The following is a 115,343-nucleotide window of genomic DNA, read 5'->3' on the forward strand; positions in this document are numbered from 1 at the left end:
ACTCGGCGAGCTTGGCTTCGCCGGAGACATTGAAACCACGGAAAACGACTTCCCGGCGGTGCTCGTCTCGGAACGCGCCACCGGCGACGGCGACAGACGCGTTGTCGAACCAGAACTGCTCTCTCGCCGCGCTGACACGCAGCGGCGCGGGCAGTAATAGCAGGGATGCCAGCAGCAGGACGGCGATTCGTTTCATCTTCATCACCTGGGGCAGGGGCGCAGGGATAGAACATGACGAATGTTCGCGTTAACACGCTAGCTGATCCGCCCGGCGATGCCAACCCCAGGCGGATGGGATGAGCCGAATCGACAGCCCGAGTGTTGGGCGGCTGTCCTTGGTGTCGTCATGCGCGACGTACGGGCCCGGGTTGCGATCGAGAACGACGCCAGTAGGTGATCAGCTGGGTGGCAGTGTCACAGCGACCTTGTCGACGTTCGGACCGCCGTTCCCGGTAGTCGCTATCGCCCTGATCTTGCTGACACCGGCTACCAGACTGATGTGGATAGTCAGTGTTCGCCAGTCCGACCATCCGCGACGCTCCGATTTTGGAGACCCCGATGGGCGAAGTGCTTACCGGCCAAGGCAAGCGCCATCCGCACCCGGCGGTGAGGGAGTGTGGCCCCCGGCTCGCGCATTGACAGTCAGGTGTGACTGTGAAACGGTTCGGGCATGTCATCGGGCGTGCGGGCGGCTCAACGCGAGGCGACCCGGCAGCGGATCGTGCAGACGGCGGTCGATCTCTTGGTCGAGCGTGGGCTGTCGGCGACGACAACGGTTGAGGTGCAACGGGCTGGTGGGTTCAGCCGGGGTGCGTTGCTGCACCACTTCCCGACGCGAGAGGCGATGCTGGGTGCCACGATCCGCCAGCTGATGGAGCGCAATGAGACGGCGGTGCGGCAAGCCGAGGCCGAAGTGCCAGCCGGTCTTGACCGTGTCGAACGCGCGATCCGGGTGCTGTGCACCTCGATCGTGCGTCCGGCATTCGTGGCCGAGTTGGAGTTGTGGGCGGCCGCGCGCACGGACACCGCGCTGCGCGAAGTGTTGCGCCGCGAGGAGAAGCGGGCGCGCGCGGATCTCTACCGGGTGATCGGCGAAGTGTTCGGCGAGGATCTGGTGACCCATGAACGCTATCCCGTTGTGGCGTCGTTGACCGTGCAGTTCCTGCGTGGCTTGGCGATTTCCGATGTGCTGCGCGGTGAGCACGGGACCGGGCGGCTGATCGCCGACTGGGTCGCGGTCGCCAAGGCGATCCTGGAAGGGAGCAATCCGTGAGTGACGTCATCGGTTACGAGGTGCGGGACCGCAAGGCCTACCTGACGTTGAACCGGCCCGAGCGGTTGAACGCGATCACGGCCGAAGTGGCGCGCGGGCTGAAGGAGTTGGTCGATCGGGCCAATGAGGACGCCGCGGTGCACGTGATCGTGTTGCAGGGTGCGGGACGCGCGTTCAGCGCGGGCTACGACCTCAAGCAGTACGCCGAGGACGGTGATCTGACACAGCCGCCGGTGTGGGATCCGATCAAGGACTACCAGCTGATGAAGCGCAACACCGACGACTTCTTCAGCCTCTGGCGTTCGCTGAAGCCCACCATCGCGAAGGTGCACGGTTACGCGGTGGCGGGAGGCAGCGATATCGCGTTGTCCTGCGATCTGGTGGTGATGGCCGAGAACGCCCGGATCGGTTACATGCCCGCCCGGGTGTGGGGCTGTCCCACGACTGCGATGTGGGTCTACCGCCTCGGTGCCGAACGAGCCAAGCGGATGCTGCTGACCGGCGACACCATCGACGGAACCACTGCTGCCGCATGGGGTTTGGTGGTGCAGTCGGTCCCGACGGGCGAGTTGGACGACGCGGTGGAGGCGCTGGCCGACCGGATCGCCGGAGTGCCGGTCAACCAGCTCGTCATGCAGAAACTGATGATCAACCAGGCGTACGACAACATGGGTCTGCACGGCACCCAGATCCTGGCCACCCTGTTCGACGGGATCACCCGGCACTCCCCGGAGGGACGCTGGTTCCAGGAGTTCGCCGCCCAGCACGGGTTTCCCGCCGCGGTGCGGTGGCGTGACTCCGGTAAGCCGATCCCTGACGGCGGCGGCCCGATCCCGACCACAGCGGAACTCGGCAAGGAGTGACCACGATGGACTTGGCGTACTGGCCCGCCGACACGAGCAGCCCCGTTCTCGAACTGTCCACAGGGGACCTGTTGCGCGAAGCCGCTGATGCCGCCGGGGACGACATCGCCCTCATCGAGGTGGTACCACCTGGTACGCCGTCCCTTTCCGGTGCCACGGAAACCAACCGCCGGTGGACTTATCGGGAACTGCTCACCGAAGCGGAGCGGTGCGCACACTGGTTACTGGCCAAGTTCACACCGGGCGAGCGGATCACGGTGTGGGCACCCAACATTCCTGAATGGATCATCCTGCAGTACGGTTCGGCGTTGGCCGGTCTGGTTGTGGTGACAGCCAATCCGGCGCTCCGCGCGGCAGAGCTGCGCTATGTGCTCGAACAGTCCCGTTCGGCGGGGCTGTTCCACACCGCGGAGTTCCGTGGTAGCGATATGACCGCGATCGTGCGCGAAGCGACACCGGGACTGCCCGAACTGCGCGAGACGTTCTGCTTCGCAGACTGGCCGGACACGGTGGGGACCCACCGCACAGGAGGTCCACTGCTGACAGTGCGGGCCGGTGATGCCGCCCAGATCCAGTACACGTCCGGCACCACGGGGTTTCCCAAGGGCGCGTTGCTGCACCACCGGGGACTGGTGACCAACGCCCGATTCATGATCGACCGCACCCAGTTGCCACGCCGGGGCACCATGGTCTCGGCGATGCCGTTGTTCCACACCGCCGGCTGTGCGATGGGCGTACTGGGCAGCGCGCATCAGCGAGCCACATACGTGCTGTGCCAACTGTTCGACCCAACGCTCGTGCTGACCGCGGCTCAGGACCACCGCGCGGATCTGTTGGCAGGGGTGCCGACCATGCTCATCGCGATGCTGAGCCACCCCGAGCTCGACCGGTTCGATCTGTCGAACCTGTCACGGGTCCTTTCCGGTGGCAGTCCCGTCCCACCCGAGCTCGTGCACCGCGTCGAGCAACGTTTCAGTGTCCAGTTCACCACGGTGTACGGCCAAACCGAGCTGTCGCCGGTGGTGACCCAAACCAGCCCCGACGACTCTCCCGAGGACAAGGCCGCAACCGCCGGACGCCCGTTGCCGCAGTTGGAGGTCGCCGTCCGGGACCCGATCACCGGCGACACCGTGCCCGTCGGCCAGCCGGGCGAGATCTGCGCACGCGGTTACCAGACCATGCTCGGCTATTTCGACATGCCGGACCGCACCGCGGAAACCATCGACCCCGACGGCTGGCTGCACACCGGTGACCTGGGTGTCCTCGACAACCGCGGCTACCTGCGGGTCACCGGCAGGCTCAAGGACATGATCATCCGGGGCGGGGAGAACATCTACGCGACCGAGATCGAGCAGGTGCTGTTCACCCACCCCGGCATCCGCGACGTCACCGTGCTCGGTCTGCCCGATCCCACGTGGGGCGAGATCGTCGCCGCGGTGTTCGTCCCCGGACAGCCCGAAAAGGTTCCGAACGCGGCGCAACTGCACGACTTCTGCCGTACGCACCTGGCACCGCACAAGACGCCCGTCCGCTGGTTCCAGGCAGGCGAACTGCCGCTCACCGGCTCGGGGAAGATCCAGAAGTTCCGGCTGCGCGACCAGATCGACCGCGCCGAACTCCAGGAACTGCCCAACGAGCGGAATTAGCGGTTGGTTCGATCGGACTCTGTTCGCGTCCCGCGCGCCGCGCTACCGTAGGGGTGGGTTAAAACGTTTCAATAGCCCTCACCGTCGCGGGAGGCCTGACGATGCGTCGACTGTTCGCGATTGCCTTGTTAGTGGCGACGTTTGCCCACGGCGGGACTCCGGCGGCGGCTCCCGCCGGGCACAACCGTCCGCCTGAGGCGCCGACACGACTGACGGTCAACGACCGCACGGACCCGCTTGCCGTCGATGGCGTTCCGCGATTCGGCTGGCTGCCAAGGGATCGCGACGGCAACGAAGTGCAGACCGCGTACCAGATCGTTGTGCTGCAAGGTGACGTCAGGGTCTGGGACAGTGGCCGCGTCCTGTCGTCACGGCAGTCCTGGGTCGGCTACGGCGGTCGGCCGCTGGCCTCGGGCGCGGCCTATCGCTGGACCGTGCGCACATGGGACCGGCACGGTGCGGTCTCGCCATACGCCGTGGCGGCGTCTTTCGACACCGGCCTGGGCGATGGCGACTGGTCCGGTGCGGCGTGGATCCGGCGCGTCACAACGGGAAACGACGCGGCTGATGAATGGACCCTTGCCCGGAAGGTGATTGAGGTCGGCAAGAGCCCGGTGATCAGGGCTCGTGCCTACGTGTCCGCGACGAGCGACTGGGCGTTGCACGTCAACGGGGCGATGGTCAGCCGAGGCTCGTCGTACGGTTATCCGGGGGAAGGGTATTACGACGTCGCGGATCTGAAGGGGGTGTGGGCGGGCGCTGAGTTGGCGATCGGCGTGCGGTACCACTACTGGACGTGCCGGTGTCAGGGCCGCGCCGACGGTCCGCAGTTGCCCGCTGAAGGGCCGTCGGGCCTGCTTGCCAAGATCGTCGTCGAGCACGCCGACGGCAGCAGGGAAGTGGCTGTCTCAGACGGGTCCTGGCGGCTGACACGCGATACCGCGCAGGACGTCTCAACGCTCACCTACCGCAATTCCGATGCGGGGGACCGCGTTGAGCGCCACGACGCGACTCAGGAGATCCAGCAGTGGGACACGCCGTCGTTCGACGATCGCCTCTGGGACCCCGCATCATTGATCGGACCGCACCCCAGGCCGAACCCGTCATCGTGCGCGGCGCCGTGCGCGTTCACCCGGCTTACCGCTCAACAGGCCCATATCGCATACGAGATCATCCACCCCGTCTCGGTCATCAGGTTGCCCGACGGAACGGTGTTCGCCGACATGGGCAAGGTGGTCGCGGCGGTGCCGCGGATCAGCTTCCGCGCGGGGACTGCGGGACACGCGATCACCATGACGACAAGTTATCGGCGCAACAACACCACGCTCGCGGCACCGGTCTCGGCTGGCGCGCGAGCGGTCTCGCTCGTATCGACGTCCAAAGTGCACATTGGCGACCAGATCACGATCGATGCTCCCGCCAACGGGTATGGCCCTGGCTCACCGGAGACCCGCACTGTCGTCGCGGTCAGCCCGGCCGAGGTTGGCCTTGACAGGCCGTTGACACGTGCGCACGCCGGCGGCGCGTGGGTGGAGAACTCCCGTGCCGGCACGTCCGGGCTCGACACACAGGGCAGCGACATGCGCTTCCACTACGTCCAGAAGTCAGGACGGCAGATCGCCGAGCCGTTCACCTACTGGGGCTGGCGCTACCTGGAAGTCAGCGATCCCGGCGAGCACCTCGCGGACGGTCAGATCACGGCCGTCACGCAGGCGACCGACGTACGGCCAACGGAAGCGGCCACATTCGCCAGCAGTTCCCCGGTCCTCGACGCGGTGTTCCAGCTGATGCAGCGGTCGGCGTTGCTGTCGGCGCAGAACGTCTTCCTCGACACGCCGACGCGGGAAAAGGGGCAGTTCCTCGGCGACACGATCGACCAGTCCTTCGCGACGATGGAATCGCTCGGTGAGCGCAGCCCCACCCGGCAGGCCATCGTCGAATTCATCCACTCGCAGGCACGGTACTGGCCGAACGGCGCGCTGAACGCCGTCTACCCCAACGGTGACGGCAAGCGCGACATCCCGGACTACACCGAGATGTTCCCGGAGTGGGTGATGCGGTACCACCAGATGACCGGTGATGATTCGCTTGTCGTCCAGGCGTTCCCCACCATGAAGCGGGTCGCCGGCTACATCACGGCGGCAATTGACTCCACAGGTCTGGTCCACCAACTGCCAGGCGGCAGTGGACAGTACGCATACGGAATCATCGACTGGCCGCCGGCGATGCGCTACGACACGGTCGTACAGGACAACGGTTCCCGGACTGTGGTCAACGCGCTCGCTGTAGGAGCGATGCGTGCCGTGGCCGATGCGGCCGTCGTCGTAGGTGACACCGTCGCCGCGGATGAGTACCGGCGTCAGGCGGAATCGCTCACCGCGGCGATGAACGCCCTGTTGCGGGAGCCCGGTGGTCGTTACTCGGACGGGCTTGCCTTGTCCACGGGAAAGCAGATCCCCAACTTTTCGCAGCACGCGCAGAGCTTCCCGGTTGCCTATGGTGTGGCGCCCGTATCGGCCTATCCGGCGCTGGGCGCGTACATCCGGGATCTCGGTATGCGGCAAGGACCCATGACGTTTCGTCAACTCCTTGCCGCACTGCACAGAACCGGCCAGTCAGAAGCGATCGTCCGGTTGCTCACCAACACTGATGCCGACGGCCCAGCCCAGACGCTCGCCGAAGGTGGCACATTCCTATGGGAGCAATGGACACCAGGCTGCGCCGTCGCCGGATGCACCGGTACGCAGGTCAACCAGAACAGCAGCGAAAGCTTCTCGCACGGCTGGGGCGCTGCGGGCATCAGCGGCATCCTGCAATCCCTTCTCGGACTCGAGGTCGTCAGCCCAGGCGCGGCCACCGTCCGGATCGCCCCGCCCGCCAACGGACTTCAGCACGCGCGGGGCACGGTGTGGACCGAGCGGGGCCAGGTCGGCATCGCGTGGGCGCGTTCGGGGCGGAGCATCACACTTGACGTGAATGTGCCGGTGAACGTCACCGCGACCGTTGTACTGCCCGGCAGTCGCCCGATCACCGTCGGCTCAGGCCGTACCCACCTGCGAGTCACACCAGGATGAACATGGCGGCTTCCCGACCGGTCGTTCGCTTGTCGGCCGGTGCGCCGGGAGAAGCTGGCGTCGCCGCGGAATGTTGAACATGACGTTGCTGGCACAGGCGAACGGGGCGGCCTGGGTGTCGGCGGATTTCATCTCCTTCATGGTGTTATCCGGTAGCTGACCAGTGAACGAGCGGGCACGGTGGCAGTGAATTTCCCGTTGGTCACGCGGATCGGGGCCTGCGCCGTCGTGTTGCTGCGCTGGCTCGGCGTGACGCTCAGCTAGCCATGACCGTCGCCGCGAGTGCGATCCGATGATCCTTGGTCCAAGGAGGCCCGAGCGCTGCCCGCGAGCCGTGGAGCACTTCGTTGGCACGGTCGCCGAGAACATTGACCGCCTGGCCTTCCACATCCCTGGCGTTATAGAGATGGACCATCCAGCCGCGTGCGTGTGCGAGTTCGGCCAGCACCTTGCGGTACATGACGGAGTCGGCGCGGGACTCGTAGGGCACGCGGCGTTGGATGGCGATGTCGTCGGGGAAGTCCAGCGGCCATGACCGCAGCGACATCGACACGATCGGCTCGGGCAGTGCGGCGGTGAGCTGGTCCAGCGACGCTGACGCTGCCCGGACCGCCGACGCGCGCACCTTCGCGACCAGCGCCGCCGCGGCGGCATCGTCGAGAGGCTTGCCCTCACGGTGGATCGGCGCCGCCGGCATGCCGGGCTCAATCAGCTCGATCCGCCGACGGTCCACGACGCGGTGGTCAGCCGATGCCGTGACTGCCACTGCCCAACCGAAATGATGGGCGATGCCCAGCCGCATGCGGCCGACTCTACTGTCGCCTGCACCTTGGCTGACAGAGCTCTGTTCGATCCCCGGGGCGGAACGGTGAGGAACACGTCATGCTGATCGGCGGACCCGGTGAGCATCTCGATCCGGACCGGTCAGTCTCCGGCGGCCGGGCGATCGGCGCGATCGCGGGCCAGCACGTCGAGGTAGTGCGGGTTGTACGTCACGCCGAGCACGTTTCCGAAGGGGTCGAGTACCGACGCAGTGACGAACCCCGCCTCCCACACGGTTTTCGGCTCGTGCTCGGTGGCCCCCATGGCCGCGAGCCGCTCCAGTGCGGCGTCGATGTCGTCGACGTGCCAGTCCACGCCTACGCCTGGTCGGTCGGCGGAGGCGGCGGCATAGCGGCGGTCAAGGATGCCGAGCTCGTGCTCGTAGTCACCCACCCGGAACTCGACGTAGGCCGGGTTCTCGGCGTCCGGGCGCAGGAAGTACGGCTCGATGCCGAGTAGTTCGGCGTACCACCTGGCAGCGGCTGGGACGTCGTCGGCGACGTAGCCGACACTGGCGAGTCCGCGCAACATCGGAATTCCTTTCCTCGGGACACCGTGACGAACCCACCCTACGAACGATTGAGGTCACTTCCTGTCCTTCATGCCTCGCCCGTGGGCGTCAAATTGGCGAGTACTCGAAGCTACGCAGCAACATGGACGCCGTGACCACGGGTTGATCGTCAGCCGCACGGTCGCTCGGCCGGTGCGCCCAGTTGAGCCAGCAGGGTGTGCTCGTCGTCGGTGAAGTCACGGTTGCTGTGGCGGCACAGCGTGTCCCGCCACAGCGTCGGGTTCCATTCCACTGAGCGGTCTTCCTCCCGGCCGAACATGGTCAACCGGTTGTTCTGCAGTTCCATGGCGAACGTCTGGTCCGGTCCGGTGAAGCCGGCCAGGAGCTTGCCGCTTTCGTGGTCCCAGATCTGGGCTTCTCTGCGATCGGATGCGCCATGGACGGTGATCACGTGGCCGTTCGGGGTGAAGCCGAGCAGGCCGTCACCCTTTCCGACTGGGATCGGCCGGCTCCGCTTGCGCGCGTTGTCGACGTCCCAGAGTTGGATGTGGCCGTTGGGGGTGCGCACCGCGGCCACCGAGCCCTGGGGATCGAAGCGAACCGAGTCCAAGGCGCTGATCGCCTCGTCGAGCACGGCGGTGATCCGGTGCTCGTCGAGGTTCCACACTTCGACGGTGCCGTTGGGTTCGACAACGACCGCTTCGGCCGGATGGTGCGCACGCGGTTCCAACCTGGCCCCGTGGCCGGCGCGGCGAAGGGCGTCGCCGTCGGGTCGCACTTGCGTCGGCGTGCCGATCTGGGTGCGGTCGGTCAGGTTCCACCGGGTGATCATGCCCGCGTGCAGGACCGTGACCCGGTCGTTTTCCAGCATGCCGAGGGAGCTCGCCCATTGCTTTGCCTCGGCGTCATCCTCGCTGGGCGGTCCGCCGAGCCCTGGCGGCACGGGGAGTTCGATGCGGGCCTCGACGGCCAGGGCAGGCATTGAGTAGACCACCAGCGTGTCACCGTGCACGGCGAGCAGCCGGTTGCCGTCGGGGCTGAACGTGACCGGTTGGCTGAGGCGGCTGCAACACATCGGGCTGCCGGTCACAGTGGCGGCGACGGTGGCCTGGGTCCTGAGGTCGATCAGCTTGATCGCCCCGGACGGTTCGAAGTTGACGCCGAGGTTTCGTCGCGGGTCGATCAGCGGGCTGGTGGTGGTCTTGCGAACGCTGCCAGGGTCGAGCACCGCCGCGCGTTGGCGGTACAGCAGGTTCCCGTCCCCGACCAGTGCTACCGGAAGTCCGTCGGCGCCGGTGAACACGGCGATCCTGTCGATCGTCTCGGACAGGTTCGGAGTGGTCAGCCCATAGGTGGCACCGGTGCGCAGGTCGGCGACCGTGAGTCGGCGGTTGGAGTCGGTGTCCAGGGTGCTGGATGCGACGAGCGCGTAGTTCGTGCTGGTGTCCAGTGTGAAGGAACGGCATGTCGGCACCGGGATGCTGCGCAGAAGCGCCCCCGTGGCGAGGTCGAGGACCCGGAAGGTGCCCTGCTCCTTCAGGGCCTCGTAGCGGATGTCGCAGTGGACCACCACCGCGCCGTTGAGCGCGACGTGACCAGTCGGGGAAACCGGTTTGGGAACCGAACGCACCAACTGCCCGGTGGTGAGGTCGTAAACCCTCACGGCACCGTCGATCATGCCGAGCACCACCGTGTTCGGCGCGGCACCAAGGAACGCGCTCTGGGCGCCGCCGTCCGCACTACCTAGATTTCCGGCGGTGGGAACGGTTCTGCGATGCGCCAAGTCCCACAGCTCGAATTCCGGTTTCTGCCCGTCACGGCGGGTGCGCCGGATGAGCAATTGGGACTCATCCGAGGAGAACGCCAGCGACTTGACGACCCGGGTGGCTTCTGTGGTGTCACGCAGCATGACTGCCGGGGTGCGGTGCTCGAGGTCCCACAGGACGACCGTGCCGACACCATTGGCATAGCCGAGCAGTTTTCCCGACGGGCTGAGCTGGAACGTCCCGCCGGGCAACTGATGCGGCGCAGGTCCTCGCAGCCCTTGTCGCGGGTCGTCGCCGCTCAGCCCGGCCCATTCGGTCGGCAGGCCGCCGTCGTTGACCATGACGGCGGCCGAGCCGTCAGGACTGGTCATGATCCGGTCGAGGTTGTCCTGCCACAGGTTCTGGAATACCTTGTCGACCGGCTGCAGGCCGACGTACTGGGTGAACAGGGCACCGTAGGCCTCCGCGGTCGACGCTGTGTGCCATGCGGCCTGCGCGAGTTGCAGCGCCATGCGGGGATCGATGTCGCGGAACCGCATCGAGTCCTCAGCCAGTGCCCTGGAGTGCGCGAGCCGCAGTTGCTGCTGTGCCTCCTGGTTGGCCGCCGTGGCCCACACCGCGAGGCCGCTGGCCACCAATGCCAAGACCGAGATCACGGCGACCACCCCGCGCAGCACGCGCAGCCTGCGTCGCTCCCGGGTCCGGCTCGCCCGGATGTACTCCCGGTCGTCGCCGGACAGATCGACGTCATCCGCGAGCCAGCCCTCAGCCCTGGCCAACGCCGCCCCACGGAGCAATCCGCCCGGGTCCCGGTTGTCGGCCAGCCACCGGGTCATGTCCGCGCGCAACTGTTCGCGCCACGAAAGGAAATCCCGCTCCTCGGCCAGCCAGCGGCCCAGCCGGGGCCACCGGTCCAGCAGCGCCTGGTGCGCCAGCTCGGCGATCTCCGTGCCGTCGGCGCTCCTGCCGACCACGACCAGCCGGGCAGCGGACAGCGTGCCCAGCATCGGAAGCAGTTCAACGTCCACATCGGAGCGCCGAAGCGAGCGGCGGAGGAACCTGCCGTCCTCGTCGGGCCGGGCCATGCCCACCAGCAGCCTGCGTGCGGCGGCCTGCTCTGCGGTGGTCAGTCGCCGGTAGAGCCCTTCGGCGAACGCGGCCAGCGCCCCGGCCACGCCCTCCAGTTCGTCGTAGGCCTCATGGGTGAGCCTGCCCGCGTCGCGTTTGTCCCACAGCCGCGCCAATGCGAATTCCACCAGCGGCAGAGTGCCTGGTTCGGTGCCCGCGTCGTCGAGGATCCGCTCGACGAGCCCGGGCTCGAACACCACGCCGTCTCGGCTGATCGCCTCGGTCAGCTGCGCGCGGGTCATGGGTGGCACGAACACCACGCCATCCGCCACCGCATCGGCAGTCCGGTCGGTGATCAGGTCGTCCAACGCGCTGGGGCGCAGGGTCACGGCCACGGCCAATGCAGGAGACCCGTCCCGATGCCGCTGTGCCACCCCGGCCAGGTCCACCAGCAGCTCGAACAGCTCGCGAGCCTCGTGCGGACGCTCGGCACTGGTCTCCTCGAACTGGTCGACGAAGACGAGCAGGCCACCCGGTCCAGCCTTCGCAAGCAACCGGTCGGCCAGCCAAGGCAGGGTCTGTGTGTGCGATGTGGACAACCGAGCCGCCAGCGACTCCGCCTCGGTCAGCAAAGCCTGCTCGCCCAGCTCCGGTTCCAGCACCGGCAGCAGCGCTCGCGCCAGCGACGTCAGCAGGGGCTCACCGGACAGCATGCGCAACACGGCGACATCCATCCCACGCGGCCGTACCGCCGGGATCAGTCCGGCGCGCACCAGCGAGGATTTGCCGCTACCGGAGGGCCCGGTCACGACCACGACCGGTCGCCTGCCGACGAGATCCGCCAACCGCTCGGTGATCGACTCCCGGCCCCGGAACCATTTGGCGTGCTCCTCGTAGAACGGTTCCAATCCCCGGTACGGACACGTCTCGCCAACGTCGGGCCGGGTCGGCGGGGGTTGGGTGGTGTCGCCGCCGGTGGTGCCCTGGCGGCAGTACTGGATGACTTCGGTGGGTGTGGGCCGCTGGTTCGGGTCCTTGTCCAAACACGCCGTGGCGATGCCGCGCAGGGGTTCCGGGCAGCCATCGAGGTCGGGGTCCAGTTCGAGGATGCGGTAGGTGACAGCGTGGTCGTTGCCGCCGCCGAAGGCCAGCTGTCCGGTGACGGCGAAGTTGGCGAGTACGCCAAGGGCGAAGACGTCCGCGGCAGGGGTCAGGGTGTGGCCGAGGATGTGTTCGGGTGCCATGTACGCGGGTGTGCCCGGCCGGGCGTCGGTGCCGGTGATCGAGGTGAGGTCGGCGGCGCGGGCGATGCCGAAGTCGATGACTTTCGGGCCGTCGGGGGTGAGGATGACGTTGGAGGGCTTGAGGTCGCGGTGGACCACCTCGGCGCTGTGGATGGCCTGCAGCGCCTCGGCTATCTGCGCGATCAGTCCCAGTGCGGCGTCAACGGGTAAGGGCCCGTGTTCGGTGACCGCGTACTGCAGTGAGGGGCCGGGGACGTACGCGGTGGCCAGCCACGGCTCCGCTGCCTCGACGTCGGCGTCGACCACCGGCGCGGTGTAGAGCCCCTGGACACGTCTGGCCGAGGCCACCTCGTGCTCGAAGCGCCTGCGAAAGGACGGATCGGCGGCATATTCCTGATGCACCACCTTGATCGCCACCGCGCTACCGGCCGGTGTGTGTCCTAAGTAGACCCGTCCCATCCCGCCCGCACCGAGCACCGCCGCCAGGCGATAAGGCCCCACCGCGGCCGGATCGGCCGGTCCGAGCGGGTGATGTGGCGGTGGCGCGGTCGGCCAGCCTGCCTGGTGGCCCACGGACATCCTGGTTGCCTCCCCATTGGATCAACCGACACCACGTTCGGTCCGGCCGAGCAGGCACAGCGTAGATAACCCCAGGGCATCACCGGTTACCGAGGTTGACCGGCGAAAGGCCACACCGGTGATCGGTGTGGCCTTTCGCGTCCGCGCGATGCTAGGAGTTTGGTCGCGATGGGGCGGCGCCGGGCCGGGTCTTGAGGTGACCCGGCATCTTGGTGTTCGTGGGTACCCGGATGTAACCGTTGATCGTCGGGTCGTCGCGCCGATACTGGCCACTGGCGACCTGGTTACCGGAATTGCCCTCGATTGTCTTGATGGTGCCGTCGAGGTTCACCTCGGTCACGATTCCGGTGTGATCGGACTCGTTGTTGCCGTTCGGCCAGTCGAACGTGACGATATCGCCTGGCTGGATTCCGGCGGTTCCGTCGCGCCACATTCCGTGCTTCTGCGCCCACTTTTCACCGGCCGGCACGTATTGGAATCCGGTGTCGTGCTTGTCCCACATGTCCTGCTGCATGTCCGGTAGCGGGATCCCAGCCTGGGCGTACACCCAGGAGACAAACCTGGCGCACCAGTCGACAGTGGGGTCCTGCGACCCGTACCACCGGCCGTACTTGGTGCTTCCGTCCGGACCGTAGTTGGTACTCGGATTGCCCTCCTGCCAGGCGCGGAGTTCCTCCCTGGCCTTGTCGACGACCTTGTCGTTGTCCAGTGCCCGAATTCCGGCTCGAGGCTTGGGCTTCGCGGGTTTCGGCGCCGGCTGGACGACCAGGCAGCCTCCCGCGTCGCACCGGGTTTCCCGCTGCTGTACGGGCGGAGCAGCCTGGTTCGGCGGCTTCGGGCGTTGCCCGGTCAGCGACTTGAGCACGTTGCTCGCGCCGATGACGACTCCCGCCGGCGCCGGTTGTGGGCCGGTGCCGGGTGTGGACACCGGTGCGGTCTGACGGCTGATGCTCTTGCTGTCTTTGCTCTTGCTGTCCCTCTTGTCCCTGTTCTTGTTGTCGTTGTCCTTCGCACGGTCCTGCGACGACTGCCCAGCGGGCGTGCGCTTCTGCGGCGTTGCCTTGTGCGCGCCGCGGTCCACCGGCTTGTCCTTACGCTGCTTCGGCTTGGGTTTGGGTGCCGGTGCCGGCTTGCTCGGTGCTCCGCCGCCAGGGGTCGTCTTCTGCTTGGCCCTGGCATCGGTCTGCTTTTTCTTGGCCGAAACGCTCGACTGAGACGAGCCCTTTTGCGTCGACGCGGCAAGGGCTACGCCCGCCGGGGCCAGAAACGAAATACCAACAGCCAGCGCGGACGCGGAGAGCGCCGCCCGGATATATCGATTTTTAAGCCACCCATTCATGTGGTCGGCTCCTTACCGAATGTCGTGGAACCAAAGTGTCGTGCTTGCCACTGACAAGCCGTTGATTCGCAACGTACAGACGCGATTTTGGGACCTGTCCCAAAAAGGACGTCAGCAGGAATGCGCGAGCAGCGCTTCGCGTAGCTCGTCGGCGGTGTGGAAGGCGCTTCCCGGGTTTTCGCGCAGTGCCTCGTCGATCACCTCGGCGACGGCCACCGGGATGGCCGGATCCCGCTGCCGGATCGGCACCGGCTCGGCCTGCAGGACAAGCCGCCAAGGATCCTTGCCACGCGGGAAATCCCGCGGGTACGCGCCGGTCAGCGCATGGTAGAGGCACGCGGCGAGTGCCCAGACGTCCACCGCGGGCGAGACGTTCCGGAAGTTGACCACTTGCTGACGGGGGACGTAGAAGGGCTTGCCCGCCGTCGCGCCGGTCCGGGTCAGGCCGCTGAGCCCGGCGTGGTCGAAAGCCTTGGCGAGGCCGAAATCGCCGACCTTGGCCACCAGCGAGCCGTCGGTCTTGCCCAGCAGAATGTTGTGGGGAGTCAGATCGCGGTGCACCACGCCCTCGCCGTGCGCGAATGCAACACCCGCCAGGGCCTGGCAGGCCAGCCGCACAGCCTCGGCGACGTCGAGCGGGCCACCCCTGCGCGCCAGGAGTTGGTCCAGGCTGCCGCCGGCGCAGTACTCGGTGGTGAAGTAGAACGTGCCGTCCGCGAAGCCGACGTCGTGCAGCGCGGCGATGTTGGGATGCCGCAGCGCCCGGCTGAGCTCCACCTCACGCAAGAACCGCGCGCGGGCGACCGGGCTTGCCGCGACCCTGGGCAGCATCACCTTCAACGCCACTTCCTGGCCGGTGTGTTCGTCGCGGGCGAGGTACACCGCACCCATCCCGCCGCGGCCGAGTTCGCGTAGCAGTGTGTACCCGGCGACGGGCGTGAGCTCGTGGTGTCCACTGTGCGCGAGTTCCACCAGACGCCTTGCCGCAGCACCCGGCTCGGCCTGGCAGTCGGCGCAGACGTACACGCCGGACCGGTCGCCGGGTTCACCGCGCACCTCCCCGTCGCATTTCGCGCACCGGGACAGTGACAGGGTGCGGTAACCGGCGGGAAGACGGATGTCCACCCGGAAAACCGTCTGGCCGAGCCGGATCTCGTCGCCGTCGGTCAGGTCGTGTTCCGGAAAGGACACCGTCGCGCCTTCCTCCGGTGTCTGGCGCGCCTCCCGCTGGCCGATTTTCTCCCCGTTGACGAACGTGCCGTTGAGGCTGCCGAGATCACGGACGCGCACATCGGGCGGGTTGATGTCCAGCAGACAGTGGTGCCGGGAAACGGTGCGATGGGATTCGTCGCTGGGCAGCCGAGGAACACAGTCGTCGGCGCGGCCGAGAATGCAGGTCGTCCGCTCGTCGAACACGTACTCGGTGCGGTCGAGCTGTCCCTTGATGAGCCGTAACGTGACGGTGGCCGTCATCGGTTCTAATCCGGGTCCTCGCCGAGCAGGTGCAGATCCGACGGCATCAGCGTCGTGCTGCGCAGTAACGCCTGAATCAGGTTGTGGTTCAACGTGTTGCCCACCGGTTCGCCGACGCCGTCCTCACGCCGGATGCCGGGAATCGCATCGGGCCCCTCGGCCAGCCGCTCGCGCACCGCGCCGACAGTGTGCGCCGCGATTTTCGGAGTCCAATGCCTGCCGTCCGGCAACCGGTTGAGGTCGTCGGCCACCTGGTTCCACGACACCGGTTGCGGATAGCGCTCCTGACGCAGGTACCGCTGGGCGAGGGCGGTCAACACCAGCCGCTCCACCAGACTCAGGTCGTAGACGTCCGGTGCTTTCGTCCGGCTGTGGTGCTCGACGTCGGCGCCGGCGGTGCGGGAACCCACCACGTGCACCTCCAGCAGATGTGACCGGCGCTTCGACGAACCGATGAACATCGGGGTGTAGCCGGGTTCGATCAGCAGTTCGTTGCCGGACAACAGCATCGCCCCGTCCGGCAACTGGATCGGCAACTTGCCCTTGTTGCGGATCCACCACTCCCGGCCGTCACACACCAGCACACCGTGCAGCCGGCTGACATACGGATCGTTGATACCGATCGGCACGTGAACGTCTTCCTTGCCGCGACCGAAATGGAGCGTGAACTTCCGCGGCGGAACAGCGAACCCGCCGTCGACGGCCAGCGCGAAGATCGTGCCCGGCGGCGCAGGCGGAACCCCGCTCGCCAGACTCCGGGTGGAACCCGGCAGGATCTGCGGCTTGAACTCCTGGCTCGCCACTCCACACTCCCTTGCACTCACCGGACGACCGCACAGTAGCGGGAGCGTTTTGGGACTGGTCTCAATCGCCGGTCCGGCCAGCTGTGGACTGCGGCTACCCCAGGCAGGAACCGCCCGGAATATCTTGACCGATTCCGGCTAACCAACACCCATGAACAAAACGAGGAAGTACGAAACCCTGAAGTACCTCGACAACCGACTACCCTTCACCTGGAGGGGAGCCATCGCGGTGTTCGGGGCTGCCAGCTTGCTGTTCGTCGGTATCAGTTCCCTGGTGTCGGGCGACATGCACTCCGGGTGGTGGCTGCTGCTCTTCGGAGTGCTCGCCACGGCCAGCGCGATTTGGCTCTTCCGCAGCGCACGGGAACTTCGCCGCATGGAGAAAGGCAACCGGAGTTGACGACCCTGTCTCCAGTTGCTATCCCCTTCCGCGGCCAGAGCATCGAGCGGATCAACCGAACTCGAACGGGCCGATGTCGATGGCCGCGCCTTGGACGCGCGCCGCGCCGTCGACGTCCTTGGTGAAGTTCGGGCTATGGGGAGTGGAGCCGTTGTCGATGACGTCGACTTTTTGTGCTCGGGCCCGGAATTCGGTGAAGTCGGCAGGGTTGATCGCAGGCACCGGAGCGTGGGGGTTGCCCTCGAACTCCTTCCAGTCGGTCGCCACCGAGGGATCGGTCAGCTCCAGGTTGCCGGTGTCGTCGATCAACGCGTCCTTGCTGCCGCTGGCGTAGACGGAACCTCCCGCGGTGACGAGGATGTTGTTGCGCATCTTGATTTTCGTGGTCTTCAAACCGCCGACGGTGCTGTGGAAGGTGAGCACGTGGCCGTCGACGCCGCCGCACAGGATGTTGTTCTCGATAGTGACACCGGTGATGCTGCCGAGTTCGATGTTCTGACTGCCGAAGGATTCGCAGACGTTGCCGCGGTAGGTGTAGTCACGGATGTCGGAGGTCGGCCGATGCCCGTTCTGCATGATCAGGCACTGTCCGGAGACTCGGATGCAGTAGTTGTTCTCCACCGTGACGTTGTACGACACCGTGGTCCGGCTGCTGTGCTGGTAGTTCTGAATGCAGTCGGCGTGCGGTTCACCCTCGCCCTTGTTGACGTTCAGATCGTGGATGTAGTTGTTGCGGATGGTGTGCCCGACGCCCCAGACACGCATGCCGTCGACGTCGTCGTTTCCGTCGTCGGACCACATGTCGTAGATGTTGTTCCGCTCGACCGTGATGTTCGAGCCACCCCAGAGGTAGACGCCGAAGTTGTTGGTCTGTGTCACCGTGTTGCGATAGATCAGAACGTTGCTGGCGCAGGTGTCGTAATCGCACGCGATGGCGTAATGGATGTGCTTGCCCTTCACCATGTTGTTGACGATCCGATGCCCGGTACCGGAGAACTTGATCCCCGTCGACGGGTCGTCTAGTTCGTCGCCGACCACCGTGAAGCCGTCGATGGTCGCGTTGCTGCCGCTGATCACGATGTTCTTCAGCTTGACCACGCCGTTGGCGCGCACTGTGATCGCCTTGCCGACGGTCAACGTCGAGCCGGAGTAGTCGCCTGGCTTGACGCAGATGACGTCCCCGGCGGAGGCGCGGTCGACGGCCTTCTGTGGGTTGGCATTGGTGCTTACCGTGCAGTCCTCGGTCGTGGGGTTGCCCGTGCCGTCAGTGCCGTACGGGAGGTCATCGGCTGGCGCAGAGCCTGCCGTGGCCAACGGGCCTGACACCACCATCGTCCCGAGCATCGCGGCCGTGCCAAGCAAGGCCGTCACGATTCTTTTCACCGTTGATGCTTCCTCTCCATCAGCAAGTTGCTCCCGATGCGAACGACTCGACTGGGCAAGGTAGGAAGCCGCGAAGGGGACCGGTCCCGAGCGATCTCCGATCGGCGACGACCACGATCTGCCTGCGGGTACAGGAATCCGGGGACCGGTCCCCACCCGCAACGCCACAGTGCTGGACATGCATCTACAGCGAGTTTGTTCCGCGGTTCTGGCCGTGGTGCTGGCGGCGGGACTGGCGGGAGTCTCCGACGCGGTGGCAGTGGCGGCGGATCCACCGCTCAAGGTCACGGCGGTGTCCGCCAGCGGCGATGACGGCAACATCGCAGCCAACACCCTCGACAACAACCTCAACACCCGCTGGTCGGCCGAAGGCGACGGCGTCTGGATCCAATACGACCTCGGCACACCGCAAACCATTGGCTCGGTTTCCATCGCCTGGCACAAAGGAGACACCAGACGCGACACCTTCGACGTACAGCTGTCCACCGACGCGTCGTCGTGGACCCCTGTACTGACAAGGAAAACCAGCAGCGGCACAACACTTCAGCCGCAGAACTTCGACTTCCCCGACAACTCCGGCCGATACCTCCGCATCGTCGGCCACGGCAACACCGCCAACAACTGGACCAGCATCACCGAGACAACCGTCTACGGCGCCTCCTCGCAGCCGCCGGGCGATCAGACCCAGGCCGCCGTGCGGTACGGGTGGGGCACGCCGATGCCGATCTCCGACGAGTTCGACTACACCGGCCCAGTGGACCCAGCGAAGTGGGACGTGCCCAAAGGCAACGAGGGCGGCACGGCAGGGTGCTGGAAAGGACACAGCGAAAACGGCCGCCGGTGTGCGAAGAACAGCACGGTCGCGAACGGCATCATGACGATGCGCGGGGAGGCCAACGGCGACACCGGCTGGCTGGAGCAGCGCCTGGAACGCCGGTACGGCCGGTGGGAGATCCGGTCCCGCTCGCGCAACGTCGGCGCCTCCGGTGGCCTGTACCACCCGCTGCACCTGATCTGGCCGACGTCCGGCAAGCGGCTGGTGGACGGTGAGTACGACTGGGTGGAGTACTCGAATCCCGACGCGCAGTGCCTGCAGGCTTTCCTGCACTACCCGAAGAGCCCGTCGGACAAGAAGGAGCGGCGTGAGCTCTGTCCGGTCGACATGACCCAGTGGCACAACTTCGCGTTCGAGTGGACATCGGCCGGTCTGGTCGGCTACGTCGACGGCGTGGAGTGGTTCCGGCTGTCCGGCGGCGCCAACGCCGACCGGGGAAACATCCAGGACATGCCCTCGGGCCATCTGAACATCCAGCTCGACAACTTCACCGGCAGCAGCGGCCTGCGCCCCGCGGTCTACGAAGTCGACTGGGTGCGCGTCTACTCCTGAGCTCCTTCGGGGAACGATCAATGAGATGGTGTCGAGCAGGTGCCCGGTGTCGCCGGTGCGCAGCCGGGCACCCTGTGGTCCTTTGACGTGCGGGTTGATCCAGACTGGGCGCTGCTCGCCGTGGGAAAAGGAAGATCCTGATGGCCAGCCAGTGGGTTCGCGTCGAAGCTTCACGCACGTCCGTCACAAGGGACCGGAGGGATTGCCGATGAGATTGGCAGGTGGCTTGGCGCTCGCTTTCGCGGCGGCTTCTGCACTCGCTGGCTCAAATTTGGCGATCGCCGCCGGAATCGCTGTTGCCATTGCGCTTCTGGTAATCCTGATCCCTGAGTCGCCGTACGAATATCCCGGCTACGAAGTCACCCGAGTGGTCATATCGCAAGTGGTTGTCAATCTTCCATTGATTGCTGTATATGCCAGTACTTTCGGCGCCTACGTTGTTCCAGAGTACCCGGAGATTGCCAGCGCCAGCCTCGTGTTACTGGTGGCTGTCCTAACTTCTAACTGGCATATGGATCGCATCCACCCTTTAAGAACGATCGTGCTGACGGCTCTCGCAGTCGGTGCGGCCTTGCTGGTGACAGCGAGTTTCAGTGAGTCATCAGAAGACGTTCGGCAAGGCCAGCCGCAGCCGTGGTGGGGAGTTGCACTGGCTGCGGTCGCGCTGGTCCCCATGCTGGTGCCCACCCCTGGCTCGTCCAGGCGGTCCCGGCTTGGCAGATTTGCGCTGGCCTCGCTGATCGCGGCGGCTGTCTGTGGTGGGGCGGTCTACCAATTGGGTACCGATCTGGCGCCCACCTTTCTCAAGGATTTGTTCGTCGCGGCGGAACTGGGCCCGCTCGGCGTCGCCCTAGTGGTACTCATTGGCGCTGCCACCGTCACCGCGGTCATCGACACGTGGTCCGATGCCGAGATCGAACTCTCCGTCCTTGGTGGCGGCTGGTGGCCTGAGTGGGTCGGCCTGCTGGCAACAGCCGCCATGGCCGCCTTTGTGCCGCCGGTCCTGTTGATGATCCTGGCGGGCGCCGGGGTATTGATTAACGCGGCAATCTGGTGGCACATCGGATACGTCTACATTAAATATTCTTCGTAATTCCCGGGATCGCGCCTGTCTTTCCCCGGCGGACCAGAACCCATGCGCGCTCTTCCCGGCGACGCGCCGTCGTCGCCAGCCAACGAGGTGGCCTGGAAGGCCAAGATGAGGGGTATGACCAGGATCGAGATTCGCCCCGCCCGTCCTGACGAATTCGAAGCCATCGCCGGGCTGCGGTGGCGCTGGGTGACCGAACGAGACGGCTTGCCGGGAGCGGGCCGCGAGGAGTACGTGCGGAAGTTCGCCGTGTGGGCACGGGAGCATGCGGCCACACACCGGTGCCTGGTCGTGGCGCGCGGGAACCAGGTGATCGGGATGGCGTTTCTCGCAATCACCGCACGCGTGCCGAGTCCTCGGGTATTCACCCGGGATTCCGGTGACGTCCAGTGCGTGTATGTGGTGCCAGAGGCCCGCAACGGCGGGCTCGGCGGCCTGCTGATCGACGCGACCCTGCGTGTGGCAACGGAATTGGGGTTGGAGCGGGTCACCGTGCATTCGTCAAAACGCGCTGTGCCGGCCTACGAGCGACACGGGTTCGCGGCGTCACCACATCTTCTGCAGATCGAGCTGCGCCAGCCGGGCGGGCCGAATCAGCAGCATGTCGAGGTGTGATTCCTCGAATCCGCCAGATTGGTCCGGACATTTGGCGGTCACACACTGACCTGTCCGGCCTGCGGCCACCGGCAAACAGGGCGGCGCAGCTTCCTCGGCCACGGAGGCTTGTCGCGATGCCGGAGCGCCCATCTGGCATTCACTAGCCGACGGGGGCACATGAGACCATCGGTCATGTGCGCGCACTGAAACGCATCCTGCTAGCGCTGGCGTCGTGGGTCGTAGTGACGGGATGTGGGCCGGATGTCCCAGCGGTATCCCAGGCAGACACGTTGCGCGCCTACCAGCCTCAGTTCGAGGAGGTCCGGCGCAAACTGCTCCAGGTCAAGTCCCTGCTGCCGGCGGCGAGGGTCGGCTCGGCGTCCTGTGCCGTGCCTGCCCCGTTGAACCCCAAGTTCATGTACACGACCGAATACGACGTTCGGACCGGGCAGAGCACGAACAACGTCGAGATCATCTCGGAACGGGCTCTCACAGACCCGGACACCCAGGTCAAGTACATGGACGCCTTCGAGTATGACCCGACCCAACTGATCGAGGCATTGCGCTGGACCGGACCACACGGCCCACTCGGCGACAATCAGATCGAGCTCCTCCCACCTGCGGCGACGTGGAACGAGGATGACGACCGCAAGCTGCGGACCAAACTGGACATCGGACTCGACACCCGATACGCGCTTGTCCTGCGCACGATCGAGTACACCCCGCCGCAACGCATCGACGAACCCACCAGAAAAGAGTTCTACAGCCGTATCGAGGCGGACGCCTTCGTTGTGGATCTGCACCAGGTGGCTTTGTTGTGCTCGTTCACTGCCGACGCGGAGTACTCCGATTTCGCCGTGCTCTACAACAACCGCACAAGCTGGTCCGCCACGATGTACGAGAACATGGCAGGCAGTCTGGGATACCGGATCGTCAAGCATCTGGAACAGCTGACCGGTGGCACCGTCGGCAAGCCGAAATGAAACCGCTTGTGCCAGAACGACTTCTCGGAGGAGAGCAGCGGCACGCGCATGGCCCCTGATCCGCGCAGCGTTGATCACGTGGCCGGCTACTCGGATGGGTCGGTTGTTTCCGAATCCAGGACCGGTCCCGGTGGTGCCGTAGATGCTGTGAAGCGTGACGCAGCAGGGGAGACGGCGGCGGGCGGTGGGCGCTGTGGTGCGCGGTCCGGCCCGGCGCGGGACGTTCGTGGTTCGGTGGCGGCTGCGGATCGGTGGCTTGCTCAGCGGCGTGTTGTTGATCGCCAGCCTGGGCTGGCTGGTGTTCCTGGTGCCCACCACCCCGTGGTGGATTACCCCGATGTTCCGGTCCGTGGACGGTCTCGGCTCACTGCTGATCTCGCTGTTCACCCTGGTCTTATGGCTGGGCCTGCCCGGGACCGTCGCGGTGCTGGCCTGGATCCGTCCCGGCAACGCCGCGTTGCGCCGGCGGGTGCTGGCGATGGACACCGAGGGCGTGTGGATCTACGAGTCGGCGACCTGGTGGTCCACTCCGCGCCTCGTGCCGTGGCGAGACGCCAGTCCAGTTCGTGTGTACACCCTCGACCACACCGACGTAGAACCCGCCGACACCGGACCAGCACTGGTGCCGTGGGACTTCCTGGCGTTCGGCGATCCACCGCAGGCCACCATCCACCTGCTGTGGTTGACCGCGTCCGTCGAGGACATCGTCACGCAGGCCCGGCGACGTCGACCGGATCTCACCGTCCTCGACCAGCGCACCCCTCCGGTATCAGGTCCCGGCGGTTGGGTACTACGCCGGCGTCGCCGACCACGCTCCGGTGCCAGCAGACGATGCTCAAGGCGAGGACGCGTCTGTCCTGAGTAGACTGTCAGTGCGGAGCGGGTTTTCTCGCTACCGCACCGACTACGAGCCGCTGCACCGCGGCGACAGGCTTGAGCGTGGGGCCGTCGGGCCACCAGTCCATCACCGGCACCAGTCCGGGTTGCACCAGCTCCAAGCCGTCGAGGAAAGACAGGATTTCCTCGTGCGTCCGGCACTCTCCTGAGCCTACGGACTGGCGCAGATTCATCTCCAGCTGACGTGCCAGGTCGCGGTGCTCACTTCCCTCGCCCGGGTCGAGGAAATGACTCAGTGCGACGTAGGAATCCGGCGGCAACGCGTCGATGTACGCGGCCATGATCTCGGCCGGCCCCTCCTCGTCGAGCACGTGGTGGATCGTCGCGCACTGCATCAGCGCGACCGGCCGGGTGAAGTCGATGTACTTGCGCACTACCGGATTCGCCAGCACGTCGGCTGGCCGGCGCAAATCCGCGAAGACGAAATGGGTCTGTGGGTTCTCCTCCAGCAGCGCTCGCCCGTGCGCGGCGACGACCGGGTCGTTGTCCACGTAGACGACCGTGACGTCCGAGGAAAGCCGTTGGGCGGCTTGGTGGACGTTCTCCGCCGTGGGCAACCCGGAACCGCAGTCCAGGAACTGATCGATCCCGGCCTGGCCAACCAGGAACCGGACCACGCGGATCAACCAGCTGCGCAGGTCCCTCGCCGCGACCGGCGCGTCCGGATCGATCTCGATCGCGCGGCGGCACACCTCGCGATCGACCTCGAAGTTGTCCTTGCCGCCCAGGAACGCGTCGTAGACGCGGGCGATGCTCGGTCTGGTCGGATCGACCTCGCCAGCCAGGTCGAGCTCGTTGACTCCCGCCATCCCGGACACACCTGCCGTTTCGTAGCCCGATTTGATCCGGACCACCTTACTGCCTACCTACCACACCGGGTCACGCACTTGGCTGCGCGACATTGAGCCGTGCACCGGAGACGAGCGTCAGCGGTAATCGACTTGCGCCTCAACCTGCTTGAGGCATCACAGTGGCCACCATGAACGACCATGAGCTCTACCCCATCGGAGACGCCGCGCGCCGCAGCGGCCTGAGCGTGAGCGCCGTGCGGTTCTACGCCGACACCGGGCTCATCGAACCCACGGGCCTGAACGAGGCTGGCCACCGGATGTACGACATCCATGCCATCGCCCGGCTGGAACTCGTCCGCACCCTGCGCGAGCTGGACACCGACCTGGACGAGATCCGCCGCCTGCTCGAAGGCGGCACGACCCTGCACGACCTGCTCACCACGCACCTGGAGATCGTCGAACGTCAGGAGCGCACCCTGCGGGCCAGGCGGGCGGTGCTCAGGGCACTGATCAAACAGGGTGGCACGACCGTTCAGGCCGACCTGATGCACAAGCTCGTCTCGATGACCGACGAGCAACGTGAACAGACCATCGACGACTTCTGGAACGACGTCGGCGAGGATCTGGAGGTCCCCGAGGGCTTCGTCGACCGGTTGCGGACGATGCGCCCGGTCCTGCCCGCGGACCCCACGGCCGCCCAGCTCGAGGCCTGGATCGAGCTGGCCGACCTGGTGTCGGACGCGGTGTTCCGCGACGCGGTCCGCACCTACCTGCGCGACGCCTACTCCGCACCGGAGACCCGGGTTCTGGCGACCGAGCCGTTCCAGGACTTCATGCACGTGAGCGGTGCCGCGCTCGTAGAGGAGCTGCTCGCCGCGTACCGTGCCGGAGAGTCCCCGCGGTCGCCTTGGGCCCAGCAGGCCGTCACACGTTTCATGGAAGCGGCCACCGCGTTGTCCGGCACACTGCTCACCCCCGAAGTCCGTAACCGGATGGCCGACGGATACCAGCAGATTCCTGACATCCTGCGCCAGATCGCTGAAGAGGAAGCCACCTCCGAAGGCCCCGGCTACGACGACACCCACGGCCGGTATCTGTCCCTGGTGGCGCTGATCAACGGGACCGCGACAGAAGAGAACCACGACTGCATCCCCTATGCCTGGATCGCCGACGCCATGCGCGCGGCGCCTCGGCAACCGGGCAGGAACACCGGCCCAGTTTCACGGGCTCGCCGGTGAGGAGCGCGAGGGCGCTGCGACAAGACTGCGACTCGCCCCGGACGCCGGTCGGACATCACCGGACGAGGATGAGGTTCATGGATCTCATTCGGAGCAAACGATTCTCTGACCATCCGGGCTTCGAACCACGACATCAGCACAGCTCGCACAGTGATGGGGGACGGGGCGGGCAGCGTTGGTCGCTCGTGGTCGCGACCATGCTGGCGGCGCTGTTGGTGGGCGCCGACGGCACGCCATACAGGAGCACGGCGGCTGCGAGTGAGACCGCAGGCAAGAGGTTCGATGTGACCGACTATGACATCGCAATGAGCTACCAGCCGGACATCCGCACGCTTCGAGGCGTCACGGTGGTCACCGCCACGGCGACTGAAACGCTGGACAGTTTCACGCTGCACCTCAGCGAACTGACGATCCGTTCGGTCACGGTCGATTCGAAGGCAGTGACGTCCTTCGCCCGGACCGGTGCGAAGGATCTCGTCATCGTGCCGGCGACACCGATCGGCCGCGGCGCCGAGTTCCGGGTCCGCGTCGAGTACGACGGAACGCCGGGAGCCGGATGGCTGCCCACCACGTCCGGCGGAGCCACAGCATTCATGGCAAGCCCCAGCGCGTGGTTCCCCGTCCGCGAGGATGCCAACGACAAGGCGAACTTCCACCTGTCCGGGACCGTGCCGACTGGCTGGAGCGTCGTGTCCATCGGCCAGGAGGGCCCGGTGCGGCACGAATCCAGCACAACCACGTTCCGCTGGACGGAGCCGAACGTCGACCCCGCTCACATCGCCGTGTCCATCGACCGCTTCACGATCGAACGGTCGGCGTTGGCCGACGGAACCCCGGTGGTCAACGCCTACGCGCCAGGACTGCGGGAATCGACCAAACCGCTGGCGGACCGGTTGCCGGAGATCCTCGACTTCCTTTCCGGCGCGTTCGGCCGCTACCCGTACCGGGCGGGCGGCAACGTTTTCGTCCATGTCAACGACGACGGGCCGGCGACCGCGCCGCAGACCCGGCCGGTATACCTCGGCGCCGGCAACACGCGGTACATGACCCTCGACGCAGTCGTCCACGAGCAAGCTCACCAGTGGTACGGGATTTCGACCGCTCCCCGCCAGCCGGAGGACAACTGTCTGTCCGAGTGCTTCGCCGTCTACGCCACCTGGCTGTGGGACGAGGCCAAAACCGGTGTCGGCCTCGATGCCCGCTACCGCGACCAGGTCAACACCAACAAAGGCAATCCGGGCTTCTGGAAGGAACTCCACCGCCCTGACCAGGCGCCAGGGCTGAACATCTACGACAAAGGCCCGCTCGCCCTGCACGCGCTGCGCCGGCAGGTTGGAGACAAGGCGTTCCACCGGCTGATCAAGCAGTGGCCGCAGCAACACCGCGGTGACTACGCCGACTGGCCGCAGTTCGAGACGTTCGCGGAGAAGGTCACCGGACAGGACCTCACCGGCTTCTTCCACGCGTGGTTCCGCAGCGCGACGCTACCCGCGGACAAGTACCTCTGGCCCGGCAGGCTGCAGCCGTAGCCAATGTGGCAGGTTCGAGCCAACTTTCGGGCGCGAGCAAGGGGTTTGTGCTTCCTGGCTGAGTGTTCCTGTCGAAATGCCTTCTGGCGCAAGGAAGATCGGCGCAGGCCGTTACAGTGAACTGATGCGAATTGGACTCGGCGTTGATGAGATGGGGCCGTCCCTTGAGACGGTCGTCGACCGGTTCCGGGCCGCGGCCGCGACTGGCCTTGCCGGGGTTTGGCTGGCGCAGCGCACCGGCCGGGACGCGCTCACCACACTGGCGGTCGCCGGACGTCAGGTGCCGGGCATCGAACTCGGTACCGCGGTGGTGCCGACCTACCCCAGGCACCCGCTTTCCCTTGCCGCGCAAGCGCTGACCGTCCAGGAAGCCGTCGGCAACCGGCTGACCCTGGGACTCGGAGTCAGCCACCGGCACATCATCGAAGACCAGTACGGGTATTCCTTCGACCGGCCCGCCCGGCATCTCCGCGAATACCTGTCCGCATTGGTTCCATTGCTGCGCGGTGAGAGCGTCAGCTACAAGGGCGAGACGCTGAAGGCCGTTGGCGCGGTTGACATCCCAGCGGTCGCACCGCCGTCTGTGCTCGTTGGCGCGCTCGGCCCGGCAATGTTGCGAGCGGCCGGAGAGTTGGCTGACGGCACCATCGCGACATGGGCCACCGCAACCGGTCTTGCCGACTACGTCGTGCCTACGATCACCCGAGCGGCGGGCAGGAACGTACCTCGTGTAGTCGCTGCCACAGTCGCCTGTGTCACGTCCCATGAGGACGATCGCCGGGCGTGGGTCGCCGAGAACTTCGGGATGGTCGGACAGCTGCCCAGCTACCGCGCCATGCTCGACCGAAGTCAGGCGGCCGGCCCCGAGGACGCGGTGCTCGTCGGTGATGAAACCACTGTCGAGCACCAGATCCGTCAGCTGTTCGATGCCGGCGCGACCGAACTCGTCGTGATGCCCCTCGGCTCGCAAGACGAGCAGACCCGCACCATCGGCCTTCTGGCCGATCTGGCCGGATAGGACGCCGGCTCTGCGAAGCGCGAACACCCCGGCCCGGACCAGCGTCCGAGCCGGGGCTGAGTCCTGCTGCCGACTACTTCCGGTAGAAGTGCACGTTGCGCCACTGGTGCTCGGCACCCGCGGTCTTCAATGTGCCGTACACGCCGTACTTGAAGTAGTGATCGCCTTTGGGCCCGTTGTTCGTGTGCACGTGTTTGCCGTTGATGTAGATGGAGTAACTGCCGCCGGTGGCGGTGGCGTTGTGGGTGACGTTGATGCGTACCCACTTGCCGTAGATGTTGCTGATCAGGTCTTTGCCCCCGCCTCGGAGGGTGCCCCCGTTCTTCGAGAAGGACCTGATCATCAGCGTGGTGGCGCCGTCACCGTCGTTGCCGAAGATCTGCATGGCGCTTTCGTCGTCGGTGCCTGCGGTGACCTTGAGTTCGCCCTCGAACTGCCGCTGGCCGGTCCGGTAGTTGTCCTGAACCCGGACCTCGACTCGGTTGGACCCGTTGTTGAAGAGTTTGAAGGTCTGTACCCCGCCGGACCGTGAGTAGGATCCGCCAGGCCCGGATGCGCTGGTGGTGCTGCTCGGGTAGCTCGTCATTTCGCCGCGGCTCTGAATCTGCAGGTTCCACGAGGGGTTGTGTTCCTGCCAACCGCTGCCCACCGGACCGGCGAAGGCGCTGGGCTGGACGAGAACGACCGTCAAAACGGCAGTGCCGGCGATCGCGGCAATTCTTCGTGTCACACGCATGGTGCTCCTTGTGTCGCATTGCAGGGATACACACAGCGGCGGAAACCCGAGTGTCGCCTATATCCGAGCGCCGCGCCAACGTCCCTGCTTGCGGTCCCCGCAGGTCCTTCCGTGCGGCACGATGACCAAATCCGCACACCGTAAGGAGACAGCATGGTCGACAGGTTCAACCCGCCCGGAATGTGGCAGCCGAACGGCCGTGCCTTCTCCCAGGGAGTCGTCCAGGGAGAAGGAGCCGTCGTTCACGTCACGGGGCAGGTGGCGTGGGACGAACACGGCAACGTTGTCGGTGCCGGGGATGTCGGGACACAGATGGACAAGGCAATCGACAACATCCGGATGGTCCTCGACGAGGTCGGCGGGAGGCTCGCCGACATCGTGTCCCTGACGATCTACTTCCTCGACCGCGCCGACCTCCCGGTGATCCAGCGAGTCCGCGCCCTGCATTTTCCCGCCGAGACCGCGCCGGTCAGCGTCCTGGTCCAGGTACCCGGCCTGGTCCTGCCGGAGTTCCTCGTCGAACTTGCCCCGATCGCCGTGGTGCCGGACAGCCGGTTCGTCCGCCCACATCGGCCTGAACCCCGTGCTTAGTCCAAGCTGGCCATGACGAGCCTTTGATCTGCGAAAAGGCACGTTCGGGACCGCTCCCAAGTGTCACGGGGTAAGTTGCGAGTGTGTTGAAGCGCAGTCGGCCGTTCGCGCTGATCGCCGTTCTCGTCGCAGGCGCGTTGGTCACGGTCCTCACCGGAGCTGCCAAGCCATTGCCTGGCGCCCCGTTCGCGCTGACCGGACACTGGGTGTTCAACTCGGTGCTGCAGATGGTCTTCCACATCGACGGCGGTACCGGCAACATCGACGCCCACGCCGAAGTCCAGGGCGAACCGGGCAGTCAGGTCGTGCAGAACGACACGCACGGGTACGTCGTCGGGCCGACGGGAATCACCGAGTTCGACAAAGCCAAGCTGTCCGAGCAACAGGCCATCACCGTCACCCCACCGACGAACGAGCGGCCGGTGGGCATCGAGGCCATCGGCGGGCCGTATCTGGCGTACCGCAACGCGGGCAAGGTCGTGCGCCTCGGAGACCCACCGGCGATCGTCCCGGTCGGTGGCGCGATCGGTACTCCTGTGGTCACCGCGGACGGCACGATGTGGTTGCACCGCCCCGACACCGGCCAGATCTGCACCCTCGGCAAGGACGCCGCCCACATCTCCGGCTGCCCGGTGGGCGCTCCGCCCGGCCACTCAGGCGCATTGACCATTGTGGACGGAAAGCCCGCGTTCGTTGACACATTCAGCACAACCCTGAGCATCATCGACGGCGACAAGCTCGGCCCCGCGGTGCCGCTCGGCGTGCCGATCTCACCCAACGCACGCCCGGCGACGCATGACCTGGCCGGCCGGGTGGCCATCCTGGACCCGCAACGGCAAAGCCTGCTGTTGGCCGACACCCGCGACCCGCCCGGCAAGCCGGTCACGATCCCACTGCCCAGCGGGGATTATGACGGCCCGATGTCCACAGGTGACGTGGTTGTGTTGGTGGACAGGCAAAGCGGCACTGTATTGACATACGGGCCGGACGGCGTGCGCAAGGATACGAAGCCGATCAAACAGAAGACCGGTCAGCCTCGGCTCAGCCGTGGCGAGGACAGCCGGGTGTATGTCGAGGACGCCGACGGTACGCAGGTCGTGGTGGTCGCCAAGGACGGCCACGTGCGGGAGGTGTCCACGGCCGAGAACCCCACAACCCCGCAACAGCCTCCTGTTCCCACGCCGAACACCGGAACAACGACAACGGATAGGCGTGTCGGCGCACCGCCACTAGCTCAGCAGCAACGACCCCGGCCGCGGCAAGAGCAGCCGAGGCCGCGCACAACGACCACGCCGCCTGCAGTGCCCGCAGGCCGTCCGGGTGCCCCGCCGTCGGTCGCCGCGCAGGCAGGCAACGGGTCGGCCACCATTACGTGGGGTGCCGCTCCAGATAACCGTGCGGCTGTCACGTCCTATTTGGTGTCGTGGCAGGCAAGTACCGGCCAGACAGGGTCCACGACGGTCGGTGGGGGACAGCGCCGGACAACGGTCACCGGCCTGGCCAACGGCGTGCGTTATGTCTTCACCGTGGCCGCGACCAACCGGGTGGGCACCGGCCCTGGTGCGTCCTCCAACCCAGTCAACCCGGTGCAGCCGCAGACCCGAACGGTCACGGTGTCCCGTGGTACGACCGAGCGCTACAACGATACGTGTGAAGTCCCCGAGTGCGGGAAGATGCGCGTCGTGATGCGTGGCTTCGAACCACGCAAGAGTTACAAGGTCGTACCGTACGCGAGCACCGTGTACGCCAACCCGGGCAGAACAGTGACCACCGACCGCAACGGGAATCTCACCTTCGAGGCGTTCCATTTCCCGAAGGTGGGCGCCACGGTGTGGGTCGTGGTCGACAAGCAGTACCAGTCGAACAGGTACACGTGGGAGTCCGGGTGAGTACTCCGCGCCTGTGCGGCTGTCGCTGGATCCGAGGCAGTTGAAAAGATCAACGCCTGCGGGGTTTTCTCGCGGATCGTTGTGACAGCCTGTTCCAGGATTTCCGAGGTCCTGAGAAGGCAGCCGGGGGATCGGCTCCGCTACTCGAACACTCCGTAGCCCGCGACGGCGTGTGCCCGCACGCCGTCCATGTCGAGCTCCACGCCGATGCCGGGAGTGTCGGGAAGCGTGATGTAGCCGTCCTTGACGATCGAGCCGCTCCCGTCGGGGGCGTGGACGTAGCTGTCCCACACCGCGCGCTCCTCGAGGGCGTGCCATTCCTGGACGAGGAAGTTGGGGATCGCTCCGCATTGGTGCGACGTGGCCATCGTGCCCAGCGGCGTCGACACCAGGTGCGGTGCGAAGGGAATGTAGTGAAGCTCCGCGAGGTTGGCGATCTTCTTGGCCTCCGCGAGGCCACCGCACTTCGGCACGTCCGGCTCGATGACGTCCACGGCACCGCGTTCGAGCAGCTCGCGGAATCCCCACCGCAGGTAGAGGTTCTCGCCTGCGCAGATCGGCGTGCGGGTCTGCGCGCGCACCCGCACCAGCGCGTCGATGTTCTCCGCCGGCAGCGGCTCCTCGAGCCACATCAGGTGGAACGGCTCGAGCTCCCACGAGATCCGGCATGCGCTCGGCACGTCGTAGCGAGCGTGTAGGTCGATGGCCAGATCGACGTCTGGTCCGATCGCTTCCCGGACGGCTGCCACGCGCTCGACCATCGATCGCAGCTCGGCGGCGTTGATCGTGTGGTTGAAGGCGTCGAACTTGGCGGGGTGGTGCAGGTTGTCGATGTCGAACTTGATGGCGGTGAAGCCTTCGGCGACCATCCGTTGGGCTCGGTCGACGCACCCGGCGATCGAGCCCGCTGGGTCGTCGCCGTCGCCGCAGTCGGCGTAGAGGCGGATCCGGTCGCGGAACTTCCCGCCGAGCAGCCGGTAGACCGGCTGGCCCGCGGCTTTTCCTGCCAGGTCCCACAGCGCGAGCTCGATCCCGGACAAGGCGATCACGAACACCCCGCCCTGTGGGCCAGCGAAGACCTTGCCGCGGCGCAGCTTCTCCCAGCACCGCTCGACGTTGCGCGGGTCCTCGCCGATCAGCAGGGGCGTCAGGGAATTGATCATTCCGACGACGGCGCCCGCGCCGGCATCGGGATTGGCCTCGCCGAATCCGCTGATGCCCTCGTCGGTGTCGATCCGTACCAGCGTGGCCTCACCGTGGTAGGCCACCACTGCCGTCGTGACGTTCACGATCCGCATTGCTCTCCCGCCGCCGGGTTGTGCAGATGAACGGACTGTTGCGACGTCCAACTTGTCATATAAGCTGATGACATGCAAAGGGGACAAGAGTCTCCGGACGCTGTCAAGATCCGGACTCTCCCGGTGCAGGTGGCGGCACACCTGACCCGGCGCATCGTCAGCGGCGAAATCGAGGACGGCCGGGCCCCGTCGGAGCTCGACATCTCCCAGGAGTTCGGGGTGTCCCGCGTGGTGGCGCGGGAGACGCTCAAGATCCTCGCCTCGCTCGACATCGTCGACGTCGCGCAGGGCCGCCGCGTCGTCGTGCGTCCCCGCGCGGAGTGGGACTACCTGAGCCCGTTGCTGATCGAGTGGCTGCCCACGGAGATCGTCGGCGAGCTGCTGCAGGAGCTGCACCAGATGCGCGCCCTGCTCGAGCCCGAGCTCGCCGCGATGGCCGCGGCCAGCATCTCCGACGAGACGCTGGACCGGCTCTCCGACGAGATCGACCGCATGTCGGCGCTCGAGGCGGATCCCGACGCCTACCTCGAGGTCGACCACGAGTTCCACATGGAGATCTGCCGGGCGGCCGACAACCGCATCCTCGACCGGATCATGTACTCCGCCCGCTGGCTCGGCACGGCCAGCCGACGCATCACCAACGAGGCACCGGCCGGTCTGCACCGCGCCACCGCCGAGCACACCGAGATCTACGAGGCGCTCGTGGCCCGTGATCCGGCAGGTGCCCGCGCGGCGATGCGCAGGCATCTGAGCAACAACTACTCCACGCTCCTCGCGGAGAAGGGGAAGCAGACCAAGCGAGCCGGCCGGCGGCGCTAGCGCACTGCACGACCGAGATCCGGAACCGATGACGAGGACGGACGAGGCATGGCAGCACCTACGATTCCGCCGATCCGGCTGGGGCTGATCGGCACCGGACTCGCGGTCGAGAAGCTGCACTGGCCGGCGTTATGCGGCTCGCCGGATCGGTACGTGGTCACCGCGTTCACTGACCGGTCCGCCGAGCAGAGCAGGCGGTTAGCCGGCTACAGCGGGGCCGGTCCAGCCCGGGCCGAAGCTGACCGGGCTGCTTTGCCGGCCCGCGACGACTTGATCGGTCGCCTGCACCTGATGGCATGGCGGCATGCCGGCCGGCTGGTGCCCCGCCAGAGCTGGTTCACCGGCACGCCGTGGCGGCAGCGGGGGCAGTACCGCGGCGGCGTGCACCACATCGCCCGGATCCGGCTGCTCTGCGGCGACATCGCACGGGTTCACGGTGCCGTGCAGGCGGCCAACAGCACGATGGACGCCCCGTCGGACCTCGCGCTCAACCTCGTCTTCACCGGAGGCACCATCGGCAACTACACCGCGTCCTACCCCGAGATCCCGGTGCCGCCGGAACCCAACGACATGCGGCTGTACGGCACCGAGGGCGTGCTCGTACCGCTGTGGCGGCCCCGTGGCTCGAACGGGCTGCCAGGACAACGCATCAGCAGTTCGGCGTCCTTCGCGGCATGAACGACCCGCAGCGCGGCGCTCGCCTCGCTGCCCCGCCGGTTGCAACGTCGCCCCCGTCGGTACGCGTCCGCTTGATCGGACGCGAGAGGAGTGGTCATGGAGGAGAAAACTGACTGGTCGAGGCGCAGGTTCCTCGGGATGAGCGCGCTGGGCGTGCTCGGTCTCGCTGCGTGCGAGAGCGGCCCCGCCGCGCCGCAGGTCGACGTCCAGGTGCCCAAGGAGCTGCTCGACCAGGCGGCCGGGCTGCGCGGCGGGTCGGTGGGGATGCTCTCGCAGAAGTTGTACTCGGAGGCCGCCAACCAGGCGCTCGACAAGTCGTTACAGGTGTTCGCGCAGGCCACCGGCACCACGATCCGCAACGACCTGGTCTCCGGCGACGCCGGCGACATGGTCGCGAAGATGGACGCCGAGGTGAAGGCGGGCACCAACCGCGATCTGGCCTTCATGAGCGACCGGCGGTTCGTCGGCCAGCTCCACAACCTCGGCGCCCTCACCGACGTCACCGACGTGGTCGAGGAGATGCGCAAGCTCTACGGGGAGCCCGCAACGGAGGCGACCAACTACTGCGTGTTCGACGGGCGCTGGTACGCGATCCCTTACCACTTCATCGCAGCCGGGATGTACCTGCGCAAGGACTGGTACGAGGAAAAGGGTCTCCCGCTCAAGCTGCACTACACGTGGGAGGAGTTGCGCGACAACGCGTTGGCGGTCTCCGACCCGGCGAAGCGGCGCTTCGGCTGGGGTCTCACGGTGAACCGCTCCGGCGACGCCAACGGCTTCATCGCGAACGTCATCAACTGCTACGGCGGGGCGATCGCGGACAACACCGGCAGGAAGGTCGTGTTCAACTCGCCGGAGACCGTCGCTGCCGTGGAGTTCATCGGCGACATCTACACGAACCCGAAGTACACCCCGATGCTGCCACCCGGGATCGGAAGCTGGACCGACTCGAGCAACAACGAGAACTGGCTGGCCCAGATCCTGGGGCTGACGCTCAACCAGTTCAGCGTCTACGCCGACTCGAAGACCAAGAACAACCCGGTCTACGCCAACACGCACCCGTTCAACGGCGCTACCGGACCGGCGATCGACCGGCCACTCGCGTACGGCGAGTCCAACTCGTTCGTCGTGTTCAAGGGGGCGAAGAACCCCGACCTCGCCAAGCTGGTGGCGAAGTTCATGGTCAGCGGCAGCGCGCTGCTCGGTGTCGCGAAGGGAGCACCGTGCCTGGTCAACCCCGCGTGGGACAAGGTGTGGGACTCCGACCCGTACTACACCAGCGGTGACCCCGCTTTCGCCGCGCTGCGGGAGCAGACCCGCGTGCCGCTCCCGTTGACCACCACTACCGGCTACGCGTTTCCCCAGGCCCCGAGCCCCGGCGAGCAAGCCGCTACCGCCGCCTATCTGCTGACCGACATGATGCAGGCGGTCATCCAGGGCACCCGGCCGGCCGACGCCGTTGCCTCGACCCACGCCCGCATCGTCCAGGTCTTCGAGCAGCAGGGCTACAAGCAGTGACAGTCCTGCGTCCGCGCCCGGCGCCGGCCCGTCCGGCGCCGGGCGCGTCGTCCGCGCTCACCAGATCGCAGCGGCTGCTCGGGCGCGACTGGCGCCTCGCCGCGGTGTTCATCGGGCCGACGCTGTTGCTGGTCACAGGCCTGATCCTGTTCCCGATCATCAGCTCGATCTTCACCAGCGCCACGGAGCGCCACGGCGCGGAGACGGTCTTCGTCGGGCTGGACAACTACGCCGACCTCATCGACGACGCCGTGTTCCACAAGGGCGTGCTCAACTCGTTCGTCTTCACCGCGTACGCCGAGATCTTCAAAGTGACCCTCGGTCTCATCGCGGCGTTGATGCTGCACCACATGCGCCGCGGCCGGGCGATCGTCGCTGGGGTGATCCTGCTGCCGTGGGTGGTGCCGACGGTTGTCACGGCCTTCACCTGGCGGTCCTTGTTCGACCCGATCTTCGGCAGCGTCAACGTCCTGCTCACCGACTCCGGGATCGGACCTGGCCTCGCCGCGATCGGGCTCGTCGACTCCTGGCCCGCGGAGTGGCTGTCCGATCCCGCGCTCGCGATGCCTGCGGTCATCCTGGTCAACGTCTGGAAGGGCATCCCGTTCTTCGCGGTGACGTTCCTCGCCGGGCTCAAGGCCATCGACAGTGGTCTCTACGAGGCGGCGATGGTGGACGGCGCCTCGCCGTGGCAGCGCTTCGTGCACATCACGTTGCCGGGGCTGCGCAACGTCATGATCGTGACGGTGCTGCTGTCGTCGATCTGGACGTTCAACAACTTCGACCTGATCTGGCTGATGACCCAGGGCGGACCAGGGGACGCCACCGCCCCGTACGTGATGGTGGCCTACTCGAAGGCGATCCAGCAGTTGCAGCTGGGCGCAGGCGCCGCAGTCACGCTGGTGATGCTGCCGATCATCGCCATCCTCGTGATGATCCTCGTGCGGATGATGCGACGCAGCGACCTGCCAGGCTCAGGCGACATGGGGCGCAGGCGGCTGACTCCCGCTCAGCGCAGGGCGCTGCCGTGGGTGATCGTCGTGGCCTCGGTGCTCGTGCTGGTCTGGGCGTCGCCGCACATCGTGTGGAAGGCCGCGCTCGTGCTGGGCGTGTTCGTGGTACTCGCGGCCGCCGTCGGACGGGTCGTCTCCGCGCTCGCCGCGCGGGGCAACCGGCTGGCCGCACGCCTGGTCGGCGGCACCGGCACGGGGATCGCGCTCATGGGTCTGCTGGGCTTCGTGCTCGCCCCGCTCTACTGGATGACGGTCACGGCCTTCAAGTCCGACGACCAGATCGTCGCGCGCACCAACGACCTCTGGCCGACCCCGTGGACCACCGAGCAGTTCACCAACCTGTTCACGGGCAAGGCGTTCGGCACCTGGTACGGCAACACGATCCTGGTGTCGGTGGCGTCCACCGTCATCGCCCTGATCTGCGCGGCGCTGGCCGGCTACGCGCTGGCACGGCTGAAGTTCCGCGGTTCGGAGAGCTTCACGGTGACGATCCTGCTCACCTACGTGATGCCGGGCGCGCTGCTGTTCATCCCGCTGTACCAGATGATGAGCGGGATCGGGCTCAACGACTCGTTGTGGTCGCTCGTGCTCGCCTACCCCACGTTCACCCTGCCGTTCGCGACGTGGCTGCTCGTTGGCTACTTCAAGTCGATCCCGGCCGACCTCGAGGAGGCCGCGCTGGTCGATGGCTGCACGCGGTTCGGGGCGTTCATCCGGATCGTGCTGCCGCTGGCCAAGCCGGGCCTGCTCGCGGTCGCGCTGTTCACGCTGACCAACGCGTGGAACGAGTTCCTGTTCGCCTTCGTGTTCATCACCAAGGACAACTACAAGACGCTGCCCGTCGGCATGCAGTCGATGATCTTCGGTGACGTCGTGCCGCAGGGGCAGCTGGCCGCGGCCTCACTGCTGATCAGCATCCCGGTCGTGATCATGTACGCGTTCGGGCAGCGATTCCTGACCGAGGGCCTCACCGCGGGGGCCGTGAAGGGATAAACGTGCACAGCGAGACCCCGGCGATCACGGAGGAGTACGTCGCGACGGGATCCCGGCCGAGCAACCTGCGCATCACCGACCTGAGAGTGGCCAACCTGGCCGGTGTGCCGTTCCGCTCGTCGATCATCAGGATCGACACCAACCAGGGACTGGTCGGCTACGGGGAGGTGCGCGACCAGGCCAGCGCCACCTACGCGCTGATGCTCAAGAGCCGGCTCGTCGGTGAGAACCCCTGCAACGTCGACAAGATCTTCCGCAAGATCAAGCAGTTCGGGTTCCACGGCCGCCAGGGCGGCGGGGTCTCCGGCGTCGAGATGGCGCTGATGGACCTTGCCGGCAAGGCGTACGGAGTGCCCGCCTACGCGCTGATCGGGGGTCGGTTTCGAGACGAGATCCGTTGCTACGCGGACACACCGTCGCTGCCGGACCCGCACGCGATGGGCGCCCGGCTGCTGGAGCGCAAGCAGCGCGGGTTCACGATGCTGAAGATGGACGTGGGCATCGACCTGCTGTGGGACGTGCCGGGGGCGCTGATCGCGCCGGCGGGTGCGCGCGCGGAGAAAACGACGATGCATCCGTTCACCGGCATCCAGGTCACCGCGAAGGGCGTCGAACACCTGACGTCCTATGTGGACGTCGTGCGCTCCGTCGTCGGCTACGACATCGCGCTCGCCGCCGACCACTTCGGCCACATCGCCCTCGACTCCTGCATCCGGATCGGCCGCGCGCTGGAACCGTTCACGCTGGCGTGGATCGAGGACCTGATCCCGTGGCAGCTGACCGACCAGTGGCGCCAGCTCACCACGGCCGTCGCCGTCCCGACATGCACGGGGGAGGACATCTACCTGCTCGATGGCTTCCGGCCGTTGCTGGACGCCGGCGCCATCCGCGTCGTGCACCCCGACCCGGCGACGTCGGGCGGGATCGCGGAGACCAAGCGGCTCGGCGACTACGCGCAGGAGCGCGGGATCGCGATGGCGCTGCACCTGGCGGCGTCGCCGATCGCGACGATGGCGTGCGTGCACCTGGCCGCCGCCACGGAGAACTTCCTCGCACTCGAACACCACGCAGCCGACGTGGAGTTCTGGAGCGACCTCGTCACCGACCTGCCCCGCCCGCTGATCCAGAACGGCCACATCACGGTGCCGCACACGCCAGGACTGGGGTTCGGCGACATCGACGAGGAGTTGCTGCGCCGCCACCTGGACCCGCGCGATCCGGTGTTCTTCGCCGAGACGACGCACTGGGACGGGGAGTCGAGCCACGACCGGCTGTGGAGCTAGGTCGCGTTTCGAAGTCCTGTTCGCGGACGGGGCTTTGAGACGCGACCCAAGAGCGCCCGTCAGGCCGGGCCCTGTTCGGCGCGCCACCGCTCGTACTCGGGCCGGGCCTCGTCCGACAGCGGGTAATACAGCCGCATGTCGCCGCCCTCGGCCAGCCGGATCCGGGAGAACTCCTCCCATTCCGCGTGTTCCTGAGCGACAGCCAGCAGAGTAGGTGCGAGCTTGATCGGCACCACGACCGCTCCGTCGTCGTCGGCGACGACGATGTCGCCCGGCTCGACGAGCGTGCCACCGCACGCCACCGGCACGTTGACGGCGGTCGGGACGATGTCGGTCTGGGTGTGGAAGTTCGGCGTGGCGCCCCGGATCCACAGCCCGAGGCCGAGCTGCTTGGCCTGGCCGATGTCGCGCAGGCACCCGTCGATCACCACGCCGGCGCCGCCGCGGCCCTTGAAGTAGGTCAGCATCATTTCGCCGAACACGCCGCTGCGCATGTCGCCGCGTGCGTCGACGACGATCATGTCGCCTGGCTGGGTGTGGTACATGACGTGCCGGTGCAGCTGCTTCTCCGGCTCGGCGTACTCGTCGACGGGGTAGAGGTCCTCCCGCTTCGGCAGGAACTGCAGCGTCAGCGCCGGGCCGGCCACACGCACGCCGGGGGTCACCGAAACCGGGCCTTGGATGAACGCGCTGCGGATGCCCATGCGGCTGAGTTCGGCGCTGGCCGTCGCGCTGCCGATGGCCGCGAGGGCGGCACTGAGCTCGGCAGGCGGGCGAACGATGTCGTGCGTCTCGACCACGTCGGTAGCTCCCTCGGGTCCGCGCTGACCGAAACTATCGGAGAGTTTCGATGAGATTTCGATCAAGCGTAGTCCGGCGAACCCACCTTTGGGACGTCAGGCGGGATGGCGGCGCGGTGCTGCTCCGCTCGACGGTCAGGGCCGACAAGGTAAGCGCGCTCTAGCGACCACTCATTGTGGTGAGCCAGTCTCCGACGACCGCGGCGTAAGCGTCCGGCACCTCCATTGGCGGGAGATGGCCGACCGTTTCGATGACGTGCAGGTGCCAGTCGGGCCGCAATCCGAGGACGTGGTCGATCACCGTGCGGTCGATCAGTGGATCCTGGTCTCCCCACACCAGCAGTGTGGGTGCGGGCAGCCGGCGGATTGCTTCCAGTGCACGATGCTGGTCTATGAACATGTGGGAGAACACTGACGCCAACGCCGTGATGCCAGCGCCGATCCACTGCGGCTGCGACCGCAGCCGCCCGAGCTGGTCGCTGAGTAGGCTGAGGAGCTCAGGTGAGAGCCGGGAGCGGTCACCGCCTGAGAGATCCCAGCGATCCTGTGGTTCAGCCAGGTTCCGTTGCTTCAGCTCCATCACCTTCGCGCCGCCGATGCGCAGCAGGCCTCGTGCCAGTGGCGTGCCGAGCAGGACCGCGATCCGCCCGAGGGTCTGCCAGCCCAGCCGTTGCCGGGTGCTCAACGGGAAGGGCAGCGAGGAGTTCACGAGCACGAGCCGCTCGACGCGTTCGGGTGCGAGATCGGCGAAGAGCATCGACACCAGCCCTCCGAACGACCAGCCGTGCACGACCACCCGGTCGAGACCCAGGATGGAAGTCAGGGCGCGGAGGAACCGGGCACTGATCTCCGCGCGCGGCGCCGAGCGGTGTGGCGAGGCGGAGTCGCCGATCACCGAACCCGGCAGGTCTGGGGCGACGACGGGGCCGTACGCGGTCAATGGGCCGATGGCGTCCAACCACATCGTCGCACCTGCGGCCATCGGGTGGATCAGCAGTTGCGTTGGCGCGTTGGAGGCCGTGGTGCGCGCGTCCGCCCGCAGCAGGTGCACGCGCGTGCCGTGCACGTCGACCACGTCGCTGCGGATTCCCGCCCAGCGGGGGCGCCGCTCGCCCCAGTCCGCGAGCTGCATCGGCCTACCTCCCGGAATCTGGCTGCACGCCTGCGACAGCGCGGCGGATAGCTGTGCGTGCGGCGTCCAGGGCCTGTTTGTCGGTGCAGCCCGCGGTGAGAGCAGCGGCGACCGTCGCGCTGATCGTCCCGAGCGCGGCCCCCACCAGCGCATACGCGGTGACCCGGTCGAGCGTCGCCGGATACGCGTCGGTGAGCGCCCCAGCGAGCCGGTCCAGCCGCGCGTTCGAACGGGCGATCGCCGCCTTCGGCGAAGTGATCGGAAGATCCACCGCGGCGCCCGTCATGCCGGGGACGAGGCCCATCGTCCAGCTGTCGGTGAGCATGTCTTCGACCGCACGGGCCAAGGCCTCGGGTGCGGGCACCTCGGCCGCGTACGTGCGGATGGCCCGGACGGCGGCTTCGACACGTTCGGCGGTGTTGTCGTGCAGCACGTCCTCTTTGCTGGCGAAGTAGCTGAAGAACGTGCGGGGCGACACGCCAGCGGCCTCGGCGATCTGAGCGACTGTCGTCGCCTCGTAGCCCTGCTGATCGAACAGCCGGCCGGCCTCGTCGATGAGGGCCTGGCGGGTGCGCTGCTTCTTCCGCTCGCGATGTGTCGACCTGGCCTCCACACCCCGCAGATTACTGCATACGTGCATTTTTGCAACAGTGCAAATTTGCGTTGGTGTGCAGTGAACTGGTCGGTGGGCCCGGCCGATGCAGCGACCGCCGAACTCGGCGAAACAATCTCGACTAGTGGGTGATGTCCATGCGTTGTGTGCCGATGACCGACAGCAGCCGTAGCGCCTCTTCGGAGGGCGAGCCCGGCGTGGCGGTGTAGATCACGACCTGCTGGTCGCGGTCGGTGATGTCGAGGACGTCGCAGTTGACGGTGACCGGGCCGACCAGTGGATGCTGGAAGGTCTTGCACAGGGTGGGCTCCGCGGACACCTCGTGGGACTCCCAGAGACGGGTGAACTCTTCGCTTCCGTCGAGGAGTTCGGCCACCAGTTCGGCTACTTCTGGATCGTCGGGGTAGCGGGCGGCGGCGGCGCGCAGGCGCAGCGTGGAGGTGCGGGCGAACGCTTCCACATCCGACACCCCGTACAGCCGTTGCCCCTGTGTGAGCGGCCCGAGAAAGACACGGCGCACGAGGTTGCGGTCGCGCCGCGGCAAGGCGGAGAAGTCCTCCATCAGGGCTGCGGCCAGATCGTTCCAGGCGAGGACCTCGAACGTCGCGGAGGTCACGGTCGCCGCGGCGTGCGGCAGGCGGTGCAGCAGGTCGAGGATGCTCGGCCGTACCTCACGCGAGGGCCCGGCCGACGGCAGCGGCGGTGCACCGGCCAGGTGGTGGAGGTGGTCACGTTCGGCGTCTGACAGGCGCAAGGCCCGAGCCAGGCCGGCCAGCACCTCGTGCGACGGGTGCGGCCCCCGTGCTTGCTCCAGCCGCGTGTAGTACTCGGTCGAGATGAACGCCAGCCGCGCCACCTCCTCGCGGCGCAGGCCCGGGGTGCGGCGGCGTGGGCCGGCGGGCAGCCCGACCTCGGCAGGACTGATCCGCTCGCGTCGGCTGCGCAGGAAATGGGCCAGTTCTCGTCGATCCACCTTCCCAGTGTGTACCGGCGTCAGCGGCCCAGCCAGGTACCGCCGGTGCCTGGATCCGCGCGGCGGACCGGCCCAGGCTCGATGGCATGGACAACACAGCTACCACCAGTCAAGGCTTGTTGGCCGGCAAGGTCGCCTTCATCACCGGTGCCGGGCGCGGCATCGGCGCCGCCGCAGCCCGCCTGTTCGCCCGCGAGGGAGCCCGCGTGCTTCTCGCCGCCCGGACCGAAGCTCAATTGAAGGCGGTGACCGAGGAGATCCAGGCCGCAGGCGGCACCGCGGAGTACGTGGTGTGCGACCTGGCCGACGCGGCGAGCGTGCGCGCCGCCGTGGACCACACCGTGGCGGTGTACGGCCGGCTCGACATCGCCTTCAACAACGGCGCGACGATCCAGCGGCCCGGCCCGATGGACCAGATGCCGGAGACCGAGTTCGACCACATCTACGACGTGAACCTCAAAGGCGTCTGGCTGGCCATGGTCGCCGAGGTCGCGGCGATCCGGGCTACCGCCGGGACGGGCGCCATCGTCAACAACTCATCCGTCGGCAGCCTGATGGGCAATCCCGAACTGCCCGCCTATGGTGCGATGAAACGGGCGGTCAACAGCCTCACCGAGTCGGCCGCTGTCACGTACGGCCCGGACGGCATCCGCGTCAACGCCATCGCACCCGGCCACACGGCGACCGAGATGATCCGCACCTGGGAAGAGGATTCACCTGGTCTGCGGGAGCGACTCACGGCGCACACCCCGCTAGGTCGCGCGGCCGACCCGGAGGAGATCGCGCAGGCCGCCGCCTGGCTGCTCAGCGACCGGTCCTCCTTCGTGACCGGCACAGTCCTGCGGGTCGACGGCGGCGCGCGAGCCTGAGCCGGGAGCCGTCGCCGAGGACTGCGGCTCTTGCGTTGCTGACCCCGCGCTCAGCTTGTTCCGTTGAGCAGGGCGCGGGCGCGTAAGGCGGCTTCCGTTTCGAAGCGGAAGTCCGGGTCGTTCAACCGATCGCCGAACAGTTGGGTGAGCTGGTGCATGCGGTAGCGGACGGTCTGCGGGTGGATTCCCAGGAGTGTCGCGACTTCCGGGGCGCTGCGGCCGGTCGAGGTCAGCCAGGCGAGCAGCGTCGACTCCAGCCGTTCGCGCTGCATCGGAGTCATGTCCTTGAATGCCTGCATAGTCCGGTCGCTGACCTGTTGGGCGAGGCGTTCGTCGTTGAGCAGGAGCAAGTCCGACAGGTGTTCGGTGCAGTAGATCAACGGTTTGCGGGGAATGGCGCCGTTGTGGACCAGTTGCAGGGTCTGCCGCGCCCATAAAAGCGAGTAGCGGACATCCGCGATCGGAACGGTAAGACCGACAACGGCGGTCCTCTCGCGCAGCACGCGGCGCAGAGTTGTCTCATGCCTCTGCGCGTCGGGTTCGGGCACCAGCAGATACGGCTCGGTGTCGTCCATCGACGCCAAGATCGTATGCGGGAGCGTGGGTAATTCCCCGGGGGCCTCGTCGATCGCCACACAGGCTGCTGTGCCGGGCAGCGACCACTTCGCGTGCCGGGCGAGATCCTCCACTGTCGTCCACGAAACCGGTGCGGCGGACATCAGTTGTGCCAGGAGGCGTTCACGGCTGCGTTGCCACGTGGTGGCCGCTGCTGCCTGTGCGTCCGCGTAGCCCTTCACCGACTCGGCAGCGATGTCGTTGATGTGGGTGAAGACTGCCTCGGCAAGGATTCCGGTGACATCGGCCGAGAATCCCGCGCGCCTGGCCACGTTCGCGTACTGGCGCCATGCGACGCGCGCACCGACCCGGTAGGCCGCCTGCAACGCGTCGAGGCTGCGGCCCTCGTACCACTCGCCCCGCCCCAACCGCCGGTAGATCTTGGCATTGTGCTCCTGTGGCGAGTCCGGATTGTCGATCAGCTCCACGAACTGCCGCAATGCCTGTTCGACGCCCAGTCGCAGGCCGACGCCGAACGCTCCCTCCAACGGACGGTTGTAGGCAGGCACCTCGCTGCGGATCGTGTCGATCATTTCCGCGGCCACCCGGGGTATCTCCGGTCGCAGCCAGGACGCGACCGACGCCGGTAGCGCCTCCCATGGCAAATTGTCACCCTGCGCAGGGTCCGGCATCCGTCGCGCCCTTTCTCGGTCAGCCTCCCAAGCGCCTGGACATTCATCAATAGCACACATGGCGGCGTGAATCAGCTGCCATTCGCCGTAAGCCGCACTGGGCGGAAATATTTGCCGCGTCCGGACTGGCCGACGGGCCGAGCGTTGTCACAGTTGTGACAATTGTTCAGACCTTTCCGGCAATGAACGTGGCCGCATCGTCGGCATTACGGAAGTAGCTCAGGTGAGCCAGGATGTCGTTGCCGCCGCGCACACAGACCGGGTCGCCTGCCGCGCAGTATTCCTTGGACCTGCTCTGATAGGGGCCGGTGATGTGCTTGCCGATCGATCCGATCGGCGGCCCGAACACCACGACCGCGGCCACGCGCGACTCGAGTGCCGATGGGATGGTCGCGGCGATCGGGGCGCCGACGGGAGCGCCCGCGCTGCTGACCCCGATCGAATTGCTGACCACGTTGGCACCCTGCGAGTACCCGACCAGGACGAACCGCTGGTTCGGACAGGACGCCGCCTGCGTGGTCACGTGGTTGACCAGATCGATGTTGCCTTTGGTGGCCGACGTCAGATCGAGATTGGCCGGATAGTTCACCGCGTAGGCGGTGGTCGATTTGCCGGTCAGTTTGCGCTGGACAGCCGAGTACACCGGGTCGCCAACGATGATGCCCAGCGTGCCGGGCTCGCCCGTGCCGCGGGCGGAGACCACGTCGATGTCCGTGCACGGGGCGGCCGCCGCCGGTGCTGCGGCCGCGATCACACCGCCGGCGAACAGCGTGGTCACGACGATGAGCGAACGGATCGGGGACCTGCTGATGGGTCTGAACATGTTCGACACCTCTGTGTATCGATAAGGGAAGAAAGAACTGAATAAAGCCCGGCGCCGTCGTATTACGAGTGACCGCACGGGAAATGTGCGCGGCTCGGGAACGTCACCATAACGACACCGTTATTCGGCGCGGAAGTCATGTTCGCGAGTAATGGGGGTGAGGATTTTGTCACGACGTTGAGTATTTGTGCCGAACTGTTGCCGTCCGGGGGCCGGGTGAAGTTAGCTGTCCGTACTCGCCAGTAGGAGAGGCGGATTGCCGATGCGCGTCGACGCCCGCACCCGCTTGCCACCGGCTTCCCGGCAGACCCGCGCGACCGGGAAGTGGCTCGCGGCCATGGTGCTCCTCGGATGGCTTGCCCTCGGCATCGCGGGCGGCGCGATGCCCGGTGCGCTGAGCGAGGTGCAACGCAACGACGGTGAATCGTTCCTCCCGGCGGATGCCGAAGCCACCGAAGTAGTGCGGCTGCAGGAAAAGATCGCGGGTGGCAAGGTCCAACCAGCCGTGATCGTGTTCACCAGACCAGAAGGCCTGACCGAGGCGGATGGCGCGGCGGTTGGCCGACGGTCCGCCGAGATCGCCAAGCTGAGCGGGGTGACCGGTCCGCCGTCCGCGCCGATCCCGGCTGCGGACGGCAAAGCGGTGCTGGTCAGTGTGCCAGTGTCTGGTGTGGACGGTTTCGAGACCGCGCGGACGACGCAGACGATGCGTGAGATCGTCCGCACGGATCTCCCGCCGGGACTGACCGTGCATGTCACCGGGCCAGCCGGTTACACGGCGGACTTCGGTGAGGCCATCTCAGGGATCGACGGGCGATTGCTGGTGGTCACGGCCCTGGTCGTCGCGTTGGTGCTGATTCTGGTCTACCGCAGTCCTTTGCTGCCGATCGTGGTGTTGGTCTCGGCAGGTGTCGCGCTTGTTGTCGCCGCACTGGCGGTGTATCCGCTCGCCGCAAGCGGGGCGCTCACGCTCAATGGACAGAGCCAGGGAATCCTGTTCATCCTGGTGTTCGGCGCGTCCACGGACTACGCGTTGCTGCTGATCGCCCGCCACCGGGAAGAGTTGCCGCTGGCCGCTGGCCCGCGTGACTCGGTCATGGCCGCGGTGCGGGCGTCGTTCGAGTCGATCACGGCATCGGCAGGCACAGTGATCCTCGGCTTGGCATGCCTGTTGCTCAGCAGTCTCTCGTCCAACCGGGGGCTTGGCCCGGTGGCGGCCATCGGGATCGCCGCGTCACTGCTGGTGTCCCTCACGTTCCTGCCGGCAGCGCTGGTTCTGTTGGGACGCGCGGCTTTCTGGCCATTTCGGCCACACCCGGCCCGATCACGGCTGTGGGGCCGGGTGGCCGGCTTGGTCGGCCGCCGGTATCTCCCTGTCTGGGTGATCAGCGTCGAAGTGCTCGTGTTGCTGTCGATCCTGCTCGGGGCGTTTCGGTCGAGCGGTGTCAAGCAGACCGAGATCTTCCTCGACCGGGTCGACGCGGTGGCCGGACAGGAGGTGTTGGAGGCGCACTTCCCGGCCGGGGCAGGGGAACCCGTCGTGATCATCACCGAACCCAGCTTCGCCGCCAAGGCGGCGGAAGCGGCGCGTGTCGACGGGGTCGCTGCGGTGGTGGTCGGCCAGCCTGCCGGCGACCTGGTGCAGATCGACGCGATCCTGACCGTACCGGCCGATTCCCGGACCGCGCAGGAGATCCTGGCGGATATCAGGGAATCTGTGCGGGAAGTGCCTGGCGCGTCGGTCCGCGTGGGCGGGCAGACGGCGATCTGGCAAGACATCACCGAGGCGGCCGAACGCGACCGGCTAGTGATCATCCCGGCCGTGCTGTTGGTGGTGTTCCTGGTGCTGGCCCTGCTGTTGAGATCCATTCTGGCCCCGGTTGTGCTGATCGCGACGGTCGTGCTGTCGTTCACCGCCACACTCGGCCTCGGAGCGCTGGTGTTCAACGAAGTGCTGGAGTTCCCGGGTTCGGATCCGTCGGTGCCGCTCTACGTCTTCGTGTTCCTGGTGGCGTTGGGTGTGGACTACAACATCTTCCTGATGACCCGGGTCCGTGAGGAGTCCCGGGCACTGGGCACGCGGGCCGGAACGCTGCGAGGACTTTCCGTGACCGGCGGCGTGATCACGTCCGCCGGAGTGGTGCTGGCCGCGACCTTCGCGGCGCTGGCGGTGTTGCCGATCCTGTTCATGGCCCAGATCGCGTTCCTGGTGGCGTTCGGCGTGTTGCTGGACACCCTGCTGGTGCGGTCACTGCTGGTTCCGGCGTTGACCATCCACATCGGACGGGACATCTGGTGGCCGGGCAGGCTCCGCAGAGGGGCGGTTTGACGTGCGTGTGGCGAGTGCGGCGCCCACGGCGATCACGGCCGCGGCGACGACGATGGCGGCGTGGAAACCGGGGACGAACTCGGCCGAGCTCGCGCCAAGGCCTTGCGCCGCTTGGTCCACGTCGGCATCCGGCACCAGCTGGCTGACCCGCCAGGACATGACCATGCCGAGCACGAGGATCCCGGTCACACCGCCGACTTGGGTGGCGATCTGCTGCAACGCGGAGGCGAGGCCGGACATGGACACGGGCGCGTTGCTGACGATGATCTGTGTCGACGCGATCAGCGCGACCCCGGTTCCCGCCCCGAGAATGAGCGCCGCGGGCAGCACGTCGGCCTGCGTGCTGGCCGGGCCGAGTGCGAGAAATCCCACCATGCCGAGGAAAACCAGGACAAGGCCGCCGGTTGCCGGCCAGCGTGGCCCGAACCGTGCGGTGAGGGCTCCGCCGATCGGGGCGCTGACCACCACGACCGCGGTCAGCGGCAGGAGCCATCCGGCCGCGGTCATCGGATCCATACCGCGCAGGTTCTGCAGGTACAGCGTGAGGAAGAACAGCAAGCCGTACAAGGAGAAGTAACTGAGTCCAGTGAGGACAGCGCCGAGCCGTACGCCGGGACAGCGGAAGAGATCACGTGGCCGTTCCAGCGAATCCCGCGCCCGTGACTCGCCGACCGTGTACAGCGCGAGCACGACGGTGACCGCGGCGATGGGAGCGTTGATCAGGAACACCACGGGCCAGCCGAAGTGCTGCACGATCAACCCGGCGACGACCGGGCCCGCGGCGATGGACAGTGCTCCGGCTCCACCCCAGATCCCGAGTGCGACGTCGAGCCGCTTGCCGGAGAAGGCAGCACGGATCAGCGCGAGTGCCGCCGGTTGCAGCAACGCACCACAGATTCCCTGAACAGCGCGTAACACGATCAGCAGCCAGGCGGTCGAGCTCGCCGCGATCAACAGCGAGGCCACCCCGAACCCGGCGACCCCCGCCACGAACACACGTCGTCTGCCCACTCGGTCGGCGAGGCGGCCCGCTGGGAACAACGCGACGGCGAGTGCCACCAGATATGCGTTCGCAATCCATTGCAATTCAGTGAGTGACGCGCGGGCGGTATGGGCGATATCCGGACCGGCAATGGTGAGCGCGGTACCGTCAAGGCCGACGATCATTCCGCCGAGCGATACCGTCACCAGCGTGCCGACCGGGTGGCTTCTTGGCGCGGTTATCTTCATGATGGGCGTTCACAGTAATGGCACTGGCTCGCGGATATCAATAGGTGAGGATGCGATGGACATCGAGGTGGTCGAGGAAAGATTTGTTCGGCCGAATGTGCTTGAGTTGACGGTCCGTTCGTCGGCAGTGGATACGACAGTCACCGTCTTCGTGATTACTCCGCATGACTGGGTGCCGGGCACGAAGCGTAACTGGCCGGTGCTCTATCTGCTGCACGGCGGTGACGACGGTCCGACCTGCTGGCTGGAGCGCACCGACATCGTGAGCCGGGCACTGGCGCATCCTGGTGGACTGCTGGTGGTGCTTCCCGAGGGCGGCAGGGCAGGTTTCTACACGGACTGGCAACGGCCGAAATCCCCGGCATGGCACCGGTTTCACACCGTCGAGCTGCGGCTGCTGCTCGAAGAACGGTACGGCGCAGGGCAATCCCGTGCCATAGCAGGGGTTTCCATGGGTGGCTACGGGGCCGTCATGTACGCCGCGCGCAACCCCGGCATGTTCCTTGCCGTGGCTTCCTACAGCGGCCTGCTGCACACGACCCGGCGCGGAGCTCCCATGCTGCTGCGGTATTTCCTGCGCAGCGTGGGGGAGCGGATGAACGCGATGTGGGGTCCGCGGTGGCTTCGGCGCGTGGTCTGGGCGGAGAACAATCCCTACCTGTTGGCTGAGAAGTTGATCGGGACGCCGCTGTACATCGCGGCCGGTGACGGCACGCGGGTCCCCGGCGATCCGCCAGTGCAGGGAGACCGCTTGCTGGAGCGGCTGGTCGCGCCGGCAAGTCGGGCATTCGCCAGACGGATGGCCGACCTTGGTCACCCTGTGTGTACGAGTTTTGGGCACGGCACGCACGATTGGCCGAGCTGGCAACGCGAGATGGACCGGTCGTGGGATTTCCTCACCGCGCCACTCACCGAGGGTTAGAAATGCTCCTGAATGTTCAGTACAACTGTCATGGCTGTGCAGGGTTGTGACAAAGGAGAGATATCAGAGAATGTAGTGATATGGGTCACGTATCAGTGTTGTTGAGATGGCGTAGCGGGCGTCGTTAATCTGCCGTTCGTTCTGTGGTCGTCCGGGTTCCCTGTGTGATTGTCGCCTGGTTGGGGTCACTATGTCTGTTCGGCGTAATGCGTTCTCGAATTGGTTCGAGCCGGTGAGCGAGGTGCTGGCCCGGCGTACCGGTGACAACGGGCCGGCTTACACCTTCGTCGACTATCTCGACGACGCGAATGGGGTCAAGCGGACCATCACGTGGTCCGAACTGGATAGTCGGGCGAGAGCGATCGCTGCCCGGCTCGCTGAGGTCAGCGCGCCCGGCGAGCGGGTCGCGCTGCTCTGCCCGCAGAACTTGGACTACGTCGCCGGGTTCTTCGGCGCGCTGTACGCGGGCATGATCGCGGTCCCGCTGCACGCTCCGGAAGCCGGCTCGCACCCGGACCGTCTGGTCGGTGCGCTTGCCGACTGCGATCCGGAGGTGTGGCTGACCTCGGGCCCGGCTGTGCAGGGCGTACGGGATCTGCTCGACCAGTACCCGATACCACGGCCGAAAGAGCTGCTGGCTGTGGATTGCCTGGCGGAACGCGACTTCGAGCCGGTTCAGGCATACCCGGACCAGCCCGCGTACCTGCAGTACACGTCCGGGTCGACCAGAAAACCGGCCGGGGCGGTGATCACCCATGGCGCCCTCACCGCGAACGTGGGCCAGGCGCAGGTCGCCTTCGGCGCGGACGTGAACACGACGTGCGTGGGCTGGTTGCCGCTGTTCCACGACATGGGTCTGGTCAATCTGCTCGCCCTGCCCGCCGCGCTGGGCTGCCACTCGGTGTTCACCACGCCGTTCGCATTCGTCCGCAAACCGGTGCGCTGGCTGAAGATGCTCGCCGAGTACCCGGACGCTATCAGTGCCGCGCCGAACTTCGCCTTCGACTACGCGGCCGCCGCTCTGTCCGGAACGGACGCAAGTGGGCTGGACCTGAGCCGGGTCAAGGTGATCATCAACGGCAGCGAGCCGATCAGGGCGGCGACGATCGAGAACTTCCTCGCCGTGACCAAGCCGCTGGGATTCCGGGCAACCGCGCACCGGCCGTCCTACGGGCTCGCCGAGGCCACCGTGTTCGTCAGTACGACTTCGCCCGGCGCGGCGCCAAAGGCCACCACCTTCGACCGGACCAGGCTTGGTCCCGGCGAGCGAGCCGTCATGGTCGACGACGATGCCGACCGGGCGGTGAAGCTGGTGTCCGTGGGCTGGGCAGTCGGCCAAGACCTGCGAATCGTGGTCGACGGACGTGTGGTCCCCGACGGCATTGTCGGTGAGATCTGGATCCACGGGCCCAACGTGGCCGACGGCTACTGGCGGCAGCCGGAACGCACCGCCGAGGCGTTCGACGGACGGTTGCACAACGGCACGCCCGAAGCGGGTTGGCTGCGCACCGGAGATCTCGGCGTGATCCACTCTGACGAGCTGTACGTCGCCGGCCGGCTCAAGGACCTGATCATCGTCGACGGCACGAACCACTACCCGCAGGACATTGAAGCCACGGTGCAGCAAGCACATCCGGCGATCCGGCGGGACCGGCTCGCGGTGTTCAGCATCGAGCGCGACGGCAGGGAAGGCCCAGTGGTGGTGGCCGAGTACTCCGCGCGCGTCACGATGCACGACGAGCTGGCCGACGAGATCGGACGGCTGGTCCGCGCGGCCGTGGCGAGGCGGCATGCCCTGCGGCTACTGGACTTCGTCATGGTGCCACCGGGCAAAGTCGCACGGACGTCCAGCGGGAAGATCGCGCGTTCGGCCACTCGCCGTCGCTATCTGGACGGAGAACTACGTTGACCGCCGCGCAGCTGCGAGACTGGCTCGTCGCGTCCATCGCGCGGGTATGCGGGATCGCCACCTCCGATGTAGACACCGACCGGCCGCTGCTTGAATACGGCCTGACATCGCGGGAAGCCGTCAGCCTCGCCGGTGAGCTCGCGGACATGCTGGACCGCGAGCTGCCCTCGACCCTGGTCTGGCAGCACTCCAGCATCTCCTCGCTGGTAGCGGCATTGACCGACGCGCCGGCCGTGAGCACAGTGGATTCGCCGGTCATGACCGGTGAGCCGATCGCAGTGGTCGGCATCGGCTGCCGGTTGCCCGGCCACGTCAACAGCCCGGCAGACCTCTGGGAGCTGCTGTCGGACGGCGGCAACGCCATCACGCGCGTACCGGACGGGCGGTGGGACCAGTTCGGCCACGACTCGCTCGAACAGGCCGAGCAACTGGCCCGGACCACCCGCTGGGGCGGTTTCCTCAGCGACATCACCGGCTTCGACGCCGACTTCTTCGGTATCACCCCGCGCGAGGCGGCCGTGACCGATCCGCAGCAGCGGTTGCTGCTCGAAGTCACGCAGGAAGCGTTGGAGCATGCCGGGATGGCGCCGGACCGGCTGCGCGCCAGCAGGACCGGCGTGTTCATCGGGATCAGCGGCAACGAGTACAGCCGGCTGACCTTCGGCGACGTCAGCCGGGTAGACCCGTGGACCGCGACCGGGTCGGCGTTGAGCGTCGCGGCCAACAGGCTGTCGTACGTCTTCGACTGGCGTGGGCCCAGCATCGCGGTGGACACCGCGTGTTCGTCCTCACTGGTGGCGGTACACCTGGCGATGCAAAGCCTGCGCAGTGGCGAGAGCGAGATCGCGGTGGCCGGTGGTGCCAACCTGCTCCTGGGGCCGGGCGTGACGGCGACCTTCGACCAGATGGGGGTGACCGCGCCCGATGGGCTGTGCAAGGCGTTCGACGCCTCCGCGAACGGTATCGGTCGCGCCGAGGGCGCGGCTGTGGTCGTGCTGAAGCCGTTGAGCGTGGCGATGCGGGACCGCGATCGCGTGCTGGCGGTGTTGCGCGGATCGGCTGTGAACTCTGACGGCCGCTCAAACGGGCTGACGGCGCCCAATCCCGCCGCGCAGGAAGCATTGCTGCGTGCCGCGTACGCGTCGGCGGAGGTCGATCCGGCGAAGGTCGACTACGTGGAGGCGCATGGCACCGGCACGTTGTTGGGCGACCCGATCGAGGCAGGTGCGCTCGGGACCGTCCTGGGGATGGCACCTGGACGGGAACGGCCGCTGCTGATCGGATCGGTCAAGACAAATATGGGGCACCTCGAAGCGGCTGCCGGGATCACCGGGTTGATCAAGGTCGTGCTGGCCCTCGTCCACCACCGGATTCCGGCAAGCCTGCATTTCCACGAACCGAACCCGTACATTCCGTTCCGGCAGTTGCGACTGGCCGTGGTGGCAGGGCAACGGTCCTGGCCAAGCGACGGGCGGCCCGCCCTCGCTGGGGTCTCGGGGTTCGGGTTCGGTGGCACCAACGCCCACGTGGTCGTCGAGCAGGCGCCTCGGGAGCACCGGACGAATGGGCGCAAGAACGTCCGGCGACAGTTCGTGATCGCCGCGAACACCGAGAAACGCGTGCGGCGTGCCGCTGATCGGCTCGCGGATTGGCTGACCAGCAAGGGAAACCATGCCGAGTTTGCGGACGTGGAGCACACGTTGGCGCGCCGGGCAAGCGGGCGTACCCGGGCTGTGGTCACCGCGCGCGACCATCAACAACTGGTGTCGGGATTGCGCGCGCTGGTTTCAGGAAGGACACAGCCCGGTGTCGCGATAGGAAGCCGGAAGAACGCGAGCGGCGGTGTCGTCTGGGTCTTTTCCGGCCAAGGCGCGCAGTGGGCGGGCATGGGACAACGGTTGCTGGCCGAGGAACCGGCGTTCGCCGATGCCGTGGCCGAAATAGACCGGGCAGGCATTCCGTTGTCCGGCGTCCTCGCGGAAGGGCATGTGCCGGAGGCGTTCGAGCAATTGCAGCCCGTGCTGTTCGGACTGCAGGTCGCGCTTGCACGGCTGTGGCAGCACCACGGCGCACAACCCGCCGCTGTGATCGGGCACTCGCTCGGCGAAGTCGCCGCCGCGGTCATCGCGGGGGCGGTTTCACTGGCAGACGGTGTTCGGATCGTCAAGACACGCGCCCGGTTACTGGCGACAACGGCGGGAACAGGGGCGATGGCCGTACTCGAAATGTCCGAGCAGGACGTGTCCGAACTGCTGATCGCCTATCCCGCAGTGGACCTGGCCGTGTTCAACGCACCTCGGCAGACCGGCGTCGCGGGTCCGGTCGGCGACGTCCTCGACGTGGTCACCGAGGCGGGCAGGCGCGGGGTGCCGACCGGGCTGATCAAGTCGACAGTGGCCGGGCATTCCCGGTTGGTGGAACCGATCACGGCCGCACTGCGGACCGAGCTGTCCACAGTGGAGGCAATGGATCCGGTGGTTCCGATCTATCCCACTGCTCTCGACGGCGGACGGTTCGACGCGGAGTACTGGGCCGCGAACGTCCGTCGGCCTGTGCGGTTCGCGCAAGCGATCGAGGCGGCACGCCAAGACGGGTATCGGACGTTCTTGGAGATCTCAGCCCATCCGTTGCTACGCCACGCGATCGGCGAGACAGTACCCGATGCCACAGTGCTCGGCACGTTACGCCGTGACGAACCGGGTAGCTTCCATGCGAGCCTGGGTGCTTTGATCGCCAACTGTGATCGCCCACCGAGGACTGCGGGTCGTCTCATCGACGTTCCGACAACAGCTTGGGAGCACAGCGAGCACTGGGTTGCGCCGATTGACTCGGCGCCAGCCGGGGAACATCCGTTGCTCGGCACGCACGCCGAGATTCCCGAGCAAGGTTTCCACATCTGGCGGGCAGATCTGGGCACTCGGCGGCATCCGTGGCTGGCCGACCACCGGATCGACGGAAGTGCCGCACTGGCGGCGTCCTGTTATGTCGAGATGGCCTTCGCCGCAGCGGCGACCACATTGGACCGGCCCGCTGAGAAGCTGGGACTGCGGGCGATCACGCTGCATGAGCCGTTGCTGCTCACCGAGAACACCTGGGTCACGACGACGTGTACCCGCGATGAAGTCCTCTTCCACACCAAAGGGCCGGACGGCAGGTGGATCCTGCACTGTGGCGCGTCGATCACGGACGCGGACACCAGCGAATGGTCACAGACCCCGGACTGCGATGAACCGATCACTGGGTTCTACGACCGGCTGCGGTCAGCAGGAATCGACTACGGGCCCGCGTTCACCGGCGTGACCCAAGCGTACCGAGGCGAAGACAGTGCCACGGTGACGATCTCCCTGCCGGAGACAGCGCCTCGGATCGGCTACCTGATACATCCTTCGATTCTGGACGCGTGCCTTCAGGGCATTGCCGCCGCTGTGCCGTTGGCCGAACCCGACGTTCGATACGTGCCGATGGAACTCGGTCACGTCCGGCTGCTCGGCGACCCTGGATCCGGGGTACGGGCGTACATCTCGGTGACGAACGGCGATGGTGGACTGGCGTGTGACGTCCGGCTGGTTGACGACGACGGCCAAGTCCTGCTGGAGATCACGGACGTGTTCCTGCGCAAGGTCGCGCGTTCACCGTTCCCCGGACGGTTGCGACAGAGCCTGCTTGCCCGCGGCTGGGTGCCTAGCGATCCACCTGATGCGGGCGACCAGGGACTGGTGCTGCTGGTGACCGAGCCGGATCATCCGTTCGCCGACTCCGCCGTAGCCGCGATCGACTCCGCCGGAGTGCCGTGCCGGATTGTGTCCACAGTGAACAAGGACATGCTTCTGAGTGAGCGTCCGACAGCAGTCGTACTGCTGGTCCCACCGGACGCGTCCCATGGACTGGAAACCGGCAAATGGGCCGTGCTCGACTGTGTGGACTTGGTGCGTGTCATTGCTGATCTGCCAGGCAAGCCGCCGAGGCTGTGGCTTGTCACCACCAATGCCGCGGCCGTCGCACGGGGCGAACGTGGACAGCCCGGTCCGGCTTCCCTTCGCGGTCTCGTGCGTGTCTTGTCCTACGAACATCCAGGTATCCACGCGAGCTGGCTCGACGTCACGGACGGGTCGGAGTTGGCCCGTGAGCTCACCGCAGACGCGCCCGACGACGAAGTTGCCTGGCGGGAAGGCCGTCGTTACGTGGCTCGCCTGACGAGCGCGTCGGACCTCCCATCCGTGGTTCCTGTAGTACGTCCGGACGGTGGCTACGTGATCACCGGTGGCCTTGGCGGGATCGGCCTGCTGCTGGCGGAATGGCTGGCCGCCAAGGGCGCTACTCGTATTGTCCTCAATGGACGTAAGCCGCCGGGACGTGCCGCCATGGCGACAGTCGACGAACTGCGCTCGGCGGGTGTCTCGGTCGAGATCGTGCTGGGCGACGTGGCGGAGCTGGGTGTGGCCGAACGCCTGCTTGAGGCGGCGGGAACGCCACGCGGCGTCGCGCACGCCGCAGCCGTGTTCGACGACAGCACAGTGTCGCTTTTGGACGAGGAAACGCTGTGCCGGACTTGGCGGCCCAAGGCGGAGGGCGCATGGCGGTTGCACGCGGCAAGCCTGGGACATGACCTGGACTGGTGGCTCGGATTCTCGTCCGCCACCGCACTGCACGGGTTGCCTGGCCAACCAGCCTACGCCTCCGCCAACGCCTATCTGGACGCCCTCGTGGCCATGCGACGTGCCGATGGTCTGCCTGCCGTGACGGTGAACTGGGGCACGTGGGCGGAAGTCGGAGCGGCCGCGGACATCGAGGTCCCCTGGATCCATCCGATCCCTCCGGCCGAAGGACTCGAGGTCGTCGAGGCCGCGATCTCCGCGCGTGGTGCCGAGATCGCGGCCGTGCGGCTGAACACCTCCCGGCTCGCGACTGAGTTCCCCCAACTGGTGAGCATCCCGTTCTTCTCGGAGGTCCTCGCTGGACATGCGGTCGCCGAAACCGGTGCCTGGCCGGGGATCGAAGCCGTCCGGGCCCGTGGCCAGGACCAGGCCCGTCAGCTCGTGGCTGCTCAGGTCAGATCCCGCGTCGCGTCGGTGATGGGCTTGGCCGCCGACGCGCTCGCTGACGATCTACCGCTGACGAGCCTCGGCGTGGACTCGTTGCTGGCCATGCGGATCCGTAACGCCCTGCAGCACGACCTGGAGATCAGCCTGCCGGTGTCGGTGCTGCTCACCGGCGCCACCCTGACCGGACTGTGCGCCCGCGTGTTCACCGAGACCGGCATCGAACAAGTGCCGGAGACATCGTCGCCGTCGGTTCTCGTGCCACCCCGGGACGCGGCCGAACGCTTGGTCGCATCGGTCTGGCAGGACGTACTCGGCACCCAGGTCGGGGTGACCCACGAGTTTCCGGGTGACGACGCCCAGGCCGAGCAGGTCGCGGTACTGCTGAGCAAACGGGCAGCACACGAGTTCAGCACCACTGAACTGTTCGCGAGACCTACCGTCGAACTGATGGCGAACCTGGTGCGTGCGGCCGATCGGGCACATGGACCGGTCCGGGTGTTACGCGCGGGCGACGATCCGTTGTTCTTCTTCCACCCTGGAGGCGGGGACACAGCGGTGTTCCGCCAACTCGTCGACCTGCTCGACGTCCCAGCGTACGGATTCGACCGGATCGACGACACCAACACTGTCGAGCAACGTGTCGACCGTTTCCTGCCCGAACTGCGGGCGATCCAGCCGGCTGGCCCGTACCGGCTCGCTGGTTGGTCCTTCGGTGGGTTTCAGGCTTTCGAGATGGCGCAACGGCTTACGCGTGCGGGCGAGATCGTCGACCCGCTCGTGCTGATCGACCCGATCCTGCCGCTGCCGCAAGAACCCGGACTGACCGAACAACAGCGGCTGGAACGACGGTTCCACCGGTTCGGCGAGTTCCTGGAGACCAGTTACGGCAGGCGAGTCGAGTTGCCGTACGCCGATCTGGCCACCATGAGCGAAGAGGACCAAGCGGACCTGTTGATCGCCACGATCACCGCGGCCGGTCTGGTCAACGAACAGGTCAGTGCCGCGATCCTGGCCCATCAGCGGTCGTCCTTCCTGGACGCACGACTGCTGGAACGCTACCAGCCCGAACAGTACGACGGTCCAGTCGTGTTCTACAGCGCGGAGTCCAGTGTTCCAGGTGGCCTGCGAGATCCCCGGTTCGACCGCACGGACCCGGCCCGCGGCTGGGATTCCGTCTGCGGGAACCTCGAAATCATCACTGTGCCGGGACATCACCTGTCCCTGCTTGATCCACCCACTGTGAATGTGATCGCCGAACACCTGGCCGGTGTGCTACGCCGGTAGATCCAGGAGGTCGTCAACCATGCGCAGAGCAGCGCGACTAGTCCTTGCCGTATCCCTGCTGTCGGTCGCTGTCGTCGGCACAGCCGAAGCCTTGGCCGCCCCCACGGTGACTGCTGTACCTGCGAATGCGGGGAAAGGATGGCCGGTCAGTGGCGCGAAAGGCGTCATCGACCTTGCCGCCCGGGGTTATGTCGAAGAGGAATACCTGATGTCCGGGCGTGCCAACACCTATGAACAGGTGGGCTCGTGGACCAGCGACGGTAAATGGAACATGCGGGTCGCCACGAGCGACAACCCGTACACGACAAGGATCGTGGTTGTCCGGCCAACCGATCCGGCCAGGTTCAGTGGCACGGTCGTGGCCGAGTGGCTGAACGTCAGCTTCGGAGTGGACATCCCGGTCGACTTCTCCCAGTCCTACCAGCACTTCCTGCGGTCCGGGCACATCTATGTCGGCGTGACCGCACAGAAAGGTGGTGCCGACAAGCTCAAGAGCCTCGATCCGGGCCGGTACGGCGCGGTGAACATCAGCGCGGACACGTTGTCGTACGACATCTTCAGTCAGGCCGCGGAAGCGGTTCGCGCCTATCCACGGTTGCTTGGCGGCCGGGCTGCCGATGTCGTTCTCGGCACGGGACACTCGCAGTCGGCGTTGCGGCTGACCACATATGCCAACGCTGTGCAGCCTGTGCACGAGGCATATGACGGTCTGATGCTCCACGGCCGTGCCGCACTCGCAGCACCGATCGGCGATGGCCTCATCGGCGCGCTCTCAGCCAAGATCCGTACAGACCTCCGTGACCCGGTGTTCATTCTGCAGGCCGAAACCGACGTGGTGTTCTCGTCATCCGTCCGCCAGGACACCGCGCTCGTCCGGACTTGGGAGGTCGCCGGGACGGCCCACGCCGACCAGTACGGGCTGGATCTCTACAACGCGGCAAACGCCCGTGACAAGGCAATCAACGACGGCGCCGCGACATACTGCGACAAGCCGGTCAACAGCATGACCTTCCGATACGCGGAGAACGCCGCGTTCCACCACCTCGACCGATGGGCGAGGGGCGGTGCCGCGCCGCCAACGGCATCACCGATCACCATGCTGCTGGGCCTGATCATCGTGCGTGACGCCGACCAGAACGCCCTGGGCGGTCTCCGGTTGCCGGATCTCGACACGCCAATCGCGGCTCACGCGCCGAACAACAGCGGCGGCAACGTTCCTGGTGCCTGTGGACTGCTGGGCACCACGACTCCGTTCACCCCGGACCGGCTCCGCCAGCTGTATCCGGATCACGCCACGTATGTCGCGAAGTTCGTCGAAGCCGCGAACCGCGCCCTGAACGCCGGATATCTCCTGCGGCCGGACTACGACGAGGCCGTGGCTCGCGCCCGCGCAGCCAACGTGCCACCTTCGTGATGTTTCAGCGCACAGATCGAACGGGTTGAATCAGTGCAGCACCGACCAGGCCACACGCCCCAGCGAGCAGGTACAACGGCGTGTATCCACCCAGGCTCGTGATCACGACTCCCGCGAGTGCCGGGGCGATGGCCTGCGGAGCGGTGTTGGCGATGTTGACCAGACCAAGGTCGCGGGCCCGATCCGCGTCGGATGGCAGGACTTGCGTGATCAGCGCGTTGTCCACGGCAAGGTATACGCCGTACCCGACGCCCATCAGGCCCGCGGCCCACACGGCACTCGGCCAGGTTTTGCCCAGTCCCAGTACCAAGCTCGCAGCGGCGACGACGATCGAGGACACGATGACGAACGGCTTGCGCCTGCCGGATCGGTCGGACCAACGCCCGGCGATGACGCTCGTGGGCACCACACCGGCCGTGTAGATCAACAGCAGCAGGAACACCGATTGCGCCGGATCTGGCCGATGCACCACATCACGCAGGTAGTACAGCAGGTAGAGAGTACCGACGGCGTTGGCTGCCTGGATCGCGAACCGGCATCCGAACGCCCATGCCAGGTCCCGGCTCCCACGCAGCCGGAATCGTGTCCGGTGCTGTCGCGGCTGATGTGGACGGTCGGCCGGGTCGAGCACGAACGGCAGCACGAACGCCAACTGGGCCACGGCCAGGGTGAAGTAGGCGGTGAACTGGTCGGTCACGACCACGGAGACGACAAAGGTACCGATGATCAAAGCCAATGGAATCGGCAGGCCGACGAACGCGGACACCACACCGCGTTGATCCACCGGGACTTGGTCGGGCACGGCCGCGCTCAGCGCCGCGTACATCGCGTTGGTGGCGGCTTGCACCGTAATCCAGAACACCGCGACACCGAGGATCGTGTGCTGGGCACCGAGTACGACGAGCGCGGCGCTGCCCGCGATACCGCTGCCCAGCACCCATGGCCGGCGGCGCCCGAACCGGGATGTCGTCCGATCGGAGAGCGCCCCGGCGATCGGGCACACCACAATGGACACCACGGCGGCCGCTGCGGTGATCCAGCCGAGCGCGAGCACCTTGCCGTCCGGGTCGATCGCTTCGATCTGCAACGGCAGAAGCACCTGGATCGGTGTCAGCACGGCGATCGACATGCCGAACGTGGCCAGCGACAGCGCTCCGATCCAGCGCTTGCCAACCGTCATAACCGTCGTTCACGCACTTGGGCCCGGCGTACCTTCCCGGCGTCGTCACGCAACGGGAACTCCACGCGTTCGAAGGTTCGCGGCAGTTTGTACGTGGCCAACCTGTCCTTCAGATGGCCGAGTAGTGCGGCCTCGTCCAACGGGCCGTCGGTCTGCACCACGGCGTGGATGACGTTGCCGTACTCCTCGTCCGGCAGGCCGATCACACAGCTGGACAGGACAGACGGATGCTCGTCAAGTGCGTTCTCGATTTCGGCTGGGAAGATGTTCGCCCCGCCGACCAGGATCATGTCCGGCTTGCGATCGGCGAGATACACGTACCCCTCGGCATCCATCCTTCCGATGTCTCCTGTGGACTCCCAGCCGTCGTTCACAATGGTCGCTTTGGCACCGAGGTACCGGTATGTCTCTGGGGAACCGGGAGTGCGGCGCATCCAGATCTCACCTGTTTCGCCAGGCGGGACATCGCGATGTTCGGCGTCGAGCACACGGATCTCACCGCGCGCCACCCGGCCGACGCTGCCCGGATGGTCAAGCCACTCCGCACCGGATATCAGACATGCCGCCTGTGCTTCGGTGGCCGCGTACAACTCGAAAACACGGTGCGGGCCAAGCCAATCCAGCCATGCGCGCTTGAGCCACGGTGCGCAGGGAGCGGCTCCGTGCAGGACGATCTGCAAGCTGGACACGTCCGCTTCCGCCCGGACCTCCTCAGGCAGCCGCCATACCCGGTGCATCATGGTCGGTACGAGAAACGTCCACTGCACTCGATACGCCTCGATCAGCCGAAGCAGTTCGGCCGGGTCGAACTTGGGCATCACCACGACATGGCTGCCGGTGAACAGGGCTGCCGAGGCCATCATGAACGGCCCGTTGTGCGACAACGGTCCGGCGACCAGATGAACGCCGTCCGGAGGCATGGCGAACGCTCCGGCGTACTCGTCCATGACCTCCGCGCATGCTGGTTGCGTCGACATGATCACCTTCGGCCTGCCGGTGCTGCCGCCAGACGCGGGAGCCTTCCAGGAGGCAGCGATCACCGGCGGCAGCGGATCATCCGGGTACTCGTGACCCGCCGGAACCGTTTGGCGTCCAGGGACGTCCAGTCCGATCACGAGCGCCGGCTCGGCGACGTCGAGCACTGCGGTGAGCTCGGCCAAGGGGAGTCGGTGGGATACCGGCTGCGGGGTGGCACCGAGTTTCCACGTGGCCACCGCCGCGCAGACGAACTCGACTCCGTTGGGCAGGCCGATCGTGACCAGATCGCCCGCGACCACCCCACAATCGGCGTAAGCACGGGCGAGCGCGTTCGTCCGGCGGTCGAGTTCCCGGCGGGTCAGCGTTTCCGGCCCGCACGTCACGGCGGGCCGATCGGGGTCTGCCTCGGCGAGCCGGGCCAGGCGGTCAGCGAGTGCGGTCGGCTGCATCTCGGCATCGTCATGCCGGCAAGGCGCTGCGGCAATATGGCCGGACGAACGCTGGTGTCGCGACCATCTCGACGATGCTCAGGTTGGAGGTTTGCACAATGACGGTACGCGCTGTCCTCGACAACCTAGCCGGACAACCAGCCCGGCTCGACGCGCTTGTCGACCGGCTGGTCGCCAGAATCCGAGCCGCGGTACCGGAATACGCGACGATCCCGGATCACGTGCTGCGGAGAGGTAACCGGCAGATCGTCGCCGTCGCAGTCGGGCACCTCAGAGACGGCTGCCTGCCGGACGCAGCTGAACTACACGAGATCACCGAGATCGGCGTGGACCGTGCGCGCCAGGGAATCAGCGTGGCGGCCGTGCTGGCCGCGTACCGGGTGTCCGGCGAGGAGTTCTGGAAAGTCCTGTCGGCCGAGGCGCATGGACGTGGTGCTTCCGATGCGGCACTGCTCAGCACGGTCGAGTTCATCTGGCAATGGCTTGACGTCGTGACGGTGGCTGCGGCGGCCGCTCATCGCGAGGCCGAGCCCGGCAGCTACGGCGTTGCTCTTCGAGCCCTGCTGACCCGTCCCGGCGCCGATACCTATTTGTGGCAGCTCGGCCTCGATCCGGCGGGGAGGTATGCCGCGGTGCGCGGTCGACTGGCCCCAGGCATCACGGTGTCCACCTTGCGTGAGCGTGGCCTGGTCATGGCTGTGGACAACCGCGAAGTGCTCGGCCTCGTGAGTGGTCCAGATGTTATCGAGCCGAGGTTCGGCACATTCGGGATCGGCCCACTGGTCGCGGCGGCAGATCTCCACACGTCATACCTGACAGCCGGACGGGTCCTCGCGGCAGCCGTGCGGCTCGGTCTGACCGGCTCGCATCGGCTCGACACCCTGCGGCTCACCTACGTCGCCGCCACCGACCAGCAGATGACTCACGTCCTGTCGAGCAGGATTCTCGCCCCACTCAGCGCAAAAGGACCGTATGGTGCGGACATCTGGCGATCGGTGGTGTCCTATATGGACAGCAGAATGTGCGTGGCCGAAGCCGCCGCCGCGCTGCACGTGCACCCGAACACGTTGCGTCACCGGCTGGCGCAGTTCACCGCGCTGACCGGCGTAAGCCTGCGTGACCCCGCTGACCTCGCCGAGATCTGGTGGCTGACGGTGGCCGGCCGGCAGTGAACCGGGTTCAGGACTTGCTGACTGGTTGCCCGGATAGGAGATCAACGGCCACATCGTGGTGGGTGACGCGGGCGTCCCAACGAGTGAGGGCCGCACGAGCGGCGTCCTCGACGACGGCATCCTCGTAGTTCTCACCGGCGAATGCGACTACATCAGTGATGCTGGCGAAGAACGTGATGGACGTGAACATCACCTCATCGCCGTCCTGGTGGCGCAGCAGCCGTGCGCCGCGGAAGCCGGCAACTTGCTGGAGGTGCTCGGCGACCTCGGAGTGGTAGTGCTGCTGGTAGTCGTCTGCGTTGTCGGTCGAAGCCCATCCATGCCATATGCGCGCGATCATGTGACGCTACCCCTGAAGCTTTTCGTTGGCCTGTCAACGGATTATCGAGGTGATCCCTTCACCGTACCCTGATCACGGTACTCCGGGAGCCGATCGGAGTCCCAGTGGGCGGGACTCCCGTTGGGGCAGCGGCGCTGGCTGTTGGGACGCTGGCGGCAGCGCCCGGACACGGCAGCAGACAGCCGGGCGCATCGAGGATCGTCACGGGAGAAACAGATGAGCCAGACACGTGTTGTCCTGCCTGAACCCGACGCCGACGAGGCCGGGCCCTATGCCCATCTTGGGTTCGCCACGGCGAAGCCGGGGGAAGAAGACCGGGTCGAGGAGCTGATTCTCGGGCTGGTTCAGCCGTTGCGTGCCGAGGAGGACGCGATCGAGTTCCACGTGCATCGTGACCGGGCCGACCGCAGGGTGTTCGTGATCTACGAGATGTTCCGCAGCAAGGAAGCACTCGAGAAGCACATCGCGCAGCCCTACACGCAGGAGTTCATCCGGGCGATCCAGCCGCACGTGGAAGGGCCGCTGCGCCAACAGTTCCTGCGGATGTGCAGCGAGCTGCCGGCAGCGCACGCCGAAAGGACGTGACGTCATGGGGCTTCTGATCATCGCCTTGGTGACCGTCATCCTCCTGTTCGCCCGTCGTTTCTGGGCGTGGGCCCGGCGAAAGCCGTTGCCGCAGGTCGCTGTGCGGCCGGGTACGAAGGGAAAAGTACGCCGGTTCGTCGACGGCCTTGGCAAGATCAAGGCTCCGGCGCGGATCACGCCGATGCTGACCGCGGTGGAAGTGGACGAATGGCGCTGTGCTGCAGAGGCCGTCGAACGGCAAGCAATTGAGGCAGGGCCGGAGCCGGACTGCGAGGTCCTTGTCGTCGGGGCGGGACCGAGCGGGCTGATGACCGCGGTCCTGCTGGCCCGGCAGGGAGTGAAGGTCCGTCTCATCGAGAAGAACACCGGTCCTGCCACGGAATCACGCGCTTTCGCGGTTCAGGCCCGCACCGTCGAGCTCTTCCGGAACATCGGGCTCGCCGAGGAGCTGATGGGCCGGGGCGTTGTCACCACGGGGATCAAGTTCCACATCAAGGGAAAGCCCGTTGGCGGTCTGGACTTCGACCGGGCGCGAGCCGCAACCACGCCGTACCAGTTCATTCTGATGGCGCCGCAGGCTGAGATCGAGGACCTGCTGCTGCGGGATCTCGCGCGCCAAGGCGTGACCGTCGAGCGCGGTACGCGGCTGGTGTCACTGTCCCAGACAGACAAGCAAGTCATGGCCACGATCAGACAGAACGATCGCGAGCGAGTCATCAGTGCTCGTTATGTGGTCGGTGCCGACGGTTCGCACAGCACTGTGCGCGAGCAGCTCGGCTTGGCGTTCGAAGGCGACCGCTACACCCAGCGCTATCTGCTCGCCGACTGCCAGGTGGACTGGCCGTTCGACCACTCGCACTTCCGGATATTCATGAACGGTAGGCGGATCGGGCTTTTCCTGCCGCTCAAGGGATCTGACGTCTCCCGCGTGATGGTCACCGACCTCACCACAGGCACCGGTCCTGTCGATCTCGGGGAACTGCAGGAGGAGCTGCGCGAGGCCATGCGCGTGCCGGTCGTGTTGACCAATCCTGTGTGGACCAGCCGGTACCAGGTGCACATCCGAAAAGTGGAGGACTACCGCTCTGGACGTGTTTTCCTCGTCGGTGACACCGCGCACATCCACTCGCCGGCCGGTGGGCAGGGCATGAACACGGGCCTGCATGACGCCGCCAACCTCGCCTGGAAGCTCGCGGCCGTACTGCGAACTGGCGCTGCCGCGGCCTTGCTCGACAGCTACGACCAGGAGCGGCGTCCGGTCGGCGTCGAAGTCCTGCGGTTCTCCGACCGGCTGTACAAGCTCGCCGCCGGCCTGCACGGATGGCGGGCGTGGGTACGGGACACCGCCGGCCCGTTCGTGATCGGCCGGATGTCCGCCGCGCCACTCCCGCACCGCAAGGCCTTCCACCGGCTTTCCCAGATCAGCATCGCGTACGAACCGAGCACGTACAACGTCAACGAACTGTTGTACTCCCTCAAGGGCCCGCTCGCCGGCCACCGCGCTCCTGATGCTCGGATCAACGCCGGAGGGCAGATGTTCGACCTGTTGCGGGGCTATCGGTTGCACGTCGTGGCACTGTCCCGCAAGCACCTGACCGACGCCGAGATCACGGAGCTCACGGCTCAGCTGAACAGCATCAAGGCCTTCGGCGGCAACGTGGCGACCCACCTCGTCGGCAGAGTGCAGTGCAGGCGTGACGACCGCGTCGAGCACGTCGACTCACCCCAGGTGTTCGAGCACTACGGCCTGACCGATCCGGAATCACAGGCGCTGTACGTCATCCGGCCGGACGGCCACGTCGCGTGGCGAATGGACACACTGGACTTCGAGTCGTGCCGACGCTTTCTCGTCAGGCTGCATGGCGGAATCGCCGCCTGCGAGGAGTACCGCCTAGCGGCGGTCGCATAGACGGGCGAACGGAAACGCCCCAGCCACCACTAGGACTCAAGCGTCCGGTGACTGGGGCGTTCCGCATCCCGGCCTATTTGAGTGCGGGCGTGAGGTCCATGTGGACCCGGTAGTCGGTTACCCGGTCCCCGGTCATCTGGATGACCGTCACACACGGCAGCGCGAGGGCGGTGCCGTCAGGTGCCTCGGTCTGGATGGTGAACCGGCAGAACAACTGGTCGTCCATCTCGACGATCTGCTCGATGACGTGGCGCACCCACGGCAACGTTCCCGCGGCACCGGCCGTGGCTGCGACGATGGCGTCGCGGCCGATGAGTGTCTCACTGTTGCCGAACCTGTAGGTCGCGTCGTCGGCGAACCACGAGCCGAACGACTCGGCGTCGCCGGCGTCGACTGCGGCGCACATGGCGTACACCATGTCGTGACGAGTACTCATTTCTGCAGGGACAATCCGTAGCGGGTCATGATCGGCGCGACGAGCGACATGTCGCGTGGGCCCGGCGGCAGTTCGCTGAGCTCCCGGTAGTAGTTCTCCAGACCTGGCGGTGACACCACCGCGACGATCCGGGTCTCCTCGTCGAACGGGTTGTAGAACACGTGCGGCACGCCACGTGGCATCAGCAGCGAGTCACCTTGGCCGAGCACGTGGGCTGTGCCGTCGAGTTCGACGGTGACCTTGCCCTGGACGCAGATGAACAGCTCGTCCTCGCGGCTGTGGACATGGGTCGGCGGCCCGCCGAGGCCCGGCGGCACGACGTACTCGAACAGCGAGTACGCGCCCTTGGTGTCGGCTCCGGTCAGGCGGGTGAAAATGCCCAGCCCGATCGCACCGACGTTGGTGCCCTCGCCGGAGCGCACCACGTGGTGTTCCTGCTTGGTCGGGACGTCCATGTTCTCTCCTTTGTGCGATCAGGTCGCCACGCTGGTGGGCGCCGCCGTCTCCGGTTGCGCCGGTGTGGCCGCGAGCCGGGCGAGCAGTGCGGGTGTGAGCTTGCGATATGCCTTGGGCGACACCGGGTTCAGCCAGTGCCCGGCACGGGTGAACCGGCCGATCTGCATGCCGAGGTCACCGAGCACCTCGTCGGCGTTGTGCATCGAGAACGGGATGATCTTGGTTCCCCGGCAGTGGTGGGTGCCGGTCGCGTCGTCCATGAACGCCAGCTGCCCGACGACGTCGGCACGGCGGGTCGCCGCGTCGGGCAGCGTGAGCGCACCGGCGAGGTCGGCCGCGATCCACAGCGCCGCCATCTCGGCGTTGAGGGGACTGAAGAACGACGAGTTGTAGCCGTTGAAGTACAGGCCCGGCACGTCGATCGGCTGGATCTGCCGGTAGAGCATGAAGTTGCCGCGTTCGTCGAACAATCGTCGTCGAACCGCCTCGTCCAGGAACGGCACGTCCTGGGTGAATCCGGTGGCGCAGACGATCAGGTCCGCAGGCAACACGGTGCCGTCGGCGAGTTCGGCGCTCGGTTGGCCGTCGACGACCAGCAGCCGCCTGATGGTCATGTCCCGGCGGACACGAATCGAGCCGTCGGCCACGCCCTCGAAGAACCCCTCGGTGGCCAGGCCGATCGCCCCTTTGACGATGTCCTCCATCCTGCCGGGCGGCACCAGGTCGTGCTGCTTGAGCTTGAACTGCCGCACCGACACCGAGCCGACGGAGTTGAGCATCGACCGGCGCATCCGGTTGCCGGGACCGTGCAGGAACTTCTCGAAACCCCGTAGGTGCCGGTAGCGGAACAGCGCCTCGCCCATGCGAGTCAGCAGCAGCATCTTGAAATTGAGCACCCCGGCAACCTTGCGTGGCACCTTCCACAGCATCTGACGGGCGATGACGTCGGTGCTTGCCGCGACCTGGCTGATCGGCACGGTCACGTCGCAGGCCGACTTCCCGTAGCCGACGACCAGCACGTGCTTGCCGCGCGCCTCCTCGACGTCGTGGAAGTCGCTGCCGGCCACCAGCTCCCCACCTTCGGCTTTGAATTCCGCTCGGCCGGGGTATCGGGGTAGCGCAGGCTCGCAGAAGACACCGTTGGCGACGACGACCCGGTCGTAGGTCGCCTCGATAGTCTCAGCCGCGGACCGTGCGATCACCCTCCACTTGTCACCGTCGGGGACCACGGACTCCACTGTGGTCTCCAGCCACAGGCAGGCGTCGAGCCCGAACGCCGCACTGTACGACTCCAGATACTCCTGCACCTGTGCTCCGGTCGGCCACTCAGGGAAGTGCTTGGGCATCGGGAAGTCCGAGAACGAGTACTGCGCTTTGGGGCTCTGAGTGGTCAGACCCGGGTAACGGCGGGTCCGGCTCCAGACGCCGCCGACGTCCGGCGTGCGATCGAACACCTGGACGTCATGGCCCGCCTGGACCAGGACTTTGGCCGTGGTCAGGCCGGCGACCCCTGCTCCGACGATCGCGACACGCATGGCTGGTCCTCCTGGTCCGGTGGCCTCACCGGGAAAGTCGGGCGTGGTGGACCACAGCGTGGAGCAGGGGCGGCGGGGAACCAACCAGGAGTCCCGGCGAGTGGGACTACAGTTCTGGTCGCGGCCGCGGGGCCGCCCAGCGCCTGGTCGAGTAGGCCCGGCTGGCAGCTGCCGCGGCCATCCGCACCGCCGGTCCTATCCGATCCGGGCGCACGGCCGCGCTGGGGCCAGTGACCGACAGTGCCGCGACCACTTCCCCTGTCGCACAGAAGATCGGCGCCGCGACGCAGCTGATCCCGACGTTGCCCTCCTCACGGTCGTACGCCCACCCCCGGTCCGGAATGGCGGCGAGTTCCCGGCGCAACGCCGTCGGGCTGGTGATGGTGCGCGGAGTGCGGCGGTTGAGACCCGCGGCCACCACGGTCTCGAACGCCTCCTCGTCCGACCAGGCCAGGATCGCTCGGCCCAGCCCGGAGCAGTGCGCCGGGATCATGCCGCCCACCTGGTCGAGCATCGGCATCGGCCGGTGCCCGGTGATCTTCTCCACGACGAGCACCTGGGCGCCGTCGAGCACCCCGAGCTGCACGGTGGTGCGGGCGGCGGCATAAAGGTCCTGCAGGAACGGTAAAACGGCCTCGCGCAGTTCATGCCGCACCGGGACAAGGCCGGACAGCTCGAAGAGCCGGTTGCCGATCCGGTAGCGGCCGTCCGGCTTGTCGAGCCAGCCGAGCTGGATCATGCGCGAAGCGGTGCGGTGCACGGTCGAGCGCGGCAGACCCGAGCGCCGGACCAGTTCGGCCAGGCCGAGCTCACGATGCGTGGCGTCGAAGGCATTCAGCAACGCGGCCACGCGATCGAGAGCGCCGTCTGCGGCGGATCCGGAGTCCCGGCCAGTGGGACTCATGCTTGGTCAACCTCGGTCATCGCCTCGACTGTAGGACGCATCATGAACATCAGCCAGCCCTTGGTGGACTCCACCGACATCCCCACCGCCCTCGTCGGCGGCGGGGCCGGAGGTATCGGCGCGGCCATCGCCGCCGCACTGCTCGACAGCGGGCACCGCGTCGTGCTCGTCGGCCGGACGGCGGAAACCCTCGTCGAGGCCGCGGCGGCCCTCAAGGGTCCGGTCGACCACATGGTGTGCGACCTCGCCGATCCAGCCGCGTCGGCCAATGCCGTCGCCGAGGTGCGCAGCCGGCACGGTTCGCTCGACGTCGTCGTGGCCAACGCGGGCGGCCCGGCTCCCGGTCGCGTGTTCGAAGTCCCCGACGAGCAGTGGCACCGCGACCTTGACCTGCTGTTGCTGGGTCCACTCGCGCTGATGCGCGCCGCGTTGCCCACGATGGCCGAGCGCGGCTTCGGCCGGGTGATCGTGCTCAGCTCGACCGCCGTCCGGCAGCCGCAGCCGGAACTCGCCGCGTCGACCGTGCTGCGCTCGGCGATGACGGCGGCCGCCAAGCTCGCCGCCCGCGAACACGCCGCCCGTGGTGTCACCGTCAACTGCGTCGCTCCGGGCGCGACCCTCACTCCACGACGCCTGGAGGTGCTGCGCAGCCGCGCGGACGCCGCCGGGATCGACCTCGCCACCGCGATCGCCAGGGACCATGCCTTCATCCCGGCCGGGCGAGCGGCCGATCCCAGGGAGGTGGCTGCCGCGGTCGCGTTCCTGGCCTCAGCGGAAGCCAGTTACATCAACGGCACCGTCCTGACCATCGACGGTGGGCGCACGGAATACCACGGGTGAAAGGACGTTCATGGCCACTTCAGGACCCTGCTTCGCGATGGCCGACTTCCTCGCAGGCATCACACACGCGGTACGGCCCGGCGGACAGCGTCCGCTTGTCGTGCACGACAAGGATCTTGAGCCGATACCGGCGGGTTCGGTGCCGAACCCGACCGGACTGCGTATCGCGGGCACCCTGCCCACAACGACGTTCGAGCTGTTCCGGCAAGTGATCCCGCCGGGGGAGAGCTCGGACATGCAGCGGCACTACCACGAGACTGTCCATTTCGTGATCTCCGGCGATGGCCACAGCGAGATCGAGGGTGCTGACGCCGTCAGCTGGACAACTGGGTCCTTCGTGTACACGCCGCCGTGGGCTTGGCACCGCCACTACAACGACTCGGCCGAGCATCCGGTGGAGTTCCTGACCATCGAGAACTCCAGACTGCTCGGCCTGTTCGGACTGGCCCGCAGGCAGAGCGCCGGGCTCGCCACCCTCGCCGAGGCCCGTGCCCGATTCGACGACCAGGAGCAGAAATGACCACTGTGGACAGTTATGGTCCGCCGATCCCCGAGCACATCAGCATCTGGGGCGAACTGGCCGACACCGACCACGTCCTGCGGCACGTCGACGTCCCACTGGCGGGGCACACCGTCCGCACCAGGGTCCTGCAGGCGGGCTCCGGGCCTGAACTCGTGCTCCTGCACGGCACCGGCGGGCACCTCGAGGCCTACGCCCGTGACATCGCGGGCCTGTCCCAGGATTTCCACGTCACGGCTTACGACATGGTCGGCCACGGGTGGTCGGACTTGCCGGACCAGCCGTACACGATCGATGTCCTGTCGGACCACTTGGTGTCCCTCCTGGACGTGCTTGGCATTGACCGGGCGCACCTGTCCGGCGAATCGCTCGGCGGTTGGGTGGTCGCCTGGGTCGCGGCGCACCACCCCGGCCGCGTCGACCGGCTCGTGCTCAACACCCCGGGCAACATCGCGAACAAGCCCGAGGTCATGGTGCGGATGCGGGACAGCACAATGGCCGCGGTCCTCGACCCGAGCGACGCAACGGTCCGCCGCCGGGTGGAGTTTCTCTTCCACCACAAGGAGATGGTCACCGACGAACTGGTGAACCTGCGCCGCAAGGTCTACTCCCGGTCCGGGTTCGTGCAGGCGATCACCAACACCCTCGTGCTGCAGGACCCGCAGATCCGCAAGGACTTCGCGTGGGCACCGTCGTGGGTCTCGCGGGTGATCGCGCCGACGCTCCTGCTGTGGACGAGCCACGATCCCACCGGCGGGCTCGACGAGGCCGAGATGCTGCTCGACTGGTTGCCTGACGCCCGCCTGCACGTCATCGACAACGCGGGCCACTGGCCGCAGTGGGAGCAGGTGGGGGAGTTCCTCGACACGCACCGCAGCTGGCTCCTTGAGGGAAAGGACCCGTCCTGATGGCGGAGATCGCCGGCTTCGTCGGCATGTCCCACAGTCCATTCGCGACCTTGCTGCCGCCCCTTGGCGACTCCGGCCCCGGCGGGCTGTTCCTCCGGGACGCCGCCCGAGTCCAGCGGGCCGTCGAGGAGCTGGCTCCGGACGCGATCATGGTGATCGGCCCGGACCACTTCCACGCCAACTTCTACGACGTGATGCCCCCGTTCGTGGTCGGTGTGGAGAACGCCGTCGGCTTCGGCGACTACGGCAGCACCAAGGGCCCTCTTCCGGTGGCGAGTTCACTGGCGTGGACGACGTATTCCGGATTGGTCGACGCGGACTTCGACGTGTCCCTGTCGTACGCATTGACTGTGGACCATGGCATCGTCCAGAGCTACGAGATGATCACTGGCGGCACCGCGCTGCCGATGGTGCCCCTCGTCGTCAACACCGCGGCACCTCCATTGCCGTCCCTGGGGCGCTGCGTTGCACTGGGACGCGCCCTCGGCGCGGCACTGCGGAGTTCGGAATTCCCAGGCCGGATCCTGATAGCGGCCAGCGGCGGACTCTCGCACTGGCTACCGTCCAACGACCCCCGCGACCCGGCGGTCGTCGGCGAACGACGAGAGTCACTCATCCACGGCCGCGCCGACGCCCAGGCCTTCGCCGCCGCCCGAGAACCCAGAGTCCGCGCCATGGGAGGCAACCCGCTCGCCCGAGTGAACGCCGAATGGGACACCTGGTTCCTCAACCAGTTGATCGCCGACGACGCCCCAGCCGTCGCCGCACTCGGCCACGAGGGACTCGAGAAGCATGCCGGCAGCGGTGGCCACGAGGTGCGGTGCTGGCTCATCGGTCAGGTCGCCGCAGGACTTCCGCTGGTATGGACGAGTTACGAACCCGTGCCCGAATGGATCACCGGCATGGGAATCGGCACCACCTTCCCGGTCGGCTGAGTCGTGGGGGTGATCAACCTGATGCTCTTGCCGACCTGATCCCCGTGGCCCAGCTGCCCGCACCGGACGTCGCCGTGTATACCAACACGCAGATCGCCCGCGAACTCGTACTGAGCGCCAAGACCATCGAAGCCCATTTGACCCGGATATTCGCCAAGATGCAGAATGATCACCGACGAAGCCAAGCGGAGGTCAGAGTGACGGCGAGGTCGCCGCGAGTCCGGTTGGACCACGACGGCGATGGCGTCGCCGTGGTGACCTTCGATTCGCCGCCGGACAATCTGTACGACGAGGTGATGCACGATCAATTGAGCAGTGTGATCGCAGATTTTCAGGCGGTTCCGCCGCGGGCCGTTCTTTTCCGCGCCGAAGGCAGAATGGTCAGTGCCGGGGTTGACGTGAATTTTTTTCACACGTCCCCGCCGCGCACACTTGTCCAGCAGTTGGTGGCGGTCACCAGTGCCGTGGAATCGTTGCCGTGCCCGACGGTATTCGCCGCTCACGGTCTATGCCTGACGTGGGCGTTCGAACTCGCGCTGGGCTGTGACCTGATCCTCGCGTCCGATCGCGCCAGCTTCGGCCTCGTCGAGCGAGTGATCGGCCTGACCCCGATTATGGGCGGCACGCAACGGCTGGCCGAGCGAGCGGGGATCGGCCGTGCCAAACAGATGGTGCTCACCGGTGACCTGTTCAGCGCAAGGACGCTCGAGCGCTGGAACGTGGTGAACCAGGTACTGTCCAGTTCGTCGTTCGACCAGCAGGTACGCCGGATCGTCAGTTCGATGGCCGAAGGCCCGCCGCGTGCTCACGCCGCGACCAAGCAAGTGCTCGCCCGATATCGCGTAGCAGGGGTCGCCGGGGCGGACGAAGATCTGCCGTCGATAGCCGCCGCCCTGTTCGACACGCACGATTTCCAGGACGCGGTCCGGTCTTTCCTGCGGCATGGGCCTGGCCATGCCGTGTTCACCGGTGATTGATTGTCAGCAGCGCACACGCGACGATCCCGTCGCGCTCCACCGAAGTGATCAGAACCGTGCCGGGTACGGTGAGCGCCGAGCCGATCTGGAACAAGGCCGACACGGCACCCGTGTCACCGAGGCGGTCCACTGTGGACAGCGGGCTGATTCGGCTGTCGCCGAGCAGTGCGCGCAGGCAGTCCCGTTCCTGTTCCGGATGATGGCCCGCGGACGGCTCGATTCGCGTGATCTCTGCCGGCCGGACGTCAGCGCGGGCCAACATGTCGGTCACGCACCCGGCCAACGCGCCACGGATGTCCCCGTCGCGGCAGACACGGGACTCCACTGCCACAACTCGTGCCAGCGGTGGCAACGCCTCGTCTTGACACACCATCAACATCACAGCTCCTTCGCCGTGGGGCTGCCGGCTGTCTCCTTCCCTGTTGCTGGCCAGCCATGACCTTGCGTCCGTACGGGCCTCGGCGGCACCGCACACCATCTGCCGGGCGCGACCCGCGGCGAGCACCCGGCGTGCATAAGCGAGGGCGCTGAGGCCGGCGACCTGGCCGGTGGCCACGGTCGCGTTGGGTCCTTTGAGGCCGTACCAGATGGCACACTGGGCGGCAGTGCGGTTCATCACCACGTTCGGGAACTGTCCTGGATTGACGTGAAAGGGCCTGGCACCCGTCAGGGACGCCCGCGTGAAATCGACCATGTCGGGCACACTGCCCAACGTCGTGCCGAGCACCACGCCGGTCGTGTCCGCCGGTGTGGTTTCCAGTTCCCGCAAGGCGACCAGGGCGAGGCCGGTGGCCCGGTCCATCGACCGCGTGTTCTTCTTGCCCAGCGCGGCTCGTGGGTCGAAATCTGGCACACCGCGGTCATCGGGTGTCCGCCCGTGGCGGATGCCATCGGCGAATGCCGCACGGCCGATGCCGAACTGCGAGACCGCGGACCACCCGGTGATCACGATTCCTGTGCGCGGCTCACCCATCGAACCTCCCCAGGATGACGCTGGCATTGGTGCCACCGAAGGCGAGGCCGTTGTTCTGGACGACCCGCAGCGCGGCCGGCCGGGACTTGTTGGGCACGCAGTCCACCGGACAGCGCGGGTCGGTGTTCGCGTGGTTGATCGTCGGCGGGATGAACCCGTGCCGAACCGCTGCGGCACAAGCGATCGAAGCCAGCGCGCTGGCCGCTCCCATGGTGTGCCCGAGCATCGACTTCACCGAGATCGTCGGCGGCGGGGCGGGACCGTAGACCTCCCGGATCGCGGCGACCTCAGTGATGTCGTTGGATTCTGTCCCGGTTCCGTGCGCGGAGATCATGTCGACCTCATCCGGTCTGAGACGAGCGTCGTCCAGTGCGAGTCGAAGGCACTGGGCCACACCGGCCTGATCGGGCGCGACCGGGTGGAAGGCGTCGCAATTCGCGCCGTACCCCAACACTTCGGCGTAGATCCGTGCGCCACGAGCGGTCGCCGACGGAAGGCTCTCCAACACCAGGACACCCGCGCCTTCACCAGTCAGGATGCCTTTCCGGTCGCGGTCGAACGGACGGCAACAGTCCGGGGCTATCGTGCCGAGCCGGTAGAAACCCGCGAAGATCTTCCGGCACATCGCGTCGGCGCCGCCACAGAGCGCGTAGTCGACATCACCAGCGCGCACGGCGTCAAGCGCATAACCGATGGCGTAGTTGCCTGCCGAGCAGGCGGTCGCGAGGGTAATAGGCTCTACAGTGGACAGCTCAAGCTCGTCCGAGATCGCTGTGGACAACCGCACCGCCGACACCCGTTTCGCGACGACCGGATCGATGTCAATTCCCGCGACGTCGGCGCCGACGAGGGTGTCAAGATCGAACGACTCGCCGTCCGCCGAGCCGATCGAGATGAGGCCTGGTCTGGTGGTTTCGCGTAAACCCGCCTCCTGCATGGCCATCCTCGCGGCTGCGACGACGAAGCGAGCAGCACGCCCGAGTTCCGCGATGTCGCACTGCTTGATCCACTGCTCCGGCTCGAAGCCGGTCACCTCACAGCCGTTGGCGTAGTCGAACCCGGACGTGTCGAACAGCGAGATAGGCCGTACGCCACTGCGTCCCGCACGCAGGCTGTCGGTGAATTCGGCCATGCCGATGCCGATACTGGACACAACACCGCACCCCGTGATGACGACCCGGTTCATCGCCCGGTCGCGATCCGGTAGTCCACTGGCGCTGCCCGCGCGGGTTCCCGCCTCGCGAGCGCGGCTTCGATGGCAGGCGCCAGGCGCTCGGTCTTCCGGCGCTCGGCCGGTTCGTGCCTCTCGTGGAACTCGGGCATCACCTCCTGGGCGAACAGTTCGAGGGACGCACAGATGTGCTCGTGCCGGATCCGGCCGGTCTGTGCGATGAGCAGGATCTGGTCGACCCCGGCAGCCTCGTACTGCCGGAGGTTGCGGCGGATCCGTTCGGGTGAGCCGACGGCCGCGTACGCGCCGCCAAGGCTCATGTCGTCGAGCCCGGCCCTGGCCGCGCGGGACTGGTCGATGGCGAATTCCTCCCACAGTGCCGTGCGTCCAGGCCGTGGCCGGCCGTGATTGAAGTAGTACGCCAACGATCGGGCGAAAAAGTAGTGGCTGTCCAGGCTTTGCTCGATCGCCGTCGGCTCGTCCTTGTGACACATCAAGTACGCGGTGACCGCGACCTGCGGATTGACCGAGAATCCCGCCGGGACGCACTCCGGCGAGCCGATGACGTCGTAATACGCCGCCACCCACTGCGCGGCCTGGTCGGGTTCGGTGAAGGCGAACGTCAACGCGCCCAGCCCGTTGCGGGCGGCAGCCAGCATCGCCTCCCTGCGATTGCAGGACGTCCACAGTGGAGGGTGAGGTCGCTGCAGCGGTTTGGGGATGACGTTGCGCGGTGGCATGGACACGTGCCGCCCGGAGTATCCCGCGAACGGATCCTCCACGAACATCCGCGTCACGGCGTCGAGCGCCTCGGCCCACTGCTCGTGTTTCGTCTCCCGGTGCACACCGAAGCCGCCGAGCTCTGCCTCGGTCGCGCCCGTGCCGGTGCCGAACTCGACCCGTCCGCCGGACAGCAGATCGAGCGTGGCGATCCGCTCGGCCACTCGCGCCGGGTGGTTGACGGCCGGTGGCAGCGCCATGATCCCGTGCCCGAGCCGGATGTCACGGGTGCGCTGGCTGACCGCGCCGAGGAAGACCTCCGGCGCCGACGAGTGGCTGTACTCCTCCAGGAAATGGTGCTCGACCAGCCATACGTAGTCGAAGCCGAGCCGGTCGGCCAGCTCAACCTGGGCCAGTGCCTCGGTGAAGAGTCGGTGCTCGGCACCGGGCTGCCACGGTCTCGGCAGTTGCAGTTCCTGGAACAGGCCGAATCTCATCCTGGGAATCCCGGTGTCTCGGCGAGTACGGACCGCACCCCGGCCAGGTTGACCATCCGGCTCAGGTTGGCCTGGTCGATCACGATGTCGAACTCGTGCTCCAGCAAGGAGACGATCTCGATCGACCGCAGCGAGTCGGCGTCGTGGTCCTCCACGAACCGGCTCGACTCGGTGATCTCGTCCTCGTCGATCTCCAGGACGTGACAGACGATCTCGGTGATCCTGCTCTGCGGTGGGCTCATCGGTCGGTCCAATCTCTCAGCCAGGCGTCGATGACCGGACCGATCTCCCGCAGCGGTCCGGGATCCATCAGCTGGTGGTGGGCGCAGTCGACATCGTGATAACGGATGGCCCCATCGACGTGGGGATTCCAGTTCGCGGCCGCTCGGCCACGGTCAGGCCGGTCTTCGGTGGCGACGAAGTACAGCATCCGGCCGTCGTGACGGCCTGGGGTGAACCGGCGCATCAGCTTGATGTTGTGCCGGTAGACAGCGGCGATGTTGGTCAGGTGCAGTTCGTTGAACGGCACGTACTTCGCGCACAGCATGTCCGAGACCTCCGCGATCGGAATTGGTGGTGGCGGCAGGTCTTCTCGCTGGTAACCGGCGTTGAGCAGGAGCCGTACGAACACATCCTGCTCGCTCGGCAACGTGTCACCGGTGAGGCGTGACGCGGTGTCGAGCAATGTCAACGACGCGGCAGGATGGCCAGAGCGTCGCATTTGGATGGCGATCTCGTGCGCCACCGCGCCGCCGAAGGACCAACCAAGCAAGTGATACGGCCCGTCGCCCGCGCAGTCCCGGATTTGGGCGGCGTAACCCGCGGCCATGTCCTGGATGCTGCTGGGCAGCACAGGCGTGCCGTTGATGCCGGACACCTGCAGGCCGTGGATCGAGACGTCCGGCTCGATATGGGCGGCGAGCTTCGCGTACGCCCAGCTGAATCCGCCCGCCGGATGCACACAGAACAGCGCCGGGCCGGCGTCCGCCGGACGCAACGGAATGAGCCCCTCGAACCCGTCACGTTCACCGGTGTCATTGAGCCGATCGGCAAGCTCGGCCGGGGTCGGCGATTCGAACAGAGTGCGGATCGACAGCTGCGCACCCAGGGCGGCGCGCACCTGGCCGATCAACCGCGTCGCGGACATGGAATGCCCGCCGAGCTCGAAGAAACTCTCGTCGGCGGCGACATGGTCCACCGCCAGGGTCTCGGCGAACAGTCTGCATATCACGGCCGCCTGCCGAGTCGCGGGGTGGCTGCGCCCGGTACTCGTCACGCGAACTGGCGTCGGCAGACTGGCCCGGTCTACTTTTCCATTGGGTGTCAACGGAAGCGAATCCATCACTACGATCGCTGACGGCATCATGTAGTCGGGTAGCTGATCGCGCAGGTCTTTGCGCAGGGCGGCTGCGTCCAACGAGCCGGTGGCACTGACTACGTACGCGGCCAGCTGGGTTTCTCCATCATCCCGTGCGACGACAGCGGCGGTGGCCACGTCGGGATGCCGTGCGACGACGTTCTCCACCTCGCGGGGCTCCACCCGGAAACCGCGGATCTTGACCTGGTCGTCTGCCCGGCGGACGAACTCCAAGTCACCCTCGGGCCGCCACCGCACGATGTCGCCGGTGCGGTACATCCGTTCGCCCGGATTGCCGAACGGGTTCGGTACGAAGCGGGCGGCGGTCTGAGCCGGCCGGTTGAGGTATCCACGGGCAAGTTGCGCGCCTCCCACGTACAACTCGCCGGATCCGCCAGGGGGCACCGGTCTGAGCCAGGAATCCAGGACGTACAGCTGGACATTCCACACTGGACGGCCGATCGGGGCCACCGCGGGCCATCGACCGACGTCGGCGGGCAACGTCGCGGTCGACACAGCATGGGTTTCCGCAGGGCCGTACACGTTGTGCACGCGTCGCCCCTGGGCGGCCTGGCCCCAGGCGGTCAGGTCGGCGGACAACCGGAACTGCTCGCCGCCTTGCCATATCTCGTCCAGCTCGACGCCGGTGGTCAGGAGTGCGTCGATCACCGGTGTGGGCGCGAACAACTCAGTGACCTCGTTGTGCTTGATCCACGCCGCCAGCCGGGGAAAGTCGTAGCGGACGTCGTCGGTGGGCACTACGAGCGTGCGGCCGGTCAACAGTGCGTGCAGGATCTCCTGGATGGAGAAGTCGAACGCGACCGAAAGGAACTGAGCGGTTCGCGTCCCCGCCGCGGCCGGATACGTGGCGATGTGCCATTGCATCAGGTTGACCAGCGCACTCATCGGCATGACCACACCCTTTGGGGTGCCGGTCGAGCCGGACGTGTACACCACGTAGGCCGGGCCGTGCAGGTTCCTGGGGAGAACTTCCGAAGACTCCAGCTCTGGTATCGAGTCGGTCAGCACCACGACAGGTTGTGCGTCTTGGAGGATCGATCGGACGCGGTCGACCGGCGAGTTCGCCTCGATCGCCAGGAACGCGGCACCAGATTTCAGGATGGCGAGCAGCGCGACGATCAGCTCCGTGGACCGTGCCATCGCGACCGCGACAATCCGCTCAGGTCCGGCACCACGGGCGACGAGCGCGTGCGCCACTCTGGTCGACCGGGCGTCGAGCTCCTGGTAGGTCAGCGCTGTGTTCTCGAACAGAACGGCTGTGGCGGACGGTGTTCTGGCGACTTGGGCGGAGAACAAGTCCACCATAGTCACCGTGTTGTATTCGACGAGCAGTCTGTGGCGTTCGTCGGGCTTGAGAACGTCGACCTGCGCCACACGTTGGCTGGGATCGTGGACGAACTGGCGCAACAGCCTGGTCAATTGGTCGATGATCCGTTCGGCGAAGTGACGTTCGACGACATCCGGCCGGTAGTGCAGCCGCAGACTCAGTTGGCCGCCGGGGAACACGGTGACGGTGAGGGGATAGTGCGTGGCGCTGTCGACCTCCACGCTGAGTGTGTCGATGGGCAAGGCCGCTGGGATGTTCTCGGTGACCACCAATGTGTCGAACATCGGTGCCATACCGGTGATTCGCTGTATCTCGGCCAGCCCGAGGTGCTGGTGTGGCAGCAGATCGGACTGTTGTTCCTGTATCCGGGTCAGTAGGTCGGTCCACGATTCGGCGGGGTCAAGGGTGACGCGCACCGGGATGGTGTTGATCAGTGGACCGAGTATGGTTTCGACACCTGGGATCTCCGCAGGACGGATGGCGACTGTTGTGCCGAAGACTATGTCCTCTTGTCCTGACAAGGCACTCAGCAGAAGTGCCCAGCAGCCGTGCACGACCGTGTTGAGCGTGAGGCCGAAACGTCGTGCGCACGCGGTGATCTCATCGGTCAGATCCACCTTTGTGCAGTCAGGAAACACGCCGGCTGGACTGGCTGGGGCGAGCAAGGTCGGCTGGCGCAAACCGGCCATTGTCTTTCGCCATGCCTCTGTTGCCTCGCCCGCATTCTGGCGCGACAGCCATCCCAGGTAGTCGGCGTAACTCGCGGCAGGAGGGGCGAGTTCCCCCTTGTAGCGGGTGAAGATCTCGTTGAGCAGCACTGGAATCGACCAGCCGTCCAGCAGGATGTGGTGGCACGTCAGCACCAGCCGGGATCGGTCGGTCAGATGGCGGAGACCGCATCGGATCAACGGTGGGCGGGCGAGTTCGAACGCCGTCGTCAGGTCGTTTCCGGCTGTGTCGTCTTCGTGCCACGGCAGTTCCGGCTCGTCGGTGGGGACCATGCCGACCGGGCCTTGTGCTGTGTGGACGAACTTCATCCGCAGCTGTGGATGTGCTTGCAGGACGTCGACGATGGCCTTCCTGAGCCTTGTGCCGTCCAGCCGCGTGTCAACGTCGACGCTTACTTGGATGCGGTAGACATCCTCGTACAGCGTGTGGAACAGAATACCTTCCTGCAACGGCGTCAACGGCACTGTGTCCGGCAGCTTGTCCGCGGTCGGCGGGTCCGGTGCCTGCCGTGCCACTGCGGCAAGAGACTCCACGGTCTTGTGCTGGAATATCTCTTGTGGACTGATGGCCAGCCCTTCGGCCAGGCATCGCGCGGACACCTGGATCGCCATTATGCTGTCGCCGCCCAGTTCGAAGAAGTTGTCCGTCGCGCCGACATGGTCGATGCCCAGGACGTTGGCGAACAGTGCGGCCAGCGTGATTTCGCGACTGCCGAGAGGCTCTCGTGATGCGGCGACGGGGGATTGGGCCACCGGTGGCAAGGCGGCGCGGTCGAGTTTCCCGCTGCTGGTTCTCGGAAGGACGTCGAGTGCCTGGAACGCGGCGGGTATCAGGTAGTCGGGCACCTGAGCGGCCAATTTGGCGCGGAGAGAATCCACGTCGCCGACCACGTAGGCGACCAGCCGGCCATCCCGTACGGCCGCTGCGGCGTCGCGGATTCCGGGCACCGATCGAAGCAGAGCCTCGACTTCGCCCAGTTCCACGCGATGGCCACGAATCTTGACCTGGTTGTCCGAACGTCCGACGAACTCGAGGTGCCCATCCGATAATCTCCGCACACGGTCCCCGGTTCGGTACATCCGGGCACCAGGACGGCTGCTGAACGGATCGGCGACGAAGCGGTGTGCCGTAAGCGCTGCGTCGTTCAGATAGCCACGCGCCAATCCCGCGCCGCCGACGTACAGTTCTCCCGTTACGGACACCGGAACTGGCTGCAGTGCTTGATCCAGAACGTACAGCGTTGTGTGGGGTATGGGTGTGCCGATCGGAACGACCTGCGGAGGTGCTGGGAGAAACGCGTGGGTCACACGATCAGAGCACTCGGCCGGACCGTAACCGTTGACTAACGGTACATCTGGGTGGCGTTCGAACCAACGCGCGCACAGCTCGGCGGACAGTTCCTCACCCGTGACGATAAGATGCCGCAGCTTTCCGGTGTTGATACGGGTGCCACTCAGTTCTTCCGCATCCAATGCGGCGCGTAGCAGCGACGGAACCATCTCAGCCACAGTCACGCCATCGGCCGCGATACGTTCGAACAGTGCGTACGGATCAGCGGCCACAGCACGACTGACCGCACGCACTTGGCCACCGGCGACGAGAGGCGCGAGCATCTGCCACACCGAGATGTCGAACGTCGGGGGAGCGTTGTGCAGCACGATGTCTGATGAGTCGAGGCCCAATTCGCCGATCTTGGCGAGGATGTGGTTGAGCATGCCGCCATGACGGACCATGACGCCCTTCGGGCGGCCGGTGGAGCCGGAAGTGAAAACCACGTATGCCAGGTGTTCCGCTGACACCGGCATGCGTCTTGTGGTTTCCCCGACGTCGTTCTCGCCGTTTTCTGCGTCCAGTACGAGCAGCTGGGCCCCGCTCTCCCGCAATATCGTCGCATTGCGGGCGTACGGTGCGGCTGGATCGAGTGCTACGTAAGCCCGGCCGGACGCGAGAACCCCGATGACCGCGGCGATGAAGTCCGCGCCGGGTTCCGCCAGAATCGCCACCAGATCGCCGGCGGGCCGAATGTCCCTCGCCCGACCCAAGAGTTCGCCGTAGGTGACTTGTCTGTCGTCTTCGATGACTGCGACCCTGTCCGGGGGTATCGCTTGAATCCGCTCGATGATTCCGGCTGTGTGGCCCGGCTGATTGTCATTGCCGATGACGACCGGGTCGCTGAGGCGCAACGCGGCCAAGGGCTGATCCGGCTGCAACGAGCCGAATTCCTGAAGAAGCCGGACGAATCGACGCTGATGACCGGCGAGTTCGGCGGCGTCATAGAGGTTCGGGTTGGCATCGAAATACAGTCGTACCGTGTCGTTGTGCTCGTGGACTGTGATCTGGAGGTCGTTGACGATGCCGTTGGACAGCACTTCGACAGTCGCGGTGCAGGACCCGAAGTTCAGGCCGGGCAAGGGTGGGAGAACGTTCACCGACGGGCCGAGTGGGCGAAGATCGTCGGCGGGGATACCGATGAGCCGGCGTACTTCGCTGCCAGGGATCAGTTGGTTGGCGACGGCGTCGGCGATTTGCAGGGCCGACGCCTTGAGTAACTCGCTGCGAGTCATGCTCGGCTGGACGGACAAGTGCAGCGGCAACAGGTTCGCCCGCGCTCCTGGAATCGCCTTGGCGACTTTGCCGGTACGGCCGGTGACCGGGAACGTCAGCGGTGTGTCACGGGTTCCGGCCAGCCGATGGGTGTATGTGGCGGTCGCGGCCACCCAGACCGCAGGCCACGCGACCCTGGCCTGCCAAGCCACTGTTCGGAGGAGTTCCACGAGGTCGGCCGGCACCACCACCGAAGTGCGAAGGCGATTGCCGGTGGAGCGAGTGCTCCGAGTTGACAGGCTGACTGGGCTGAGTGGCTCATCGAACCGGCCCTGCCAGAAGCGTCTTTCCCGTGCCATGCGCTCGGTGTCTTCACGCAGGAGGTCCAGTAACGGCGGGAAAGAAGGCGGGCCGCAGGGTTGACCGGCGGACAACGCGGTGTAGATGTCGGCGAGTCGTGGATAGTAAAGCCGCCAGCTGAAGCCGTCCCACACGATGTGGTGGATTTGTTCGTGCAGAAAGGCATGATCGTCGGCCAGTCGGAGCAACGTGAAGCGGAACAGGGGATAGTCGTCCAGTGCGAAAGGCCGTGCCAGCTCACTGCGCATCCACTCTTGAGCCGCCTGATCCGGATTGTCGTCGGCCCGCAGGTCGATGACGTCGAGGTGTAAGTCGCTCGGAGGCCTGACCACCTGCCGTGGTTCGACCGGATCATCCACAATGGACACCCGAAGAGTGTCCGTGCCCGCTACGGCAAGTCGCAGGGCCTCCCTAAGGGTGCCGGAATCCAATTGACCCTTGATGTCCACGTAGTTGGCGAGGTTGAGCGCGGGGCTGTCCGGATCCAGCCGCGTCGCGGACCAGATCTCACGTTGTATGCCGGAAAGCGGTAAGAACGGCAGCATCGAGTCGGTCATGGCGATCCCCCTGCCCCTGATCGCGATCAATCTCCACCCAGGTTGGCAATTAGACTGTCACAGGCATCCCCGTGTCAACAGCCAGAAGACGTGAAACCATTTCACGTCCAAGTCGTTGACCCCGTTCCAGTGCGATCCTGTCCATAAAGGACGTATGGAGTTGCTGCGTCGGCGCCTTCGAAGGCGGCGAGGAAGACTTCGCCGCCGAGCAGGAGCCGCGTTCGGTGTCGGTTTTCGCCGAGTGCCCGGAGAAGTGGCCTCCGGACACTCGCTTGCACGAGATCAGCTCGTCTCGACGGGCAGTGATCGGTCGAGCACATCGTCCACAGTGGCCAGACCGGCTGTTGACACCACGGGCGGCAGTGTGATTTAAGAGTCAGGTTCAAGTATCTCGTTCTGTGAGATCGTCCAGCGGAGCGCGTTCCAGAAGCTCGGGCTGAGTCACGTGGTCCCTCAACTCAGTTGCGGGACCACATCGGTGATCAGCTGCTCCAGTTGCTCATGCTCGTCGAACATCGGGTTGAGCACGATGGTCTCCGCGCCTGCGTCGGTGACCTCGCGTAGTCCGCGGACCACGTCGTCGGCGGTACCGAAGACGGCGACCGAGGTTATGTCACCGCGGTTGTAGAAGGACTCCAGTACCTCGCTGACGCGGGTGCGGGCCCGATCGACGTTGTCGTCGAGGGCGACGTAGACCCGCTTGGCGAACTTGAAGTCGGGGCGGCCGAACTCGGCCATGGCCTCGCGGGCGATCTTGACCAGCTCCACGAACCGGGCCGTGGTCGCGGATCCGGCGCCGATGAAGCCGTCGCCCAGCTTGACCGCGCGGCGCACCGCGTTCGGGTGGTTGGCGCCGAACAAAATGGGCGGGTGCGGGCGCTGCACCGGCTTCGGCTCCATCTGCGCGTCTTCGAGTTGCCAGAACTTGCCGTCGAAGGTGACCGACGGCTCGGTCCACAACCGCTTCATCAGCTCAAGGCCCTCGGTGAAGCGGGTGACCAGGTGCTCTGGGCTGGAGTCGAAGGCCGCGAACGGCTGGTTCTGGCCACCGATCCCCACGCCGACGTCGATCCGGCCGCCGCTGAGCTGGTCCAGTGAGGAAATGCTCTTGGCCAGGTGCACCGGGTTGCGTAGTGGCGTCACGAACACCGCGCAGCCCAGCCGGATCCGCTCGGTGCAGGCCGCGGCGTAGGCGAGCAGTTCAAGCGGGCTGATCACCGGCTTGCTGCCGATCGCCCTGCTGCCCAGAATCTGTTCCTGTGTCCACGCGCTGTCGAAACCCAGGTCCTCGACGCGGTGAAGGAAGCGACGCACCTCATGCGGGTCGGTCGCGAACTGCGGAATGGCGACAGCGAAGCGCATACTTTCACCTCTCGAGAAGTTGTCTGACTTTGCGAACCAATGTATGCCGCCATTGCCGCAACCCGGCCCGGTGATACTCAGAGCCCAGGGGGCAGGTTGGCCTGCATGGCCGTGATGTCTCCGGCGAGTGCGGTGCGGGTGGCTTTGGTCCATTCGTCGACGAGGACTTCGTTTTCGTCTGCCTGAAGCGCTCGCATGGTCGCTTCGGCCACCGTCGCGGGTGCCATTTTCTCCACCTTCAGCCTCTTGGTGGCGTCGGTGTCGACGTAGCCGAAGTGCACGCCGAGTACATGGGTTCCCTGGCTGCGCATGGAAATGCGGTGCGCGTTGGTCAGACTCCACTGTGCGGCTTTGGCTGCGGCGTACCCAGGTGCGTCTGCTATAGCCCACCAGGATGCGGCCGAGAGTACGTTGACTATGGCTCCACCGCCGTTCTCTTTCAGGATGGGAGCGAACGCACGTGTCACCGCCCATGTGCCGAAGAAGTGCGTTTCCATGATTGCCCGGGCGTCTTCCAATGATCCGTCGAACCGCACTCCGCCGATTCCCGCGTTGTTGACCAAGATGGTGACGTCGGTGGCCACCTCGGCGGCGGCATCGATGGTCTTCTGGTCAGTCACGTCGAGGCGCAGGGGAGTCAACCACGGGTCTGTGATGGTGTTCGGAGTGCGCACGGCCGCGTAAACCTTCTTGGCGCCGAACCGCACCAATGCGTCCGCCATGGCCTTGCCGATCCCTCGGTTCGCGCCGGTGACGAATCCCACCGCACCTTCGATCCGCATTACATGTCCTTCTGGTCTGGTTGCCTTGTAAGTCAGGAAGAGTGCTCGCTGCCGTGTGGCCGTTATCCAGATCCCGCTTTGCGTACTGTTGGCAGGGACAGGCTTCATGGCGAGGTGCCAAGCACGGCGGTGGCATGGGCCGCGAGGGTGAGCCCCATGCCGTGGACGAGGGACACCGCTGCGTCTTGTCGCTGCCGCGCACCAGCCTCACCACGTAACTGGCGGACGGCTTCGGTGATCAGGAACATCCCGAGCATGCCCGGATGCGTGTACGAAAGGCCGCCGCCATTGGTGTTGAGCGCGAGCGAACCACCCGGTGCGATGGCGCCGTCCTCGACGTACCGGCCGCCTTCGCCTTTGGGACAGAAACCGAGATCCTCCAACAGGATCAACAGGCTGATGGTGAAGGCGTCGTAGACGTGCGCGGTGTCGATGTCGGCGTGGGTGATCCCAGCCATCCGCATGGCGCGTTCCGCGCTCCGGGTTGCTGCCTCAGTGGTGGTGAGGTCCGGCATCTGTGAGATGTTGCGGTGGTTCGAGGCCTCGCCGCTGCCGAGCAGATATACGGGCGGCTTGGCCAAGTCTCGGGCTCGGTCGGCTGAGGTGAGCACCACGGCCGCTCCGCCGTCGGTGACAAGGCAGCAGTCCAGTTTGTGCAATGGGCTGGCGATCAGTGCGGAGTCGAGCACATCGTCGACCGTCAATGGTTTCGGATACGGCGCGGCCGGGTTGAGCAGCGCCCAACTGCGGGCGGCCACAGCGATTTGGGCGAGTTGCTCACTGGTCGTGCCGTACTGGGCCATGTGCCGGTGCGCGATGAGACCGAAGCTCCCCACGGGATGCAGCAGGCCATACGGTTGCTCGTAGGCGAGCCAGTCGGCGTTGCTGACCAGTTTTCCACGATCGCTGCGCTGGGTGCTGCCGTAGCAGACCAGCGCGACGTCGCAGAGTCCTGCTTCGATGGCAGCGGCGGCGTGCCCGAGATGGGCGACGAAGGAGCAGCCGCCGAGCGCGGTCGAGTCGGTGAACCTCGGCTTGATCCCGAGGTGTTCGCTCATGGTCAAGGTCGGCATCGAGTAGTACGCCGACGTGGTGAACAGACCGTCCACATCGGACAATTTGAGTCCGGCGTCGTCGAGAGCGCGTTTCGAGGCGACCGCGGCCAGGCTGGCGGGTGAATGCCCCGTGGTCTGGAACGTGTCGACTTCGGCGATGCCCGCGATGGCGGTCTTTCCGCGAATGCTCACGTCGATTCCTTCACACGGCGGAAATGTGGCAGCGTGAGGTCGTGGTCCAGTTCGTGGAACACGACCTCGACGGGCATTCCCACGGCCACCTCGTCCACGTCGACAAGGTCGGCCAGCAGCCGGAATCCTTCGTCGAGATCGACGAGGGCGAGCGTCATCGGTGTCCTGTCGGCGAAGTACGGGTGGCCTGCCCGGTGCTGCACGGTGTAGCTGTACACCTTTCCCACACCGGCGGAGTCACGCAGCCGGAGACTTTCACTGCCGCAATGCGGGCACACGGCACGCAAGTAGAACACTGTCGACCCGCACGTGTCGCAGGTCTGGTACGTCAGTCGATTCTCCGTCGCGGCTTGGAAGTAGATCTGTTCCTCGCCGCGCGGAGCGGGTTTCGGTGGTGCCGGCGTGGTCATTTGATCGCCATCGGGTTGACGGGGGATCCGACCGCACGGCTGAACGGCAACGGCGGTGCGCAGAAGAAGAAGTCGTATTGCTTGTCTTCGGCGCAATCGTCGGCCAGGGTCTCCAGATCGAAGATCTCACCGATGTACAGACCCATGCCGACCAGCATGATGCAGTGCAGCGGCTGAAAGACGTCCGGCGTCTCGTTGGGCAGCACCTCCATGCCCCAGGTGTCGGTGGCAAGACCGGCGATCTGGTGATCGGCGACCCATGGCACGCTGGCAAGCCCCAACCCCGGAGCGTGCCCGCCCGCGTAATCTCCCCAGTTGCCACGCCGTGCCTGCAGTTGTCCGGTTCGGACAAGCACGAAATCGCCCGTGCCCACCTCGACGCCCTGACTGCTGGCACAGGCTTCGAGGTCATCAGCGGTGATCGCGTAGCCGGGTTCGAGCGCGTCGACGCCTTTCGCCCTGGCGACATCGAGCAGCACGCCGCGTCCCGCGATACGGTCCGCGGCCTGCGCGATGTCGTTGCGCGTCGCACCTTTGCTGGTGACGTCGGTGGGCGAGTAGCCGTTGTACATCTTGCCGTCGAACATGATGTGGGCCAACGCGTCCCACTGGGTGCCCGATTGCAGGGGCATGATGATCAGGTCGTCGGTGCCACGGCAGTACCGGTCGTTGCCGCCGTAGAAGTCGTCGACGATGGTGCCGGTGGCGATGTCGTTGCCGTCGCGGAACATCAGGTGCATCGGGTTGAACCTGCCCATGCCGCCGCGCTGGGGCCCGTTGGCGTCGAACGGCAGCGCGAGCGAGAACCGTTTGCCCGACTTGATGCTCGAAGCGGCGCGGATGACGAGATCCGGCGTGACGTGGTTGAGTGTGCCCACCTGATCGTCGGCGCCCCACCGGCCCCAGTTGCTGTACTTGGCGAACAGGGCGCGGACCGTCTCGACGTTCGGCGTGGTAACGGCGGTCATGCTTCCTCCGAGCTACGGGTTGGTCCGGTGGTCACGGACGAGGACAGACGGGTGGCGGCCTCGCCGATGTCGAAGCGTTCGCCGCGGGCGTAGTCGCCGCTGCGGAGCCGGTGTTTTTCGATCTTGGAGGTCGGGGTCATCGGAATCGCGGTGACGAACTCGATGTAACGGGGCACCTTGAAGCGGGCCAGGCGCCGCGTGCACCACTCGATGAGTTCGGCGGCGGTCGGTGTCTGGCCGGGCTGCGGGACGACGATCGCGCAGATGTCCTCGTCGAGCAGCTCGGACGGTACACCGATGACCGCGGATTGCCGGACGGCCGGATGGGCGTCGAGCGTCTGCTCGACTTCGAGGGAGGAGACGTTCTCGCCACGCCTGCGGATGATGTCCTTCACCCGGTCGACGAAGTAGAACCAGCCGTCCTCGTCCCGCCAGGCACTGTCCCCTGTGTACAGCCAGCCGTCGCGCAGTGCTTCCGCGGTGCGTTCGGGATCCTTGAAGTACCCGAGCATCATCGCGGCGTTCTTGACCACCAGCTCGCCCACTTGGCCGGGACCGAGGTCGTTGCCGTTCTTGTCGACGACACGTGCTTCGGTCTCGGGCACTGACGGGTCGGGGTGGTGCCGGGGCACGCCCATCGTGCCTGGTTTGCGTGGCACGTCGCGGGGTTCGAGCAGACCGAATGTCGTCTCGCTCATTCCGAATCCGGAAACGCAGTCCAGCTTGAAGCGCTGCTCGACCTGTTCGCGGACGTCCTGGGGGAGTGCCGGCACGCCGTACGCGACCCGCACTTCATTGTCCGCGTCGGACGGTGACGGCTCGCTCTTGCTCATGATGACGGCCATGGCGCCGATGAAGTTGAAGACGTTGACCCGGTGCCGACGCACCTCTGGCCAGAAACCGCTGGCGCTGAACCGCGGCGCGAGGACGATGGCGCCTTCCGCGCCGATCGCGCCCATGGTGGAGTACGCCTGCGAGTTGATGTGGAACAACGGCAGGCAGGCGTAGATCCGGTCGCCTTTGTTCATGCCCATCCAGTACGGATACGCCTGGCCGGTCAGGACGTAGTTGCGATGCGTCTGCATGACGCCCTTGGGCCGGCCTGTGGTGCCCGAGGTGTAGATGAGCGAGATGACATCGTCGCCTGCCAGGTCGACCGTGGCTCGTGGCGCACGATCGACCTGGGCCATGGCCTGGGTGAAATCGGTGAACCCGCTGTCGGCCGCGCCCAAGGTGGACAGTGCGCGCAGCGTCGGAGCGGAACGCTGGATCGTGGTGAAGAAGCCGGTGTGTCGCGGGTCGACGAGAGCGGCGACCGCTTCGGAGTGCTCGACCAGGTAACTGGCCTCGTCCAGCTTGAACCCGGTGTTGATCGCGACCAGGATCCCGCCGATCTTGGCAAGGCCGAGCCAGGCGTGCAGGAATCCGGGCGAGTTGTCGGCCATGAAGGCGACGCGATCCCCCTTGCGCACGCCCAGCTCCCGCCAGACCGCCGCAGCGGTGTCGACCTCGGCGACGAAGTCCGCGTAGGTCTGTTCCTCGTCCTGCCAGATCAGGAACGGCTGGTCCGGGTTGCGCGCGGCCGCTTCCTCCAGGAAGTCGCGGACGTTGAGTTTGTCGAGATCCACCACGCCTCCACGTGTCTCATCAACCAAGACTCTGTCTCGAAAATCGCACGAAGGCTCTCGCCATGTCAAGGCTCTAAGTGAGACACTGTCGTGCGTACGTTCTGGAGGGAAAGGAAGTCACGTGACAGTGGAGGACAGTGGCCCCGGCAATGGCCCCGCGGTGCGCGAGAGGTCGGACGACAACCGGGCCGGCCCAGGGCGCCCCAGTGTCCTTGACCGTGCGTTCGTGCTGCTTGAGCTGGTCGCGGCGCACGAAGAAGGGATCGGTGTCCGGGAGGCGGCACGGCAGACCGGGATCGACCGCAGCGCCGTCAGCCGGATCCTGGCCCAGCTGGAAGAACTCGGCTGGGTCGAGCAGACCGGCGACCGAGGGATGTACTCGACCGGGCACCGGCTGTTCTCGCTGGTGGCGGTGTTGCGCGACCGGGACAGCCTGTGGAACGCGGCGAAGCCGATCTTGCAAGAGCTCGTCGATCGGTACAACGAGTCGTGTTATCTGGCCGTCCGGCAGCACCACCGGCTGGTGTTCCGGGACAAGATCGACTGCGACCAGACCATCAGGTACGTGCTCGAACTGGGCAAGCCGTTCCGGCTGACCACCGGGGCCGCGGGCGCCGCGATTCTGGCCGGAATGCCGCAGAGCGAGGTCGAACTCGTCTTCGCCGAGGGCCTCGAGCGCTACACGCCGAACAGCATCACCGACGTCCGCGAGTACCGCGAGACGCTCGAGCGAGACCGGAAACTGGGCTACTCGGTCAGTCACGGACGCTGGGTGCGCAACGGCGCCGGTATCGCGGCGCCGTTCTTCGACGCGAGTGGATCGTGTGCTGGTGCGGTGACGCTGAGCCTTCCCGGATATCGGCTCGACATGTTGCCGATCGAGAAGGCTGGTCAGGCGGTCGCTGACGGCGCGAGGCGGCTGTCTCGGCGTCTCGGTTATCTCGGTACCGGAGAACGAACTGAATGAGACAGTGTCTTGACATTAGTCCGGGGGTTCCTGACACTACGGAGGCGCTTGAGACCTAGCCCGCACGATCGCGAGGGACTCGCCGTCCTGGGCCAGCCGAGCGGCTAACCACTTGCCCTGCTTGCCAGGAGGTGCGTCCATGACTGCGCCAACGCCGACGCCGTCACATCAGGAAGAGCCGCGTGCGATGCGTCGCATCGCGATAGCGGGCGTCGCGGCGACGACAGCCGAATGGCTGGACTTCTACGTCTACACAACGGCCGCGGCCCTGGTGCTCGGTCCGCTGTTCTTTCCGGCCCAGAACGCGGCTATCGGCACCATCGCCGCGTTCGGCACGCTCGCGGTCGGCTTCTTGGCCCGGCCGATCGGTGGGATCGTCGCCGGCCACCTCGGTGACCGCTGGGGCAGGCGTCCGACGTTGGTGCTCGCCATGGTGGTCATGGGTGCCGCGACCACGCTGATCGGAGTGCTGCCCACCTATGCCTCGGCGGGCGTGATCGCCCCGGTGCTGTTGGTGTTGCTGCGGCTCATCCAAGGACTGGCCGTCGGTGCGCAATGGGCTGGCGGCGCGCTGCTGCTGACCGAACACGCCCCCGTGCGGCGACGAGGTTTCTACGGCAGCCTCAGTCAGTTGGGCCCGTGCCTTGGTGCCGCACTGGCCAACGGCATCTTCCTGCTGTTGTCCGCCCTGTTGTCCGACGAGAACTTCCGGTCATGGGGTTGGCGACTGCCGTTTCTCGGCGGGTTCGTCGTTGTCCTGTTCGGCATGTACGTGCAGCGCCGGATCGAGGAAAGCCCTGTGTTCCTGCATCTGCAGGCTGCGAGCAGGGCCAAGCCCGCGGCTGTCCGGCCGCCTCTGGTCGAGGTGTTCAGAAGCCATAGCAAGGCAGTAGTCCAGGCCGCGGGCTCGTTCCTCGTCGGTAGCGCGGCGTACTACGCGCTCACCACCGGGATGGTCGACTACGCCAGCCGCGTGGTCGGACTGCCCCGCAGTACCGTGTTGGCGCTGGTGATGGGCGCCGGTTTCGTCCAGGTCATCACTCTTCCGCTGTTCGGTCTGCTCAGTGACCACATCGGACGGAAGAAACTGTTCCTTGCCGGGACCGCTGCCATGGCGATCTGGGTGTTCCCGGTGTTCCTGTTGGCCGATACGGGCAACAAGTGGCTGCTCGGCCTCGGCCTGGTGATCGCGTACGTGATCCATTCCTCGATGTACGGTCCGCTCGCCGCGATGTTCGTCGAGATGTTCCCCGCGGAGGTGCGCTTCTCCGGCGCGAGCCTGGGGTACCAGATCGCTTCGGTGGTCGCGGGCGGGTTCGCGCCGACGATCATGGCGGCATTGGTGCTGGCGACCGGTCAAAGCTGGCCGGTGGCCGCCTACCTCGCCGTATTGGCGGTGATCAGTTTCGTCACCGTCCGCACGATCTCCGAGGCCTTCCGGCGTGACCTCTTCGCCTCCGGTTCCCCGAAACAGCCTGTTGACGTGGCACCGCAAGGGATCCCGAACGAGTAGAAGGAGAACCCCTATGGGGCAGCAAGAAACAACCGCGGTCACGGCGTCCGCCGACGGCCGGGCCCGGCTGATCGGCCCATACAGCAAAATCGCCGACACCGCCGCGGATCTGGTTTTCATCGGCGGCATCACCCCGCACCTTCCCTCAGGCGTGCTCGTCCGGTCGTTCGACCAGGTCACGGCCGACGGCACGAGTGTCTGGCACGACCAGATGCTGATCGACGTGCCTGAGGAGCCGGCTGCGGCACAGGCGTACTACGTCTTCGAAGAACTCGTTGCGGTGCTTGACAGTTACGGCCTTGACATCCGGTCGCTCGCGCGGCTGCGGTTGTTCGTCTCCGAGCGGGAGAACATCGCTGTCGTCAACCGTGTCGTGCAGGACTGCCTTGCCGGGCATCGGCCTGCGATCAGCGTGGTTCTGGTGTCCAGCAGCGGGTTGGACGAGAAGATCGAGGTCTACCTCGATGCCGTCGCGTACACCGGTGATGGGGGAGTCGAAGTCGTCGATGCCGGAGACGGGAGCACCGCGGTACGTGCCGGCGACTACGTCTTCGTCCCCAACACCACTGGCACCGAGCCGTTGCCGGCGCCGTCCCGGCTCGGCCAGTTGCCGGACGACCTCGCCGCCCTGCAGTTCAGCACTCCCAAGGGAGCTGAGGTGCTGCAGCAGTCGTGGACCCTGTTCCAACGGATGGACGCGGCACTCGAGGCGGCCGGTGGTGGCATCGAGGACGTGCTGAAGGTCAACGGTTGGCTGGCCGATTCGATGCGCAATTACGGCCCTGCGGTGCTCGTGCGGCACGCATTGTCGAAGCAGAACGAGAAGCGGCTGGTGGCCAGTACCGGTCTGAGTATCGGCGGACTTGCCGACCGGGCAGCGCATATCGGGTACGAAAGCGTCGCCTATGCGCCACGCAGCCGCGGTGGGGCGAAGGAAGTCCGGTTGCCGCAAGCGGACATCGCCCGCTTCTACGTCGGTGCCGTCCAAGGCGGCGACTTGGTGTTCACCTCTGGTGAGGTTCCCATCGACGGAGCCAACCGGCGACTGGTCGACAGCAACGCGGGCCTGTCCGGCGAAGGCCGCCGCTTGTCCTTCGGACACGTGGAAACAGACACCGGGATGCGGGCGAGGGCTTGGTACGTCTACCAGCTGCACACCGAGTACCTCAAGGCGTACGGCCTCGACCTGACTGACGTGATCCACCAGACCGTGTACCTGAAGGACGCGAGCGAGATGGCGACGGTCGAACGAGTGGGCACGATGTTCTTCGGGCCGATCCTGCCACCGACCACCTTCGTGCCGATCGTCGACACGTCGCCGTTCCGCGAGGCGTCGATCGAGATCGAAGTCGTGGCCAGGCAACGATGACGCGAGCATCCGGCTCGAGCAGCGAAGAAGAGGGTGGATGATCGTGTCCAGTGAAGTGAAGGCGCCAGCCGGTGCGGCGATCGGATACGACGTCACCACGTTGACACCGCACCAGAACTACAAGTTGCTGTGCGGCAGCGTTGTGCCACGCCCAATCGCATGGGTGTCCTGCCGATCGCCGGAGGGTATGTCCAACATCGCGCCGTTCAGCTTCTTCAACATCGTGTGTTCCGACCCGCCGATGCTGGCGTTCTCGGTGTCGAAGCCGTTGGTGCCCGGTAAGTCCGTCAAGGACACGTTGGCGTTTGTCCGGCAGAGCCGTGAGTTCGTGGTGAACATCCCCTCGGCGGAGTTGATCGACGAACTCGTCCTCACCTCGATCGAGTACGAGCCGGAAGTCGACGAGTTCGTGGCCGCCGGACTCACCGCGGTGCCGTGCCAACGAGTCGCGGCATCGCGTATTGGCGAAGCGCCGGTGAGCTTCGAGTGCGTCCTGCACTCGGCCATAGATCTCGGTGCCAGCACATTGGTGCTGGGCAGGGTCGTCTACGCGCACTTCCGTGACGGGCTGGTGGCCGACGACTGCAAGCCGGACCCGCGGAAGCTGCGTCCACTCGGTCGCATGCCCGGACCGAGGTTCAGCACTGAGATGAACGTTGTCCTGCGGGCAGCGTCACTGGCCGATCCGGACGCGGGCATCCACTCGAGCGTCGTGTGGCACAGGGATGAATCGTGTTGAGGTCACGGCGAGTACCTGGGGCGACAAGGAACCAGTCCAAGCGCGCAGCCCTTGGCAGCCTGGTGGGCACCACGATCGAGTGGTACGACTTCTTCATCTACGGCCAGGCCGCGGCGCTCGTCTTCGACAAGCTGTACTTTCCGGGTCTCGACCCGTCGACCGCCACGCTGGTGTCACTCGCGACGCTCGGTATCGGGTTCGTGGCACGGCCAGTCGGTGGCGTGTTGTTCGGCCACTTCGGTGACCGGGTAGGCCGCAAGAGCGTCCTGATCAGCACCCTGCTCCTGATGGGCGTCGCGACCATGCTCGTCGGTGCGCTGCCTACAACAGCCACGATCGGGATATGGGCACCGATCCTGCTCGTGCTGCTCCGCTTGGTGCAGGGCATCGCCGTCGGCGGCGAATGGGGCGGCGCGGTGTTGATGGCAGTGGAACATGCACCATCCGGGCGTCGAGGCTTGTACGGGAGCCTTCCGCAGATGGGCATTCCGCTGGGCCTGATCTCGTCGGCCGGTGTCTTCGCTCTGCTGTCCGGCACCATGTCCGACGAGGCGTTCCTCGCCTGGGGATGGCGCATCGCGTTCCTGGCCAGCGTCGTGGTCGTAGCCATCGGGTTGTTCATCCGGCTCGGCATTGAGGAATCGCCGTCATTCGCACGGGTGAAGCAACGGTCGGAGCAGGCGCGAGTGCCGATCTTCGAGGTTCTCAAGCATGCCAAGCGAACCACCTTGCTCACGATCGGCAGCCAGGCGCTGGTGAACATCACGTTCTACGTCACCACTGTGTACGTGCTGACGTACGCGCGCGACACGGCAGGCATATCACGTACCGAGAGCCTGGTCGCGTTGCTGATTGCGGCGACGCTCGATCTGATAGCCATCCCGTTGTGGGCAGCGCTATCGGACCGGGTCGGGCGACGCGCTGTCTTCCTCGACGGTGCCATATGCGCGGCCATATTGGCGTATCCGATGTTCTGGCTCGTCGACACCGGCGGCTTCGGGGAAATGACGGTCGCGATCAGCTTGATGCTCGTGTGTGGACAGGCGCCGATGTACGCGACGCTGGCGTCGTTCCTCTCCGAGCAGTTCGACGTCCGGATGCGGTACAGCGCGATCTCCTTGAGCTACCAGCTCGCCGGTGCGTTGTGGGCCGGGCCGGCGCCTCTCGTCGCGGCGGCCTTGGTCGCGGCGACCGGTAGCGTCGGAATTCTGGTCGGCATCATGTTCTGTGCGCTCGGGTTGACCGCGGTTTGTGTGCGCGGGTTGAAGGAGACATACCGCAGCCGGCTCGACGAAACGCAACAGCCGGTGGCTGACCGATGAGTGTCGTTGCCAGAAGCGTACGACCAGCAGGGGCAGGCTGAAAACGGATTAATGCACCAGACTTGCCATGTGCCCTTCCCGCTCCGCCCATCGCACTGTACGGGAGCGCGAGTCGGCACGTGACCCTGGAAGGAGTGGACGATGAGCTTCGTCACCATCAATCCGGCCACCGGTGAGCTCGTCACCGAATTTCCCCTGCAGTCAGATGACGAAGTCTTCGCGGCGCTGGAGACGGCAGACAAACGCTACCGTGAGGACTGGAAGTTCCGCCCGGTCGCGGAACGCGCGCGGATCGTCGGCCGTGCCGCTGAGATCCTGCGATCCAAACGGGACGAATACGCGCGGTACCTCACCTTGGAAATGGGTAAGGTCGCCCGGTTCGCGTACGTGGAAGTCGATCTTGTCGCCGACATCCTTGACTACTACGCCGAAAACGGGGAGCGGTTCCTCGCTGACGTACCGCTGCCGGACGAGCCTGGTGCGACGGTGATCGCCGAACCTGTCGGCGTGGTTCTGGCCATCGAACCGTGGAACTTCCCGTACTACCAGCTGGCCCGCGTCGTCGCGGCCCAGCTCGTCGCGGGCAACGTGGTCATGCTGAAACACGCCGAGAGTGTGCCGCAGTGTGCGCTCGCCTTCGCCCGGCTGTTCGAGGAAGCTGGTTCTCCTGAAGGCGTTTACACGAATCTGTTCTGCAGCATCGAGCAGATTGCCAAGCTGGTGGACGATTTCCGCGTCCGTGGTGTGACGTTGACCGGCAGTGAGCGGGCCGGGGCAGCGGTCGGCGAACGCGCCGGGCGCAACCTCAAGAAGGTGGTACTGGAATTGGGTGGCAGCGACCCCGCTCTCATCCTGCCAGGGGCGCCTCTTGACCACGCGGTCGAGCAGGTCGTGATGGGACGGACGTTCAACTCGGGCCAGGGATGCGTCAACATCAAGCGCGTCATCGTTGTCGGCCGGCAGCGAGGCGAGCAGATGCTGGCCGCGCTGGCGGAACGGTTCGCGGCAATCAAGGTGGGCGACCCCACGGACGAGACAACGCTGCTCGGCCCTGTGGCCAGCGAACGCGCATTGAACGGACTGCTCAAGCAGATCGCGGAAGCCGAAGCAGGGGGAGCGCGAATCGTCCACGGCGGCAAGCGCGTCGACCGCGCCGGGTTTTACCTTGAGCCGACCATTGTCACCGACATCGCGCCGGACAATCCGTTGTTCCAGCAAGAGGCGTTCGGCCCAGTGCTGTCCTTCTATGTTGTGGACAGTGAACAAGAAGCGATCGAACTGGCCAACGCCACCCGATACGGCCTCGGGGCATACGTCTTCGACGCGGATATCAAGCACGCCAAGGAGATCGCGTCCCGGATCGAGTCGGGAATGGTCTACATCAACACGTGCTTCATCGACTCACCGCGGCTTCCCTTCGGTGGAGTCAAGAATTCCGGGTTCGGGCGTGAACTGTCCGAATTGGGCATCGGCGAATTCCTCAACCGCAAGCTGGTACGCGTGTCCTCGGTGGAGACTGCGAACTGAGCAGCGGCCACGCCGCCTCGAATGCGTCAACCGAGGAAGTCACGCAGCGCGGCGTGGGTCTCGCCAGGGGCCTCCTCCGCGATGAAATGCCCGGCCGGCAGGCCCATTCCACGCACGTCGTTCGCGTACTCCCGCCACACGTCGAGCACGTTGTAGTGGTGGCCGACCAGGCCGCGATCACCCCAGAGAACCAGTGTCGGACAAGTGATCTTCGCTGCTGTCAGGGCGGTGGCATCGTCGTGCTCGAGGTCGACGGTGGCCGCGGCGCGGTAGTCGGCGCAGGAGGCGGCAATGGTTGCCGGGTCGGAGAAACACCGTGAATACTCGGCTCGGGCACCCGGGTCGAAGTCGTTCCCACCTGACATACGCAGTATGGCGGAACTCAACCAGAACTCGGGATCGGCGCCGATCAGCTTCTCCGGCACACCGCCGCCGACCGACAGGAAAAACCAGTGAAAGTAGCCGCTGGCCGTATCACGGTCGATGTTTCGCAGCACGTGTCGTGTCGGCACAATGTCGAGAACAGCCAACCGTGTGACGACGGCCGGGAAGTCCAAGGCGAGGCGGTGCGAGACGCGGCCCCGCGATCGTGACCGACGAGCGCGAAACGATCGAAGCCGAGCCTGGCCATCAGGCCGACTTGGTCAGCGGCCATGGCACGCTTGGCGTAGTTGTCGCTTGACGCGGTGGGTTCGGGCTTGGCACTGTCGCCGTAGCCGCGCAAGTCGGCGAGCACCACGGTGAACCGTTCGGCCAGCGGCGGAGCGATGTGGTGCCACATCAGGTGAGTTTGCGGATAACCGTGCAGCATCAGCAGCGGAGGCCCCTCGCCTGCGACGGCGCAGTTGATCATTATTCCGTCGACGTCGATTCGCTCGGTGCGGAATTTCTCGGGCAATGGCACGCTCATCAGCCGAAGCATGGCTCAGCGGTCCAGTTCTAGCCTGTCCCTGCCGGTAGTACTCACGCCGGACGTACGCAAACCAGGGTTCTGGCTGACGCCGCGCGGCTACAGCAGCATGGCAGATCACCGCGTACGAGGGATGGGACTGCGATCAGTTATGTCCACATACGACTGGACCTGCATGGTCAACGGCGAGGAAGTCCGGCTGGCGTTGGACCCACGGGAGTCGCTGCTTGACGTGCTTCGTGAGCGATTCCTGTTGACCGGTACGAAGAAAGGATGCGACCAGGGCCACTGTGGAGCCTGCACGGTTCATGTGGAGGGCCGCCGGGTGGTGTCCTGTCTGACGCTCGCGCTTCAGGTTGACGGCCGAGCCGTCACCACCATCGAAGGTGTCACCGGCGAAAACGGCGCCCTGCACCCATTGCAGCAGTCGTTCATCGACAATGACGCGTTGCAGTGCGGTTTCTGCACACCCGGTCAGATCATGTCCGGCATCGCATGCATCGCCGAGGGCCACGCCACGTCTGACGACGAGATCCGCGAATACATGAGCGGCAACCTCTGCCGCTGCGGGGCTTACCGAAGCATCGTGGCAGCGGTGCGGCAGGTCGCGGACGAGGCCTGAAACGATGCACGCATTTACCTACCTCGCACCGAGAAGCATCGACGCCACAGTGGACGCGCTGCGTACCGCGCAGCCCGGCACCAAGATCCTCGCCGGCGGCACCACGCTGTACGACCTGATGAAGCTCGACATCGAGACCCCACCCGCGGTCATCGATGTGTCGGGGCTCGCCGAACTGCGCGGAATTGACGTCCGCGAACAGGAACTGGTTCTGGGTGCAGGCGCACGCATGGCTGACGTGGCCGATCATCCGGCGATCCGCACCGACTACCCTGCTTTGTCCGAGTCACTGTGGCGCGCCGCGTCCCAGCAGCTGCGCAATATGGCCACCATCGGCGGGAACCTGCTACAGCGCACACGTTGTACGTACTTCCGCAGCGGCCCTGAGATCCCTTGCAACAAGCGCGCCCCGGGCAGCGGTTGCGCGGCCATCGGCGGTCACGACCGCGGTCACGCGCTGCTCGGTGGCAGCGATGCGTGCATCGCCACGTACCCCGGTGATTTCGCCGTCGCGCTGATCGCGTTCGACGCCATCGTGGACGTCGTCGGGCCACACGGGGAACGCAGTGTGCCGATCGCCGAACTACACCTCGGCCCAGGCGACGACCCGACGCACGAACACGTGCTCACTCCCGATGAACTCATTGTCCGCATCCGTATACCCGTGACCCGGGCCGGGCGCGGATCCACGTATCTCAAGATCCGTGACCGCGAGTCCTACGCGTTCGCCATCGCCTCCGCCGCGGTCGGCCTGATCTTCGACGCGGACGGCCTGGTCGACGAATGCCGGATCGCGCTGGGCGGCGTCGCCACCCGGCCGTGGCGGGCCGCCGAAGCCGAACGCACCTTGATCGGTCAGCGGCTGACGCCGAGCACCGCTCGACACGCCGGGGAGATCGCGTTCGAGGCGGCGTGCCCCAGTGCCGCCAACAGATTCCGCATCGAACTGGGCATCCGCACGGTCGTCGATGCGCTGTTCACTGCCGGAAAGCGAGCCACCGCATGACAGCCATGGAGACCCGCCGTGTCGACGCTTACGAGAAGGTCACCGGGCGCGCCCGATACACCGCCGACCGCGTCCCCGAAAACGTGGTGTACGCGGCCTTCGCCACTGCCAGGATCGGCAAAGGACGCATCGCTGGCATTGACACGTCCGCCGCTGAAGCCGTACCCGGCACCCGGTTGGTGATCACCAAGTTCGGTGCGGACGAACTGCGTGACGTCGGGTTCGTCCTGGCTGGGGGGCACGCGGCGCAAAGCCTGCAACCGCTGCGCGACAACCGTGTCGCGTATCGCGGCCAGCCGATCGCGCTGGTCCTCGCCGACAACCCGATCGCAGCGACCGAAGCGGCACAGGCGATCACGGCTGTGTACGAGCCGGAGCCGTTCGCGGTGAAGATCGACGCCGACGGCGCCGAAACGCTGATGCAGGAACAGGCGATTCCGCTGCCGTTCCTGGCCGACATCAAGGTCGGCGACGCGGACGCGGCGTTGCAGGAGAGCCCGGTGCGGATCAACAGCACCTACGAACACCCCGCACAGCACGCGGCGCCGATCGAACCTTTCACGAGCGTCGTGCGCTGGGACGGCGACAAACTGATCGTCAACGACAGCACCCAGAACGCGAACGCGGTACGGTTCGGCCTAGCCACTCAACTCGGCATCGACCCGGCAGGCGTGGAAGTCATCTCGTCGCACATCGGCGGCGGGTTCGGCACCAAGAACGCGATGTACGGCCACCTCGGGCCGATCGCCATCGCCGCACGCAGGCTTGGCAGGCCGGTGAAGATGGTGCTGCCCCGGCCGCAGAACTTCCACACCGGCAATTTCCGCCCCGCCTCCGTCCACACCGTGCGGCTCGGCGCGGACGAGAACGGCAGGCTGCTCGCCGCGGTCCACGAGGTCGATCAGCAGACTTCCTGGCACGACTTGTTTCCCTCCGACGCCACCACCGCGACGTCCCGGCTTTATGCGACGCCCACGTTCCGCGGCAGGCAACGCCTGGTGCGAACCGATGTACCGACTCCTGGGTTCATGAGGGCGCCGTTCGAGAGCCCGGCCGTGTTCGCGTTCGAGTCCGCAATGGACGAACTCGCGTACGCGACCGGCCGCGACCCGGTGCAGCTACGGCTGGCCAATGACGCGACCGTCGACCCGGTCACCGGCCTGCCGTTCTCCAGCAGGCACCTGGCTGAGTGCCTGCGGCGCGGTGCGGCCCGATTCGGTTGGGACCAACGCGATCCACAGCCCGGTTCGATGATCGCCGATGACGGTTCGATCGTTGGCTGGGGCGTGGCGGCCGGGTGCTATCCGGCCAGCATCGTGCCGATCGTGGCGCACCTCTCCGCGACGGCCGACGGCGCGATCATCGTCGCTGTCGGCGGGCATGAGATGGGCCAAGGCATTCGCACAGCCGTCGCATTGCTCGTCGCACACGAACTCGGCGTGCCAGTGGACAACGTGACCGTGCACGTCGGCGATACCCGGGTGGCGCCGCAGCCGTTCACCGCCGGTTCCTGGGGCACATCGAGTGCGCTGCCCGCCGTCCGGGCCGCCATCGCCGAGCTGTGCAAAACCCTTGGGGTTACCGGCGACGTGCCGGCCGCGGTGCGGGCCACGGGCAAATCGGTGGTGACGGTCTCGGCGAGTACGCTCGCGCCTGGTCAGACCGAGGAGAGCCTAGAACAGGTCAAGGGTGGTCATCTTGCCATCGGCGGACCAGTCTTCCCCGAGTTCGTCGCCTTCAGTTGGGCCGCGCACTTCGTCGAGGTCCGGGTCGAACCGACCACTCGACGTATCCGGGTGCCCCGAGTGGTCAGCGTGGTCGACTGCGGCCGCGTGGCCAGTCCGACCACCGCGGCCAGCCAGGTCCGCGGCGCCGTGGTGTGGGGAGTCGGTGCGGCACTACGCGAGGAAAGCGTTGCGGACGAACAGTTCGGTGGGTTCCTGACCACGACGCTCGAGGAATACACCGTGCCGGTCAACGCGGACATCGGCGAGATCGAGGTCGACTTCATCGACGAACCCGACCTGCGGTTCAACCCGGTCGGCGTGAAGGGCCTTGGCGAGGTCAGCTTGGTCGGCGTGGCTCCGGCCATCGCCAACGCCGTGTACCACGCGACCGGCCGACGGATGCGCCGGCTGCCGATCCGCGTGGAGCACGTCCTCTGAAACCAGGCCCGCCCGCACTCACCGCACTCGCCGTTCGCGCCGGAGGGGATCTGAATGAGTTCTCGCGCCCGTGGCCGTACGCACTACCTGTACCTCGCTGTGATCGCTGCCGTGGTGCTGGGTGCCGTGGTCGGACTGGTCTGGCCAGGGGTCGGCAAGCAGCTCGCACCGCTGGGGACCGGGTTCGTGAACCTGATCAAAATGATGATCGCGCCAGTCATCTTCTGCACGATCGTGGTCGGTATCGGATCGGTCGCGAACGCGGCGAAGGTCGGCAAGGTGGGCGTCACGGCGTTGGTCTACTTCCTGGTGATGTCGACGTTCTCGCTCGCTCTGGGGCTCGTGGTCGGCAACCTCCTGCACCCGGGTTCCGGGCTGCACCTGAACCCCACCGACGTGTCCACAGTGCACAAGCAGGCAAGCGGTGCCGAAGGCGGCGTGGCCTTCCTGTTGGGGATCATCCCGACGTCGCTCATGTCGGCGTTCACCGAGGGACACGTGCTGCAGACGCTGCTCGTGGCGCTGCTGACGGGCTTCGCGTTGCAGAAACTGGGCCACCCCGGTCTCGCGATCCGCCGTGGGATCGAACACGTGCAGCGGCTGGTGTTCCGCATCCTGTCGATGATCCTCTGGGCCGCGCCGGTGGGCGCGTTCGGCGCGATCGCTGCCGTCGTTGGCGCGACGGGGTGGAACGCCTTGCATAGTCTGCTGACGATCATGCTCGGCTTCTACCTGACATGCCTGGTGTTCGTGTTCGGCGTGCTGGGGCCCGTGCTGCGATTCGCGGCCGGGGTGAGCATCTTCAAGCTGCTCAAGTACTTCGGGCAGGAGTTCCTGCTGATCCTGTCGACGTCGTCGTCGGAAACGGTGCTGCCGCGGCTGATCGCCAAGATGGAGCACCTGGGGGTCAGCAAGCCAGTGGTCGGCATCGCCGTGCCAACGGGCTACTCGTTCAACCTCGACGGCACGGCCATCTACCTGACGATGTCGACGCTGTTCATCGCCACGGCCCAAGGCTCGCCGCTGAGCGTGGAATCCCAGATCTCCCTGCTGCTGTTCATGATCATCTCGTCGAAGGGCGGCGCGGGCGTCAGCGGCGCGGGGCTCGCCACCTTGGCGGGCAGCCTGCAGTCGCACCGCCCGGACCTCGTCGACGGCATCGGCCTCATCGTCGGGATCGACCGGTTCATGTCCGAGGCCCGCGCCTTGACCAGCTTCGCGGGCAACGCCGTTGCGACCGTCCTCATCGGATCGTGGATGAAGGAGTTCGACCACGCCAAGGCCCGGGCGGTGTTCGCGGGTACGGCCCCGTTTGACGAGCTGTCACTGACCGGCTCGGCTCAGGAAATGGCAAATGCTTCCAAAGAGGACTGATGTGTGCGCAATCGGGGTCTCACATTGCAGGGGCAGGAGCAAACGTGGAGCACGGGCGCGGGGCAGTCAGGCTGTTTTAGCTCGGTGAACCTGGCTGACGTGATCATTCAGCATGTCCGGCACCGGGATCGCCGAGCCATCGAGCACGTCGACCGGGTGCAGCATGACCGGTACGGTGCTCGCTTCGGGGATCTTGTCGGTATTCCACTGCGCGCTACCGTAGAGCTGGTCGGTGTCACCCGTTGCCATGCAAGGTTTGAATCGGGTGAACATTGACCTGTCTGTGGGAGTACCGAGGCTTCTAAACTACGAGGTGCTATCCCATGCTGCGGGAACGACAAGGGAAGGACACGGGGAATCCCAGATGCTTCCCCTCGATGGGTTCCGGATCCTGGATCTGACCCGATTCCTCTCGGGTCCGTACTGCACGATGGTCCTTGCCGAGTTCGGTGCGGACGTCGTGAAGGTCGAGCAGCCGGTCAGCGGTGACGACTCGCGCAGGCTGGCCCCGAAGGTGAACGGTGAAAGCTACCCGTTCGCCATGCCCAACCGCAGCAAGCGCAGCGTGTCGCTCGATCTCAGGGCGAACCGCGGACGTGATGCGTTTCTGAGGCTCGCAGCCGAGGCCGACCTGGTGATCGAGAACTTTCGTCCCGGTGTCGTCAAGCGGCTCGGCATCGACTACGAGACGCTCAAGCGCGGCAACGAGGACCTCATCTACTGCTCGATCAGCGGTTTCGGGCAGACAGGACCGTATCGCGACCGTCCAGGCTTCGACATCATGGCCCAGGGTACGGCCGGATTCCTCCGGATGACCGGTCACCCCGACGGCCGCCCGACGAAGGTCGGTATCGCGATCAACGACATCGCGGCCGGTGTCACCGCTGTCTATTCGATCTTCGCTGCCGAGCTCGTGCGGGCCAAAACCGGGCGGGGACAGCACCTTGACATCTCCCTCGTCGATGCTGGCTTGGCGTGGACGGTGTGGGAGTCCGGCGCCTACTTCGGCGGCGGCGAGACGCCCGAGCCGACGGGCACGCGCCACCGCCGTTCTACCCCGTACCAGGCGTACCGGACCATCAACGGCTACGTCACGATCGGCGCCAACAACGACCGGCTCTGGGAGCGGTTTGTCACGCGGGTCGTCGACAAGCCCGAGTGGCTGACTGACGAACGGTTCGCGACGCTGCCGGACCGGATGGCGCACATCGACCAGCTTGAGGCCGAGATCGAGGCAATCACCGCGACGAAGACCACGGACGAGTGGGTGGAGATCCTCGACAAGGCGGGCGTTCCGGGCGGGCACGTCCTCACCTATGAGGAGGCGTTGCGCGATCCACATATCCAGTCTCGCGGCATGATCGTCGACCTTGACCATCCGATCATCGGCGCGATGAAGACGATCGCCCCGCCCACCAGGTTTTCTGGTCTGGATGTGAAGGTCCGGGGACCGGCGCCCTGGCTCGGTCAGCACACCACAGAGGTCCTCGGCGAGGCGGGATTCAGCAAGGACGAGATCGACGCGCTCTATGCCGATGGCATCGCGTTTGACGCGCACCCCGAACTGCACCCGGCAAGCGTCGGCAAGATCGGCACGAACGACAGAGCGCCCCGTATCGGAGCCAGGCTGATGTCGGACGATCTTGTAGTCGAGCGCGATGGCGCTGTCGCGACAGTGGTGTTGAACCGTCCCAACAGTCACAACGCCATCACTCTCGAGATGTACAAGGCGATTCCCGCGCTGTTCGCGACGCTGGACTCCGACGAGTCGGTGAAGGTCGTCGTGATCCGCGGTGCCGGCACGACGGCGTTCGCTTCCGGCGCCGACATCAGTGAGTTCGAAGAAGTACGTGGCAACGCGAAGGATGCGAAGTCTTACAACCAATGCGTTGCCGCGGCAGAACACGCGATCGAGAACGTCACGAAGCCCACCATCGCGTTGATCCACGGCTACTGCATCGGCGGCGGCTGCGGGCTTGCTCTGTCGGCGGACCTCCGGTTCGGCGACGACCGCACGCGGATGGCCATCACGCCGGCGAAGCTCGGCCTCGTGTACAGCCTCGAGTCCACCAAGCGGCTCGTGGATCTGGTGGGTCCCGCACGAACGAAGTGGATCCTCATGTCCGGTCAGCAGATCGGCGCCGAACAGGCACATCGGCTCGGCCTGCTTGACGATGTGGCCCCAGTCGAGGACTTGGACGAACTCACGTACGACTTCGCCAAGCTGCTCACCACCCGAGCCCAGTTCAGTGTGCGTGCGGCGAAACAGATCGTGGGTCGAATTCTCTCAGGTCAGGTCGAGGACGACGAGGACACGATCAAACTCCGCAACACCTCCTTCGACACCGAGGACTACGCCGAAGGAGTACGTGCGTTCCTGGAGAAGCGCACGCCCAGGTTCCGCTAGACCCGAGCAGTTGACCTGGTAAGGGGGCCAAACGTGAAGGCGTCGAAATATCTGGGGATTGCTCTCAGCGTGGTTCTGGCCGCTACCGCGGCGGCTTGCAACCAAAGTGAAGACGGTGGCTCAGGGAGCGGTTATCCGAACAAGGATCTGGACTGGACCGTCGCGTTCGGTCCCGGCGGCGGCAACGACAAGTTGGCCCGCAAGCTGGTCGACATCCTCAAAAAAGACAAGCTGTACCCGAACAACATCGCTATCGAGAACCGCGAGGGCGGCAGCGGCGCGACTGGCTGGGGCTACCTCACCAAGAAGAAGGGCGACGGCTACGCCATTTCCACGACGTCCGGTTCCTTCATCACATCACCCCTCGTGGCCAAGACCGGCTTCACCTACCGCGACTTCACCCATGTCGGCCTTCTGGCCAGCGACGCTCTTTTCTTCGTCGTCAAGAAGGACACCGGCATCTCGACGTGGCAACAGTGGGTGGACAAGGCGAAACAGAAGGGCTCGGTGACGATCGCAGGCATCGGTGAAGTGAACGTCGACTTCATCGTCGCCGACATCCTGGCCGAGAAGGCGGGATTCAAGATGGCGTACGTCCCGTTCGACGACCAGGGCGAGTTGATCACCGCCCTGACGTCGGACGCCGTCGATGGCGCGGTCTCCAACCCGTCCGAGGTGATCGGGCAACTCGACAGTGGCGACCTCGTCGCGCTGATGTTCACCGGCAAGGAAGCGTTGCCGAAGTACCGGGATGTTCCGACCGCGCAGTCGCTGGGCTACCCGGGCCTGCCGACGATGCCGCGTGGCCTGATCCTCCCACCCGACGCTCCGAAAGAGGCAACCGACTGGTGGATCGAGACGATGAAGAAGGTCGTCGAGACACCGGACTGGAAGGCGTACGTCGAGGACAGCTTCCTCGCCGAGGATCTCCGGTGGGGCCCGGACTTCACGAAGTACCTCGATGAGACCAACTCGATCTTCGAGATCGTCCTGAAGGCACGCAAGAAAATTCCCAGGTAGATGAACACCCCTCCGACCACGGGCCGGTCGTCGAAGGCGGCGCGCGCACCGAGACCGTGGATGGATCCACAGACGCTGTTCCTCACAGCATTGACCGTCCTGTTCGCGGTGTACACGGCGATGGCCATGGATATGGAATGGACCTCGACCTCGGGACGCATCGCGGCCGGGTTCTTTCCGCGCATCATCGGGTTTCTTGCCCTGTTGTTATGTGTGATCGCTCTCGCCAGAAGCGTTCGCCGTAGTCTCCGGCAACCTGCGGCAGGGGAAGCGCCGCAGGCGTACGATCTTGCGGACGACGACGGTGCCGAGAGTCAACATCCCAAGGCCCTGCTCGCTGTCATCCTTTGCAGCATCGCGTTCTACGCGGCGTTCATGCCGCTCGGCGCGTGGTTGTCGGCCGCAGTGTTCTTGTTCGCGGCGCTCTCGTTCCTCAACCAGAGAAGGCATGTCGTGAACATCGCGGTGGCGGTCTTGCTGCCCGCGTTGTTGTACCTGTTGTTCAGTCAGTTGCTCGATGTCGGACTGCCGGGAGGTTTCCTCAATCTGAGCTGATGTTGAACCGGGGCAGGCTCGAGAAGCGAGCGGAGCAACGTTCAAGTGGACATTTTCGGCAACCTCGTCAGCGGCATCGCGAACGTCGCCACGCCGGAGAACCTGCTCCTGCTTGCGGCAGGCGTACTCGTCGGCATGATCGTCGGCATCATGCCGGGCTTGGGTCCGTCCGCAGGCATTGCGATCCTGCTGCCGCTGACGTTCCAGCTGGAGCCGGCAGGCGCGATCGTCATGCTCGCTGCCGTGTACTACGGCGCGATGTATGGCGGGACGATCACGTCGGTGCTCATCAACACGCCGGGTGAGTCGGCCACGGTGGCGAGCACGTTCGACGGTTATCCGCTCGCGAAACAAGGGCGAGCCGGCCCGGCACTGGTCATGGCCGCCGTCGCGTCATTCGTCGCCGGAACGATCGGTGCGATCCTCATCAGCGTCGCGGCTCCCGCTCTGGCGAACCTGGCGTCCAATTTCGGCCCTCCGGAGCTGTTCCTCCTCGTTCTCGCTGGGCTGATCGCGCTCGTGGTCATCATCGGCAAGAACCGTTTGCTCGGCGCCATCTCCGCATTGCTCGGCTTCGCGCTCGCCACCGTCGGCCCCGCCGTCGGCACGGGGGACCAGCGGTACACGTTCGGTTCGGTCGAGCTCATCGACGGCATCGACTTCGTTCCGGTCGCGATCGGGCTGTTCGGTCTCGGCGAGATCTTCCACACGATCTACCGCGGCGGTCACCTGGAGAAGCCCAACCGATTCTCGATCAGCCTTCGCGCCAGGGGTTTCTGGCCGAACAAGAAGGACTTCGGCGAGTCGAAGTGGGCGATGCTGCGCGGCTCGTTCCTCGGGTTCTTCGTGGGCACGGCGCCAGGCGCCGGCGCGACGGTGGCGTCGCTCATGTCGTACAGCGTGGAGAAGTCGATCTCGAAGACACCGGAGAAGTTCGGCAAGGGCGCGATGAACGGCCTGGTCGGACCGGAGGCGGCGAACAACGCTGCCTCCGCTGGCGCGATGATTCCCCTTCTCACGTTGGGCATTCCGGGTTCGGCTGCCACCGCAGTGCTGCTCGGCGGCTTCCTGATGTGGAACCTGCGGCCCGGGCCGCTGCTGATGGAGCAGAACCCGGAGTTCGCGTGGAGCTTGATCGGCAGCATGTACCTCGGCAACGTGATGCTGCTGGTCATCAACATATTCTTCATTCCCGCGTTCGCGAGCATCGCGCGGGTGCCGTTCAAGATCCTCGCGCCGGTCGTGATCGTGCTGTGCTTCGTCGGTACCTTCGCGGTGAACAGCAGCTTCGTCGAGGTCGGGATCATGCTGGCGTGCGGTGTCCTCGGCTACTTCATGCGCCGTTTCGGGCTGTCGCCTGCCGCCATGGTGGTCGCACTCGTGCTAGGGCAGATCGCCGAGGAGACGCTACGGCAGACGATGATCATCTCAGGCGGGAGTTTCGCCATCTTCATCGAGCGTGGACAGTCGCTCATCCTGCTCACAGTGATGAGCGTGCTGATCTTCGTTCCGATCTTCGCACCCCGCCTTTCACGCGCTGTGTCGAAAGCGATCACCCGGAACCGTCTGGGCCCTGGATCGACTTGACCCGTCCGCCCTGAATGGCCTCGTGTCAGCGGCTTCACCGATCAGAAATCCTCCGCCGCACCGTCAGTTCTGGTAGCCCCCTCACACCGGTGGAAGGATTGATGACCATGACCGACGCTAGACCGCTGGGCACCGACGAGGCCACGTTCATCGCGGCGGTCCACTCAGGCGATACGGCGCGGTTCGCGCTCATCACGGAGCGCCACCGGCGTGAGCTGCAGGTGCACTGTTACCGGATGCTCGCGAACTACGAGGACGCCCAGGACATGACGCAGGAGACGTTCCTGCGAGCGTGGAACAAGCGGGAGTCGTTCAAGGGCCACGCCGCGCTGCGGACCTGGCTGTACCGGATCGCGACGAACGTCTGCCTCGACTACCTGGAAAAGCGCAATAACCGCACACCCGTACCGTCCGAGCTGTCGGACTCCGAGGTGCTGTACCTGCAGCCGTACCCCGACCGGATGCTCCCCGAGAACCCGCAGGAATCGGTGGTGGCGCGGGAAACGATCGAGCTGGCGTTCATCGTCGCCGTCCAGCACCTGCCGCCGCGGCAGCGGGCGGTGTTCATCCTGCGCGACGTCCTCGGCTGGCCGGCGTCGAAGGCCGCCGACGCCCTCGAGCTGACCGTCGCATCGGTGACCAGCGCACTGCAGCGGGCGCGCGTGACGATGCGCGAGCAGTTGCCCGACCGCCGCCAGGACTGGCGGAGCCCCGCCACCCACGAGCTGTCGAGCGACGAGCGCGGCGTCGTGAAGTCGTACATCGACGCCCATGAGCGCAACGACCTCGACGGGCTGACGTCCCTGCTGCGCGACGACCTGCGCTTCGCGATGCTGCCCGAGTCGGGCACCGGAACCACGACGGCCAAGGACGCGGTGGACGGCTGGGTCTCCGGTGGGCTCTTCCAGCGCGGCTACGACGACTGGCGTGGTATCACCACGACGGTCAACCGCATGCCTGCCGCCGTGCTGTACCTCCGCACCCCCGACGACCCGGAGTACCGGCTATTCGCCATCGCGGTCCTGCACATCGTCGACGGGAAGATCGCCGAGCTCACCGGCTTCGACGCCACCGACAAACCATGGCTGGACCTGCCCCCGACACTGTGATCACACTGAGCACCCCGACCAGCTGAACACCAACGCGACAACGCGAACACCACCGCCCCGCCGGCGTTACCGGCGGGGCGTCTCCAGCGAGTCGGTCAACAGCTCACTCGGAACGCAACGAAGGGGCCGGTTGCCTCATCGCTGTCCACGGGTGGCTCAGCGATGCCCCTGCACGCCGTCCTGTCCCTGGGGATCGCCGTTGAAGAGGTCGATGAATCCGAACGGTGCGCGGTCACCGAGGCAGAGGTCCAGCATTTCGTGGGCGTCGGCGTAGAAGGGCTCGCTACGGGCGAACAGTGCCTTTTCGTAGACAGTGAGTGCCGCTTCGATGTCGCCGGGATGTGCGGCGATCGCCTTGGCGAGTTCGGCGCCGTCGAACATCGCCAGGTTCGCGCCGTCGCCGGACGGCGGCATCAGGTGCGCGGCATCGCCGAGTAACGTCACCCCGGGCACACGCTCCCATCGGTGTCCGTCCGGGAGCGTGTGGATCATGCGCGCGACTGGAGCGGTCTCGCCGTTGGTGATCAACGCGGTGAGCTCAGGAGCCCACCCGTCGAACTCGGCCGCGACCCGAGCGGTCGCGGCGGCGGTATCAGCGAAGTCGATGCCGGCGAACCACTCGGCGGAGCGGTTCAGTTCGACGTACGTGTGCAGGATGTTCCCTGCCTCGCGGTGCGCGATGATCCCCTTTCCTGGGGCCAGCGCGTACATCGCGCCAACACCGACCATCTCGGCTGTCGCGGGGTGCCGCTCGTCGACGTCGTACAGGTAGGTATCGATGAACGTCGTGCCGATGTACTCGGGCTTGGCGTCGGAGAGCAGCGGGCGGATCTTCGACCAGGCGCCGTCGGCACCGACGAGGAGACGGCTGGTCACGGTCGCGCCGTCGGCGAAGGTCAGCTCGTGCTGGCCGTCGCCGAGGGGCCGGACACCGGTGACCTTGCGCCCCCACTGCACCGTCTGGTCGGGCAGGGACTCGAGCAGGATTCGACGCAGATCTCCGCGGAGCACTTCGGGACGCCGCGCCATGCCGTCGTCAGGGGCCTCGAACAGCAGCTTGCCGTGCTGGTCGAGTACGCGCGACGCCTCAGCGCCTTCGTGGATGATCGCGCGGAATTCGTCGGTGAGACCGGCGTCGGCGAGCGCGCGTTGCCCGTCGTCTTCGTGGATGTCGAGCTGGCCGCCCTGCGTGCGGGACTTTGCCGAGGGGTCGGCCTCGTAGACCGTTGCGGGGATGCCGTGGACGTGCAGGACCCGGGCGAGGGTCAGGCCGCCGAGGCCGGCGCCGACGATGGCGATCGGGTGGTGGCTGGTGTTCATGGGTTTCTCGTTTCTGTGCGGACGGAGCGCGCCCGATCACCTATATGGATCGCTGTTCCATAAGCAGTATGGAACGTTGTTCCAGGGTGTGTCAAAATGAGGCCATGCCACGGACGCGCGGAAGAGCACCTACTGGCGGGCGCGCCGATGCCCTTTCGCAGGAGGTGATCGTGGACGCGGCCGTTGCGCTGCTGGACGAGCGCGGCGAGCGAGGACTCACCTTCCGGCTACTGGCCAAACAGCTGAACACGGGACCCGGCGCGCTGTACTGGCACGTAACGAACAAGGACGAGCTCGTCACCCTGGCCGCCGATCAGGTGCTCGGCCGCGCCTTCGCCGCAGCCCCGCGCCTCGAGAAAGGCGCCATCGCCGGGCTGCGCGCACTTGCCATCGCCGTCTTCGATGTCCTTGATCGGCACCCGTGGGCAGCGTCCCACGTCACCGCGCCAGCCACGCTGCCGAACGCACTGCGCCTGCTCGACCGCATCGGCACCCTTGTCGCCCGAACCGGGCTGCCCGCCGAACGGCAGTTCGCGGTCACCACCGCGATCTCCTACTACATCACCGGCGTCAGCGCCCAGATCATCGCCCCACGCATCACCGTCGGCGCGACCACCAGCCGCGACGCCTACCTCACCCAGACCGCCGAACGCTGGGAAAAACTCGACCCCGCCGACTACCCCTTCCTGACGCGCACCACCACGGACCTGCGCGACCACGACGACCGCGACCAATACACCACGGGCCTCGACCTGCTCCTGGACGGCCTGAACACGGCCACAGACCCGCGACCGCCCGCGTGATGCCGGGATTCAGGCAGTACAGCTAGCGCAGCGTTGATCGGCGGATTCTCTTGCGATGCACTAGCAAATGCCCAATCGGCTCATCCGGGAGGTGACCCTGGCCATGTCCCAGTCAGCGCCCAGTGACGCGAACATGCGTGAGGCTTCCCGGTACGCCGCAGTCGCTTCTCCTAGCAGGTCACGTGCAGCCAACAGGGTGCCTGCTTCCTCCAGAGCGGACGCCAGTTCCACTGGCCTGCCCACCGACCGGTAGTGCGAGACGGCCACCAGCGCCGGTTCCGGATCCCCGGCCGCGAGTGCCGTGCATCGGTGTAAGGCCGTGTAAGCACGGGCGGGCACCTGCTCGCGGGCGGCCTCCATCTCGGCGACGGCCAACGCCTGTTCGGCCAGCTCGGCATTACCGATCTCAAGAGCGAGCCGAACGACGTCCGGTAGCCATTGGTGCCGTAGCATCATCTCGGCGTACGTGGGATCGAGCACTGGCGCCAGGTGAGCCAGCGCTGCGGCCGGATCGCCACGTTGGATCGCGGCGGTTGCCCGCGCCGCGAGAAGGAAGTCGCAGTTTTCCCGCTCGGGTTTGGTGATCATCGAGTAGTTCTCGGCGGCGTCGAGTTTGGCGGCCAGCGTTGTGTGTTCGGCACGCCTGGCTGCGATCAGCGCGGAGACGCCGTGCAGCAACAAACCGGTCGGTCCACTGTCCATCAGGTCGGTGTAGGTGATCATGGCTGGGTCGAGTTCGGTGCTGGTGGCCTGCAACTCCCGCAGCGCGTCGTTCCACTGCCCAGTCCAGTAGTGATGCACTGCGGCCGACACATTGGCACCGGTGGGCAGTTGGTGTTCGGACACCAGCTTGGTGGCCGAACGCAATGTCTCGTCCGCGTCCATGAGCCGATCCAGGTTCTGCAGAGTGGACAGCCGGTTGTCCAACAGGTCGAAGTGCATGCCGGCCAGATCTGCCTTGTCGCGCACAATGGCGACGGCCGCGTCGATATGCCGCAGCGCGGCCTCGTGGTCCCGCTGGAGCGTTGCGACCAGCCATTGGGTCTGCAACGCATGCGCCACCAGGTAGTCATCGCCTTGGCGGACGGCCTCGGCGTATTCGGCCTCGGTGTCCATTTCGGACCTGTCGAACTCGGTGACGTTACGCCGCAGGAAGGCCAGCATGCTCTTGCGCCGCAGCCGCCATACGTCCGGCAAGGAATCGTCTACTGTGGACTCGGCGAGCGTGAGGATGGCCTTTTGCCGCGTGTCAATCCTGCCGCCTCGGTAACCACCTCGGTAGATGATCGCCGCTAGCAACTGCCGTAGTTCCTCGGAGCGCACCGGGTCGCTCGACGCCGCGAGTGCTTGCCTGGTAAGGGCTTCCGGGTCATGGGTGAGCCGGAACAACACGCTGACCAGTGCCACGAGCAGTACCTCACCGGACGAACTCCGTGGCCCGATGGTAGCCAGCACGCGTTGGAGCAGGTCGTCGGCGAGCAGGTTGTGGTGTTCGGCGTTGAACCAGGCCATGGCCGTCGGAGCGTCGGGTATCGAGTAGGGCTGTGTTCCGGGTAAGGGCGGTTCGAGCCGGATTTGCCGGGCACGTGCGGGGGCGAGGAACTGCAGGCCGGAGAGAATGGTATGGGCGTAGAAGTCGGTCACCCGCCGCAGTGCTGCTTCCCGTGTGTCGTCGGCGAGGTGTTGGGCGGTGGCGTAGTCCCGGATCAGGTCGTGCATGGAGTAGCGACCGTGTGCGTGGCGGTCCAGGAGGGACGCGTCCTCAAGGACGGTCAGCGCCTCACGTGCGTTCTCAGGAGACAGGCCGGTGAGGCTGGCGGCAGCCTGCAGGCTGATGTCAATTCCGGGGGCGACGCCAAGGAGGGCGAAAACCGTTCGCTGCTTGGCTGTCAGGCCGCGCAGGGACCAGGACAGCACGGCAGGCAGGCTGGCGGTGGGGTCGTTGCTGTTCAACGCGTCGAGGCCGAGGTCGCGCAGTTCGGCTGCGAATTCGGCGAGCGGGATGGTGGGCCGGGTGTGGGCCTGGCGGGTCATGATGGCCAATGCCAGCGGGTAGTGCCCACACAATCGGATCAACGTATTGGCCGCTTCGGGTTCCGTGTCAACGCGTGCTGGGTCGAGGCGCGTGGTGAGCAGTGCGTGTGCTTCCTGACGAGTGAGGATGCCCAGTTGGATTTGGCGGGCACCATAGCGGGTGATCAGCGTGGCGAGTTTCTTCCGGCTGGTGACCAGGACGGTGCATGTGGCCGTGCCGGGTAGCAGCGGCTCGACTTGGCTGCTGTCGGCGGCGTTGTCCAACACGATCAGCATGCGCTTGCCCGCGACCTTGCTTCGGTACAGGGCGGCTTGGGCGTCCAGGTCGGTGGGGATGTGCCCGGGATCGACGCCAAGGGCGGTGAGGAAGCCGCGTACTGCCGTCGAAGGGGTGAGCGGGCTGCTGTCAGGGCTGAAGCCGCGCAGGTCGACGAAGAGTTGTCCGTCGGGGAACCGGTGCGCGTTGTGATGAGCCCAGTGCAACACAAGCCAGGTCTTGCCGATCCCGCCGGCGCCGCCGAGTGCGGAAATGAGTACTGCGGCACCCGTTGCACCGGCCGGCTCGATGCCTGGGCGCAGGGTGGTGTCGAGCCTGTCCAACTCATTTCTGCGGCCGACGAATGACGCCGGTGCGGCTGGCAGGTGCCGGGGCACCACCACCGGCTCGACCGTTGTGCGTGACGGCCGGGGCATCAAGCTGGGGTCGGCGGCAAGGATTTGCCGCTGCAGGTTCCGCAGCGCGCTGCCGGGGTCAGTACCCAGCTCCTCGATCAAGTGTTTTCGTAGGTGCCGGTAGTGATCCAGGGCGTCGGCTGAGCGCCCGGCGCGGTGCAGCGCCAGCATGTACTGGCCGGCCACGCGCTCGTCCAGCGGGTGTTGTGCGGCCCGTGTGGACAGTTGTGCCACTAGCTCCTCGCCGTGGCCGGTGCGGAGCTGGGCGTCGACCAGGTCGTGCTCAGCAGCCCATCGCTCGTGCTGCCACCGCTCACGCTCGCTTTCCACCCATTGCCCGCTTAAGCCGGTCAATGGCTCTCCACG

General features: G+C 66.2%; 91 protein-coding genes (2 of these 91 running past the window's edge). 50 read left to right on the forward strand and 41 right to left on the reverse strand.

Annotation, left to right across the window (positions count from 1 at the left end):
* Window positions 1-196 carry the 5' portion of a cellulase family glycosylhydrolase gene (locus B9C43_RS37415; protein ID WP_200825868.1) on the reverse strand. The gene continues 1,637 nt to the left of window position 1, outside the view, so 196 of the gene's 1,833 nt are visible here — the first part of the coding sequence; it begins with the start codon at window positions 194-196; the stop codon falls past the left edge of the window.
* A gap of 474 nt (window positions 197-670) precedes the next feature.
* Between B9C43_RS37415 and B9C43_RS37420 the strand changes: the two genes are divergently transcribed.
* The 4 genes from B9C43_RS37420 to B9C43_RS37435 all read left to right on the forward strand — a co-directional run bounded on the left by B9C43_RS37420 (window position 671) and on the right by B9C43_RS37435 (window position 6,856).
* The gene (locus B9C43_RS37420; RefSeq protein WP_084431601.1) at window positions 671-1,273 is read left to right on the forward strand and encodes a TetR/AcrR family transcriptional regulator; all 603 of its coding nucleotides are present in this window, start codon (window positions 671-673) and stop codon (window positions 1,271-1,273) included.
* On the forward strand, window positions 1,270-2,136 hold the full coding sequence (locus B9C43_RS37425) for a crotonase/enoyl-CoA hydratase family protein (RefSeq protein ID WP_084431603.1): 867 nt from the start codon (window positions 1,270-1,272) through the stop codon (window positions 2,134-2,136). The genes B9C43_RS37420 and B9C43_RS37425 overlap by 4 nt, the downstream gene beginning before the upstream one ends.
* Before the next feature lie 5 nt (window positions 2,137-2,141).
* On the forward strand, window positions 2,142-3,782 hold the full coding sequence (locus tag B9C43_RS37430) for an AMP-binding protein (protein WP_084431605.1): 1,641 nt from the start codon (window positions 2,142-2,144) through the stop codon (window positions 3,780-3,782).
* Between the two features lie 101 nt (window positions 3,783-3,883).
* The gene (locus B9C43_RS37435; protein ID WP_084431607.1) at window positions 3,884-6,856 is read left to right on the forward strand and encodes an alpha-L-rhamnosidase-related protein; all 2,973 of its coding nucleotides are present in this window, start codon (window positions 3,884-3,886) and stop codon (window positions 6,854-6,856) included.
* 256 nt (window positions 6,857-7,112) lie between these two features.
* Here B9C43_RS37435 and B9C43_RS37440 read toward each other — a convergent pair whose 3' ends face one another.
* From B9C43_RS37440 to B9C43_RS37465, 6 genes are all read right to left on the reverse strand, one after another.
* Window positions 7,113-7,658 (reverse strand): hypothetical protein, encoded by a 546-nt coding sequence (locus tag B9C43_RS37440; protein WP_084431609.1) that lies wholly within the window; start codon window positions 7,656-7,658, stop codon window positions 7,113-7,115.
* Between the two features lie 122 nt (window positions 7,659-7,780).
* The gene (locus tag B9C43_RS37445; RefSeq protein ID WP_084431611.1) at window positions 7,781-8,209 is read right to left on the reverse strand and encodes a VOC family protein; all 429 of its coding nucleotides are present in this window, start codon (window positions 8,207-8,209) and stop codon (window positions 7,781-7,783) included.
* A 149-nt stretch (window positions 8,210-8,358) separates the two neighbouring features.
* Window positions 8,359-12,846, reverse strand: coding sequence for an nSTAND1 domain-containing NTPase (locus B9C43_RS37450; protein WP_084431613.1), 4,488 nt, complete (start codon window positions 12,844-12,846; stop codon window positions 8,359-8,361).
* A gap of 151 nt (window positions 12,847-12,997) precedes the next feature.
* A complete protein-coding gene (locus B9C43_RS37455) occupies window positions 12,998-14,185 on the reverse strand; it encodes a CHAP domain-containing protein (RefSeq protein ID WP_084431615.1) in 1,188 nt (395 codons plus the stop codon).
* A 111-nt stretch (window positions 14,186-14,296) separates the two neighbouring features.
* Window positions 14,297-15,658 carry a protein kinase domain-containing protein gene (locus B9C43_RS37460; RefSeq protein WP_084431617.1) on the reverse strand — a complete coding sequence of 454 codons (1,362 nt, stop codon included), beginning with the start codon at window positions 15,656-15,658 and terminating at the stop codon, window positions 14,297-14,299.
* A gap of 5 nt (window positions 15,659-15,663) precedes the next feature.
* Entirely contained in the window at window positions 15,664-16,461 is a 798-nt protein-coding gene (locus tag B9C43_RS37465) for an FHA domain-containing protein (RefSeq protein WP_084431619.1), read from the reverse strand.
* 151 nt (window positions 16,462-16,612) lie between these two features.
* Here B9C43_RS37465 and B9C43_RS37470 point away from each other — a divergent pair, with 151 nt between their 5' ends.
* On the forward strand, window positions 16,613-16,861 hold the full coding sequence (locus B9C43_RS37470) for a hypothetical protein (RefSeq protein ID WP_033392982.1): 249 nt from the start codon (window positions 16,613-16,615) through the stop codon (window positions 16,859-16,861).
* A 51-nt stretch (window positions 16,862-16,912) separates the two neighbouring features.
* On the opposite strand, the gene B9C43_RS37475 is transcribed toward B9C43_RS37470, so the two are convergent.
* On the reverse strand, window positions 16,913-18,244 hold the full coding sequence (locus B9C43_RS37475) for a right-handed parallel beta-helix repeat-containing protein (RefSeq protein WP_235039075.1): 1,332 nt from the start codon (window positions 18,242-18,244) through the stop codon (window positions 16,913-16,915).
* A gap of 178 nt (window positions 18,245-18,422) precedes the next feature.
* Between B9C43_RS37475 and B9C43_RS37480 the strand changes: the two genes are divergently transcribed.
* The 5 genes from B9C43_RS37480 (at window position 18,423) to B9C43_RS37500 (ending at window position 23,166) form a co-directional block, all read left to right on the forward strand.
* Complete coding sequence (locus B9C43_RS37480) at window positions 18,423-19,631, forward strand: discoidin domain-containing protein (protein ID WP_084431943.1); 1,209 nt, start codon at window positions 18,423-18,425, stop codon at window positions 19,629-19,631.
* 208 nt (window positions 19,632-19,839) lie between these two features.
* A complete protein-coding gene (locus B9C43_RS37485) occupies window positions 19,840-20,724 on the forward strand; it encodes a hypothetical protein (protein ID WP_084431620.1) in 885 nt (294 codons plus the stop codon).
* A gap of 114 nt (window positions 20,725-20,838) precedes the next feature.
* The gene (locus B9C43_RS37490) at window positions 20,839-21,336 is read left to right on the forward strand and encodes a GNAT family N-acetyltransferase (protein ID WP_084431946.1); all 498 of its coding nucleotides are present in this window, start codon (window positions 20,839-20,841) and stop codon (window positions 21,334-21,336) included.
* Window positions 21,337-21,512: 176 nt separating this feature from the next.
* A complete protein-coding gene (locus B9C43_RS37495; protein WP_084431621.1) occupies window positions 21,513-22,301 on the forward strand; it encodes a hypothetical protein in 789 nt (262 codons plus the stop codon).
* 154 nt (window positions 22,302-22,455) lie between these two features.
* Entirely contained in the window at window positions 22,456-23,166 is a 711-nt protein-coding gene (locus B9C43_RS37500) for a hypothetical protein (protein WP_143446874.1), read from the forward strand.
* Window positions 23,167-23,170: 4 nt separating this feature from the next.
* On the opposite strand, the gene B9C43_RS37505 is transcribed toward B9C43_RS37500, so the two are convergent.
* On the reverse strand, window positions 23,171-24,052 hold the full coding sequence (locus B9C43_RS37505) for an SAM-dependent methyltransferase (RefSeq protein ID WP_327224196.1): 882 nt from the start codon (window positions 24,050-24,052) through the stop codon (window positions 23,171-23,173).
* Between the two features lie 125 nt (window positions 24,053-24,177).
* Between B9C43_RS37505 and B9C43_RS37510 the strand changes: the two genes are divergently transcribed.
* The 3 genes from B9C43_RS37510 (at window position 24,178) to B9C43_RS37520 (ending at window position 27,774) form a co-directional block, all read left to right on the forward strand.
* On the forward strand, window positions 24,178-25,227 hold the full coding sequence (locus B9C43_RS37510) for a MerR family transcriptional regulator (protein WP_084431951.1): 1,050 nt from the start codon (window positions 24,178-24,180) through the stop codon (window positions 25,225-25,227).
* A 77-nt stretch (window positions 25,228-25,304) separates the two neighbouring features.
* Complete coding sequence (locus tag B9C43_RS37515; protein ID WP_160096953.1) at window positions 25,305-26,756, forward strand: M1 family aminopeptidase; 1,452 nt, start codon at window positions 25,305-25,307, stop codon at window positions 26,754-26,756.
* Between the two features lie 124 nt (window positions 26,757-26,880).
* Window positions 26,881-27,774: a TIGR03564 family F420-dependent LLM class oxidoreductase gene (locus B9C43_RS37520; RefSeq protein ID WP_033392997.1), complete on the forward strand. Its 894-nt coding sequence runs from the start codon at window positions 26,881-26,883 to the stop codon at window positions 27,772-27,774.
* A 73-nt stretch (window positions 27,775-27,847) separates the two neighbouring features.
* Here the strand turns inward: B9C43_RS37520 and B9C43_RS37525 are convergent, their stop codons facing one another.
* Window positions 27,848-28,504: a polysaccharide lyase family 7 protein gene (locus B9C43_RS37525; RefSeq protein ID WP_143446875.1), complete on the reverse strand. Its 657-nt coding sequence runs from the start codon at window positions 28,502-28,504 to the stop codon at window positions 27,848-27,850.
* Window positions 28,505-28,663: 159 nt separating this feature from the next.
* Between B9C43_RS37525 and B9C43_RS37530 the strand changes: the two genes are divergently transcribed.
* Window positions 28,664-29,101 (forward strand): RidA family protein, encoded by a 438-nt coding sequence (locus B9C43_RS37530; RefSeq protein ID WP_084431627.1) that lies wholly within the window; start codon window positions 28,664-28,666, stop codon window positions 29,099-29,101.
* Between the two features lie 83 nt (window positions 29,102-29,184).
* Window positions 29,185-30,990: a fibronectin type III domain-containing protein gene (locus tag B9C43_RS37535; RefSeq protein WP_084431629.1), complete on the forward strand. Its 1,806-nt coding sequence runs from the start codon at window positions 29,185-29,187 to the stop codon at window positions 30,988-30,990.
* 140 nt (window positions 30,991-31,130) lie between these two features.
* Here B9C43_RS37535 and B9C43_RS37540 read toward each other — a convergent pair whose 3' ends face one another.
* A complete protein-coding gene (locus B9C43_RS37540) occupies window positions 31,131-32,288 on the reverse strand; it encodes a mandelate racemase/muconate lactonizing enzyme family protein (RefSeq protein WP_084431631.1) in 1,158 nt (385 codons plus the stop codon).
* Between the two features lie 72 nt (window positions 32,289-32,360).
* Here B9C43_RS37540 and B9C43_RS37545 point away from each other — a divergent pair, with 72 nt between their 5' ends.
* The 5 genes from B9C43_RS37545 (at window position 32,361) to B9C43_RS37565 (ending at window position 38,592) form a co-directional block, all read left to right on the forward strand.
* Window positions 32,361-33,107 carry a FadR/GntR family transcriptional regulator gene (locus tag B9C43_RS37545; RefSeq protein WP_235039076.1) on the forward strand — a complete coding sequence of 249 codons (747 nt, stop codon included), beginning with the start codon at window positions 32,361-32,363 and terminating at the stop codon, window positions 33,105-33,107.
* 48 nt (window positions 33,108-33,155) lie between these two features.
* A complete protein-coding gene (locus B9C43_RS37550; RefSeq protein ID WP_084431635.1) occupies window positions 33,156-33,785 on the forward strand; it encodes a Gfo/Idh/MocA family protein in 630 nt (209 codons plus the stop codon).
* Between the two features lie 96 nt (window positions 33,786-33,881).
* Entirely contained in the window at window positions 33,882-35,303 is a 1,422-nt protein-coding gene (locus B9C43_RS37555) for an ABC transporter substrate-binding protein (protein WP_033393000.1), read from the forward strand.
* On the forward strand, window positions 35,300-37,309 hold the full coding sequence (locus B9C43_RS37560; RefSeq protein WP_084431637.1) for an ABC transporter permease: 2,010 nt from the start codon (window positions 35,300-35,302) through the stop codon (window positions 37,307-37,309). Before B9C43_RS37555 ends, B9C43_RS37560 begins: the two co-directional genes overlap by 4 nt.
* A gap of 2 nt (window positions 37,310-37,311) precedes the next feature.
* Window positions 37,312-38,592, forward strand: a complete 1,281-nt coding sequence (locus tag B9C43_RS37565) for a mandelate racemase/muconate lactonizing enzyme family protein (protein WP_084431638.1) — start codon at window positions 37,312-37,314, stop codon at window positions 38,590-38,592.
* Between the two features lie 59 nt (window positions 38,593-38,651).
* Here B9C43_RS37565 and B9C43_RS37570 read toward each other — a convergent pair whose 3' ends face one another.
* The 4 genes from B9C43_RS37570 to B9C43_RS37585 form a co-directional block, all read right to left on the reverse strand.
* Window positions 38,652-39,392, reverse strand: a complete 741-nt coding sequence (locus B9C43_RS37570; RefSeq protein WP_033393002.1) for a ribonuclease activity regulator RraA — start codon at window positions 39,390-39,392, stop codon at window positions 38,652-38,654.
* A 160-nt stretch (window positions 39,393-39,552) separates the two neighbouring features.
* On the reverse strand, window positions 39,553-40,524 hold the full coding sequence (locus B9C43_RS37575; RefSeq protein ID WP_160096955.1) for an alpha/beta fold hydrolase: 972 nt from the start codon (window positions 40,522-40,524) through the stop codon (window positions 39,553-39,555).
* Between the two features lie 4 nt (window positions 40,525-40,528).
* On the reverse strand, window positions 40,529-41,137 hold the full coding sequence (locus B9C43_RS37580) for a TetR/AcrR family transcriptional regulator (RefSeq protein ID WP_160096957.1): 609 nt from the start codon (window positions 41,135-41,137) through the stop codon (window positions 40,529-40,531).
* A gap of 121 nt (window positions 41,138-41,258) precedes the next feature.
* Window positions 41,259-42,110, reverse strand: a complete 852-nt coding sequence (locus B9C43_RS37585; RefSeq protein ID WP_084431644.1) for a helix-turn-helix transcriptional regulator — start codon at window positions 42,108-42,110, stop codon at window positions 41,259-41,261.
* An 86-nt stretch (window positions 42,111-42,196) separates the two neighbouring features.
* Here B9C43_RS37585 and B9C43_RS37590 point away from each other — a divergent pair, with 86 nt between their 5' ends.
* Entirely contained in the window at window positions 42,197-42,979 is a 783-nt protein-coding gene (locus tag B9C43_RS37590; RefSeq protein WP_084431646.1) for an SDR family NAD(P)-dependent oxidoreductase, read from the forward strand.
* Window positions 42,980-43,029: 50 nt separating this feature from the next.
* Here B9C43_RS37590 and B9C43_RS37595 read toward each other — a convergent pair whose 3' ends face one another.
* Window positions 43,030-44,199, reverse strand: coding sequence for a PucR family transcriptional regulator (locus B9C43_RS37595; protein WP_160096959.1), 1,170 nt, complete (start codon window positions 44,197-44,199; stop codon window positions 43,030-43,032).
* A 193-nt stretch (window positions 44,200-44,392) separates the two neighbouring features.
* Window positions 44,393-45,049 (reverse strand): cutinase family protein, encoded by a 657-nt coding sequence (locus B9C43_RS37600; protein WP_084431954.1) that lies wholly within the window; start codon window positions 45,047-45,049, stop codon window positions 44,393-44,395.
* Window positions 45,050-45,311: 262 nt separating this feature from the next.
* On the opposite strand from B9C43_RS37600, the gene B9C43_RS37605 reads away from it, so the two are divergent.
* Window positions 45,312-47,378, forward strand: coding sequence for an MMPL family transporter (locus tag B9C43_RS37605; RefSeq protein WP_084431651.1), 2,067 nt, complete (start codon window positions 45,312-45,314; stop codon window positions 47,376-47,378).
* On the opposite strand, the gene B9C43_RS37610 is transcribed toward B9C43_RS37605, so the two are convergent.
* On the reverse strand, window positions 47,298-48,608 hold the full coding sequence (locus B9C43_RS37610; RefSeq protein ID WP_084431653.1) for an MFS transporter: 1,311 nt from the start codon (window positions 48,606-48,608) through the stop codon (window positions 47,298-47,300). The two genes, B9C43_RS37605 and B9C43_RS37610, sit on opposite strands and share 81 nt — an antisense overlap.
* Window positions 48,609-48,663: 55 nt before the next feature.
* On the opposite strand from B9C43_RS37610, the gene B9C43_RS37615 reads away from it, so the two are divergent.
* The 4 genes from B9C43_RS37615 to B9C43_RS37630 all read left to right on the forward strand — a co-directional run bounded on the left by B9C43_RS37615 (window position 48,664) and on the right by B9C43_RS37630 (window position 59,179).
* Window positions 48,664-49,530 carry an alpha/beta hydrolase gene (locus tag B9C43_RS37615; protein ID WP_160096961.1) on the forward strand — a complete coding sequence of 289 codons (867 nt, stop codon included), beginning with the start codon at window positions 48,664-48,666 and terminating at the stop codon, window positions 49,528-49,530.
* Between the two features lie 190 nt (window positions 49,531-49,720).
* Entirely contained in the window at window positions 49,721-51,439 is a 1,719-nt protein-coding gene (locus B9C43_RS37620; RefSeq protein ID WP_084431654.1) for a fatty acyl-AMP ligase, read from the forward strand.
* The gene (locus B9C43_RS37625; RefSeq protein WP_084431656.1) at window positions 51,436-57,765 is read left to right on the forward strand and encodes a type I polyketide synthase; all 6,330 of its coding nucleotides are present in this window, start codon (window positions 51,436-51,438) and stop codon (window positions 57,763-57,765) included. Before B9C43_RS37620 ends, B9C43_RS37625 begins: the two co-directional genes overlap by 4 nt.
* Window positions 57,766-57,784: 19 nt before the next feature.
* Window positions 57,785-59,179 carry an alpha/beta hydrolase domain-containing protein gene (locus B9C43_RS37630; protein ID WP_084431658.1) on the forward strand — a complete coding sequence of 465 codons (1,395 nt, stop codon included), beginning with the start codon at window positions 57,785-57,787 and terminating at the stop codon, window positions 59,177-59,179.
* Window positions 59,180-59,183: 4 nt separating this feature from the next.
* Here the strand turns inward: B9C43_RS37630 and B9C43_RS37635 are convergent, their stop codons facing one another.
* Both B9C43_RS37635 and B9C43_RS37640 read right to left on the reverse strand, forming a co-directional pair.
* Entirely contained in the window at window positions 59,184-60,359 is a 1,176-nt protein-coding gene (locus B9C43_RS37635) for an MFS transporter (RefSeq protein WP_084431660.1), read from the reverse strand.
* Window positions 60,356-61,786 carry an AMP-binding protein gene (locus tag B9C43_RS37640; RefSeq protein ID WP_084431662.1) on the reverse strand — a complete coding sequence of 477 codons (1,431 nt, stop codon included), beginning with the start codon at window positions 61,784-61,786 and terminating at the stop codon, window positions 60,356-60,358. The genes B9C43_RS37635 and B9C43_RS37640 overlap by 4 nt, the downstream gene beginning before the upstream one ends.
* Window positions 61,787-61,884: 98 nt before the next feature.
* Here B9C43_RS37640 and B9C43_RS37645 point away from each other — a divergent pair, with 98 nt between their 5' ends.
* Window positions 61,885-62,958, forward strand: coding sequence for a PucR family transcriptional regulator (locus B9C43_RS37645; RefSeq protein ID WP_160096963.1), 1,074 nt, complete (start codon window positions 61,885-61,887; stop codon window positions 62,956-62,958).
* A 7-nt stretch (window positions 62,959-62,965) separates the two neighbouring features.
* Here B9C43_RS37645 and B9C43_RS37650 read toward each other — a convergent pair whose 3' ends face one another.
* Entirely contained in the window at window positions 62,966-63,298 is a 333-nt protein-coding gene (locus B9C43_RS37650; RefSeq protein WP_084431665.1) for an antibiotic biosynthesis monooxygenase family protein, read from the reverse strand.
* A gap of 216 nt (window positions 63,299-63,514) precedes the next feature.
* Here B9C43_RS37650 and B9C43_RS37655 point away from each other — a divergent pair, with 216 nt between their 5' ends.
* Window positions 63,515-63,883 (forward strand): putative quinol monooxygenase, encoded by a 369-nt coding sequence (locus B9C43_RS37655; RefSeq protein ID WP_051897011.1) that lies wholly within the window; start codon window positions 63,515-63,517, stop codon window positions 63,881-63,883.
* 4 nt (window positions 63,884-63,887) lie between these two features.
* Window positions 63,888-65,792: an FAD-dependent monooxygenase gene (locus B9C43_RS37660; protein ID WP_084431667.1), complete on the forward strand. Its 1,905-nt coding sequence runs from the start codon at window positions 63,888-63,890 to the stop codon at window positions 65,790-65,792.
* 73 nt (window positions 65,793-65,865) lie between these two features.
* Here B9C43_RS37660 and B9C43_RS37665 read toward each other — a convergent pair whose 3' ends face one another.
* The 4 genes from B9C43_RS37665 to B9C43_RS37680 all read right to left on the reverse strand — a co-directional run bounded on the left by B9C43_RS37665 (window position 65,866) and on the right by B9C43_RS37680 (window position 69,123).
* Complete coding sequence (locus B9C43_RS37665; protein ID WP_084431669.1) at window positions 65,866-66,228, reverse strand: nuclear transport factor 2 family protein; 363 nt, start codon at window positions 66,226-66,228, stop codon at window positions 65,866-65,868.
* A complete protein-coding gene (locus B9C43_RS37670; protein WP_033389807.1) occupies window positions 66,225-66,683 on the reverse strand; it encodes a cupin domain-containing protein in 459 nt (152 codons plus the stop codon). Before B9C43_RS37670 ends, B9C43_RS37665 begins: the two co-directional genes overlap by 4 nt.
* An 18-nt stretch (window positions 66,684-66,701) precedes the next feature.
* Window positions 66,702-68,219, reverse strand: coding sequence for a flavin-containing monooxygenase (locus B9C43_RS37675; protein ID WP_084431677.1), 1,518 nt, complete (start codon window positions 68,217-68,219; stop codon window positions 66,702-66,704).
* Between the two features lie 106 nt (window positions 68,220-68,325).
* Window positions 68,326-69,123 carry an IclR family transcriptional regulator gene (locus B9C43_RS37680; protein ID WP_084431679.1) on the reverse strand — a complete coding sequence of 266 codons (798 nt, stop codon included), beginning with the start codon at window positions 69,121-69,123 and terminating at the stop codon, window positions 68,326-68,328.
* Window positions 69,124-69,165: 42 nt separating this feature from the next.
* Between B9C43_RS37680 and B9C43_RS37685 the strand changes: the two genes are divergently transcribed.
* Genes B9C43_RS37685 through B9C43_RS37705 form a run of 5 tightly spaced genes read left to right on the forward strand, consistent with a single transcriptional unit; the run spans window position 69,166 to window position 73,303 of the window.
* Window positions 69,166-69,963 (forward strand): SDR family oxidoreductase, encoded by a 798-nt coding sequence (locus B9C43_RS37685; protein ID WP_084431681.1) that lies wholly within the window; start codon window positions 69,166-69,168, stop codon window positions 69,961-69,963.
* Between the two features lie 10 nt (window positions 69,964-69,973).
* Entirely contained in the window at window positions 69,974-70,483 is a 510-nt protein-coding gene (locus B9C43_RS37690; RefSeq protein ID WP_084431683.1) for a cupin domain-containing protein, read from the forward strand.
* Window positions 70,480-71,391 (forward strand): alpha/beta fold hydrolase, encoded by a 912-nt coding sequence (locus B9C43_RS37695; protein ID WP_084431686.1) that lies wholly within the window; start codon window positions 70,480-70,482, stop codon window positions 71,389-71,391. The genes B9C43_RS37690 and B9C43_RS37695 overlap by 4 nt, the downstream gene beginning before the upstream one ends.
* Window positions 71,391-72,326, forward strand: a complete 936-nt coding sequence (locus tag B9C43_RS37700) for a DODA-type extradiol aromatic ring-opening family dioxygenase (protein WP_084431688.1) — start codon at window positions 71,391-71,393, stop codon at window positions 72,324-72,326. Before B9C43_RS37695 ends, B9C43_RS37700 begins: the two co-directional genes overlap by 1 nt.
* Before the next feature lie 44 nt (window positions 72,327-72,370).
* Window positions 72,371-73,303 (forward strand): enoyl-CoA hydratase-related protein, encoded by a 933-nt coding sequence (locus B9C43_RS37705; protein WP_160096965.1) that lies wholly within the window; start codon window positions 72,371-72,373, stop codon window positions 73,301-73,303.
* On the opposite strand, the gene B9C43_RS37710 is transcribed toward B9C43_RS37705, so the two are convergent.
* The 11 genes from B9C43_RS37710 to B9C43_RS37760 form a co-directional block, all read right to left on the reverse strand.
* On the reverse strand, window positions 73,290-74,276 hold the full coding sequence (locus tag B9C43_RS37710; RefSeq protein WP_084431691.1) for a beta-ketoacyl synthase N-terminal-like domain-containing protein: 987 nt from the start codon (window positions 74,274-74,276) through the stop codon (window positions 73,290-73,292). The genes B9C43_RS37705 and B9C43_RS37710 overlap by 14 nt on opposite strands.
* Complete coding sequence (locus tag B9C43_RS37715) at window positions 74,269-75,462, reverse strand: beta-ketoacyl-[acyl-carrier-protein] synthase family protein (protein ID WP_084431693.1); 1,194 nt, start codon at window positions 75,460-75,462, stop codon at window positions 74,269-74,271. The genes B9C43_RS37710 and B9C43_RS37715 overlap by 8 nt, the downstream gene beginning before the upstream one ends.
* Window positions 75,459-76,664 (reverse strand): LLM class flavin-dependent oxidoreductase, encoded by a 1,206-nt coding sequence (locus B9C43_RS37720; protein WP_084431695.1) that lies wholly within the window; start codon window positions 76,662-76,664, stop codon window positions 75,459-75,461. Before B9C43_RS37720 ends, B9C43_RS37715 begins: the two co-directional genes overlap by 4 nt.
* Window positions 76,661-76,906 carry a phosphopantetheine-binding protein gene (locus tag B9C43_RS37725; RefSeq protein ID WP_084431697.1) on the reverse strand — a complete coding sequence of 82 codons (246 nt, stop codon included), beginning with the start codon at window positions 76,904-76,906 and terminating at the stop codon, window positions 76,661-76,663. The genes B9C43_RS37720 and B9C43_RS37725 overlap by 4 nt, the downstream gene beginning before the upstream one ends.
* Entirely contained in the window at window positions 76,903-83,559 is a 6,657-nt protein-coding gene (locus B9C43_RS37730; RefSeq protein WP_084431698.1) for an amino acid adenylation domain-containing protein, read from the reverse strand. The genes B9C43_RS37725 and B9C43_RS37730 overlap by 4 nt, the downstream gene beginning before the upstream one ends.
* 453 nt (window positions 83,560-84,012) lie before the next feature.
* A complete protein-coding gene (locus B9C43_RS37735) occupies window positions 84,013-84,921 on the reverse strand; it encodes an LLM class flavin-dependent oxidoreductase (RefSeq protein WP_235039078.1) in 909 nt (302 codons plus the stop codon).
* A 77-nt stretch (window positions 84,922-84,998) separates the two neighbouring features.
* Complete coding sequence (locus tag B9C43_RS37740) at window positions 84,999-85,703, reverse strand: SDR family oxidoreductase (RefSeq protein WP_084431700.1); 705 nt, start codon at window positions 85,701-85,703, stop codon at window positions 84,999-85,001.
* 104 nt (window positions 85,704-85,807) lie between these two features.
* A complete protein-coding gene (locus B9C43_RS37745) occupies window positions 85,808-86,950 on the reverse strand; it encodes an acetyl-CoA acetyltransferase (protein ID WP_084431701.1) in 1,143 nt (380 codons plus the stop codon).
* Entirely contained in the window at window positions 86,947-87,360 is a 414-nt protein-coding gene (locus B9C43_RS37750; protein WP_084431702.1) for a Zn-ribbon domain-containing OB-fold protein, read from the reverse strand. The genes B9C43_RS37745 and B9C43_RS37750 overlap by 4 nt, the downstream gene beginning before the upstream one ends.
* The gene (locus B9C43_RS37755; RefSeq protein ID WP_084431703.1) at window positions 87,357-88,328 is read right to left on the reverse strand and encodes a cyclase family protein; all 972 of its coding nucleotides are present in this window, start codon (window positions 88,326-88,328) and stop codon (window positions 87,357-87,359) included. Before B9C43_RS37755 ends, B9C43_RS37750 begins: the two co-directional genes overlap by 4 nt.
* The gene (locus tag B9C43_RS37760; protein WP_160096967.1) at window positions 88,325-89,956 is read right to left on the reverse strand and encodes an AMP-binding protein; all 1,632 of its coding nucleotides are present in this window, start codon (window positions 89,954-89,956) and stop codon (window positions 88,325-88,327) included. The genes B9C43_RS37755 and B9C43_RS37760 overlap by 4 nt, the downstream gene beginning before the upstream one ends.
* Window positions 89,957-90,077: 121 nt before the next feature.
* Here B9C43_RS37760 and B9C43_RS37770 point away from each other — a divergent pair, with 121 nt between their 5' ends.
* The 6 genes from B9C43_RS37770 to B9C43_RS37795 all read left to right on the forward strand — a co-directional run bounded on the left by B9C43_RS37770 (window position 90,078) and on the right by B9C43_RS37795 (window position 97,393).
* The gene (locus tag B9C43_RS37770) at window positions 90,078-90,923 is read left to right on the forward strand and encodes an IclR family transcriptional regulator (protein ID WP_143446878.1); all 846 of its coding nucleotides are present in this window, start codon (window positions 90,078-90,080) and stop codon (window positions 90,921-90,923) included.
* A gap of 139 nt (window positions 90,924-91,062) precedes the next feature.
* Window positions 91,063-92,436 (forward strand): MFS transporter, encoded by a 1,374-nt coding sequence (locus B9C43_RS37775; protein WP_084431705.1) that lies wholly within the window; start codon window positions 91,063-91,065, stop codon window positions 92,434-92,436.
* Window positions 92,437-92,449: 13 nt separating this feature from the next.
* On the forward strand, window positions 92,450-93,805 hold the full coding sequence (locus B9C43_RS37780) for a RidA family protein (protein WP_084431707.1): 1,356 nt from the start codon (window positions 92,450-92,452) through the stop codon (window positions 93,803-93,805).
* 43 nt (window positions 93,806-93,848) lie between these two features.
* A complete protein-coding gene (locus B9C43_RS37785; RefSeq protein ID WP_160096969.1) occupies window positions 93,849-94,544 on the forward strand; it encodes a flavin reductase family protein in 696 nt (231 codons plus the stop codon).
* A complete protein-coding gene (locus tag B9C43_RS37790; RefSeq protein ID WP_160096971.1) occupies window positions 94,538-95,866 on the forward strand; it encodes an MFS transporter in 1,329 nt (442 codons plus the stop codon). Before B9C43_RS37785 ends, B9C43_RS37790 begins: the two co-directional genes overlap by 7 nt.
* 141 nt (window positions 95,867-96,007) lie before the next feature.
* Window positions 96,008-97,393 (forward strand): NAD-dependent succinate-semialdehyde dehydrogenase, encoded by a 1,386-nt coding sequence (locus B9C43_RS37795; RefSeq protein WP_084431713.1) that lies wholly within the window; start codon window positions 96,008-96,010, stop codon window positions 97,391-97,393.
* A 26-nt stretch (window positions 97,394-97,419) separates the two neighbouring features.
* On the opposite strand, the gene B9C43_RS58905 is transcribed toward B9C43_RS37795, so the two are convergent.
* Window positions 97,420-97,758, reverse strand: coding sequence for an alpha/beta fold hydrolase (locus B9C43_RS58905; RefSeq protein ID WP_235039079.1), 339 nt, complete (start codon window positions 97,756-97,758; stop codon window positions 97,420-97,422).
* A gap of 44 nt (window positions 97,759-97,802) precedes the next feature.
* On the reverse strand, window positions 97,803-98,303 hold the full coding sequence (locus B9C43_RS58910) for an alpha/beta fold hydrolase (RefSeq protein ID WP_235039080.1): 501 nt from the start codon (window positions 98,301-98,303) through the stop codon (window positions 97,803-97,805).
* Window positions 98,304-98,454: 151 nt separating this feature from the next.
* Here B9C43_RS58910 and B9C43_RS37805 point away from each other — a divergent pair, with 151 nt between their 5' ends.
* From B9C43_RS37805 to B9C43_RS37820, 4 genes are read left to right on the forward strand one after another with little or no spacing between them, the layout of a single operon-like run.
* Window positions 98,455-98,925 carry a (2Fe-2S)-binding protein gene (locus B9C43_RS37805; protein ID WP_084431718.1) on the forward strand — a complete coding sequence of 157 codons (471 nt, stop codon included), beginning with the start codon at window positions 98,455-98,457 and terminating at the stop codon, window positions 98,923-98,925.
* Window positions 98,926-98,929: 4 nt separating this feature from the next.
* A complete protein-coding gene (locus B9C43_RS37810; protein ID WP_084431719.1) occupies window positions 98,930-99,931 on the forward strand; it encodes an FAD binding domain-containing protein in 1,002 nt (333 codons plus the stop codon).
* Window positions 99,928-102,096: a xanthine dehydrogenase family protein molybdopterin-binding subunit gene (locus B9C43_RS37815; protein ID WP_084431720.1), complete on the forward strand. Its 2,169-nt coding sequence runs from the start codon at window positions 99,928-99,930 to the stop codon at window positions 102,094-102,096. The genes B9C43_RS37810 and B9C43_RS37815 overlap by 4 nt, the downstream gene beginning before the upstream one ends.
* A gap of 54 nt (window positions 102,097-102,150) precedes the next feature.
* Window positions 102,151-103,470 carry a cation:dicarboxylate symporter family transporter gene (locus B9C43_RS37820; RefSeq protein ID WP_084431721.1) on the forward strand — a complete coding sequence of 440 codons (1,320 nt, stop codon included), beginning with the start codon at window positions 102,151-102,153 and terminating at the stop codon, window positions 103,468-103,470.
* 66 nt (window positions 103,471-103,536) lie between these two features.
* Here B9C43_RS37820 and B9C43_RS37825 read toward each other — a convergent pair whose 3' ends face one another.
* Window positions 103,537-103,719, reverse strand: coding sequence for a hypothetical protein (locus B9C43_RS37825; protein ID WP_033392021.1), 183 nt, complete (start codon window positions 103,717-103,719; stop codon window positions 103,537-103,539).
* A 115-nt stretch (window positions 103,720-103,834) separates the two neighbouring features.
* Here B9C43_RS37825 and B9C43_RS57820 point away from each other — a divergent pair, with 115 nt between their 5' ends.
* From B9C43_RS57820 to B9C43_RS37855, 5 genes are all read left to right on the forward strand, one after another.
* A complete protein-coding gene (locus B9C43_RS57820) occupies window positions 103,835-105,877 on the forward strand; it encodes a CoA transferase (RefSeq protein WP_200825869.1) in 2,043 nt (680 codons plus the stop codon).
* 33 nt (window positions 105,878-105,910) lie between these two features.
* Window positions 105,911-106,897 (forward strand): Bug family tripartite tricarboxylate transporter substrate binding protein, encoded by a 987-nt coding sequence (locus B9C43_RS37840; protein ID WP_084431722.1) that lies wholly within the window; start codon window positions 105,911-105,913, stop codon window positions 106,895-106,897.
* A 60-nt stretch (window positions 106,898-106,957) separates the two neighbouring features.
* Window positions 106,958-107,452, forward strand: a complete 495-nt coding sequence (locus B9C43_RS37845; RefSeq protein WP_160096973.1) for a tripartite tricarboxylate transporter TctB family protein — start codon at window positions 106,958-106,960, stop codon at window positions 107,450-107,452.
* A 45-nt stretch (window positions 107,453-107,497) separates the two neighbouring features.
* Window positions 107,498-109,039 carry a tripartite tricarboxylate transporter permease gene (locus B9C43_RS37850; protein WP_084431725.1) on the forward strand — a complete coding sequence of 514 codons (1,542 nt, stop codon included), beginning with the start codon at window positions 107,498-107,500 and terminating at the stop codon, window positions 109,037-109,039.
* 107 nt (window positions 109,040-109,146) lie between these two features.
* Entirely contained in the window at window positions 109,147-110,148 is a 1,002-nt protein-coding gene (locus tag B9C43_RS37855; protein ID WP_084431967.1) for an RNA polymerase subunit sigma-70, read from the forward strand.
* A 156-nt stretch (window positions 110,149-110,304) separates the two neighbouring features.
* On the opposite strand, the gene B9C43_RS37860 is transcribed toward B9C43_RS37855, so the two are convergent.
* Window positions 110,305-111,468: an FAD-dependent oxidoreductase gene (locus B9C43_RS37860; RefSeq protein ID WP_084431727.1), complete on the reverse strand. Its 1,164-nt coding sequence runs from the start codon at window positions 111,466-111,468 to the stop codon at window positions 110,305-110,307.
* Between the two features lie 170 nt (window positions 111,469-111,638).
* Between B9C43_RS37860 and B9C43_RS37865 the strand changes: the two genes are divergently transcribed.
* Window positions 111,639-112,271, forward strand: coding sequence for a TetR/AcrR family transcriptional regulator (locus B9C43_RS37865; RefSeq protein ID WP_160096975.1), 633 nt, complete (start codon window positions 111,639-111,641; stop codon window positions 112,269-112,271).
* Window positions 112,272-112,331: 60 nt separating this feature from the next.
* On the opposite strand, the gene B9C43_RS37870 is transcribed toward B9C43_RS37865, so the two are convergent.
* Window positions 112,332-115,343, reverse strand: the 3' portion of a protein-coding gene (locus tag B9C43_RS37870; RefSeq protein WP_084431731.1) for an AfsR/SARP family transcriptional regulator. Its footprint extends 393 nt past the window's final position; the window shows 3,012 of its 3,405 coding nt (coding positions 394-3,405); its start codon lies beyond the right edge, outside the window — the gene reads right to left on this strand; the stop codon is at window positions 112,332-112,334.

The sequence above is a fragment of the Kibdelosporangium aridum genome, from assembly GCF_900176515.1.
Lineage (GTDB): Bacteria > Actinomycetota > Actinomycetes > Mycobacteriales > Pseudonocardiaceae > Kibdelosporangium > Kibdelosporangium aridum.

Excerpts from the sequence above, each read along its gene's own strand:
- B9C43_RS37420 (WP_084431601.1), top strand. The coding sequence starts at position 671 with ATGTCATCGGGCGTGCGGGCGGCTCAACGCGAGGCGACCCGGCAGCGG.
- B9C43_RS37430 (WP_084431605.1), top strand. The coding sequence starts at position 2,142 with ATGGACTTGGCGTACTGGCCCGCCGACACGAGCAGCCCCGTTCTCGAA.
- B9C43_RS37435 (WP_084431607.1), top strand. The coding sequence starts at position 3,884 with ATGCGTCGACTGTTCGCGATTGCCTTGTTAGTGGCGACGTTTGCCCAC.
- B9C43_RS37440 (WP_084431609.1), bottom strand. The coding sequence starts at position 7,658 with ATGCGGCTGGGCATCGCCCATCATTTCGGTTGGGCAGTGGCAGTCACG.
- B9C43_RS37445 (WP_084431611.1), bottom strand. The coding sequence starts at position 8,209 with ATGTTGCGCGGACTCGCCAGTGTCGGCTACGTCGCCGACGACGTCCCA.
- B9C43_RS37450 (WP_084431613.1), bottom strand. The coding sequence starts at position 12,846 with ATGTCCGTGGGCCACCAGGCAGGCTGGCCGACCGCGCCACCGCCACAT.
- B9C43_RS37455 (WP_084431615.1), bottom strand. The coding sequence starts at position 14,185 with ATGAATGGGTGGCTTAAAAATCGATATATCCGGGCGGCGCTCTCCGCG.
- B9C43_RS37460 (WP_084431617.1), bottom strand. The coding sequence starts at position 15,658 with ATGACGGCCACCGTCACGTTACGGCTCATCAAGGGACAGCTCGACCGC.
- B9C43_RS37470 (WP_033392982.1), top strand. The coding sequence starts at position 16,613 with ATGAACAAAACGAGGAAGTACGAAACCCTGAAGTACCTCGACAACCGA.
- B9C43_RS37480 (WP_084431943.1), top strand. The coding sequence starts at position 18,423 with ATGCATCTACAGCGAGTTTGTTCCGCGGTTCTGGCCGTGGTGCTGGCG.
- B9C43_RS37485 (WP_084431620.1), top strand. The coding sequence starts at position 19,840 with ATGAGATTGGCAGGTGGCTTGGCGCTCGCTTTCGCGGCGGCTTCTGCA.
- B9C43_RS37490 (WP_084431946.1), top strand. The coding sequence starts at position 20,839 with ATGACCAGGATCGAGATTCGCCCCGCCCGTCCTGACGAATTCGAAGCC.
- B9C43_RS37510 (WP_084431951.1), top strand. The coding sequence starts at position 24,178 with ATGAACGACCATGAGCTCTACCCCATCGGAGACGCCGCGCGCCGCAGC.
- B9C43_RS37515 (WP_160096953.1), top strand. The coding sequence starts at position 25,305 with ATGGATCTCATTCGGAGCAAACGATTCTCTGACCATCCGGGCTTCGAA.
- B9C43_RS37520 (WP_033392997.1), top strand. The coding sequence starts at position 26,881 with ATGCGAATTGGACTCGGCGTTGATGAGATGGGGCCGTCCCTTGAGACG.
- B9C43_RS37530 (WP_084431627.1), top strand. The coding sequence starts at position 28,664 with ATGGTCGACAGGTTCAACCCGCCCGGAATGTGGCAGCCGAACGGCCGT.
- B9C43_RS37540 (WP_084431631.1), bottom strand. The coding sequence starts at position 32,288 with ATGCGGATCGTGAACGTCACGACGGCAGTGGTGGCCTACCACGGTGAG.
- B9C43_RS37545 (WP_235039076.1), top strand. The coding sequence starts at position 32,361 with ATGCAAAGGGGACAAGAGTCTCCGGACGCTGTCAAGATCCGGACTCTC.
- B9C43_RS37550 (WP_084431635.1), top strand. The coding sequence starts at position 33,156 with ATGGCAGCACCTACGATTCCGCCGATCCGGCTGGGGCTGATCGGCACC.
- B9C43_RS37555 (WP_033393000.1), top strand. The coding sequence starts at position 33,882 with ATGGAGGAGAAAACTGACTGGTCGAGGCGCAGGTTCCTCGGGATGAGC.
- B9C43_RS37575 (WP_160096955.1), bottom strand. The coding sequence starts at position 40,524 with ATGCAGCTCGCGGACTGGGGCGAGCGGCGCCCCCGCTGGGCGGGAATC.
- B9C43_RS37590 (WP_084431646.1), top strand. The coding sequence starts at position 42,197 with ATGGACAACACAGCTACCACCAGTCAAGGCTTGTTGGCCGGCAAGGTC.
- B9C43_RS37600 (WP_084431954.1), bottom strand. The coding sequence starts at position 45,049 with ATGTTCAGACCCATCAGCAGGTCCCCGATCCGTTCGCTCATCGTCGTG.
- B9C43_RS37605 (WP_084431651.1), top strand. The coding sequence starts at position 45,312 with ATGCGCGTCGACGCCCGCACCCGCTTGCCACCGGCTTCCCGGCAGACC.
- B9C43_RS37610 (WP_084431653.1), bottom strand. The coding sequence starts at position 48,608 with ATGAAGATAACCGCGCCAAGAAGCCACCCGGTCGGCACGCTGGTGACG.
- B9C43_RS37615 (WP_160096961.1), top strand. The coding sequence starts at position 48,664 with ATGGACATCGAGGTGGTCGAGGAAAGATTTGTTCGGCCGAATGTGCTT.
- B9C43_RS37620 (WP_084431654.1), top strand. The coding sequence starts at position 49,721 with ATGTCTGTTCGGCGTAATGCGTTCTCGAATTGGTTCGAGCCGGTGAGC.
- B9C43_RS37630 (WP_084431658.1), top strand. The coding sequence starts at position 57,785 with ATGCGCAGAGCAGCGCGACTAGTCCTTGCCGTATCCCTGCTGTCGGTC.
- B9C43_RS37635 (WP_084431660.1), bottom strand. The coding sequence starts at position 60,359 with ATGACGGTTGGCAAGCGCTGGATCGGAGCGCTGTCGCTGGCCACGTTC.
- B9C43_RS37640 (WP_084431662.1), bottom strand. The coding sequence starts at position 61,786 with ATGCAGCCGACCGCACTCGCTGACCGCCTGGCCCGGCTCGCCGAGGCA.
- B9C43_RS37645 (WP_160096963.1), top strand. The coding sequence starts at position 61,885 with ATGACGGTACGCGCTGTCCTCGACAACCTAGCCGGACAACCAGCCCGG.
- B9C43_RS37650 (WP_084431665.1), bottom strand. The coding sequence starts at position 63,298 with ATGATCGCGCGCATATGGCATGGATGGGCTTCGACCGACAACGCAGAC.
- B9C43_RS37655 (WP_051897011.1), top strand. The coding sequence starts at position 63,515 with ATGAGCCAGACACGTGTTGTCCTGCCTGAACCCGACGCCGACGAGGCC.
- B9C43_RS37660 (WP_084431667.1), top strand. The coding sequence starts at position 63,888 with ATGGGGCTTCTGATCATCGCCTTGGTGACCGTCATCCTCCTGTTCGCC.
- B9C43_RS37665 (WP_084431669.1), bottom strand. The coding sequence starts at position 66,228 with ATGAGTACTCGTCACGACATGGTGTACGCCATGTGCGCCGCAGTCGAC.
- B9C43_RS37670 (WP_033389807.1), bottom strand. The coding sequence starts at position 66,683 with ATGGACGTCCCGACCAAGCAGGAACACCACGTGGTGCGCTCCGGCGAG.
- B9C43_RS37675 (WP_084431677.1), bottom strand. The coding sequence starts at position 68,219 with ATGCGTGTCGCGATCGTCGGAGCAGGGGTCGCCGGCCTGACCACGGCC.
- B9C43_RS37680 (WP_084431679.1), bottom strand. The coding sequence starts at position 69,123 with ATGAGTCCCACTGGCCGGGACTCCGGATCCGCCGCAGACGGCGCTCTC.
- B9C43_RS37685 (WP_084431681.1), top strand. The coding sequence starts at position 69,166 with ATGAACATCAGCCAGCCCTTGGTGGACTCCACCGACATCCCCACCGCC.
- B9C43_RS37690 (WP_084431683.1), top strand. The coding sequence starts at position 69,974 with ATGGCCACTTCAGGACCCTGCTTCGCGATGGCCGACTTCCTCGCAGGC.
- B9C43_RS37695 (WP_084431686.1), top strand. The coding sequence starts at position 70,480 with ATGACCACTGTGGACAGTTATGGTCCGCCGATCCCCGAGCACATCAGC.
- B9C43_RS37700 (WP_084431688.1), top strand. The coding sequence starts at position 71,391 with ATGGCGGAGATCGCCGGCTTCGTCGGCATGTCCCACAGTCCATTCGCG.
- B9C43_RS37710 (WP_084431691.1), bottom strand. The coding sequence starts at position 74,276 with ATGGGTGAGCCGCGCACAGGAATCGTGATCACCGGGTGGTCCGCGGTC.
- B9C43_RS37715 (WP_084431693.1), bottom strand. The coding sequence starts at position 75,462 with ATGAACCGGGTCGTCATCACGGGGTGCGGTGTTGTGTCCAGTATCGGC.
- B9C43_RS37720 (WP_084431695.1), bottom strand. The coding sequence starts at position 76,664 with ATGAGATTCGGCCTGTTCCAGGAACTGCAACTGCCGAGACCGTGGCAG.
- B9C43_RS37725 (WP_084431697.1), bottom strand. The coding sequence starts at position 76,906 with ATGAGCCCACCGCAGAGCAGGATCACCGAGATCGTCTGTCACGTCCTG.
- B9C43_RS37730 (WP_084431698.1), bottom strand. The coding sequence starts at position 83,559 with ATGACCGACTCGATGCTGCCGTTCTTACCGCTTTCCGGCATACAACGT.
- B9C43_RS37735 (WP_235039078.1), bottom strand. The coding sequence starts at position 84,921 with ATGCGCTTCGCTGTCGCCATTCCGCAGTTCGCGACCGACCCGCATGAG.
- B9C43_RS37740 (WP_084431700.1), bottom strand. The coding sequence starts at position 85,703 with ATGCGGATCGAAGGTGCGGTGGGATTCGTCACCGGCGCGAACCGAGGG.
- B9C43_RS37750 (WP_084431702.1), bottom strand. The coding sequence starts at position 87,360 with ATGACCACGCCGGCACCACCGAAACCCGCTCCGCGCGGCGAGGAACAG.
- B9C43_RS37755 (WP_084431703.1), bottom strand. The coding sequence starts at position 88,328 with ATGACCGCCGTTACCACGCCGAACGTCGAGACGGTCCGCGCCCTGTTC.
- B9C43_RS37775 (WP_084431705.1), top strand. The coding sequence starts at position 91,063 with ATGACTGCGCCAACGCCGACGCCGTCACATCAGGAAGAGCCGCGTGCG.
- B9C43_RS37780 (WP_084431707.1), top strand. The coding sequence starts at position 92,450 with ATGGGGCAGCAAGAAACAACCGCGGTCACGGCGTCCGCCGACGGCCGG.
- B9C43_RS37795 (WP_084431713.1), top strand. The coding sequence starts at position 96,008 with ATGAGCTTCGTCACCATCAATCCGGCCACCGGTGAGCTCGTCACCGAA.
- B9C43_RS58905 (WP_235039079.1), bottom strand. The coding sequence starts at position 97,758 with ATGTCAGGTGGGAACGACTTCGACCCGGGTGCCCGAGCCGAGTATTCA.
- B9C43_RS58910 (WP_235039080.1), bottom strand. The coding sequence starts at position 98,303 with ATGAGCGTGCCATTGCCCGAGAAATTCCGCACCGAGCGAATCGACGTC.
- B9C43_RS37805 (WP_084431718.1), top strand. The coding sequence starts at position 98,455 with ATGTCCACATACGACTGGACCTGCATGGTCAACGGCGAGGAAGTCCGG.
- B9C43_RS37810 (WP_084431719.1), top strand. The coding sequence starts at position 98,930 with ATGCACGCATTTACCTACCTCGCACCGAGAAGCATCGACGCCACAGTG.
- B9C43_RS37815 (WP_084431720.1), top strand. The coding sequence starts at position 99,928 with ATGACAGCCATGGAGACCCGCCGTGTCGACGCTTACGAGAAGGTCACC.
- B9C43_RS37820 (WP_084431721.1), top strand. The coding sequence starts at position 102,151 with ATGAGTTCTCGCGCCCGTGGCCGTACGCACTACCTGTACCTCGCTGTG.
- B9C43_RS37825 (WP_033392021.1), bottom strand. The coding sequence starts at position 103,719 with ATGGCAACGGGTGACACCGACCAGCTCTACGGTAGCGCGCAGTGGAAT.
- B9C43_RS57820 (WP_200825869.1), top strand. The coding sequence starts at position 103,835 with ATGCTTCCCCTCGATGGGTTCCGGATCCTGGATCTGACCCGATTCCTC.
- B9C43_RS37845 (WP_160096973.1), top strand. The coding sequence starts at position 106,958 with ATGGATCCACAGACGCTGTTCCTCACAGCATTGACCGTCCTGTTCGCG.
- B9C43_RS37855 (WP_084431967.1), top strand. The coding sequence starts at position 109,147 with ATGACCGACGCTAGACCGCTGGGCACCGACGAGGCCACGTTCATCGCG.
- B9C43_RS37860 (WP_084431727.1), bottom strand. The coding sequence starts at position 111,468 with ATGAACACCAGCCACCACCCGATCGCCATCGTCGGCGCCGGCCTCGGC.